This is a genomic window from Streptomyces sp. NPDC051051, assembly GCF_040682975.1.
Classification (GTDB): Bacteria; Actinomycetota; Actinomycetes; order Streptomycetales; family Streptomycetaceae; genus Streptomyces.
In genome coordinates, this window is record NZ_JBFBCB010000024.1 from 1 (window position 1) to 110,217 (window position 110,217).

Annotated in this window: 116 protein-coding genes, 4 tRNA genes, 1 pseudogene and 1 riboswitch (1 of these 122 only partly in view); of the genes and pseudogenes, 41 read left to right on the plus strand and 80 right to left on the minus strand. The window is 69.8% G+C overall.

Annotated features, from left to right (window positions below):
• Window positions 1–218: 218 nt before the first annotated feature.
• From rpsK to rpsJ, 28 genes are all read right to left on the minus strand, one after another.
• Window positions 219–623, minus strand: coding sequence for a 30S ribosomal protein S11 (gene rpsK, locus AB0N31_RS19255; protein ID WP_010354218.1), 405 nt, complete (start codon window positions 621–623; stop codon window positions 219–221).
• Between the two features lie 64 nt (window positions 624–687).
• Complete coding sequence (gene rpsM / locus AB0N31_RS19260) at window positions 688–1,068, minus strand: 30S ribosomal protein S13 (RefSeq protein ID WP_366059588.1); 381 nt, start codon at window positions 1,066–1,068, stop codon at window positions 688–690.
• Window positions 1,069–1,282: 214 nt separating this feature from the next.
• Window positions 1,283–1,396, minus strand: a complete 114-nt coding sequence (rpmJ, locus tag AB0N31_RS19265; protein WP_003998809.1) for a 50S ribosomal protein L36 — start codon at window positions 1,394–1,396, stop codon at window positions 1,283–1,285.
• Between the two features lie 68 nt (window positions 1,397–1,464).
• Window positions 1,465–1,686, minus strand: a complete 222-nt coding sequence (gene infA, locus AB0N31_RS19270) for a translation initiation factor IF-1 (protein ID WP_004927214.1) — start codon at window positions 1,684–1,686, stop codon at window positions 1,465–1,467.
• A gap of 246 nt (window positions 1,687–1,932) precedes the next feature.
• Window positions 1,933–2,769: a type I methionyl aminopeptidase gene (gene map, locus AB0N31_RS19275; RefSeq protein WP_366059589.1), complete on the minus strand. Its 837-nt coding sequence runs from the start codon at window positions 2,767–2,769 to the stop codon at window positions 1,933–1,935.
• Between the two features lie 103 nt (window positions 2,770–2,872).
• Window positions 2,873–3,535 carry an adenylate kinase gene (locus tag AB0N31_RS19280; RefSeq protein ID WP_366059590.1) on the minus strand — a complete coding sequence of 221 codons (663 nt, stop codon included), beginning with the start codon at window positions 3,533–3,535 and terminating at the stop codon, window positions 2,873–2,875.
• Window positions 3,535–4,848, minus strand: coding sequence for a preprotein translocase subunit SecY (secY, locus tag AB0N31_RS19285; RefSeq protein ID WP_366059591.1), 1,314 nt, complete (start codon window positions 4,846–4,848; stop codon window positions 3,535–3,537). The genes AB0N31_RS19280 and secY overlap by 1 nt, the downstream gene beginning before the upstream one ends.
• A 245-nt stretch (window positions 4,849–5,093) precedes the next feature.
• Window positions 5,094–5,549: a 50S ribosomal protein L15 gene (gene rplO, locus AB0N31_RS19290; protein WP_003974249.1), complete on the minus strand. Its 456-nt coding sequence runs from the start codon at window positions 5,547–5,549 to the stop codon at window positions 5,094–5,096.
• A gap of 2 nt (window positions 5,550–5,551) precedes the next feature.
• The gene (gene rpmD, locus AB0N31_RS19295) at window positions 5,552–5,734 is read right to left on the minus strand and encodes a 50S ribosomal protein L30 (protein WP_030788246.1); all 183 of its coding nucleotides are present in this window, start codon (window positions 5,732–5,734) and stop codon (window positions 5,552–5,554) included.
• Window positions 5,734–6,342 carry a 30S ribosomal protein S5 gene (gene rpsE / locus AB0N31_RS19300; protein WP_013001409.1) on the minus strand — a complete coding sequence of 203 codons (609 nt, stop codon included), beginning with the start codon at window positions 6,340–6,342 and terminating at the stop codon, window positions 5,734–5,736. The genes rpmD and rpsE overlap by 1 nt, the downstream gene beginning before the upstream one ends.
• A 43-nt stretch (window positions 6,343–6,385) precedes the next feature.
• A complete protein-coding gene (gene rplR / locus AB0N31_RS19305; RefSeq protein WP_073491925.1) occupies window positions 6,386–6,769 on the minus strand; it encodes a 50S ribosomal protein L18 in 384 nt (127 codons plus the stop codon).
• A gap of 3 nt (window positions 6,770–6,772) precedes the next feature.
• On the minus strand, window positions 6,773–7,312 hold the full coding sequence (gene rplF, locus AB0N31_RS19310) for a 50S ribosomal protein L6 (RefSeq protein ID WP_099969705.1): 540 nt from the start codon (window positions 7,310–7,312) through the stop codon (window positions 6,773–6,775).
• A 24-nt stretch (window positions 7,313–7,336) separates the two neighbouring features.
• Window positions 7,337–7,735 (minus strand): 30S ribosomal protein S8, encoded by a 399-nt coding sequence (gene rpsH / locus AB0N31_RS19315; RefSeq protein WP_073491923.1) that lies wholly within the window; start codon window positions 7,733–7,735, stop codon window positions 7,337–7,339.
• 210 nt (window positions 7,736–7,945) lie between these two features.
• Window positions 7,946–8,131 (minus strand): type Z 30S ribosomal protein S14, encoded by a 186-nt coding sequence (locus tag AB0N31_RS19320; RefSeq protein ID WP_003948630.1) that lies wholly within the window; start codon window positions 8,129–8,131, stop codon window positions 7,946–7,948.
• Window positions 8,132–8,136: 5 nt separating this feature from the next.
• The gene (gene rplE, locus AB0N31_RS19325; protein WP_030788262.1) at window positions 8,137–8,694 is read right to left on the minus strand and encodes a 50S ribosomal protein L5; all 558 of its coding nucleotides are present in this window, start codon (window positions 8,692–8,694) and stop codon (window positions 8,137–8,139) included.
• On the minus strand, window positions 8,694–9,017 hold the full coding sequence (rplX, locus tag AB0N31_RS19330) for a 50S ribosomal protein L24 (RefSeq protein WP_033272457.1): 324 nt from the start codon (window positions 9,015–9,017) through the stop codon (window positions 8,694–8,696). The genes rplE and rplX overlap by 1 nt, the downstream gene beginning before the upstream one ends.
• A gap of 2 nt (window positions 9,018–9,019) precedes the next feature.
• Complete coding sequence (gene rplN, locus AB0N31_RS19335; protein WP_003998823.1) at window positions 9,020–9,388, minus strand: 50S ribosomal protein L14; 369 nt, start codon at window positions 9,386–9,388, stop codon at window positions 9,020–9,022.
• Between the two features lie 135 nt (window positions 9,389–9,523).
• Window positions 9,524–9,811 carry a 30S ribosomal protein S17 gene (rpsQ, locus tag AB0N31_RS19340; protein WP_009327090.1) on the minus strand — a complete coding sequence of 96 codons (288 nt, stop codon included), beginning with the start codon at window positions 9,809–9,811 and terminating at the stop codon, window positions 9,524–9,526.
• Entirely contained in the window at window positions 9,811–10,035 is a 225-nt protein-coding gene (gene rpmC, locus AB0N31_RS19345; RefSeq protein ID WP_003998824.1) for a 50S ribosomal protein L29, read from the minus strand. The genes rpsQ and rpmC overlap by 1 nt, the downstream gene beginning before the upstream one ends.
• Window positions 10,035–10,454: a 50S ribosomal protein L16 gene (gene rplP / locus AB0N31_RS19350; protein ID WP_004927269.1), complete on the minus strand. Its 420-nt coding sequence runs from the start codon at window positions 10,452–10,454 to the stop codon at window positions 10,035–10,037. Before rplP ends, rpmC begins: the two co-directional genes overlap by 1 nt.
• Before the next feature lie 5 nt (window positions 10,455–10,459).
• Window positions 10,460–11,293 carry a 30S ribosomal protein S3 gene (gene rpsC / locus AB0N31_RS19355; protein ID WP_366059592.1) on the minus strand — a complete coding sequence of 278 codons (834 nt, stop codon included), beginning with the start codon at window positions 11,291–11,293 and terminating at the stop codon, window positions 10,460–10,462.
• Window positions 11,293–11,640 (minus strand): 50S ribosomal protein L22, encoded by a 348-nt coding sequence (gene rplV, locus AB0N31_RS19360; protein WP_006130776.1) that lies wholly within the window; start codon window positions 11,638–11,640, stop codon window positions 11,293–11,295. The genes rpsC and rplV overlap by 1 nt, the downstream gene beginning before the upstream one ends.
• Before the next feature lie 41 nt (window positions 11,641–11,681).
• The gene (gene rpsS, locus AB0N31_RS19365; protein ID WP_356560316.1) at window positions 11,682–11,963 is read right to left on the minus strand and encodes a 30S ribosomal protein S19; all 282 of its coding nucleotides are present in this window, start codon (window positions 11,961–11,963) and stop codon (window positions 11,682–11,684) included.
• Between the two features lie 12 nt (window positions 11,964–11,975).
• Window positions 11,976–12,812 (minus strand): 50S ribosomal protein L2, encoded by an 837-nt coding sequence (rplB, locus tag AB0N31_RS19370; RefSeq protein WP_366059593.1) that lies wholly within the window; start codon window positions 12,810–12,812, stop codon window positions 11,976–11,978.
• Window positions 12,813–12,850: 38 nt separating this feature from the next.
• Window positions 12,851–13,270, minus strand: coding sequence for a 50S ribosomal protein L23 (rplW, locus tag AB0N31_RS19375; RefSeq protein WP_363172337.1), 420 nt, complete (start codon window positions 13,268–13,270; stop codon window positions 12,851–12,853).
• Window positions 13,270–13,929 (minus strand): 50S ribosomal protein L4, encoded by a 660-nt coding sequence (gene rplD, locus AB0N31_RS19380; RefSeq protein ID WP_366059594.1) that lies wholly within the window; start codon window positions 13,927–13,929, stop codon window positions 13,270–13,272. Before rplD ends, rplW begins: the two co-directional genes overlap by 1 nt.
• Before the next feature lie 8 nt (window positions 13,930–13,937).
• Window positions 13,938–14,582: a 50S ribosomal protein L3 gene (gene rplC, locus AB0N31_RS19385; protein ID WP_366059595.1), complete on the minus strand. Its 645-nt coding sequence runs from the start codon at window positions 14,580–14,582 to the stop codon at window positions 13,938–13,940.
• A gap of 16 nt (window positions 14,583–14,598) precedes the next feature.
• Window positions 14,599–14,907: a 30S ribosomal protein S10 gene (rpsJ, locus tag AB0N31_RS19390; protein WP_003948644.1), complete on the minus strand. Its 309-nt coding sequence runs from the start codon at window positions 14,905–14,907 to the stop codon at window positions 14,599–14,601.
• Between the two features lie 672 nt (window positions 14,908–15,579).
• Here rpsJ and AB0N31_RS19395 point away from each other — a divergent pair.
• Window positions 15,580–16,136, plus strand: a pseudogene (locus tag AB0N31_RS19395) (hypothetical protein); the annotation flags it as partial.
• Window positions 16,137–16,217: 81 nt separating this feature from the next.
• Here the strand turns inward: AB0N31_RS19395 and AB0N31_RS19400 are convergent.
• The 3 genes from AB0N31_RS19400 to AB0N31_RS19410 form a co-directional block, all read right to left on the minus strand.
• Window positions 16,218–16,751, minus strand: a complete 534-nt coding sequence (locus tag AB0N31_RS19400) for a hypothetical protein (protein WP_366059596.1) — start codon at window positions 16,749–16,751, stop codon at window positions 16,218–16,220.
• A gap of 65 nt (window positions 16,752–16,816) precedes the next feature.
• Window positions 16,817–18,613, minus strand: coding sequence for an alpha/beta hydrolase (locus AB0N31_RS19405; RefSeq protein WP_366059597.1), 1,797 nt, complete (start codon window positions 18,611–18,613; stop codon window positions 16,817–16,819).
• 18 nt (window positions 18,614–18,631) lie between these two features.
• Window positions 18,632–19,069, minus strand: a complete 438-nt coding sequence (locus tag AB0N31_RS19410; protein ID WP_366059598.1) for a hypothetical protein — start codon at window positions 19,067–19,069, stop codon at window positions 18,632–18,634.
• A gap of 490 nt (window positions 19,070–19,559) precedes the next feature.
• On the opposite strand from AB0N31_RS19410, the gene AB0N31_RS19415 reads away from it, so the two are divergent.
• From AB0N31_RS19415 to AB0N31_RS19425, 3 genes are all read left to right on the plus strand, one after another.
• Window positions 19,560–20,063, plus strand: coding sequence for a hypothetical protein (locus AB0N31_RS19415; protein WP_366059599.1), 504 nt, complete (start codon window positions 19,560–19,562; stop codon window positions 20,061–20,063).
• 290 nt (window positions 20,064–20,353) lie between these two features.
• Window positions 20,354–21,154 (plus strand): DUF5819 family protein, encoded by an 801-nt coding sequence (locus tag AB0N31_RS19420; RefSeq protein WP_366059600.1) that lies wholly within the window; start codon window positions 20,354–20,356, stop codon window positions 21,152–21,154.
• A gap of 97 nt (window positions 21,155–21,251) precedes the next feature.
• Window positions 21,252–22,343, plus strand: a complete 1,092-nt coding sequence (locus AB0N31_RS19425) for an HTTM domain-containing protein (protein ID WP_366059601.1) — start codon at window positions 21,252–21,254, stop codon at window positions 22,341–22,343.
• A 167-nt stretch (window positions 22,344–22,510) separates the two neighbouring features.
• Here the strand turns inward: AB0N31_RS19425 and AB0N31_RS19430 are convergent, their stop codons facing one another.
• From AB0N31_RS19430 to AB0N31_RS19455, 6 genes are all read right to left on the minus strand, one after another.
• Window positions 22,511–23,656, minus strand: coding sequence for an acyltransferase (locus AB0N31_RS19430; protein WP_366059602.1), 1,146 nt, complete (start codon window positions 23,654–23,656; stop codon window positions 22,511–22,513).
• 200 nt (window positions 23,657–23,856) lie between these two features.
• A complete protein-coding gene (gene tuf / locus AB0N31_RS19435; protein ID WP_363089027.1) occupies window positions 23,857–25,050 on the minus strand; it encodes an elongation factor Tu in 1,194 nt (397 codons plus the stop codon).
• Between the two features lie 155 nt (window positions 25,051–25,205).
• Window positions 25,206–27,332, minus strand: coding sequence for an elongation factor G (fusA, locus tag AB0N31_RS19440; RefSeq protein ID WP_366059603.1), 2,127 nt, complete (start codon window positions 27,330–27,332; stop codon window positions 25,206–25,208).
• Between the two features lie 39 nt (window positions 27,333–27,371).
• Window positions 27,372–27,842, minus strand: coding sequence for a 30S ribosomal protein S7 (rpsG, locus tag AB0N31_RS19445; RefSeq protein WP_030788318.1), 471 nt, complete (start codon window positions 27,840–27,842; stop codon window positions 27,372–27,374).
• Window positions 27,843–27,845: 3 nt separating this feature from the next.
• Entirely contained in the window at window positions 27,846–28,217 is a 372-nt protein-coding gene (gene rpsL, locus AB0N31_RS19450; protein ID WP_003948652.1) for a 30S ribosomal protein S12, read from the minus strand.
• Between the two features lie 254 nt (window positions 28,218–28,471).
• Window positions 28,472–29,569 (minus strand): glycosyltransferase family 2 protein, encoded by a 1,098-nt coding sequence (locus tag AB0N31_RS19455; protein ID WP_366059605.1) that lies wholly within the window; start codon window positions 29,567–29,569, stop codon window positions 28,472–28,474.
• A 126-nt stretch (window positions 29,570–29,695) separates the two neighbouring features.
• Between AB0N31_RS19455 and AB0N31_RS19460 the strand changes: the two genes are divergently transcribed.
• Window positions 29,696–30,991: a hypothetical protein gene (locus AB0N31_RS19460; RefSeq protein WP_366059606.1), complete on the plus strand. Its 1,296-nt coding sequence runs from the start codon at window positions 29,696–29,698 to the stop codon at window positions 30,989–30,991.
• Between the two features lie 39 nt (window positions 30,992–31,030).
• Here the strand turns inward: AB0N31_RS19460 and AB0N31_RS19465 are convergent, their stop codons facing one another.
• From AB0N31_RS19465 to AB0N31_RS19520, 12 genes are all read right to left on the minus strand, one after another.
• The gene (locus tag AB0N31_RS19465; RefSeq protein ID WP_366059677.1) at window positions 31,031–31,513 is read right to left on the minus strand and encodes a DUF1707 and DUF4190 domain-containing protein; all 483 of its coding nucleotides are present in this window, start codon (window positions 31,511–31,513) and stop codon (window positions 31,031–31,033) included.
• 326 nt (window positions 31,514–31,839) lie between these two features.
• The gene (locus AB0N31_RS19470) at window positions 31,840–35,739 is read right to left on the minus strand and encodes a DNA-directed RNA polymerase subunit beta' (RefSeq protein WP_366059607.1); all 3,900 of its coding nucleotides are present in this window, start codon (window positions 35,737–35,739) and stop codon (window positions 31,840–31,842) included.
• A 97-nt stretch (window positions 35,740–35,836) separates the two neighbouring features.
• Window positions 35,837–39,322: a DNA-directed RNA polymerase subunit beta gene (gene rpoB, locus AB0N31_RS19475; protein ID WP_366059608.1), complete on the minus strand. Its 3,486-nt coding sequence runs from the start codon at window positions 39,320–39,322 to the stop codon at window positions 35,837–35,839.
• Between the two features lie 577 nt (window positions 39,323–39,899).
• Window positions 39,900–40,283, minus strand: coding sequence for a 50S ribosomal protein L7/L12 (gene rplL, locus AB0N31_RS19480; protein ID WP_355140812.1), 384 nt, complete (start codon window positions 40,281–40,283; stop codon window positions 39,900–39,902).
• Between the two features lie 111 nt (window positions 40,284–40,394).
• Window positions 40,395–40,925 (minus strand): 50S ribosomal protein L10, encoded by a 531-nt coding sequence (rplJ, locus tag AB0N31_RS19485; protein ID WP_363089021.1) that lies wholly within the window; start codon window positions 40,923–40,925, stop codon window positions 40,395–40,397.
• A gap of 308 nt (window positions 40,926–41,233) precedes the next feature.
• On the minus strand, window positions 41,234–42,061 hold the full coding sequence (locus AB0N31_RS19490; protein ID WP_366059609.1) for a hypothetical protein: 828 nt from the start codon (window positions 42,059–42,061) through the stop codon (window positions 41,234–41,236).
• 109 nt (window positions 42,062–42,170) lie between these two features.
• Window positions 42,171–43,082, minus strand: coding sequence for a hypothetical protein (locus AB0N31_RS19495; protein ID WP_366059610.1), 912 nt, complete (start codon window positions 43,080–43,082; stop codon window positions 42,171–42,173).
• A gap of 130 nt (window positions 43,083–43,212) precedes the next feature.
• On the minus strand, window positions 43,213–43,938 hold the full coding sequence (gene rplA / locus AB0N31_RS19500) for a 50S ribosomal protein L1 (RefSeq protein WP_319673713.1): 726 nt from the start codon (window positions 43,936–43,938) through the stop codon (window positions 43,213–43,215).
• A 103-nt stretch (window positions 43,939–44,041) separates the two neighbouring features.
• Window positions 44,042–44,476 (minus strand): 50S ribosomal protein L11, encoded by a 435-nt coding sequence (gene rplK / locus AB0N31_RS19505; RefSeq protein ID WP_020132675.1) that lies wholly within the window; start codon window positions 44,474–44,476, stop codon window positions 44,042–44,044.
• Between the two features lie 169 nt (window positions 44,477–44,645).
• The gene (gene nusG, locus AB0N31_RS19510) at window positions 44,646–45,545 is read right to left on the minus strand and encodes a transcription termination/antitermination protein NusG (RefSeq protein ID WP_366059611.1); all 900 of its coding nucleotides are present in this window, start codon (window positions 45,543–45,545) and stop codon (window positions 44,646–44,648) included.
• 79 nt (window positions 45,546–45,624) lie between these two features.
• Window positions 45,625–45,912, minus strand: a complete 288-nt coding sequence (secE, locus tag AB0N31_RS19515) for a preprotein translocase subunit SecE (RefSeq protein ID WP_366059612.1) — start codon at window positions 45,910–45,912, stop codon at window positions 45,625–45,627.
• A gap of 108 nt (window positions 45,913–46,020) precedes the next feature.
• Window positions 46,021–46,093 (minus strand) — tRNA-Trp (locus tag AB0N31_RS19520).
• A 281-nt stretch (window positions 46,094–46,374) separates the two neighbouring features.
• Here AB0N31_RS19520 and AB0N31_RS19525 point away from each other — a divergent pair.
• Both AB0N31_RS19525 and AB0N31_RS19530 read left to right on the plus strand, forming a co-directional pair.
• The gene (locus AB0N31_RS19525; RefSeq protein ID WP_366059613.1) at window positions 46,375–47,601 is read left to right on the plus strand and encodes a pyridoxal phosphate-dependent aminotransferase; all 1,227 of its coding nucleotides are present in this window, start codon (window positions 46,375–46,377) and stop codon (window positions 47,599–47,601) included.
• Window positions 47,602–47,724: 123 nt separating this feature from the next.
• Complete coding sequence (locus AB0N31_RS19530) at window positions 47,725–48,756, plus strand: adenosine deaminase (protein WP_366059614.1); 1,032 nt, start codon at window positions 47,725–47,727, stop codon at window positions 48,754–48,756.
• A 22-nt stretch (window positions 48,757–48,778) separates the two neighbouring features.
• Here the strand turns inward: AB0N31_RS19530 and AB0N31_RS19535 are convergent, their stop codons facing one another.
• From AB0N31_RS19535 to AB0N31_RS19565, 7 genes are all read right to left on the minus strand, one after another.
• Window positions 48,779–50,002, minus strand: coding sequence for a hypothetical protein (locus AB0N31_RS19535; RefSeq protein WP_366059615.1), 1,224 nt, complete (start codon window positions 50,000–50,002; stop codon window positions 48,779–48,781).
• Between the two features lie 267 nt (window positions 50,003–50,269).
• Entirely contained in the window at window positions 50,270–51,325 is a 1,056-nt protein-coding gene (locus AB0N31_RS19540; RefSeq protein ID WP_366059616.1) for a UDP-N-acetylmuramate dehydrogenase, read from the minus strand.
• Window positions 51,326–51,503: 178 nt separating this feature from the next.
• On the minus strand, window positions 51,504–51,932 hold the full coding sequence (locus tag AB0N31_RS19545) for a MaoC family dehydratase (protein WP_366059617.1): 429 nt from the start codon (window positions 51,930–51,932) through the stop codon (window positions 51,504–51,506).
• A 1-nt stretch (window position 51,933) separates the two neighbouring features.
• The gene (locus AB0N31_RS19550; protein WP_366059618.1) at window positions 51,934–52,386 is read right to left on the minus strand and encodes a MaoC family dehydratase N-terminal domain-containing protein; all 453 of its coding nucleotides are present in this window, start codon (window positions 52,384–52,386) and stop codon (window positions 51,934–51,936) included.
• A 111-nt stretch (window positions 52,387–52,497) separates the two neighbouring features.
• On the minus strand, window positions 52,498–52,662 hold the full coding sequence (rpmG, locus tag AB0N31_RS19555; RefSeq protein ID WP_003948671.1) for a 50S ribosomal protein L33: 165 nt from the start codon (window positions 52,660–52,662) through the stop codon (window positions 52,498–52,500).
• A gap of 87 nt (window positions 52,663–52,749) precedes the next feature.
• Window positions 52,750–52,822 (minus strand) — tRNA-Met (locus tag AB0N31_RS19560).
• A gap of 46 nt (window positions 52,823–52,868) precedes the next feature.
• Window positions 52,869–52,941, minus strand: a tRNA-Thr gene (locus tag AB0N31_RS19565).
• A 248-nt stretch (window positions 52,942–53,189) separates the two neighbouring features.
• Here AB0N31_RS19565 and AB0N31_RS19570 point away from each other — a divergent pair.
• Window positions 53,190–54,455: an amidohydrolase family protein gene (locus AB0N31_RS19570; RefSeq protein WP_366059619.1), complete on the plus strand. Its 1,266-nt coding sequence runs from the start codon at window positions 53,190–53,192 to the stop codon at window positions 54,453–54,455.
• Between the two features lie 130 nt (window positions 54,456–54,585).
• Window positions 54,586–55,242, plus strand: coding sequence for an SDR family oxidoreductase (locus AB0N31_RS19575; protein ID WP_366059620.1), 657 nt, complete (start codon window positions 54,586–54,588; stop codon window positions 55,240–55,242).
• A gap of 18 nt (window positions 55,243–55,260) precedes the next feature.
• Here AB0N31_RS19575 and AB0N31_RS19580 read toward each other — a convergent pair whose 3' ends face one another.
• Window positions 55,261–55,473, minus strand: a complete 213-nt coding sequence (locus tag AB0N31_RS19580) for a hypothetical protein (protein ID WP_366059622.1) — start codon at window positions 55,471–55,473, stop codon at window positions 55,261–55,263.
• Window positions 55,474–55,571: 98 nt separating this feature from the next.
• On the opposite strand from AB0N31_RS19580, the gene AB0N31_RS19585 reads away from it, so the two are divergent.
• The 5 genes from AB0N31_RS19585 to AB0N31_RS19605 all read left to right on the plus strand — a co-directional run bounded on the left by AB0N31_RS19585 (window position 55,572) and on the right by AB0N31_RS19605 (window position 59,996).
• Window positions 55,572–55,895 (plus strand): hypothetical protein, encoded by a 324-nt coding sequence (locus AB0N31_RS19585; RefSeq protein WP_366059623.1) that lies wholly within the window; start codon window positions 55,572–55,574, stop codon window positions 55,893–55,895.
• A gap of 399 nt (window positions 55,896–56,294) precedes the next feature.
• Window positions 56,295–57,032 (plus strand): TIGR02391 family protein, encoded by a 738-nt coding sequence (locus AB0N31_RS19590; RefSeq protein ID WP_366059624.1) that lies wholly within the window; start codon window positions 56,295–56,297, stop codon window positions 57,030–57,032.
• 308 nt (window positions 57,033–57,340) lie between these two features.
• Window positions 57,341–58,798 (plus strand): PIN domain-containing protein, encoded by a 1,458-nt coding sequence (locus AB0N31_RS19595; RefSeq protein ID WP_366059625.1) that lies wholly within the window; start codon window positions 57,341–57,343, stop codon window positions 58,796–58,798.
• 168 nt (window positions 58,799–58,966) lie between these two features.
• A complete protein-coding gene (locus AB0N31_RS19600; protein ID WP_366059626.1) occupies window positions 58,967–59,428 on the plus strand; it encodes a GntR family transcriptional regulator in 462 nt (153 codons plus the stop codon).
• Between the two features lies 1 nt (window position 59,429).
• Window positions 59,430–59,996: an HD domain-containing protein gene (locus AB0N31_RS19605; RefSeq protein WP_366059627.1), complete on the plus strand. Its 567-nt coding sequence runs from the start codon at window positions 59,430–59,432 to the stop codon at window positions 59,994–59,996.
• On the opposite strand, the gene AB0N31_RS19610 is transcribed toward AB0N31_RS19605, so the two are convergent.
• Complete coding sequence (locus tag AB0N31_RS19610) at window positions 59,984–60,457, minus strand: NUDIX domain-containing protein (RefSeq protein WP_366059628.1); 474 nt, start codon at window positions 60,455–60,457, stop codon at window positions 59,984–59,986. The two genes, AB0N31_RS19605 and AB0N31_RS19610, sit on opposite strands and share 13 nt — an antisense overlap.
• A 1-nt stretch (window position 60,458) precedes the next feature.
• Window positions 60,459–61,226 (minus strand): helix-turn-helix transcriptional regulator, encoded by a 768-nt coding sequence (locus AB0N31_RS19615; protein ID WP_366059629.1) that lies wholly within the window; start codon window positions 61,224–61,226, stop codon window positions 60,459–60,461.
• 822 nt (window positions 61,227–62,048) lie between these two features.
• Between AB0N31_RS19615 and AB0N31_RS19620 the strand changes: the two genes are divergently transcribed.
• From AB0N31_RS19620 to AB0N31_RS19675, 12 genes are all read left to right on the plus strand, one after another.
• Entirely contained in the window at window positions 62,049–62,312 is a 264-nt protein-coding gene (locus AB0N31_RS19620; RefSeq protein WP_366059630.1) for a DUF6284 family protein, read from the plus strand.
• Window positions 62,312–62,602 carry a DUF6303 family protein gene (locus AB0N31_RS19625; RefSeq protein WP_366059631.1) on the plus strand — a complete coding sequence of 97 codons (291 nt, stop codon included), beginning with the start codon at window positions 62,312–62,314 and terminating at the stop codon, window positions 62,600–62,602. Before AB0N31_RS19620 ends, AB0N31_RS19625 begins: the two co-directional genes overlap by 1 nt.
• The gene (locus tag AB0N31_RS19630; protein WP_366059678.1) at window positions 62,599–63,606 is read left to right on the plus strand and encodes a DUF2637 domain-containing protein; all 1,008 of its coding nucleotides are present in this window, start codon (window positions 62,599–62,601) and stop codon (window positions 63,604–63,606) included. Before AB0N31_RS19625 ends, AB0N31_RS19630 begins: the two co-directional genes overlap by 4 nt.
• Entirely contained in the window at window positions 63,606–63,947 is a 342-nt protein-coding gene (locus AB0N31_RS19635) for an RRQRL motif-containing zinc-binding protein (protein ID WP_366059632.1), read from the plus strand. The genes AB0N31_RS19630 and AB0N31_RS19635 overlap by 1 nt, the downstream gene beginning before the upstream one ends.
• Window positions 63,948–64,026: 79 nt before the next feature.
• On the plus strand, window positions 64,027–65,613 hold the full coding sequence (locus tag AB0N31_RS19640) for a hypothetical protein (RefSeq protein ID WP_366059633.1): 1,587 nt from the start codon (window positions 64,027–64,029) through the stop codon (window positions 65,611–65,613).
• 2 nt (window positions 65,614–65,615) lie between these two features.
• Window positions 65,616–67,724 carry a hypothetical protein gene (locus AB0N31_RS19645; RefSeq protein WP_366059634.1) on the plus strand — a complete coding sequence of 703 codons (2,109 nt, stop codon included), beginning with the start codon at window positions 65,616–65,618 and terminating at the stop codon, window positions 67,722–67,724.
• Between the two features lie 223 nt (window positions 67,725–67,947).
• A complete protein-coding gene (locus tag AB0N31_RS19650) occupies window positions 67,948–68,259 on the plus strand; it encodes a hypothetical protein (RefSeq protein ID WP_366059636.1) in 312 nt (103 codons plus the stop codon).
• Between the two features lie 90 nt (window positions 68,260–68,349).
• Entirely contained in the window at window positions 68,350–69,255 is a 906-nt protein-coding gene (locus tag AB0N31_RS19655) for a bifunctional DNA primase/polymerase (RefSeq protein WP_366059637.1), read from the plus strand.
• Window positions 69,252–69,686 carry a hypothetical protein gene (locus AB0N31_RS19660; protein WP_366059638.1) on the plus strand — a complete coding sequence of 145 codons (435 nt, stop codon included), beginning with the start codon at window positions 69,252–69,254 and terminating at the stop codon, window positions 69,684–69,686. Before AB0N31_RS19655 ends, AB0N31_RS19660 begins: the two co-directional genes overlap by 4 nt.
• The gene (locus AB0N31_RS19665; RefSeq protein ID WP_366059639.1) at window positions 69,683–70,936 is read left to right on the plus strand and encodes a DUF3631 domain-containing protein; all 1,254 of its coding nucleotides are present in this window, start codon (window positions 69,683–69,685) and stop codon (window positions 70,934–70,936) included. Before AB0N31_RS19660 ends, AB0N31_RS19665 begins: the two co-directional genes overlap by 4 nt.
• Before the next feature lie 157 nt (window positions 70,937–71,093).
• Window positions 71,094–71,282, plus strand: a complete 189-nt coding sequence (locus AB0N31_RS19670) for a helix-turn-helix domain-containing protein (protein WP_366059640.1) — start codon at window positions 71,094–71,096, stop codon at window positions 71,280–71,282.
• A 59-nt stretch (window positions 71,283–71,341) separates the two neighbouring features.
• Window positions 71,342–72,721 carry a site-specific integrase gene (locus AB0N31_RS19675; RefSeq protein ID WP_366059641.1) on the plus strand — a complete coding sequence of 460 codons (1,380 nt, stop codon included), beginning with the start codon at window positions 71,342–71,344 and terminating at the stop codon, window positions 72,719–72,721.
• Between the two features lie 174 nt (window positions 72,722–72,895).
• Here AB0N31_RS19675 and AB0N31_RS19680 read toward each other — a convergent pair.
• Window positions 72,896–72,977 (minus strand) — tRNA-Tyr (locus AB0N31_RS19680).
• Window positions 72,978–73,203: 226 nt separating this feature from the next.
• Here AB0N31_RS19680 and AB0N31_RS19685 point away from each other — a divergent pair.
• Window positions 73,204–73,692: a YajQ family cyclic di-GMP-binding protein gene (locus AB0N31_RS19685; RefSeq protein WP_363089005.1), complete on the plus strand. Its 489-nt coding sequence runs from the start codon at window positions 73,204–73,206 to the stop codon at window positions 73,690–73,692.
• A 147-nt stretch (window positions 73,693–73,839) separates the two neighbouring features.
• Here the strand turns inward: AB0N31_RS19685 and AB0N31_RS19690 are convergent, their stop codons facing one another.
• Window positions 73,840–74,106 carry a GlsB/YeaQ/YmgE family stress response membrane protein gene (locus tag AB0N31_RS19690; protein WP_363089004.1) on the minus strand — a complete coding sequence of 89 codons (267 nt, stop codon included), beginning with the start codon at window positions 74,104–74,106 and terminating at the stop codon, window positions 73,840–73,842.
• Window positions 74,107–74,272: 166 nt separating this feature from the next.
• Here AB0N31_RS19690 and AB0N31_RS19695 point away from each other — a divergent pair, with 166 nt between their 5' ends.
• Complete coding sequence (locus tag AB0N31_RS19695; RefSeq protein ID WP_366059642.1) at window positions 74,273–75,535, plus strand: APC family permease; 1,263 nt, start codon at window positions 74,273–74,275, stop codon at window positions 75,533–75,535.
• 324 nt (window positions 75,536–75,859) lie between these two features.
• Here AB0N31_RS19695 and AB0N31_RS19700 read toward each other — a convergent pair whose 3' ends face one another.
• From AB0N31_RS19700 to AB0N31_RS19755, 12 genes are all read right to left on the minus strand, one after another.
• Entirely contained in the window at window positions 75,860–76,252 is a 393-nt protein-coding gene (locus AB0N31_RS19700; protein ID WP_366059643.1) for a YccF domain-containing protein, read from the minus strand.
• Window positions 76,249–77,109 (minus strand): zinc metalloprotease HtpX, encoded by an 861-nt coding sequence (htpX, locus tag AB0N31_RS19705; protein ID WP_366059644.1) that lies wholly within the window; start codon window positions 77,107–77,109, stop codon window positions 76,249–76,251. The genes AB0N31_RS19700 and htpX overlap by 4 nt, the downstream gene beginning before the upstream one ends.
• A 183-nt stretch (window positions 77,110–77,292) precedes the next feature.
• A complete protein-coding gene (locus AB0N31_RS19710) occupies window positions 77,293–78,810 on the minus strand; it encodes an NADH-quinone oxidoreductase subunit N (RefSeq protein ID WP_366059645.1) in 1,518 nt (505 codons plus the stop codon).
• The gene (locus AB0N31_RS19715; RefSeq protein ID WP_366059646.1) at window positions 78,807–80,381 is read right to left on the minus strand and encodes an NADH-quinone oxidoreductase subunit M; all 1,575 of its coding nucleotides are present in this window, start codon (window positions 80,379–80,381) and stop codon (window positions 78,807–78,809) included. The genes AB0N31_RS19710 and AB0N31_RS19715 overlap by 4 nt, the downstream gene beginning before the upstream one ends.
• A gap of 6 nt (window positions 80,382–80,387) precedes the next feature.
• Window positions 80,388–82,382 carry an NADH-quinone oxidoreductase subunit L gene (locus AB0N31_RS19720; RefSeq protein ID WP_366059647.1) on the minus strand — a complete coding sequence of 665 codons (1,995 nt, stop codon included), beginning with the start codon at window positions 82,380–82,382 and terminating at the stop codon, window positions 80,388–80,390.
• Window positions 82,379–82,777, minus strand: coding sequence for an NADH-quinone oxidoreductase subunit NuoK (nuoK, locus tag AB0N31_RS19725; RefSeq protein WP_366059648.1), 399 nt, complete (start codon window positions 82,775–82,777; stop codon window positions 82,379–82,381). Before nuoK ends, AB0N31_RS19720 begins: the two co-directional genes overlap by 4 nt.
• Complete coding sequence (locus AB0N31_RS19730) at window positions 82,777–83,415, minus strand: NADH-quinone oxidoreductase subunit J (RefSeq protein ID WP_366059650.1); 639 nt, start codon at window positions 83,413–83,415, stop codon at window positions 82,777–82,779. Before AB0N31_RS19730 ends, nuoK begins: the two co-directional genes overlap by 1 nt.
• Window positions 83,412–83,978: a 4Fe-4S binding protein gene (locus tag AB0N31_RS19735; protein ID WP_366059679.1), complete on the minus strand. Its 567-nt coding sequence runs from the start codon at window positions 83,976–83,978 to the stop codon at window positions 83,412–83,414. The genes AB0N31_RS19730 and AB0N31_RS19735 overlap by 4 nt, the downstream gene beginning before the upstream one ends.
• A gap of 110 nt (window positions 83,979–84,088) precedes the next feature.
• A complete protein-coding gene (locus AB0N31_RS19740) occupies window positions 84,089–85,057 on the minus strand; it encodes a complex I subunit 1 family protein (RefSeq protein ID WP_366059652.1) in 969 nt (322 codons plus the stop codon).
• On the minus strand, window positions 85,054–86,616 hold the full coding sequence (locus AB0N31_RS19745) for an NADH-quinone oxidoreductase subunit C (RefSeq protein WP_366059653.1): 1,563 nt from the start codon (window positions 86,614–86,616) through the stop codon (window positions 85,054–85,056). The genes AB0N31_RS19740 and AB0N31_RS19745 overlap by 4 nt, the downstream gene beginning before the upstream one ends.
• Window positions 86,613–87,284, minus strand: a complete 672-nt coding sequence (locus tag AB0N31_RS19750; protein ID WP_366059654.1) for an NADH-quinone oxidoreductase subunit B family protein — start codon at window positions 87,282–87,284, stop codon at window positions 86,613–86,615. The genes AB0N31_RS19745 and AB0N31_RS19750 overlap by 4 nt, the downstream gene beginning before the upstream one ends.
• The gene (locus AB0N31_RS19755) at window positions 87,275–87,694 is read right to left on the minus strand and encodes an NADH-quinone oxidoreductase subunit A (RefSeq protein WP_252545547.1); all 420 of its coding nucleotides are present in this window, start codon (window positions 87,692–87,694) and stop codon (window positions 87,275–87,277) included. Before AB0N31_RS19755 ends, AB0N31_RS19750 begins: the two co-directional genes overlap by 10 nt.
• A gap of 188 nt (window positions 87,695–87,882) precedes the next feature.
• Between AB0N31_RS19755 and AB0N31_RS19760 the strand changes: the two genes are divergently transcribed.
• From AB0N31_RS19760 to rarD, 7 genes are all read left to right on the plus strand, one after another.
• Window positions 87,883–89,130 (plus strand): sensor domain-containing protein, encoded by a 1,248-nt coding sequence (locus AB0N31_RS19760; protein ID WP_366059655.1) that lies wholly within the window; start codon window positions 87,883–87,885, stop codon window positions 89,128–89,130.
• A gap of 177 nt (window positions 89,131–89,307) precedes the next feature.
• Window positions 89,308–90,744 carry a sensor domain-containing protein gene (locus AB0N31_RS19765; RefSeq protein ID WP_366059656.1) on the plus strand — a complete coding sequence of 479 codons (1,437 nt, stop codon included), beginning with the start codon at window positions 89,308–89,310 and terminating at the stop codon, window positions 90,742–90,744.
• Between the two features lie 368 nt (window positions 90,745–91,112).
• Entirely contained in the window at window positions 91,113–91,784 is a 672-nt protein-coding gene (locus AB0N31_RS19770; protein ID WP_366059680.1) for a response regulator transcription factor, read from the plus strand.
• Between the two features lie 213 nt (window positions 91,785–91,997).
• On the plus strand, window positions 91,998–93,944 hold the full coding sequence (locus AB0N31_RS19775; RefSeq protein ID WP_366059657.1) for a 2-oxoacid:acceptor oxidoreductase subunit alpha: 1,947 nt from the start codon (window positions 91,998–92,000) through the stop codon (window positions 93,942–93,944).
• Entirely contained in the window at window positions 93,937–95,016 is a 1,080-nt protein-coding gene (locus AB0N31_RS19780) for a 2-oxoacid:ferredoxin oxidoreductase subunit beta (RefSeq protein WP_366059658.1), read from the plus strand. Before AB0N31_RS19775 ends, AB0N31_RS19780 begins: the two co-directional genes overlap by 8 nt.
• Window positions 95,017–95,264: 248 nt before the next feature.
• A complete protein-coding gene (locus tag AB0N31_RS19785; RefSeq protein WP_366059659.1) occupies window positions 95,265–96,119 on the plus strand; it encodes an NAD(P)H-binding protein in 855 nt (284 codons plus the stop codon).
• Between the two features lie 131 nt (window positions 96,120–96,250).
• Window positions 96,251–97,303 carry an EamA family transporter RarD gene (gene rarD / locus AB0N31_RS19790; RefSeq protein WP_366059660.1) on the plus strand — a complete coding sequence of 351 codons (1,053 nt, stop codon included), beginning with the start codon at window positions 96,251–96,253 and terminating at the stop codon, window positions 97,301–97,303.
• A 126-nt stretch (window positions 97,304–97,429) separates the two neighbouring features.
• Here rarD and AB0N31_RS19795 read toward each other — a convergent pair whose 3' ends face one another.
• Complete coding sequence (locus AB0N31_RS19795) at window positions 97,430–98,086, minus strand: CGNR zinc finger domain-containing protein (protein WP_366059661.1); 657 nt, start codon at window positions 98,084–98,086, stop codon at window positions 97,430–97,432.
• 21 nt (window positions 98,087–98,107) lie between these two features.
• Between AB0N31_RS19795 and AB0N31_RS19800 the strand changes: the two genes are divergently transcribed.
• Together AB0N31_RS19800 and AB0N31_RS19805 are read left to right on the plus strand one after the other, a co-directional pair.
• On the plus strand, window positions 98,108–98,584 hold the full coding sequence (locus AB0N31_RS19800) for a VOC family protein (RefSeq protein ID WP_366059662.1): 477 nt from the start codon (window positions 98,108–98,110) through the stop codon (window positions 98,582–98,584).
• Between the two features lie 160 nt (window positions 98,585–98,744).
• Window positions 98,745–99,698, plus strand: a complete 954-nt coding sequence (locus tag AB0N31_RS19805) for a M28 family metallopeptidase (RefSeq protein WP_366059663.1) — start codon at window positions 98,745–98,747, stop codon at window positions 99,696–99,698.
• Between the two features lie 61 nt (window positions 99,699–99,759).
• On the opposite strand, the gene AB0N31_RS19810 is transcribed toward AB0N31_RS19805, so the two are convergent.
• On the minus strand, window positions 99,760–101,016 hold the full coding sequence (locus tag AB0N31_RS19810) for a tetratricopeptide repeat protein (protein ID WP_366059664.1): 1,257 nt from the start codon (window positions 101,014–101,016) through the stop codon (window positions 99,760–99,762).
• Window positions 101,017–101,223: 207 nt separating this feature from the next.
• Between AB0N31_RS19810 and AB0N31_RS19815 the strand changes: the two genes are divergently transcribed.
• From AB0N31_RS19815 to AB0N31_RS19825, 3 genes are all read left to right on the plus strand, one after another.
• Window positions 101,224–101,745: a DUF6668 family protein gene (locus AB0N31_RS19815; protein WP_366059665.1), complete on the plus strand. Its 522-nt coding sequence runs from the start codon at window positions 101,224–101,226 to the stop codon at window positions 101,743–101,745.
• Between the two features lie 92 nt (window positions 101,746–101,837).
• The gene (locus AB0N31_RS19820) at window positions 101,838–102,950 is read left to right on the plus strand and encodes an amidase (RefSeq protein ID WP_366059666.1); all 1,113 of its coding nucleotides are present in this window, start codon (window positions 101,838–101,840) and stop codon (window positions 102,948–102,950) included.
• A gap of 44 nt (window positions 102,951–102,994) precedes the next feature.
• A complete protein-coding gene (locus AB0N31_RS19825) occupies window positions 102,995–103,582 on the plus strand; it encodes an NAD(P)H-dependent oxidoreductase (RefSeq protein WP_366059667.1) in 588 nt (195 codons plus the stop codon).
• Between the two features lie 45 nt (window positions 103,583–103,627).
• On the opposite strand, the gene AB0N31_RS19830 is transcribed toward AB0N31_RS19825, so the two are convergent.
• From AB0N31_RS19830 to AB0N31_RS19845, 4 genes are all read right to left on the minus strand, one after another.
• On the minus strand, window positions 103,628–104,578 hold the full coding sequence (locus AB0N31_RS19830) for an ABC transporter permease (RefSeq protein ID WP_366059668.1): 951 nt from the start codon (window positions 104,576–104,578) through the stop codon (window positions 103,628–103,630).
• Window positions 104,565–105,644 carry an ABC transporter ATP-binding protein gene (locus AB0N31_RS19835; RefSeq protein ID WP_366059669.1) on the minus strand — a complete coding sequence of 360 codons (1,080 nt, stop codon included), beginning with the start codon at window positions 105,642–105,644 and terminating at the stop codon, window positions 104,565–104,567. The genes AB0N31_RS19830 and AB0N31_RS19835 overlap by 14 nt, the downstream gene beginning before the upstream one ends.
• A 10-nt stretch (window positions 105,645–105,654) precedes the next feature.
• A complete protein-coding gene (locus AB0N31_RS19840) occupies window positions 105,655–106,863 on the minus strand; it encodes a DUF2092 domain-containing protein (RefSeq protein ID WP_366059670.1) in 1,209 nt (402 codons plus the stop codon).
• Window positions 106,864–107,207: 344 nt separating this feature from the next.
• Window positions 107,208–108,218, minus strand: a complete 1,011-nt coding sequence (locus AB0N31_RS19845; RefSeq protein WP_366059671.1) for a polyprenyl synthetase family protein — start codon at window positions 108,216–108,218, stop codon at window positions 107,208–107,210.
• Between the two features lie 891 nt (window positions 108,219–109,109).
• Window positions 109,110–109,293: riboswitch (cyclic di-AMP (ydaO/yuaA leader) on the plus strand.
• Between the two features lie 5 nt (window positions 109,294–109,298).
• Between AB0N31_RS19845 and AB0N31_RS19850 the strand changes: the two genes are divergently transcribed.
• Window positions 109,299–109,781 (plus strand): transglycosylase SLT domain-containing protein, encoded by a 483-nt coding sequence (locus AB0N31_RS19850; protein ID WP_366059672.1) that lies wholly within the window; start codon window positions 109,299–109,301, stop codon window positions 109,779–109,781.
• 57 nt (window positions 109,782–109,838) lie between these two features.
• Here the strand turns inward: AB0N31_RS19850 and AB0N31_RS19855 are convergent, their stop codons facing one another.
• A protein-coding gene (locus AB0N31_RS19855; RefSeq protein WP_366059673.1) for an HAD family hydrolase crosses the window boundary here: on the minus strand, window positions 109,839–110,217 show its 3' end. It continues 446 nt past the right edge of the window; the window shows 379 of its 825 coding nt (coding positions 447–825); its start codon lies off the right edge, out of view; the stop codon is at window positions 109,839–109,841.

The following is a 110,217-nucleotide window of genomic DNA, read 5'->3' on the forward strand; positions in this document are numbered from 1 at the left end:
GTAGCCGAAGCCCGGCTCCAGCGGCTCGATCACGAACCGGGAGCGGAACTCGTCGACGACCTCTTCGGTCAACGAGGGACGCTGAGCAATCAGCATGTTGCGTTCCTTCTGTCAGGGGCGCCCGCTATTTGACGCCCTGATATGAGACAAGGGTACGGGCGACACGACTCCGAGGAGCCGTACCGCCCGAGAACCTCAGTCCGGCAAACGACCGTGCGTCAGACGCGGCGGCGCTTCGGCGGACGGCAACCGTTGTGCGGGGTCGGGGTGACGTCCTGGATGGAGCCGACCTCGAGGCCCGTGGCCTGCAGGGAACGGATGGCGGTCTCACGACCGGCGCCCGGGCCCTTGACGAAGACGTCGACCTTGCGCATGCCGTGCTCCTGCGCGCGACGGGCGGCCGACTCGGCGGCCATCTGCGCGGCGAACGGCGTGGACTTGCGCGAGCCCTTGAAACCGACGTGGCCGGCGGAGGCCCACGAGATCACGTTTCCGGCCGGGTCCGTGATGGACACGATCGTGTTGTTGAACGTGCTCTTGATGTGCGCCTGGCCGTGCGCGACGTTCTTCTTTTCCTTGCGGCGCACCTTCTTGGCAGCGCCCTGACGACCCTTGGGGGGCATCTATTACTCCTACGGGAGGTGGTCGGTCCTACAGCGAAGACCGCTGATGAGCGTCCGCTGAGGACTACTTCTTGCCCGGCTTCTTCTTGCCGGCAATGGCGCGACGCGGGCCCTTGCGGGTACGGGCGTTCGTGCTGGTGCGCTGACCGCGGACGGGCAGACCACGACGGTGACGGAGACCCTGGTAGCTGCCGATCTCGACCTTGCGGCGGATGTCGGCCTGGATCTCGCGACGGAGGTCACCCTCGGTCTTGATGTTGGCGTCCACGTACTCGCGGATCGCGACGAGCTGCTCCTCGGAGAGGTCGCGAACGCGGGTGTCGGGGTCGACGCCGGTCGCAGCCAGCGTCTCCTGGGACAGGGTCCGGCCGATGCCGAACACGTAGGTGAGGGCGACCTCCACGCGCTTTTCGCGCGGGATGTCAACACCGGAAACGCGTGCCATTCAATGGCTCCTGGTGATCTTCGGAGGTCTTCCGCAGAACCGCCTCCCAGCCGCCGTCCTCTTCCCCGGGATCCCTGGGAAGATTTGGTACGGACTGGGTCCCCGGCCTCCGAACCGGGGGTGTCAGACCACAGGTCTGGGTTCTGCGTATGAACAATTCAGCTCGCGTCGCGCGAAGATTCTGCGTGATGCAGAGGGTGCGATCTGTGTGCGATCAGCCCTGGCGCTGCTTGTGGCGCGGGTTCTCGCAGATGACCATGACCCGACCGTGACGGCGGATCACCCTGCACTTGTCGCAGATCTTCTTGACGCTCGGCTTGACCTTCATGGGATGTGAGGTTCTCCGGGTCAGTTGCCGGCCACCCCGGGCGGGAACGCACGGGGCCTGGGCAAGATCTACTTGTACCGGTAGACGATCCGGCCGCGCGTCAGGTCGTACGGAGACAACTCCACCACGACCCGGTCGTCAGGGAGGATGCGGATGTAGTGCATGCGCATCTTGCCGCTGATGTGCGCCAGGACCTGGTGGCCGTTCTGGAGCTCGACCCTGAACATGGCGTTCGGAAGAGACTCGACGACAGTGCCCTCGATCTCGATGGCACCTTGCTTCTTGGCCACGCTTCGCCCTTCGAATCGACTACCTTGATCGACTCCTGGGCTTTCCCTTACGGGCGCATACAGACATGCGGGTGCACAAGAGCCGACGAGTCAGTCTACGTCAGCGCACCCGGAAACACGAATCGAGGAAGTGTGCCCATCCCGGGAGATCCTTAAGCGGTCCCCGGGCCGAGACGGGCCGGGAAGAAGGGCCGGGAAGGGAAGGGGCGGCGGGGGCGAGACACCTCGAGCCCCCGCCCGGCACCCTCAGGCCAGCGGGTCGGGCGCGGCCACGACCCCGTGCTCGGCGAGCTTCGCCTTCCCGCCGTCCACCGCGGTCAGCACCAGCGGCCCCTGCTCGGTCAACGCCACCGAGTGCTCCCAGTGCGACGACCAGGTCCCGTCCGTGGTGATGACGGTCCAGTCGTCCGCGAGGACCTCCGTCCGCGGCGTACCCAGCGACACCATCGGCTCGATGGCCAGGCAGAAGCCGGGGACCAGCTTGGGCCCCTTGCCCCGCTTGCGGTCGACGTAGTTCAGCAGGTGCGGGTCCATGTGCATCTCGGTGCCGATGCCGTGGCCGCCGTAGTCCTCGATGATCCCGTAGCGTCCGCCGCCCGGCTTCGGCTGACGACGGATGTACGTCTCGATGGCCCGCGACACGTCCACCAGCCGGTTGCCCTGCTTCATCGCCGCGATGCCGGCCCACATCGACTCCTCGGTCACCCGGGACAGCTCGATCAGCTCCGGGGCGTGGCCGGAGCCGACGAAGGCCGTGTAGGCGGCGTCGCCGTGCCAGCCGTCGACGATCGCGCCGCAGTCGATCGAGATGACGTCCCCGTCCTTGAGGACGACCTCGTCGGAGGGGATGCCGTGGACGACGACGTCGTTCACCGAGGTGCAGATGGTCGCGGGGAAACCGCCGTAGCCGAGGAAGTTCGACTTCGCGCCGTGCTCGGCGAGGACCTTGCGGGCGACCTCGTCGAGGTCCTTCGTGGTCGCCCCCGGCACCGCCGCTTCCCGCGTCGCCGCGTGGACGGCGGCGACGACCAGGCCCGCCGCGCGCATCTTGGCGATCTGCTCGGGGCTCTTGATCTGCACCATGGGGGGCCTGCGCTCTCCGTCACTCAGGTCGGTCGATGACATACGTACACAACAGTACGGCCGTGGCGTCCCGGAGGACTCCACGGCCGTACCGGGACGGAACCTACTGGCCGTCGTCCTCGCGCTTCAGCGCCGCCAGCGCACGGCCGGTGACCTCGTCGACCGGGCCCATGGCCTCGATCGTCACGACCAGGCCCTGCGCCTTGTAGTAGTCGATGATCGGCTCGGTCTGCGTGTGGTAGACCTCGAGCCGCGTGCGGACGGTCTCCTCGGAGTCGTCGTCGCGCTGGTACAGCTCCCCGCCGCAGACGTCGCAGACTCCGTCCTTCGACGGCTTCTTGTACGTCACGTGGAAGACGTGCGAGGAGTCGTTGCGGCAGATGCGCCGGCCGGCGATCCGCTTGACGACCTCCTCCTCGGGGGCCTCCAGGTCCAGTACCGCGTCCAGCTTGATGCCCTCGGTGGTGAGCAGCTCGTCCAGCGCCTCGGCCTGCGAGACGTTGCGCGGGAAACCGTCGAGCAGGAAGCCGCGCTCGGCGTCCGGCTGCTCCATGCGGTCCTTCGCCATGGCGATGGTGACCTCGTCGGGGACGAGGTTGCCGGCGTCCATGTAGGACTTCGCGAGTTTCCCGAGCTCCGTCTGCTGGCTGATGTTGGCGCGGAACAGGTCGCCCGTGGAGATGTGAGGTACGCGCAGCTTCTCGGCTAGGCGAGTGGCCTGCGTTCCCTTACCGGCGCCCGGCGGCCCGACGAGGACGATACGCATCAGCGGAGGAACCCTTCGTAATTGCGCTGCTGAAGCTGGCTCTCGATCTGCTTCACCGTCTCGAGACCCACACCCACGATGATCAGGATGCTGGTACCACCGAACGGGAAGTTCTGGTTTGCCCCGAAACCAGCCAACGCCATCGTCGGCACGAGAGCGATCAGCCCCAGATACAGCGAACCCGGCCAGGTGATCCGGTTGAGTACGTAGCTCAGGTACTCAGCGGTCGGTCGGCCAGCCCGGATGCCCGGGATGAAGCCACCATACTTCTTCATGTTGTCGGCGACTTCCTCGGGGTTGAAGGAAATGGCCACGTAGAAGAAGGCGAAGAAGACGATCAGGAAGAAGTAGAGAGTGATGTGCGCGGGCGCCGCCGTGTCCGCCAGGTTCTGCGTGATCCAGGTTGCCCAGCCCGCCTGCGAGTTGGAGAACTGCACGATCAGAGCCGGGATGTAGAGCAGCGACGAGGCGAAGATGACCGGGATCACACCGGCCTGGTTCACCTTCAGCGGGATGTACGTCGACGTACCGCCGTAGGAGCGGCGGCCGATCATGCGCTTGGCGTACTGCACGGGGATGCGGCGCTGGGCCTGCTCGACGAAGACCACCAGGCCGACCATGACCAGGCCGACGAGGATGACCGTGCCGAACTCGATCCAGCCGTCGGCCAGCGTGCCCTGCTTCTTGATGGCCCACAGCGCGGAGGGGAAGGTGGCGGCGATCGAGATGAACATCAGGATCGACATGCCGTTGCCGATGCCGCGGTCGGTGATCAGCTCGCCGAGCCACATGACCATCGCCGTACCGGCGGTCATGCAGATGACCATCGTGATGGTGGTGAAGATCGCGCGGTCCGGGACGATCTGGCCGGCCACCGAGCAGCCTGAGAAGAGCGCGCCGCTCCGGGCGGTGGCCACCAGGCCGGTGCCCTGGAGGATGGCGAGTGCCACGGTGAGGTACCGGGTGTACTGCGTGATCTTCGCCGTACCGGCCTGGCCCTCCTTCTTGAGCGCTTCCAGACGCGGGATCACCACGGTCAGCAGCTGAAGGATGATGCTCGCCGTGATGTACGGCATGATGCCCAGGGCGAAGATCGTGATCTGCAGCAGCGCGCCGCCGCTGAACATGTTGACCAGACCGAAGAGGCCCTGGTTGCCGGACGCCTCGTCCACGCAGGTCTGGACGCTCTTGTAGTCGACACCCGGGATCGGGATGTGGGTGCCGACCCGGTAGACCACGATGATGCCGAGCGTGAAGAGCAGCTTCTTGCGCAGGTCGGGCGTCTTGAACGCCCGGGCGAACGCGGTGAGCACGGTGCCTCCTGCGACCCCCGCGCGTCTGCGTCAAGGGTGACGGTGTTGAGGTTCCAATAAGAACGACGACATGTGTAACGGTCGACTGCCGCCCAAGGTGCCCCATCGGAAGCACCTTGTGAAAGAGGGCAGTGCAAGCCACCTTACCGGCGACACTGCCACCCTAGGAACGACCAACCGGGGATACCCCATTTGTGGGGTATCCCCGGTCGGGATCGCTCAAGTCATCGAGACGCCTGATGGAATCAGACGAGCTCGGTGACGGTACCGCCGGCGGCGGTGATCTTCTCCTTGGCAGAGCCGGAGACGGCGTCGACCGTCACCTGCAGCGCCACGGAGATCTCGCCCTGGCCGAGCACCTTGACGAGGCTGTTCTTGCGAACGGCACCCTTGGCGACGAGCCCCTCGACGGTGACCTCGCCACCCTCCGGGTACAGCGCCGCCAGCTTGTCGAGGTTCACGACCTGGAACTCGGTCTTGAACGGGTTCTTGAAGCCCTTGAGCTTCGGAAGACGCATGTGGAGGGGCATCTGCCCACCCTCGAAGCGCTCCGGAACCTGGTAACGGGCCTTCGTGCCCTTGGTACCACGACCGGCCGTCTTACCCTTCGACGCCTCACCACGACCCACACGGGTCTTGGCGGTCTTGGCGCCCGGGGCGGGACGGAGGTTGTGGATCTTGAGCGGGTTGTTCTCCGCCATGATCAGTCGACCTCCTCGACCGTCACGAGGTGGCGGACGGTGTGCACCATTCCGCGGAACTCGGGGCGGTCCTCCTTGACGACCACGTCGTTCAGGCGCTTGAGCCCGAGCGAACGCAGGGTGTCACGGTGGTTCTGCTTGCTGCCGATGTACGACTTCGTCTGCGTGATCTTGAGCTGAGCCATTACGCAGCACCAGCCCCGGCACGCGCACGAAGCAGAGCCGCGGGAGCGACGTCCTCGAGGGGCAGACCGCGGCGGGCCGCGATCTCCTCGGGACGCTGCAGGCCCTTCAGGGCCTCCACGGTCGCGTGCACGATGTTGATCGCGTTCGACGAACCGAGCGACTTCGACAGGATGTCGTGAACGCCGGCGCACTCGAGCACGGCACGCACCGGGCCACCGGCGATAACGCCGGTACCGGGGGACGCCGGCTTGAGCAGGACGACACCCGCCGCCTTCTCACCCGTGATCGGGTGCGGGATGGTGCCCTGGATACGGGGGACCTTGAAGAAGTGCTTCTTGGCCTCCTCCACACCCTTGGCGATGGCGGCCGGCACCTCCTTGGCCTTGCCGTAACCGACACCGACGGTGCCGTCACCATCGCCCACCACGACCAGCGCGGTGAAGCTGAAGCGACGACCACCCTTCACTACCTTGGCGACGCGGTTGATCGCGACGACGCGCTCAACGTACGCGGTCTTCTCGGCGGCAGCTGCGCCGCCGTCACGGCCCTTCCGGTCCCGCCGCTCGCCGCCACCGGCACCGCCACCGCGGCGCTGGGGTCCAGCCATTGGAATTACCTCTCTCTGTCTCCGCTAGCTACGGAACCAGGACTCAGAACTTGAGTCCGGCCTCGCGGGCTGCGTCCGCCAGAGCGGCAATGCGCCCGGCGTACTGGTTACCACCACGGTCGAAAACGACGGCCTCGACACCGGCGGCCTTGGCACGCTCGGCGACCAGGGCGCCGACCTGCTTGGCCTGCGCCGACTTGTCGCCCTCGGCACCGCGGATCGAGGTGTCCAGCGTGGACGCCGACGCAAGGGTGTGACCCTTGAGGTCGTCGATCACCTGGGCCACGATGTGGCGGTTCGAGCGGGTTACGACCAGACGGGGGCGCTCCGACGTACCGGCGATCCGCTTGCGGATCCGGATGTGACGGCGCTTGATCGCGGCGCGCTTGTAGGCGTCGCCCTTCAGGATCTTCTGCCCGTATGCCATGGCTTACTTACCCGCCTTTCCGACCTTGCGGCGGATGACTTCGCCCTCGTACTTGACACCCTTGGCCTTGTACGGGTCGGGCTTGCGCAGCTTGCGGATGTTGGCCGCAACCTCGCCGACCTTCTGCTTGTCGATGCCCTCGACCTGGAAGCGGGTCGGGGTCTCCACCTTGAAGGTGATTCCCTCGGGCGCCTCGACGGTGATCGGGTGGCTGTAACCGAGCGCGAACTCGAGGTTCGAGCCCTTCGCGGTCACGCGGTAACCGACACCACTGATCTCGAGCTTCTTCACGTAACCCTGGGTCACGCCGGTGATCATGTTCGCCACCAGCGTGCGGGACAGGCCGTGCAGGGCCTTGCTCTGACGCTCGTCGTTGGGGCGGGTGACGTTCAGAACGCCGTCCTCACCCTTGGCGATCTCGATCGGCGCGACGACGGTGTGGGTCAGCGAGCCCTTGGGGCCCTTGACCGAGACCGTCTGGCCGTCGATGGTGACGTCCACGCCGGCGGGAACCGTGATAGGGAGCTTGCCAATGCGCGACATAGCTGTTTCCTCCGTTCCCTTCCGCTACCAGACGTAGGCGAGAACTTCTCCGCCTACGCCCTTCTTGCCGGCCTGCTTGTCGGTGAGGAGACCGTGCGACGTGGAGATGATCGCCACGCCGAGGCCGCCCAGCACCTTGGGCAGGGAGGTGGACTTCGCGTAAACCCGGAGACCGGGCTTGGAGATCCGCTTGATGCCCGCGATGGAGCGCTCACGGTTCGGACCGAACTTCAGCTCGAGGGTGAGGTTCTTGCCCACCTCGGCGTCCTCGATCTTCCAGCCCGTGATGAAGCCCTCCTGCTGGAGGATCTCCGCGATGTGAGACTTGATCTTCGATGCCGGCATCGTCACGGAGTCGTGGTACGCCGAGTTCGCGTTCCGCAGACGCGTCAGCATGTCTGCGATCGGATCAGTCATGGTCATGAGTTGGCCTGTGGCCTCTCTCGCCGGGGTTTCCTGGTGCGCCATCCCTCTCCCCGATCCGAGACGGGACGGGTGCGGCGCGGTGGACCTACGGCGTAGTAAGTCGTACGGGCGTCAGGCGCCCAACCCTCCCAGCCTACGGCATGAAGGGGTGGGCACCTGACACTGCCCTTTACTTACCGAGAGCTCAGGAATCCCGAAGTACGGGGATTACCAGGAGCTCTTGGTCACGCCCGGCAGCTCGCCACGGTGAGCCATCTCACGAAGGCACACGCGGCAGAGGCCGAACTTGCGGTACACGGAGTGCGGACGGCCGCAGCGCTGGCAGCGCGTGTAGCCGCGTACTCCGAACTTGGGCTTACGAGCAGCCTTGGCAATCAGAGCCTTCTTCGCCATCTCGCTCACGCCTCCTTGAAGGGGAAGCCGAGGTGACGAAGGAGCGCACGGCCCTCAGCGTCGTTGGTCGCCGTGGTGACCACGGTGATGTCCATACCCCGGACGCGGTCGATCTTGTCCTGGTCGATCTCGTGGAACATGACCTGCTCCGTGAGACCGAAGGTGTAGTTGCCACGGCCGTCGAACTGCTTGGGGGACAGGCCGCGGAAGTCGCGGATGCGCGGAAGCGCCAGCGACAGGGTGCGGTCCAGGAACTCCCACATGCGGTCGCCACGGAGCGTGACGTGAGCACCGATCGGCTGACCCTCGCGCAGCTTGAACTGCGCGATGGACTTGCGGGCCTTGGTGACGGCCGGCTTCTGACCGGTGATCGTGGTGAGGTCGCGGATCGCGCCCTCGATCAGCTTGGAGTCGCGGGCGGCGTCGCCCACACCCATGTTGACCACAATCTTGACGAGGCCGGGGATCTGCATGACGTTCTCGTAGGAGAACTCTTCACGCAGCTTGCCCGCGATCTCCTCGCGGTACTTCGTCTTCAGACGCGGAGTGGTGGTGGTAGCCATCAGATGTCCTCACCCGTCCGCTTGGCAACGCGGATCTTGTTGCCCTCGTCGTCGAAGCGGTAACCGACACGCGTGACGACCTTGTTGCCGTCCTTCTCCACGACCAGCTGAACGTTGGACACGTGGATCGGGGCCTCGGTGGTCACGATGCCGCCGGCCTGGGAACCGCTGGCGGTCGGGCCGGCCTTGGTGTGCTTCTTGACCCGGTTGACACCCTCGACCAGGACGCGGTCCTCGCGGGGGAAGGCCGCGATGACCTTGCCCTGCTTGCCCTTGTCCTTACCGGTGATGACCTGGACCAGGTCGCCCTTCTTGATCTTCATGCTTACAGCACCTCCGGCGCGAGCGAGATGATCTTCATGAACTTCTTCTCGCGCAGCTCACGGCCGACCGGGCCGAAGATACGGGTGCCGCGAGGGTCGCCGTCGTTCTTCAGAATGACGGCGGCGTTCTCGTCGAAGCGGATGTACGAGCCGTCCGGACGGCGGCGCTCCTTGACGGTGCGAACGATGACCGCCTTGACGACGTCACCCTTCTTCACGTTGCCACCGGGGATCGCGTCCTTGACGGTGGCGACGATGACGTCACCGATGCCCGCGTAGCGGCGACCGGAGCCACCGAGCACACGGATGCAAAGGATCTCCTTCGCACCAGTGTTGTCGGCGACACGCAGTCGCGACTCCTGCTGGATCACGTCTATCTCCTGTTTGTCTGCCGGTTCCCGGCAGGGGCCGCCTCTTCACGAGGTGGGGCCCCTGCCGAGCCTGGCGGAACCGTCCTGCGGGGTTGCCCGCAGGCGTACTGGTGGGAGTTCCCTTGCGGGAACTACCTACTTGGCCTTCTCGAGGATCTCGACGACGCGCCAGCGCTTCGTCGCGGACAGCGGACGCGTCTCCATGAGGAGGACGCGGTCGCCGACGCCCGCGGCGTTCTGCTCGTCGTGGGCCTTGAGCTTGTTGGTACGGCGGATGACCTTGCCGTACAGCGCGTGCTTGACGCGGTCCTCGACGGCGACGACGACGGTCTTGTCCATCTTGTCGCTGACGACGAGACCCTCACGGGTCTTGCGGAAGCCGCGGGCCTCTGCAGTCTGCTCAGTCACGTTGTTCTCACTCATCAGGCGCTCTCCACCGTCTCGATGCCCAGCTCGCGCTCACGCATCAGGGTGTAGATCCGCGCGATGTCCTTGCGGACGGCCTTCAGCCGACCGTGGTTCTCGAGCTGACCGGTCGCCGCCTGGAAGCGGAGGTTGAACAGCTCTTCCTTGGCTTCGCGGAGCTTCGCGAGAAGCTCCTCGTCACCCAGTTCGCGCAGCTCGGACGCCTTGGTACCGGCCGACATCACGCTTCACCTGCCTCGCGCTTGACGATCCGGCACTTCATCGGCAGCTTGTGGGCTGCGCGAGTGAGGGCCTCACGGGCGATCTTCTCGTTGGGGTAGGACAGCTCGAACATGACCCGACCCGGGTGCACGTTCGCGATCCACCACTCGGGCGAACCCTTACCGGAACCCATGCGGGTCTCGGCGGGCTTCTTCGTGAGCGGGCGGTCCGGGTAGATGTTGATCCAGACCTTGCCGCCACGCTTGATGTGGCGGGTCATCGCGATACGAGCCGCCTCGATCTGGCGGTTGGTCACGTACGCCGGCGTGAGGGCCTGGATGCCGTACTCGCCGAACGCGACCGTCGTACCACCCTTGGCCTGACCACGGCGCTTCGGGTGGTGCTGCTTGCGGTGCTTGACCCTACGGGGGATCAGCATGTCGGTCAGGCCTCCGTTCCGGTGCTCTCAGCCGGAGCGGCGGCGGGGGCCTCGGCCTTGGGGGCCTCGGCACCGGCAGCCTGCTGCGGCTTGCGACCGCGCCGCTCGCCACCGCCACCACGGCCACCACGGGCCGGGCGGTCGGCGCCGCCGCCGCCACGGGCCGGGCGGTTGCCGGCGCGGGCAGCGGCGTTCTCGGCACGGACCTCGGCGATGTTCTTGACGTCGCCCTTGTAGATCCAGACCTTCACACCGATGCGGCCGAAGGTCGTCTTGGCCTCGAAGAAGCCGTAGTCCACGTTCGCGCGGAGCGTGTGCAGGGGCACACGGCCCTCGCGGTAGAACTCCGAGCGGGACATCTCGGCGCCACCGAGGCGGCCACCGCACTGGATCTTGATGCCCTTGGCGCCGGCCTTCATCGCCGACTGCATGCTCTTACGCATGGCGCGGCGGAAGGAGACGCGGGAGGAGAGCTGCTCGGCGACGGCCTGAGCGACCAGCTGGGCATCCGTCTCGGGGTTCTTGACCTCGAGGATGTTCAGCTGGACCTGCTTGCCCGTGAGCTTCTCGAGGTCGCCGCGGATGCGGTCGGCCTCGGCGCCACGGCGGCCGATGACGATGCCCGGACGAGCGGTGTGGATGTCCACACGCACGCGGTCACGGGTGCGCTCGATCTCCACCTTCGAGATGCCGGCGCGCTCCATGCCGGACGTCATCATCCGACGGATGGCGACGTCTTCCTTGACGTAGTCCTTGTACAGCTTGTCGGCGTACCAGCGGGACTTGAAGTCCGTGGTGATGCCGAGCCGGAACCCATGCGGGTTAACCTTCTGGCCCATTACCGGGTTCCTTCCTTGCTGCTGACGACCACGGTGATGTGGCTGGTCCGCTTGCGGATCCGGTAGGCGCGGCCCTGGGCACGCGGACGGAACCGCTTCAGGGTCGGGCCCTCATCGACGTAGGCCTCGGAGATGAAGAGGCTGTCGACATCGGTGTGGTCGTAGTTGTGCGCGGCGTTGGCGATGGCGCTGTCCAGCACCTTGCCGACCGGCACGCTCGCGGCCTGCGGGGCGAAACGCAGGACCGCCTGAGCCTCCGTGGCGTCCATGCCACGGATGAGGTCCACCACGCGGCGGGCCTTCATGGGCGTGACGCGGATGTACCGCGCCTGGGCCCTGGCTTCCATGGTTGTCCTTCCAGTGTCTGTCATGGTCATTCCACCCCGCCTTAGCGGCGCTTCGACTTCCGGTCGTCCTTGACGTGACCCCGGAAGGTGCGCGTCGGCGAGAACTCGCCGAGCTTGTGGCCGACCATCGACTCGGTGACGAACACCGGAATGTGGGTCTTGCCGTTGTGCACCGCGATCGTGTGACCCAGCATGCTGGGGGTGATCATCGAGCGACGGGACCAGGTCTTGATGACGTTCTTGGTGCCTGCCTCGTTCTGTACGTCCACCTTCTTGATCAGGTGGTCGTCGACGAAGGGCCCCTTCTTGAGACTACGCGGCATCTAAACCCGCTCCTAGCGCTTCTTGTTCGTCTTGCGGCGGCGGACGATGTACTTGTTCGAAGCCTTCTTCGGCGAACGAGTACGACCCTCCTTCTGACCCCAGGGGCTGACCGGGTGGCGACCACCGGAGGTCTTGCCCTCACCACCACCGTGGGGGTGGTCGACCGGGTTCATCGCCACACCGCGAACGGTCGGGCGGACGCCCAGCCAGCGCTTGCGACCGGCCTTGCCCCAGTTGATGTTGCTCTGCTCGGCGTTGCCGACCTCGCCGACCGTGGCGCGGCAGCGCTGGTCGACCAGGCGGATCTCACCGGAGGGCATGCGGAGGTGGGCCATGGTGCCCTCCTTCGCGAGCAGCTGCACGGAGGCACCGGCGGAGCGGGCGAACTTGGCGCCGCCACCGGGACGGATCTCGATCGCGTGGATCGTGGTACCGACCGGGATGTTGCGGAGCGCCAGGTTGTTGCCCGGCTTGATGTCGGCCCCGGCACCGTTCTCGACGCGGTCACCCTGCTGCAGGTTGCGCGGGGCGAGGATGTAGCGCTTCTCGCCGTCCGCGTAGTGCAGCAGCGCGATGCGCGCGGTGCGGTTGGGGTCGTACTCGATGTGCGCGACCTTCGCCGGCACGCCGTCCTTGTCGTGACGACGGAAGTCGATCACTCGGTAGGCGCGCTTGTGTCCGCCACCCTGGTGGCGAACGGTCACACGACCGGCGTTGTTACGGCCGCCCTTGCTGTGCAGCGGGCGGACCAGCGACTTCTCCGGCGTGGACCGCGTGACCTCGACGAAGTCGGCGACGCTGGAGCCACGACGGCCCGGCGTAGTCGGCTTGTACTTGCGGATTCCCATTTCTCAGTCCTCGTCCGATATCGGACGATCCGACCCGCTTACGCGGTCGGACCGCCGAAGATGTCGATACGGTCGCCCTCAGCGAGGGTCACGATCGCGCGCTTGGTGGAAGCGCGCTGACCGAAACCGGTCTTGGTGCGCTTGCGCTTGCCCTGGCGGTTGATCGTGTTGACCCCGGTGACCTTGACCGAGAAGACCGCCTGGACGGCCTGCTTGATCTGGGTCTTGTTGGCGTTCGGGTCGACGATGAACGTGTACTTGTTCTCGTCGAGGAGCGCGTAGCTCTTCTCCGACACGACCGGCTTCAGCAGCACGTCACGGGGGTCCGTGTACGCCTTGCTGGGCGCGGTGACGACGGTGTTCTTGCCCTCGGCCTCGTGGCGCTTCGCCTTGGCGACGCGCGCGGCCTTGGCGGCCTTGGCCGCCTTGGGGGCGATGCTCGGGTGACGCGTAGCCATCAGGCGTCACTCCCTTCGGTGTCGTTGGCCTTGTTCGGGCCGGACACGAAGGACTCAAGAGCGGCCTGGGTGAAGACCACGTCGTCCGAGACGATCACGTCGTACGTGTTCAGCTGGCCCGGCTCCAGGATGTGCACCTGGGGCAGGTTGCGGGCGGACAGCCACGCGGCCTCGTCGGCGCGGTCGACGACCAGGAGCAGGTTCTTGCGCTCCGAGATCTTGCCGAACAGCGTCCGGGCGGACTTCGTGGACGGGGCGTCGCCCTCGATCACGCCGGTGACGACGTGGATGCGGTTGTGGCGGGCCCGGTCGGTGAGGGCGTGGCGCAGGGCCGCGGCCTTCATCTTCTTCGGGGTCCGCTGCGAGTAGTCACGCGGCACGGGACCGTGCACGACGCCACCACCGGCGAACTGCGGCGCGCGGGTCGAACCCTGACGGGCGCGGCCGGTGCCCTTCTGGCGGTACGGCTTCTTGCCGCCACCGCGGACTTCGCCGCGGCGCTTGGTCTTGTGCGTGCCCTGACGGGCAGCGGCGTTCTGCGCGACGACGACCTGGTGGATCAGCGGGATGCTGACCTTCTCCACGCCGAAGATCTCCGCGGGGAGCTCGACGCTACCGGTCTTCTCGCCGGCAGGCGAAAGGATGTCAACAGTGCTCATCGGTTACCTCAGGCCCCCTTGGCCGCGGTGCGGACCAGGACGAGGCCGCCGTTCGGACCGGGAACCGCGCCCTTGATGAGCAGCAGACCCTTCTCCGCGTCAACGGCGTGGACGGTCAGGTTCTGGGTGGTGACCCGCTCGTTGCCCATGCGACCCGCCATGCGGAGGCCCTTGAACACGCGGCCCGGGGTGGCACAGCCACCGATGGAACCGGGGGAGCGGTGCTTGCGCTGGGTGCCGTGTCCGGCGCCGAGGCCCTTGAAGTTGTGACGCTTCATGACACCGGCGAAGCCCTTGCCCTTGCTCTTGCCGGTCACGTCGACCTTGATGCCGGCCTCGAACACCTCGGCGGTGATCTCCTGGCCGAGGGTGTACTCGCCGGCGTCGGCGGTACGGATCTCGACGAGGTGGCGGCGGGGAGTGACGTCGGCCTTGGCGAAGTGGCCCTTGAGGGGCTTGTTCACCTTGCGCGGGTCGATCTCGCCGAAGGCGATCTGCACCGACTCGTAGCCGTCGGCGTCGTTCGTACGCACCTGGGTGACGACGTTGGGGCCGGCCTTGACGACGGTGACCGGAACAACACGGTTGTTCTCGTCCCACACCTGCGTCATGCCGAGCTTCTCGCCCAGGATGCCCTTGATCTGCTTGGTCATCTTCAGATCACCGGCCTCAGAGCTTGATCTCGATGTCGACACCGGCCGGGAGGTCGAGTCGCATCAGAGAGTCAACGGTCTTGGGGGTCGGGTCGAGGATGTCGATCAGGCGCTTGTGCGTGCGCATCTCGAAGTGCTCGCGCGAGTCCTTGTACTTGTGCGGCGACTTGATGACGCAGTACACGTTCTTCTCAGTGGGCAGCGGCACCGGGCCCGCGACCGACGCACCAGTACGCGTCACCGTCTCGACGATCTTCTTCGCCGAGCTGTCGATGACCTCGTGGTCGTAGGCCTTGAGCCGGATGCGGATCTTCTGTCCCGCCATGGCTACTCAGTAGTCCTGTCTCTTCTAACGCTCTGGACCTGGTCGGCCCCTTACCGTTTCCTCCGACCCACGCGGTCGGGCGTGTCGCGCTCCCGCTGACACGGATGTCCTCACGTTCGAACATCCCTGCGGGGAATGCACACGGCCCTACCGGAACCGCAGACCGAGGGCGGAAGGCCCACCGGGTGCCTGGTCGGTGTCGCGCCCACGCTTCCCGGAAGATTCCCGTACGTCCGCCCCAGCGCTGCCGTGAGGCAGTTGGGGCGACGAGTACTGTGGGACTCGCTTCCGGTCCTCCCGGCGGGAGGCGCGCAGCATCAACACTCGGCCGAGCAACTCGGTCAGTCTGCCATATGGGGCAGGGGCCTGGCCAATCGAGCCGGAGAGAATACCCCGGACGTGACGCAGGTCAAACAAGGACCGCCACCTGGGCGCGGGAGCCGTCCGGGGAGGGGCACCTCGGCCGGGCCGGGCGGTCGGGTCTGGTGACACCACTCGGGTCCCATCCGAACGCGACGGTCGCCGGGGCCGACCCGAACCTGGCGGCACTGCACCGGGCGGGGCTGCGCACGAAAGCCGGAGTGGCACGGTACGTGTTCGGCACCGTCCACCCGTTCACGCCGAGAGAGGTGTCCGCCACCGTGCGGAGCCTCGCCGTTCCATGGCGGGAGCCGACTGCCCACGGCTCTCCTGGTCGTCTGCCAGGACCACGCCACCGCCAAGTGGGCCGGGCGGGCTGTGCACAGCGGACCGCCTCAACTGCCCACCCTCACCCTGCGGCCGTCGGCCCGCAACATGTCGGTGATCACCGATCCGGAGGAAGCCCGCGCCGACCTGGTCCTGGCCCGGCGGCCATCACACACGCCACCGACCCGGTCGTGGATGTGATAGTGAAGGCACTGTCCACAGCATTGCGGGACGCATTCGAAGACATCGCGGACCCCATCGTCGAACTCACTGCACAGGGCCTGGGAAACCGCCCGTCCAAGCCTCTCTGGAGAAACCCGGTGGCCGTGGACCTTTCCTTCTACACGTCGTACATTTTCGAGGAAATCCGGGCTCAGAGTGGCGCTGAGGGCATCCTCGTCATCCTGGAACAACGGGGCCTCGACGTCTCCGAGGACGTCCGAGGACGCGTCATGGACTGCACCGACTCCGAGCTCCTCCGCCACCGGGTGACCCGCGCCGTCACCGCCCCGGTAGTCGAGGAGATCTTCGAGGAGGAGTGACGGGCCGGCCCCCGGCTCTGGCTCTGGCGCGACGACGCCTGCCGGGGGCGGGGACGGTCTCGCCGCGCTGAGTGGCTCCTCTCAGAACTGCTCGATCTCCTGGCCGTCCGGAACCTGGTAACAACCGGACACGACGAAGAAGTTGAGGTTCGGCGGATTGTCTTTGGCTCGGTGGCTGATGTCGACGCTGAACTTCTTGGTGTCGTTGTCGGCCGTGAGACCGAGGTTCTTGTTCCGGCTGTTGTCCGGTCCGTAGTTGACGATCTCCCAGCCGTTCTTGGCCAGATCGCCCTTCAGTCGCTCCATGGATCCCTCGAGATCCTCGGAGGAAGCCGGGGTGAAGGACCAGGAGTGGAAAATCTGGAAGTACTTGTCCGGATCCTTCTTTCCGCACTCCTTGACTCCTGGTCCTGTGTCGGAAGCCTTTCCTTTGATTCCGATCAGGTTGTACAGCTCGCTGGACACATCCTGAGCATCCTTGGCGGCGTCCCTCGAAGTGCTGATGCCGGAGGACGGAATGTCGTCGGAACTCTTGCTGTCGGTCATGCTGCATCCGGTGAGGGTCGCAAGGGCAATGGGCAGGGTGAGCGCGATCGCGCCCAGTTTGGTCTTCACGTCGAGGGCCTCGCTTGATCGATCCGGGCCACGGGCCGGTCTTCTGGTCGGGCGAACCGTGCTTCCTACTTCACGTGCGCCCAGGGGTCCGGGGGCGGCTTCAGCTGGACGTCGTCCCCCTTCCCGACCATGACGAGCGCTTGGTTGCGCAGGCTGTCCGAGCCCGTGTCCCAGTACCCGCTGTGCCCTTCGGTGTCCGTGGTCATCTGGTTGGCGCCGAACTCCGGATCGCTGGGGATGATGAAGCCGTCACCACCATGGCCCCAGCGGCCGAGGTCGGGAACCACGTCGCCGTCGGCCTCCTCGTTCCACACATGTCCCTTGGGGACGTCCAGCTCGTCGGCGCCTGACACCTTGACACCAGGGCTGCCTGCGAAGACAAGATCGTCGGCGTTGAGATGTCCGGTCTCGGCCGCGGCACCGACGAGGGTCGTTCCATACGAGTGGGCGATCACGGTGGTGTGCCCCGCGGAGTCGCCGGAATGCGACGCGTCCAACCCGTCCATGAAAGAGCGGAACGCGGGAGCCCCGTCGTATGCGTAGTGCTCGAACGGCGCGTCCTTGACGACGTCGTCGGGTGCGTCGTAACCGAGCCAGGTGATCGTGGAGACCGACTGACCATGCGCCTCGGTGTTGGCCACGCGCCACAGGTCCGTCATCCGGTTGATGTCGCCGCTGACCTTTCCCAGTTCCGCCGTCGTTCCCGGAACGTAGACCGCCCGGTGATCCGCGGTGTCCGGGTTTCCGTTGGCGACGATCGCACGGCCGTCCTTGTCGGCGCTGAACCCCAGCAGGTACGCCTCCGGCAGCCCACCGGTTCCTGTCGCGTCGAATCGGTTCTGAATGGCCTGCATGCCCTTGAGGGACTTCGTCAGGTGCTCGTACCGGTCCCCGTACTGCCGGTGCCAGTCCATCCACTCGTCGGTGTGGACCTTGGACGGGTAGCCCCCCGCGGTGATCCAGGTCCACTCGTTGAGGGGTGGTTTGGGGATCGAGTTCAGCTCGGTCTGCATCTTGCCGCGCGTCTCGTCGAACACGATGCGGTTCGCTTCGTCCCGAACCGTGGCCGGCAGGCCGTCCAGGGCTCCCACGGCGTCGGGGCGCATGGAGATCCATGCCGCCTGCTGCTCCGCGTCGAGGCCCTTCCACCATGCCGCGTTGCTCGCCGGGAGGCCGTCCTTGGGCGGCTGGGGCAGGGAGTCGAGGTACTTCTTGCCCGCGTCCTTGACGCCGCTCGTGTCCGAGGCCGCGTCGGACCAGTCGCCGTCGGAGACGGTCAGGTCGTCGTCCGCCTTGAGCGCGCGCAGCTTCGGCGCCCACTTCTCGTCGGCCTCCGTCGCCTCCTTGAGCGCCGCGGCGATCTGGTCGGCGTAGTCCTGGGCGAGGCGGTGGTTGGGGTTGGGGTCGAGGTTGGCCGACTGGCGGCCGATCGCCGCGGCGGTGCCGTCCGTCAGACCGCTCACCGTGCCGCCGTCGGGAATCTTGCCGTCGGCGTCCTTCTCTCCACCGGCCGGATAGGTGATGGACCCGTCGGCGTTCACCGTGAGCTTCGCGGCCCGCGCGCCTTCGAGGGCCGCGTCGAGCTTGGACTTGGCGGCCGCCATCTCCCAGGAGAACGCCTCCAGCGCGGCGCTCACCAGACCGCACTCGACCTGGATGTAGTGGAAGTTCTTGCCGAGCTCCCCCAGTTGCCCGATCGCCGCCGTCGCCGCCTCGCCCTTCAGGGAGTTCCTCATGGCCACGGCGATCTGGTTCTCGACGCGGTCCTTGGCCGCGCTCGCCATGTCCGAGGTGTTGCGGTATCCGTCGGCCGCCTCCGAGTACTCGGTGGGCTTGAGGGCTTTCAGCGTCGCAAGGTCCATGACGTCTCGTTACCTCCCTCAGCCCTTGCCGCCGACAGTCGGGGTGTCCCCGTACTCCACCTTCAGATTGCCGATCTCGGCCTCGATCGCCTCATCGGTCTTCAGCTGGTCGTTGCCCGCCTTCTCCAACAGACCGGAGAGCTTCCCGCAGCGCCCGCTCACCTTCTTGACGTACGTCTCCCAGGACGTGTGGACGTCCTTCTGCGCCGCCGCCGTCAGGCAGCCGGCGTCCTCACCCAGACCCTGCTGACCATCCGTCAGTTTCGTCATGGCCTTGCCGATGTCGTCACGGAGCGAACCGACGTCCCGACCCGCCTTGGACCAGGCGGGCTTGTTCGACACCAGCGTGCCGCCACTGCTCCCACCCGGATCCAGCGGCACGTGGTTCAGCTGCATCTGCGTCCCGTGCCGCTCGGCCGCCGCGCTCTTCAGCTGCTCCCACTCTTCCCACGCCATGCACGTCTCCCCGTTGTCCCCGTTGTCCCCACACACGCACCACGCGGTTGCACGCGTCCGCGTGCGTGGTCCCGATCGACATGTACCGTAGCGCCCGCCGCCGCCCGACCCACCGCCACCTATGGCGATCTCGTGCCACCACCCCGCCCCCGCGCAGTGGCACCCCACATGATCGGCGGCCCACCGCCGGCGCCCCTGCCGCGGCGTCCGTACGGACGAGGCTCCGGGATCGACGACCTCGATCGACACCGCCACCTGTTCGATCTCCTGTTTGACGAACAGTGAGTCAATGGGATTCATCATTTGGCGCAACCGACGAGAAAAACGGTCGGCAAATGCGACGAGAAGCCGCCTCTTGGATGCATTTGAATCCGATTATGGACGCACCACGGCCACATCGATTGATTTCCCTGGTCCAACATTGCTCTACTTTCCGCTTGAACACGCGGGGTCCCATAATCCCCGCACGGAGAAGATGGAGAGGAACGTCATGCGGGCCATTCGAGCCTTCATGGTGGGGACTTCGGTCCTCGCCGTCTCACTGGGCACGGTCACCGCGTCCCAGGCACTCGGCTGGGAGCGCCCCTGGGCGTCGCACGCCCAGAAGAGCACCGTGTCCCCGACGCACGACCACGGGGACGAGAAGAGGCGTTACGACGACAAGGACGAGGCGAGCAAGTACGACCTCGTCTACGGCTGCAAGGGCGGCACGTTCGGCTACTGCACGCAGAACGTGGCGCTCAACCAGGCCCTCATCGGTCCCATCGGCCTCACGACCGGGCTCATCGGACTGACGGGCGGGACTGACGGCAACAACGGCAACAACGGGAACAACGGGAACAACGGGAACAACGGCAACAACGGCAACAACGGCAACAACGGCAACAACGGCAACGCCAACGGCAACGCCAACGGCAACGCCAACGGCAACGCCAACGGGAACGCCAACGGGAACGGGAACTGGAACTGGAACGGCAACGGCAACGGCCGCTGAGACAGCCGCTTCCTGACGGGCCCACCGGCTACAGCCCGGCTTTCGCCGCACGCCAAGGCCCCGCTCACTCTGCGACCTGAGGGCGGGGCTCCGCCGCGAAGCACATCGAGAACGGTGACTTCGACGTCGACGAGTGAGCGAAAGAGCGGTCGCTGAAACGGCCGGTGCCCGTCGTCGAGATCGCCCGTTGCCACCTGACGTCTCCCTCGGATTCACGAGTGAGGCGTCAGGCGTGCGGCTCGTGTGGTGAGCCATCCTCACCACACGAGCCGCAGACCAGAAGGAACATGATGAAACCCCCCAGTGAATCCACCGCCGGACGTTCGACGAGCGCGGCTCCCACGGCTCAGTGCCTGCCTCCCCCGCGACCGGATCTGGGCGGTGTCGTCCCGGCGCCGGAGCCGGAGACCATCGGGGCGCACCCCTCCGACGGCGGCGGACCGGCGCCTGCGACGGGCGACGGGATCCACCGCGGATGGTCACGTGTATCGGTCGGCGCCCTGGCCACGACCGCGCTCCTGCTGGCCGGAGCCCTGCTGGCCCACGTGGTCCTGATCTTTCTGATCCTGGCCCCGACCAATGCCCTCACGGCCCACCACCAGAAGACGATCGACTCCTTCGTCCGCCCCCAGTTCGGACAGGACTGGAAGCTCTTCGCCCCCAATCCGAAGCAGCGCAACGACTCCGTCGGCGTACGCCTGCGGACCATCGACGCCGGCGGAACCGGCCACGTCTCGGGATGGATCAACCTCACCGCGCAGGACGTGGCAGCGATCAAGGGCGATCCGGCGCCCAGCCATGTGACGCAGAACATGCTCCGCACCGCCTGGGACGGCGCCGAATCCTGGCACGACCGGGACAACCGGCCCAAGGGCGCCCGTGGAGTCCTGGCGGACGAGTACCTCAAACGCATCGCGCTCCAGCGGCTCGGCCGCCGGTGGCAGGGCGAGCGGATCACGGGTGTGCAGTTCGCGGGCCGGTACATGATGGTGCCGCCCCCGTCGTGGAGTTCGGAAAAGGCGTCCGACACCACCGCCTACCGGGTCTTTCCGTGGTGGCCGGTGACCGACCAGGACTACAGGGGACTGTGAGTTGACCACCGCAACACCTTCGCCGCCCCGTTCCGAGGCGATTCGCCGGCCGCTCACGGAGCGCGTCCGTGAGGCCTCCGCCCGGTTCGGACACTACGTGTGCGGCACTCGCGCGCCCTACCAGGCCGCCGTCTTCCGCATCGGCCTGGCCGTGGCCATCGCCGCCTTCCTGCTCCGCGAGTGGCCCAACCGACGGGTGCTGTACGGCGACCGCAGCCCCCTGTCGCACGACATGGCGCTCGAACTGGGGCGCCTGGACGGCTCTTTCAGCGTCCTGTACTGGACCGACGGGCGCGCCTGGTTCGAGATCGTCTACACCCTGACCATCGCCTCGGCGCTCGCGGTCCTGGTGGGCTGGCGCACCAGGACCACGTCCGTGCTGCTCATGGTGGGGATGGTGTCGTTGGAGAGCCGCAACTCGCTGGTGGGTGACGGCGGCGACAACGTCCTGCGCATCATGGTGATCTACCTGGTCTTCACCCGTTGCGCGCAGGTCTGGTCCCTGGACGCGCGCCGACGGAACCGCAGGGGCTCCTCCCCCACCGACCGCACCGGAGTCGTCCTCTGGTCGGCCACCGGGCTGTTCCTGCTGGTGGCGTTCGGAATGGAGACGGGCTGGCCGCTGGTCCTGTGGACCCTCTGGGGTGCTCAGGGACTGTGGTACGCCGTCGGGCGCCGGTTCCCCGGGTCCGAGGGCCGCGCGGTGCTGGACGCGGCCGCGGCCATGCTGCACAACGCCGCGATGCTGACGATCGCCGTCCAGGTCTGCCTGATCTACGCCACATCCGGCTGGTACAAGGTCCAGGGCACACGGTGGCAGGACGGCAGCGCCCTGTACTACGCGCTGAACCTGGAGTACTTCGCGCCCTGGCCCACGCTCTCCGCGCTCCTCGCGTCCCACACACTGGCGGTCCTGCTGTTGAGCTACGGAACGGTCATGGTGCAGGTGACCTTCCCCGTCACCCTCGCCAACCGCAGGATCAAGAACGTGCTGCTGGTCGTCATGATCCTCGAGCACGCGGGTATCGCGGTGCTCCTCGGTATCCCGTTCTTCTCGCTGGCCATGATCGCGTGCGACGCGGTCTTCCTGCCCACCGCGTTCCTGACGGCCTTCGGCGCCCGCTGCGCGCGCCTGCCGCGGCCCGTTCTGCCGGGAGGCGCGACGACGGTCCGGGCCGTACGCGCATGAGGGTCGTCGGGCGGGAGTCGCCCGACCTCGACCGTGCACCGTGAGGAGCCGACGACGGCGCCGCACGGCTCCCGACGGCGTGGGCCGTGCGGCGCCGCCACGACGCGTGAACTTCCCGTGCGGCCTCCGCGCCCGGACCGCCGCTCCCGGCCCGCCGCCCCGCCCGGTCAGCTTCGCATCCGGGCGAACGCCGTCTCCAGCCCCCGCTTCACCGCCCCCGCCAGCGGCCGCTCCACCCACCGGTGCACCGCCCAGCTCAGCACCAGGAAACCGGCGGTCACCGCCGCCACCAGGAGCCGGGCGTCCAGCTCGTCGTGCAGGCGGCTGATGACCGCCGTACCGGCCGCGTAGTGCATGAGGTAGAGGGGGTACGTCAGGCTTCCCGCCGTCACCAGCCAGCGCCACCGGACGCGGTCGGTGCGGCCCAGGGCCACCGCCACCATCAGCAGCAGGAACAGGGTGAAGATCAGCACCGCCCCCCGCCAGCTCGACACGTGTTCGACCTCGTCGACGCGCATTCCCAGCTCCCGCTGGCCCATCAGCCAGGCCATGCCGAGGATGCCCCACAGGAGCAGGTCCTGGCCGAAGCGGTGCATGAGGTAGAGGGCGAGGCCGGCGATGAAGTACCAGGCGCCCTCGGGGTTGGCCAGCAGGTCCAGCAGGGGCAGGCCGGACACCGGGGCGAGCATGGCCGCCGCGCCCCACACGCAGCAGAACAGGACGACCTTGCGGTAGGTCAGGCCGGTCGCGACGACCAGCAGGAACAGCAGGTAGAAGCGCAGCTCCGACCAGAGCGTCCAGTACACGCCGTCCACGTTCCGGACCCCGGAGCCGGACTGGAGCATCGTCAGGTTCAGGAGGACGTCCCGGGCGCGCAACCGCTCCCAGACGCCCGGTACCGCCGCCAGCACGCCCGTCGTGAACAGCACCGCGAACCAGTACGCCGGGTACAGCCGGATCACCCGGGAGACGAAGAACTGACGGGGCGTCCGGCCCCAGCAGGACATGCAGATCACGAAGCCGCTGATGACGAAGAAGATCTCCACGCCGATCCAGCCGTAGGCCGCCACGTGGAACACCGTCGGCATGATCTCGGAGACCGGGCGGTCCCAGATCGGGTTGCCGGGCCGGTCCACCCGGCGGGTGCCCGCGTAGTGGTGGAGCGCCACCATCAGGGCGGCCAGCAGCCGGATGCCGTCCACGGCGTAGAGGCGGGGGCGTCGTTCGCGGCCGCGCGGGGCGTCGGCGAGCGGCGGCAGCGCGGCGAGCGGGGGGAGCGGCTGCGCGCCGCGGGTGAGAGCCAAGCCAGTCATCCTCGTCGGGGGGGGTCCGACGAGTCAGGCTACGGCCGGGACAGCCGCCTCACAGGGCCCACAGCGGAACGTTTGTCCATGGTTCACCTGTCGCACATCCACCGTCTCGCGGGCACGCGAAAGGGCCCGTACGACCGGAGTCGTACGGGCCCTCTCAGGTGCTCAGCTCACGCTGGAACCACCAGGTCGAGCAACAAGACTTACTTGTTGATCTTGGTGACCTGGCCGGCGCCCACGGTCCGGCCACCCTCACGGATGGCGAACTTCAGGCCCTCCTCCATGGCGATGGGCTGGATCAGCTCCACCTTCATTTCGGTGTTGTCGCCCGGCATGACCATCTCGGTGCCCTCGGGGAGGGTCACGACGCCGGTCACGTCCGTGGTACGGAAGTAGAACTGCGGGCGGTAGTTGTTGAAGAACGGCGTGTGACGGCCGCCCTCGTCCTTGGACAGGATGTACGCCTGCGCCTCGAACTCGGTGTGCGGGGTGACCGAACCCGGCTTGATGATGACCTGGCCGCGCTCGACGTCCTCGCGCTTGATGCCGCGGAGCAGCAGACCGACGTTCTCACCGGCCTGGCCCTCGTCGAGCAGCTTGCGGAACATCTCGATACCGGTGACCGTGGTGGTGGTCTTCTCGGTCTTGATGCCGATGATGTCGACGGTCTCGTTGACCTTCAGGACACCACGCTCGATACGGCCGGTGACGACCGTACCGCGACCGGTGATCGTGAAGACGTCCTCGATCGGCATGAGGAACGGCTTGTCGACGTCACGCTCGGGCTCCGGGATGGACTCGTCGACGGCCTGCATCAGGTCGAGGACGGTCTGGGCCCACTCCGGGTCGCCCTCGAGCGCCTTGAGAGCGGACACCTTGACGACCGGCAGGTCGTCGCCCGGGAACTCGTACTCGGAGAGGAGCTCACGGACCTCGAGCTCGACGAGCTCCAGGATCTCCTCGTCGTCCACCATGTCGGCCTTGTTCAGGGCGACGACGATGTACGGAACGCCGACCTGGCGGGCCAGGAGCACGTGCTCCTTGGTCTGCGGCATCGGGCCGTCGGTGGCGGCGACCACGAGGATGGCGCCGTCCATCTGGGCAGCACCGGTGATCATGTTCTTGATGTAGTCCGCGTGACCCGGGCAGTCGACGTGCGCGTAGTGACGCGTCTCCGTCTGGTACTCGACGTGCGCGATGGAGATGGTGATACCGCGCTGACGCTCCTCAGGAGCCTTGTCGATCTGGTCGAAGGCCGAGGCCTCGTTCAGGTCCGGGTACTTGTCGTGCAGCACCTTGGTAATGGCGGCCGTGAGGGTCGTCTTACCGTGGTCGATGTGACCGATGGTGCCGATGTTGACGTGCGGCTTAGTCCGCTCGAACTTCGCCTTCGCCACGGGGGTCCTCCTGGGAGTGGTTCTGGTACGCCTTACTTCATCGGCGCCAGGTGATCTTTGCTGGAATGCCCGGGCCCAGGGGCGAACGGCCGGGAATGCGGCCGTTCGCCCCAAGAGGCTCCGGAGTCAAGCCTACGGCGTGTGAACGGAGTGCGTTACTCGCCCTTGGCCTTCGCGATGATCTCCTCGGCGACGTTCCGCGGAACCTCGGCGTAGGAGTCGAACTGCATCGAGTAGCTTGCGCGACCCGAGGTCTTGCTGCGGAGGTCTCCGACGTAGCCGAACATCTCCGAGAGCGGCACGAGGCCCTTCACGACGCGGGCGCCGGCGCGCTCCTCCATGGCCTGGATCTGGCCACGGCGGGAGTTGATGTCGCCGATGACCTCACCCATGTAGTCCTCGGGCGTGGTGACCTCGACGGCCATCATCGGCTCGAGCAGCACGGGGCTGGCCTTGCGCGCGGCCTCCTTGAACGCCTGCGAACCGGCGATCTTGAAGGCGAGTTCGGAGGAGTCCACCTCGTGGTAGCCACCGTCGAGCAGGGTGACGCGCACGCCGGTCATCTCGTAACCCGCGAGGATGCCGAACTGCATGGCCTCCTGCGCACCGGCGTCCACCGAAGGGATGTACTCCTTCGGGATACGGCCACCGGTGACCTTGTTCACGAACTCGTACGAGGCGTCGCCGCCCTCGATCGGCTCGATCGCGATCTGCACCTTGGCGAACTGACCGGTACCACCGGTCTGCTTCTTGTGCGTGTAGTCGAGCCGGTCGACCGCCTTGCGGATGGTCTCGCGGTACGCGACCTGCGGCTTGCCGACGTTGGCCTCGACCTTGAACTCACGGCGCATACGGTCGACCAGCACCTCGAGGTGCAGCTCGCCCATACCACCGATGATGGTCTGGCCGGTCTCCTCGTCCGAGTGGACCTGGAAGGAGGGGTCCTCCTCCGCGAGACGCTGGATGGCGACACCCAGCTTCTCCTGGTCACCCTTGGACTTGGGCTCGATGGCGACCTGGATGACCGGGGCCGGGAAGTCCATGGACTCCAGGATGACCGGCGCCTTGTCGTCGCACAGCGTCTCACCGGTCGTGGTCTGCTTCAGACCCATGACGGCGACGATGTCGCCGGCGCCGACCGCCGCGATCTCCTCACGCTTGTTCGCGTGCATGCGGTAGATCTTGCCGATGCGCTCCTTCTTGCCCTTGACGGAGTTCAGCACGGCGGTGCCGGACTCCAGGCGGCCCGAGTAGACCCGGACGAAGGTGAGCTTGCCGAGGTGCGGGTCGCTCATGATCTTGAACGCGAGCGCCGACAGCGGCTCGTCCTCGGACGGCTTGCGCTTGACGACCTCCTCCGGGTCGTTCACGGCGTGGCCCTCGATGGCCTCGACGTCGAGCGGGGAGGGGAGGTAGCGCACGACCGCGTCGAGCAGGGGCTGAACGCCCTTGTTCTTGAACGCGGTACCGCAGAACACCGGGGTGACCGTGGTGTCCTTGGACTTGCCGGACGCGATGGTGATGCGACGGATCGCGGCGTACAGCTGCTCCTCGCTGGGCTCGTTGCCCTCGAGGTACAGCTCCATGATCTCTTCGTCGTTCTCGGCGACGGCCTCGATGAGCTTGCCGCGGTACTCCTCGGCAGCCTCGGTGTGCGTGGCCGGGATGTCGACGATGTCGTACATCTCGCCCTTGGTGGCCTCGGCGGACCACACGAACGCCTTCATCGTGACCAGGTCGACGACGCCCTTGAAGTCGGCCTCGGCACCGATCGGGAGCTGCATGACGATCGGCTGAGCGCCGAGGCGGTCAGAGATCATGTCGACGCAGCGGTGGAACTCGGCACCGGTCCGGTCGAGCTTGTTGACGAAGCAGATGCGGGGGACGCCGTAGCGGTCCGCCTGACGCCACACCGTCTCGGACTGGGGCTCGACGCCGGCGACGCCGTCGAACACCGTCACGGCACCGTCGAGCACGCGCAGGGAACGCTCCACCTCGACGGTGAAGTCGACGTGGCCCGGGGTGTCGATGATGTTGATGGTGTGGTCGACGTCGGCGAGCGGCCAGTGACAGGTGGTGGCAGCAGAGGTGATCGTGATGCCACGCTCCTGCTCCTGCTCCATCCAGTCCATGGTGGCAGCGCCGTCGTGGACCTCACCGATCTTGTAGGACACACCGGTGTAGAACAGGATCCGCTCGGTGGTGGTCGTCTTGCCCGCGTCGATGTGGGCCATGATCCCGATGTTGCGGACCTTGGCCAGGTCAAGTGAAGTGGTAGCCATAAGGCTTCAGTCTTCTCTCGGTCTCGATGTGGGTAGCGACTACCAGCGGTAGTGCGCGAAGGCCTTGTTGGACTCGGCCATCTTGTGGGTGTCCTCGCGCTTCTTCACAGCCGCACCGAGGCCGTTGGAGGCGTCGAGCAGCTCGTTGAGCAGACGCTCGGTCATGGTCTTCTCGCGACGGGCGCGGGAGTAGCCGACGAGCCAGCGGAGCGCCAGGGTGCTCGCGCGGCCGGGCTTGACCTCGACCGGGACCTGGTAGGTCGCGCCACCGACACGGCGGGACTTGACCTCGATGGTCGGCTTGATGTTCTCGAGAGCGCGCTTCAGCGTGATGACCGGGTCGTTGCCGGTCTTCTCGCGCAGGCCCTCCATGGCACCGTAGACGATGCGCTCGGCGGTGGAGCGCTTGCCGTTCAGCAGCACCTTGTTGATGAGCGACGTGACAAGAGGAGAACCGTAGACCGGGTCGATGATGACCGGGCGCTTCGGGGCAGGGCCCTTACGAGGCATGTCTTACTTCTCCTTCTTGGCGCCGTAGCGGCTGCGGGCCTGCTTGCGGTTCTTGACACCCTGGGTGTCGAGGGAACCGCGAATGATCTTGTAGCGAACACCCGGCAGGTCCTTCACACGGCCACCACGCACGAGCACGATGGAGTGCTCCTGCAGGTTGTGTCCCTCGCCCGGAATGTAAGCGGTGACCTCGATCCCGCTGGTCAGACGCACACGCGCGACCTTACGCAGGGCCGAGTTCGGCTTCTTCGGGGTGGTCGTGAACACGCGCGTGCAGACGCCGCGACGCTGAGGAGAACCCTCGAGTGCGGGCGTCTTGTTCTTCTCGACCTTGTCCTGCCGGCCCTTACGGACCAGCTGCTGGATCGTAGGCACTACTTCTCCGGTTTCTGTGTGCCGATTTGTACAGCTAACCTGGAACTTCGCCGACCCACGCGGTCGGGTGTGTCGAATCCGGCGGACTTCCGCCGCGAGGCAGGAAGAGGCGCGGATCGCGGTGGCCGCTCCTTAGGCCCCTGTGCGGTTGAAGGCACGCACGAAGGCCAGGGCACACCCCAGGCACAAGGTCTGAGCGTACCCAGCGCAATCACTCCGGTCAAAACAGAAGCCTCGCCGCCGACACACCGAGCTCACGTCCGCGCCCCCGACGGCCCCTGTGGTAGCGGACTTCCGGCCTCCGCGGCGGGCGGCGGGACCGCCGCCCCGCCCGGAGCCGCGCCCGGTCCGGCACCGGGCGCCGGCCCGGGCACCGGGACGCGGGGACCCGCCGCCCCGTGCGCCGTGTCGTGGCCGACGAAGTACGTCGGACGGTTCTGCACGGCCGTGTAGATGCGCCCCACGTACTCGCCGAGCAGGCCGACGCAGATCAGCTGGACCGCGCCGATGAACAGGACTCCGGTGAACAGGGAGGTCCAGCCGGGGACGGTGTGCTCCAGGGCGTGGGCGCTGAGCGTGTAGACCATCAGGGCCAGGCAGACCAGGAAGGCGAAACCGCCGAGCCAGGTGGCGATGCGCAGCGGGGCCGCCGAGAAGCCGGTGACGCTGTCGATGGCGAGGCGGATCATCCGACCCAGGGGGTACTTGCTGCGGCCCGCGGGCCGCGGCGCGCGCTCGTAGGCGACCTCACCGCTCGGGAAGCCGAGCCAGGGCACCAGGAGGCGGTAGACGCGCTGCTGGTCCGGCAGCGCCTTGAGGGCGTCGACGGCGGCCCGGCTGAGCAGCCGGAAGTCACCGGCCTGGGCGGGCACGGAGGGGCCGGCCAGGCGGCGGACGAGCCGGTAGTACAGGCCGGCGGTCCACCGTTTGAAGCCGGTGTCGCTGGCCCGGTCGGCCCGGATGCCGTAGACGATGTCGAGGCCCTCGGCGCGGGCCAGCGCCAGCATGTCGGGGATCTTCTCGGGCGGGTCCTGGAGGTCGGCGTCGATGCTCACCACGTACGCGCCGTGGGCCCGGTCCAGGCCCGCGGTGAGGGCCGCCTGATGGCCGGAGTTCCGGCGCAGACCGATCACGCGCAGCTCGGGCCAGCCGAGGCGGAACGCGGCGAGCAGCTCGGCGGTGCGGTCGGTGCTGCCGTCGTCGACGGCGACGACCTCGTAGCCGACGCCCATCCCGGCCAGGGCCGGGCGCAGTCTGCTGACCAGCGCGGGAAGGACCTCTTCCTCGTTGTACATGGGTATGACGACCGACAAGACGGTCACCGCCGCCGTGGTGTCCGGCGCTTCAGGCACCCGTCCTCCCCCAAGCTGTGACGCACATGTGCGACGCTGTTGCGATCTTATGACCACACTTCACGATCGTCCGGACAGCGGTCGCGCGGCCGGCCCCGGCCGGTCGTCCGAGGGGGGACCCCAGTCATGAGCACGGCCCGCAGCGACACGGCGGCGGACTCCGCGCCGCCCGAAGAGCCCGACGGGCCGGAGGGACGGCAGGAGCGGCCACGGGTGCCGCGCCGGCTCACGCTGCCGGATGGTCTACGACCGTACCGTGCTCCGCTGCTCCTGTACGGCGTCACGAAGCTGGTCGGGCTGACCGTCTTCGCGGTCCTGCTCGAGGCGGCCGGCGACTACCGGGAGAAGCAGCCCCGCTTCGGCGGCGGCGCCCACTGGTGGGACGTGCTCGCCACCTGGGACGGCTGGTGGTACCTCCAGGTCGCCGAAAAGGGGTACGACCCGCGGCCCCTGACACCCCTCGCGCCGGGCGGCCTGTTCACGGTCGAGCAGAACTCCGTCGCCTTCTTCCCGCTGTACCCGGGGCTGATCCGCGGGGTGTCCGAGATCACCGGGCTCGGCCTGTACGGGTCCGGGATGCTCGTCTCGGTGCTCGCGTCCTTCGTCGCCGCCGCCGGGATCTACGCCGTCGTCGCCACGCTCGCGGGGGTGCGGGCCGGCACCGTCGCCGCCGGGCTGTGGGCGGTCGTACCGGGCGCCGGCGTCGAGTGGGCGGTGTACTCGGAGTCCCTGTTCGTGGCCATCGCCGCCTGGTGCTGCTACGGCGTGATGAAGGGCCGGTGGCTCACGGCCGGGCTCCTCGCCTTCGTCGCCGGACTGAACCGGCCCACCTCCGCCGCGCTCATCGGCGCGGTCGGGCTCGCCGCGCTGGTCACCCTCGCCCGGCGCGACGGCAGACGCGCACACGGAGTGGCGGGGCCGGTGTACGCGATGGTCGCCGCGCCGCTCGGCCTGCTCACCTACGTCGCCTGGGTCGGGCTGAGCATGGGCGACCTGACGGCGTACTTCACACTCCAGCGCGAGGGCTGGGCCCACTACTTCGACTTCGGCGCCTACACCCTCGACGTGCTGGGCAACACGGCCGTCGGCCGGCACGACTACCTGTTCGCCTTCTCCGTCCCCGACCTGATAGCCGTCCAGGTGGTGCTGGCGCTGCCGTTCCTGATCGCGCTGATGCTGCGGAAGAAGCCGCCGCTGGTGCTCGTCGCCTACACCCTGGCCAGCGTGGTGACCGTGCTCGGCACCCAGCAGATGTTCGGCAACACACCGCGCTACCTGCTGCCCTGCTTCCCGCTGCTCCTGGCCCCCGCGGCGGCGCTGGGCCGTCTGAAGTGGCCGAGCCTGACGGTCTTCTTCACCACGGCCGCCGTCGCCTCGGGCTGGTACGCCCACTACGTCATGTTCGAGCTGGGCATCCCCTGACCGGCGCCACCGGACCGACGGACGCCCCGCGCCCCGGTCTCAGTGCGACGCGACCGCCGCCAGGAGCAGGACGGCGAGGAAGACCGCCCAGCCCGCCACCGACAGCCAGCCCAGGACGAGGCCGGCCATGGCGAAGCCGTCGCCGCCCTCGCCGGTGCGGCGGATCTCGGCTCTGGCCGAGTGCCCGAGGATCACCGCGGGGATGCCGGTGGCACCCATCGTCATCGTGGTGAGGATGCCGCAGACCATGGAGGCGACCGCCTTGCCGTTCGTCGGCGGCGGGGCGGCCAGGAAGGTCCGCGGAATCTGCGTCGGGTAGCCGTGCGACTGCGGGACGGACGGCTGCGCGGCGACGGGGCCCTGCGGCAGGTCGGCGACGATCAGGGACAGCTCACCGACCGTGCGGGCCTCGTACGCGCGCGCCACCCGGCGCTCGAACTCCACCTGCTGGAGACGGCCCTCGGCGAAACCCGCTCTGAGCACGTCGACGGTGCGCTCCCGGTCCGCGTGGGCGGCCAGCATCGGCGGACCGCTCTGGCCCTGCCACGGCTGCCATGGCGACGGATACGACACGGACACCTCCCCCGCTCGGCGTGAACTGCCTCCCATCATTCTCCTACGCTCGGCGGCCCGCGATGGTTCCCCCACTCATCCTGACGCCGCCCCCGTGGAAGGAGGAGGGGCCCTGGGAGACCGCGGGCGGGCCGGGGACGCGGGCGGGGACGAGCAGGGTGCCCGGCGGACACGGCACCGCACGGAGGCCGCCACACCGCCGCGTACGGCCGCGGACACGCCGAAGGGCGGCCACCCGCACGGGTGACCGCCCTTCAGTGCTTCAGACGTACGCCTTACTGGTTGTACGGACCGTAGTCGTAGTCCTCCAGCGGGACGGCCTGGCCGGAGCCGGTGCCGAACGGCGAGTAGTCGATGTCGTCGTAGCCGACGGCCGAGTACATCGCGGCCTTGGCCTCCTCGGTCGGCTCGACCCGGATGTTGCGGTAGCGGGACAGACCCGTACCGGCCGGGATGAGCTTACCGATGATGACGTTCTCCTTGAGGCCGATCAGGGAGTCGGACTTGGCGTTGATCGCCGCGTCCGTCAGCACCCTGGTCGTCTCCTGGAAGGACGCCGCCGACAGCCAGGACTCCGTGGCCAGCGAGGCCTTGGTGATACCCATGAGCTGCGGACGACCGGAGGCCGGGTGACCGCCCTCCTGCACCACACGACGGTTCTCGGTCTCGAACTTCGAGCGCTCGACCAGCTCGCCGGGCAGCAGCTCGGCGTCGCCGGACTCGATGATCGTCACGCGGCGGAGCATCTGCCGGATGATGATCTCGATGTGCTTGTCGTGGATCGACACACCCTGCGAGTTGTACACCCGCTGGACCTCGGCCACCAGGTGGACCTGGACGGCACGCTGGCCCAGGATGCGCAGCACGTCGTGCGGGTTCTGGGTACCCACGGTGAGCTGCTGGCCCACCTCGACGTGCTCGCCCTCCTCGACCTTCAGACGGGCACGCTTCGAGATCGGGAACGCCGTCTCGTCGCTGCCGTCGTCCGGCGTGATGACGATCTTCTTGGTCTTCTCGGTCTCCTCGATCCGCACGCGGCCGGCGGCCTCGGAGATCGGGGCGACACCCTTCGGGGTACGGGCCTCGAAGAGCTCGACGACACGCGGCAGACCCTGGGTGATGTCGTCACCGGCCACACCACCGGTGTGGAAGGTACGCATCGTCAGCTGGGTACCGGGCTCACCGATGGACTGGGCGGCGATGATGCCGACCGCCTCACCGATGTCGACCAGCTTGCCGGTGGCCAGCGAACGGCCGTAGCACATGGCGCAGGTGCCGACGGCGGACTCGCAGGTCAGGACCGAGCGGGTCTTGACCTCCTCGACGCCGGCCTTGACCAGCTGGTCGATGAGGACGTCACCGAGGTCGACGCCCGCCGGGGCGAGCACCTTGCCGTCGACGACGATGTCCTCGGCGAGGCAGCGCGCGTACACGCTGGTCTCTGCGTTGTCCGCCTTGCGCAGCACGCCGTCCTCGCCGCGCTCGGCGATGGCCAGCTTGAGGCCGCGCTCGGTGCCGCAGTCCTCCTCGCGGATGATGACGTCCTGCGAGACGTCCACCAGACGACGGGTGAGGTAACCCGAGTCGGCGGTACGCAGGGCGGTGTCCGCCAGACCCTTACGGGCACCGTGGGTGGAGATGAAGTACTCCAGCACGGACAGGCCCTCACGGAACGAGGCCTTGATCGGACGCGGGATGGTCTCGTTCTTCGCGTTCGACACCAGACCACGCATACCGGCGATCTGACGCATCTGCATCATGTTTCCGCGAGCACCCGAGTTGACCATCATCGAGACCGGGTTGGTCTTCGGGAAGTTCGCGTTCATCGCCTCGGCGACCTCGTTGGTCGCCTTGGTCCAGATCGCGATGAGCTCCTGCGTGCGCTCTTCCTTGGTGATCAGACCGCGCTCGTACTGCTTCTGGACCTTCTCGTCCTGCGCCTCGTAGCCCTGGACGATCGCCCGCTTCGCGTCGGGAACGACGATGTCGGAGATGGCCACGGTGACGCCGGAACGGGTCGCCCAGTAGAAACCGGCCGCCTTCAGGTTGTCGAGCGTCGCCGCCACGATGACCTTGGGGTAGCGCTCGGCGAGGTCGTTGACGATCTCCGAGAGCTGCTTCTTGCCGACCTCGTAGTCGACGAACGGGTAGTCCTCGGGCAGCAGCTCGTTGAAGAGCGCACGGCCCAGGGTCGTCCGCAGCCGGAACGAGTCACCCTGCTGCCACTCGGGCTCGTCCTCCTCCCGCACCGGCGGGGTCCAGCCGCGCGGCGGGATGGTGCCCACCGGGAAGCGGACGTCGACGCGCGACTGCAGCGACAGCTCGCCGGCGTCGAAGGCCATGATCGCCTCGGCCACGGACGAGAAGGAACGCTCCTCGCCCTTGACGTCGCGCAGCTCGCCGTCGGTGGTGAGGAAGAACAGACCGAGGACCATGTCCTGGGTCGGCATCGTCACCGGACGGCCGTCGGCGGGCTTGAGGATGTTGTTCGAGGACAGCATCAGGATGCGGGCCTCGGCCTGCGCCTCCGCGGACAGCGGCAGGTGCACGGCCATCTGGTCACCGTCGAAGTCCGCGTTGAACGCGGTGCAGACGAGCGGGTGGATCTGGATGGCCTTGCCCTCGACCAGCTGCGGCTCGAAGGCCTGGATGCCGAGGCGGTGCAGAGTGGGCGCACGGTTCAGCAGCACCGGGTGCTCGGCGATGACCTCTTCGAGGACGTCGTACACCACGGTGCGGCCGCGCTCGACCATGCGCTTGGCCGACTTGATGTTCTGCGCGTGGTTCAGGTCGACCAGGCGCTTCATCACGAACGGCTTGAACAGCTCGAGCGCCATCGCCTTCGGCAGACCGCACTGGTGCAGCTTCAGCTGCGGACCGACGACGATCACGGAACGCGCGGAGTAGTCCACGCGCTTGCCGAGCAGGTTCTGACGGAATCGACCCTGCTTGCCCTTCAGCATGTCGCTGAGGGACTTCAGCGGGCGGTTGCCGGGACCGGTGACCGGACGGCCACGACGGCCGTTGTCGAACAGCGCGTCCACGGCCTCCTGGAGCATGCGCTTCTCGTTGTTCACGATGATCTCGGGCGCACCGAGGTCGAGAAGGCGCTTCAGGCGGTTGTTGCGGTTGATGACACGGCGGTACAGGTCGTTCAGGTCGGAGGTCGCGAAGCGGCCACCGTCCAGCTGCACCATCGGACGCAGGTCCGGCGGGATGACCGGCACGCAGTCCAGCACCATGCCCTTGGGGCTGTTGCTGGTCTGCAGGAACGCGGAGACGACCTTGAGGCGCTTGAGCGCACGGGTCTTCTTCTGGCCCTTGCCGGTACGGATGATCTCGCGGAGCTTCTCGGCCTCCTCGTCGAGGTCGAAGGACTCCAGGCGCTTCTGCAGCGCCGCGGCACCCATCGAACCGTCGAAGTACGTGCCGAAGCGGTCGCGCAGCTCGCGGTAGAGCAGCTCGTCGCCCTCGAGGTCCTGGACCTTGAGGTTCTTGAAGCGGGTCCACACCTCGTCGAGACGGTCGATCTCGCGCTGGGCGCGGTCGCGCAGCTGCTTCATCTCCCGCTCGGCGCCTTCGCGCACCTTGCGACGCACGTCGGCCTTGGCGCCCTCGGCCTCGAGCTCGGCCAGGTCGGTCTCGAGCTTCTTGGCGCGGGCCTCCAGGTCGGCGTCCCGGCGGTTCTCGATCTGCTGCCGCTCGACGGAGACGTGCGCCTCCAGCGAGGGCAGGTCACGCGTGCGGCGCTCCTCGTCGACGTACGTGATCATGTACGCCGCGAAGTAGATGACCTTCTCGAGGTCCTTCGGAGCCAGGTCGAGCAGGTAGCCCAGCCGGCTCGGGACACCCTTGAAGTACCAGATGTGCGTGACGGGGGCGGCCAGCTCGATGTGGCCCATCCGCTCGCGACGCACCTTGGCGCGGGTCACCTCGACGCCGCAGCGCTCACAGATGATGCCCTTGAAGCGGACACGCTTGTACTTGCCGCAGTAGCACTCCCAGTCCCGGGTCGGACCGAAGATCTTCTCGCAGAAGAGTCCGTCCTTTTCGGGCTTGAGGGTGCGGTAGTTGATGGTCTCGGGCTTCTTGACCTCGCCGTGGCTCCACTGACGGATGTCGTCAGCGGTGGCCAGACCGATCCGGAGCTCATCGAAGAAGTTGACGTCGAGCACTATGCGTCAATCCCTCTCAGGGTTGTAAGTCTGTGGTCTGAAACGGGGGTCGCGGGATCGGCGGGGCCTCTGCTGGAGAGGCCCCGCCGGACTCCCGTCAGACCTCTTCGACGCTGCTCGGCTCGCGCCGGGACAGGTCGATGCCGAGCTCTTCCGCCGCGCGGAAGACGTCCTCGTCGGTGTCGCGCATCTCGATGGACATGCCGTCCGAGGACAGCACCTCCACGTTGAGGCACAGGGACTGCATCTCCTTGATGAGCACCTTGAAGGACTCGGGGATGCCGGGCTCGGGAATGTTCTCGCCCTTGACGATGGCCTCGTAGACCTTCACGCGGCCGGTGACGTCGTCGGACTTGATGGTCAGCAGCTCCTGGAGGGCGTACGCGGCGCCGTACGCCTCCAGCGCCCACACCTCCATCTCACCGAAGCGCTGGCCACCGAACTGGGCCTTACCACCCAGCGGCTGCTGGGTGATCATCGAGTACGGACCGGTCGAGCGGGCGTGCAGCTTGTCGTCGACCAGGTGGTGGAGCTTGAGGATGTACATGTAGCCGACCGAGATCGGCTCCGGGAACGGTTCACCCGAACGGCCGTCGAACAGCGGGGCCTTGCCGGACGGGAGCACCATGCGCTCGCCGTCGCGGTTCGGGATGGTGTGCTGCAGCAGACCGGTCAGCTCGTCCTCACGGGCACCGTCGAACACCGGGGTGGCGACGTTGGTGCCGGGGGCGACGCTGTCGGCGCCGATCGCCTGGAGGCGCTGCGCCCAGTCGTCCGCGAGGCCGGAGACGTCCCAGCCGCGGCTGGCGAGCCAGCCGAGGTGGATCTCCAGAACCTGTCCCGGGTTCATTCGGGACGGCACACCGAGCGGGTTGAGGATGATGTCGACCGGGGTGCCGTCCTCCAGGAACGGCATGTCCTCGATCGGCAGGATCTTCGAGATGACACCCTTGTTGCCGTGGCGGCCGGCGAGCTTGTCACCGTCCGTGATCTTGCGCTTCTGCGCCACGTAGACACGAACCAGCTGGTTCACGCCCGGCGGCAGCTCGTCGCCCTCCTCACGGTCGAAGACGCGGACGCCGATGACCTTGCCGATCTCGCCGTGCGGCACCTTCAGCGAGGTGTCACGGACCTCACGGGCCTTCTCGCCGAAGATGGCGCGCAGCAGGCGCTCCTCCGGGGTCAGCTCGGTCTCGCCCTTGGGCGTGACCTTGCCGACCAGGATGTCGCCGGCGACGACCTCGGCACCGATGCGGATGATGCCGCGCTCGTCGAGGTCGGCGAGGACCTCCTCGGAGACGTTCGGGATGTCCCGGGTGATCTCCTCGGGGCCGAGCTTGGTGTCACGGGCGTCGACCTCGTGCTCCTCGATGTGGATCGAGGAGAGGACGTCGTCCTGTACGAGGCGCTGCGACAGGATGATCGCGTCCTCGTAGTTGTGACCCTCCCACGGCATGAACGCCACGAGCAGGTTCTTGCCCAGCGCCATCTCGCCGTTCTCGGTGGCCGGACCGTCGGCCAGGACCTGGCCCTCGATGATCCGGTCGCCCTCGTTGACGATGACCTTCTGGTTGACCGAGGTGCCCTGGTTGGAGCGGGCGAACTTGGCCAGGCGGTACGTGATGTACGTGCCGTCGTCGTTGGTGGTGGTGATGTAGTCCGCGGAGACCTCCTGGACCACACCAGCCTTCTCGGCCTTGACCACGTCGCCGGCGTCGACCGCGGAGCGGTACTCCATGCCGGTGCCGACGAGCGGCGACTCGCTCTTGATGAGCGGGACGGCCTGACGCATCATGTTCGCGCCCATGAGCGCGCGGTTGGCGTCGTCGTGCTCGAGGAACGGGATCATGGCGGTCGCGACCGACACCATCTGGCGCGGGGAGACGTCCATGTAGTCGACGTCGTCACCGGGGACGTAGTCGACCTCACCGCCGCGACGGCGGACCAGGACGCGGGCTTCCTCGAACTGGAACTCGTCGTTGAGCGGCGCGTTGGCCTGCGCGATGACGAACCGGTCCTCTTCGTCGGCCGTGAGGTAGTCGACCTCGTCGGTGACGACACCGCCGGTGACCTTGCGGTACGGCGTCTCGATGAAACCGAACGGGTTGATCCGGCCGTACGAGGCGAGCGAGCCGATCAGACCGATGTTCGGTCCTTCCGGCGTCTCGATCGGGCACATGCGGCCGTAGTGCGAGGGGTGGACGTCACGGACCTCGAAGCCGGCCCGCTCACGGGACAGACCACCCGGGCCGAGCGCGTTGAGACGACGCTTGTGCGTCAGACCCGACAGCGGGTTGTTCTGGTCCATGAACTGGGACAGCTGGCTGGTGCCGAAGAACTCCTTGATGGAGGCGACGACCGGCCGGATGTTGATCAGGGTCTGCGGCGTGATCGCCTCGACGTCCTGGGTGGTCATGCGCTCGCGCACGACGCGCTCCATACGGGCGAGACCCGTACGGACCTGGTTCTGGATCAGCTCGCCGACGCTGCGGATGCGGCGGTTGCCGAAGTGGTCGATGTCGTCGGTCTCGACCATGATCGAGCGGCCCGACTCGCCGAGCGTCTCGGTCTCACCGGCGTGCAGCTTCACCAGGTACTTGATCGTGGCGATGATGTCGTCGGTGGTGAGCACGCCGGCGTCCAGCGGCTCGTCGGCGCCGAGCTTCTTGTTCACCTTGTAGCGGCCGACCTTGGCGAGGTCGTAGCGCTTGGGGTTGAAGTAGAGGTTCTCGAGCAGCGTCTGAGCGGCCTCGCGGGTCGGCGGCTCGCCCGGACGCAGCTTGCGGTAGATGTCCAGGAGCGCGTCGTCCTGGCCCTGGGTGTGATCCTTCTCCAGGGTGGCGCGCATCGACTCGTACTCGCCGAACTCCTCGAGGATCTGCTCGGTGGTCCAGCCGAGAGCCTTCAGGAGGACGGTGACGGACTGCTTGCGCTTGCGGTCGATGCGGACGCCGACCATGTCGCGCTTGTCGATCTCCATCTCCAGCCAGGCACCCCGGGACGGGATGATCTTGGCGGAGAAGATGTCCTTGTCGGACGTCTTGTCGATGGAGGAGTCGAAGTAGACGCCGGGCGAGCGGACCAGCTGCGACACGACGACACGCTCGGTGCCGTTGATGACGAAGGTGCCCTTGTTGGTCATGAGCGGGAAGTCGCCCATGAAGACCGTCTGGGACTTGATCTCGCCGGTCTCGTTGTTCGTGAACTCGGCCGTCACGAAGAGCGGGGCCGCGTACGTGAAGTCGCGGTCCTTGCACTCGTCGATGCTGTTCTTCGGCGGCTCGAAACGGTGGTCGCGGAAAGTCAGCGACATCGACCCGGAGAAGTCCTCGATCGGGGAGATCTCCTCGAAGATCTCCTCGAGGCCGGACTTGGTGGGGACGTCCTGACCGTTCTCGAGAGCCTCCTCGACGCGAGCCTTCCACGCTTCGTTGCCGAGCAGCCAGTCGAAGCTCTCGGTCTGCAGTGCGAGAAGGTTCGGAACCTCGAGGGGCTCCTTGATCTTTGCAAAGGAGATGCGCAGCGGGGCGGTGCTGGCAGCGTTGTTCGTATTCGCGGTCGAGGCGTTGCGCGAGGCGGCCAAGAGGGGGTCCTTCCGAGGGCTCGGACTCACTACGCGCGTACCGGCCCCTCCCCCACACAACGAGACAGACTCTCCGGAATCGGCCGAAAGGCCAGGTCAGAGAGGGTCTGATCATCGATGCTCGGGCGAGGGCATGCCCCTGGTGACGGGCAGGGGACAGCTAACAGGCAGCGCAAAGGGTCAGTGTAGCCAGTTGGCACACTGATGTCCAGTGCGGGTTTTTCGAGACCCTCGTAGTTCTCAACGCCCTCGGTCCGGTAGCCCTCAACGCACGGTGATACTGCCCTCTTCGCCGTCGATCCATGCCTCGGATACGGATCCTTGTGACGACGCGTCCTGAGAATTGCGCGCTGCGTGCGGTTCGTCAAGGCCCCCATGCCCGGACGCGGGGCGTCCGGGGACAAGACGAAGATCACCATACCCCTCGCGAACTCAGGTGCAAGGTAACCGTGGCCGGGCCCTCGGGAACGCCGAAGAGCGACCACCCGGATGGATGATCGCTCCTCGGTGCGTCGGCGTTACAGCCCCGAGGGGATCTGTTTCGGCCTTCGCTGCGGTCGTCGCCGACCGCGGGGTGTTACTTGACCTCGACCGAGGCGCCGGCGCCCTTGAGGGACTCGGCGGCCTTCTCGGCGGCGTCCTTGGCGACCTTCTCGAGGACGGGCTTCGGGGCGCCGTCCACGAGGTCCTTGGCCTCCTTCAGACCCAGGGAGGTCAGCTCACGCACGACCTTGATGACCTGGATCTTCTTGTCGCCCGCACCGGTGAGGATGACGTCGAACTCGTCCTTCTCCTCCTCGGCCTCGACCGGGGCACCCGGGGCGCCCGGAGCGGCGACGGCGACCGCGGCGGCGGCGGTGACGTCGAACTTCTCCTCGAAGGCCTTCACGAACTCGGAGAGCTCGATGAGGGTCATCTCCTCGAACTGCGCGAGCAGGTCTTCCTGGCTGAGCTTCGCCATGGTGGGCGATCCTTCCACTAATTCGGCAGGTGCCGGATGTACTTGTTCGGCGGGCGTACGTTCGGCCCGCTAAGACCGCTGCCTCAGGCGGCGGTCAATGCGCGAGCCGAATTACTCGGCACCGCCCTGCTCTTCCTGCTTGGCGCGAAGGGCGTCCACGGTGCGGACGAGCTTCGAGGGAAGCGCCTGGAAGAGCTGTGCAGCCTGGGACTGCTTGCCCTTGAAGGCACCCGCCAGCTTGGAGAGCAGAACCTCGCGGGACTCGAGGTCCGCAAGCTTCTTGATCTCGTCGGCGGACAGCGCCTTGCCGTCAAGGACACCGCCCTTGATGACGAGGTTGGGGTTGTCCTTGGCGAAGTCACGAAGACCCTTCGCCGACTCCACCGGGTCACCGGTGACGAAGGCAACTGCCGTCGGACCGTTGAACAGGTCGTCGAGCGTCGAGATCCCGGCCTCGTTGGCCGCAATCTTGGTCAGCGTGTTCTTCACCACGGCGTACTGGGCGTTCTCACCGAGCGAACGACGCAGCGACTTGAGCTGCGCCACGGTGAGACCCCGGTACTCGGTCAGCACGGCGGCGTTCGAGCTGCGGAACTGCTCCGCGAGCTCGGCTACCGCGGCAGCCTTGTCGGGCCTTGCCATGAGCGTCGGCCTCCTTCCGGGTGTTGACGACCGCTCGGAAGGGGCTGGGACAAACGAAACGCCCCGGCGCAGGCGCACGGGGCGAGAGCTCGACCGAACGAGATCCGCGTACGGATCGCGGTCCGGGAGCACTTCCACAGTCACCTGCGCGGGTCGTCCGCATATCAGCGGATCCTTCGGCCACCGCACCCTCTTGCGAGCGCACGGCAACGACCAGCGGTCTTTGGCTTCTGTAGGAGCGTACGGGAACGGGTCGCCGTCAAGCAAATCCGCCCGTGAGAGGGATCAGCGCTCCGCCCGCGAGGGGCTCAGCGGCCGGCCTTCCTCGTCTCCTCGGCCAGGTCGAAGGTGTCCGAGGCGGGCGGGGCCTGCACGGTGACGGGCTTGCCGAAGTCGAGGAAGGTGACGGTGAGGTCGAGCTGGCCGTGCCGGCCGAAGCCCTGGAGCCGCAGCTGCTTGATGCGGCCGTCCTCGTCGATCCAGACGTCCATGTCCAGTTCGTCGACGCCGAGCTTCTCGTACTGCGCGAGGGACTGCTCGCGCCGCCGGCGGACGCTCCCGGCCTCGTCGCGGTAGGAGGCCCGGATCTCGTCGACGCCGGCCGTGCCCTCGTAGTGGGTGGTGGTCACGCCGTCGACGGTCTCCGGGCCGGTCGTCCTCAGGTCATCGGCCGCGGTGAGGAAGGTGCTCTCGTGGGCCGGGTTGCGGCGGACCTTGTCGGCCATCGACGTGGTGTCGGCCTTGACGCCGCTCGGGGTGCCGGAGCTTCCGGGCGCCCCGAACCGCATCCAGTGCCTGCCGTCCTCGGTTGCCTCGTCGCTGCCGACGTACAGCACTCCGCCGACGAGGCGGACCTCGCCGACGCCCTTGTCCGGACCGCCGAGAACGGTCGTCCGCAGGCTCATGGCCGGCGGCTCGACGGCCATCGCGGCCTCGGCCCTGATCCGGCCCTCCTCCGGCGTCCGGCCGGTCATCCGGTAGCGCAGGGAGCCGATCCGCTCCGTCTTCTCCGCGGCCCGCGCGACGGCCGTGGCCGCGGTCTTCGGGTCGCCCCCGTCCGCCGCCCCCTCCGACGCCGCCGCACAGCCCGTGACGAGCAGGGCGGACAGCCCGAGGACACCCACGGAAGATCTCATGCACGTTCCCCCACGCAGCACACGGTGAACACCTGGTCGGTCCACAGCGAGGGGGTGAAGGTATCCCAGGGGTGCGGGCGGGGTCCTGTGAATTCCCGGCGGTCCGCTCTCAGGGTGTGGAGCCGGCCCCCTGCTGCCGGAGCAGCTCGGAGAAGTCTGCGGTGTCGGCCGCCGGGGGCGCCTCGGTGTCGACCGGGGTGCCGTAGTCGCTGTAGTAGGCGGTCTGGCTGTACGTGCCGTTCGCCGACCGGCCCTTCTCGACCTTCTTGACCAGCAGGTCGTCCTCGTCGACCCAGATGTCGACGGTCTCGGTGGTGACGCCGGCCTGCTCCAGCTGTTCCTTCAGGTCGGCGAGCTGGCTCTCGCTGAGGCTGGAGTTGCGGCCCGCGAGATCGGCGACCTCGACGGTGCCCGAGTAGTGCGTGGTCCGCTCGCCGCGGACCGTCTCCTCGCCGACCCTGCGCACGTCCCCGGAGGCCAGCAGGAGCTTCACCGACTGGTTCGGGGTGGAGTTCTCCATCTGGTCCTTGAGATAGGCCCCCGAGCCGCCGCCGAGGGTCTCCAGCGCGTCGTACGGGTACTTGATCCAGTGCTTGCCGCCGGCCTGCTCGGCGAAGGCGTCGCCCATGCGCGCGTAGTACGCGTCGGGCAGATAGCGGGCCTGCATCGAGGTGGTGCCCAGCTGCCGCATGGTGTCGGCCATGGTGCCGCCGGTGTAGGTGATGGTGAGGGTGCCGGTGAGACCGTCGCCCCAGCCGAGGGAGCCGTCGGCCGTCATCGCCATCACCGAGCCCATGGTGGTCGTCGACTCGACCTTGGCGGAGTCGGCGTCACCGGTGGACTTCTCGGCGGTGCGCAGCGCGGCTATCGGACTGACGCGGCTGCCGCCGTCCCCACCGGAGGAGGCGGAGCCCTCGTCCCCGTCGGATCCCCCGGAGCCCGAGCTGCAGGCGGTCGCCCCGGTCAGCAGGGCCGCCGCGACGATCGAGAGGCCCGCCCGGCGTGCGCTGGTGCCCTTCATACCCTCACCCCCATCTTGTCCCCGTGTCCGCACGGTAACGCACGGCACCGACAGCCGTACGGGAAAAGGGACGAGCCCCGCACCTCGGAAGGTTGCGGGGCTCGTCGCCGACCGATGCGAACCGTCAGGTTCAGACCGCGGCCGGGTCCTCCTCGACGAGGAGGTTCCGGGTGCGGTTGGGGTCGACCTGGATGCCGGGGCCGATCGTGGTGCTGATCGCGGCCTTCTTGATGTAGCGACCCTTGGCGGCGGACGGCTTCAGACGGAGGATCTCCTCCAGCGCCGCGCCGTAGTTCTCCACCAGCTGGGTGTCGTCGAACGACGACTTGCCGATGATGAAGTGCAGGTTCGAGTGCTTGTCGACGCGGAACTCGATCTTGCCGCCCTTGATCTCCGTGACGGCCTTGGCCACGTCGGGGGTGACGGTGCCGGTCTTCGGGTTCGGCATCAGACCACGCGGACCGAGCACGCGGCCGAGGCGGCCGACCTTGCCCATGAGGTCCGGGGTGGCGACGACGGCGTCGAAGTCCAGACGGCCCTTCGCGACCTCGTCGATCAGTTCGTCGGAGCCGACGATGTCGGCGCCGGCGGCCTCCGCGGCCGCAGCACGGTCACCGGTCGCGAAGACCAGGACCCGGGCGGTCTTGCCGGTGCCGTGCGGCAGGTTCACGGTGCCACGGACCATCTGGTCGGCCTTGCGCGGGTCGACACCCAGGCGGAAGGCGACCTCGACGGTGCCGTCGAACTTGGACGTGGAGGTCTCCTTGGCGAGACGGACGGCCTCGAGCGGGGCGTACAGCTTCTCCCGGTCGATCTTGGCGTCCGCAGCGCGGAGAGACTTGCTGCGCTTGCTCACTACTGCTCCTGGGGGTTCTGAGGAGTCGTGGTACGGGCCGAGCAGGCCCTGCCACGTGCGGCCGGAGCCGCAACTGCTACGAAGGTGCTACGGGGCTGGGAACTCAGCCCTCGACCGTGATGCCCATGGAACGGGCGGTGCCGGCGATGATCTTCGACGCGGCGTCCAGGTCGTTGGCGTTGAGGTCGGGGAGCTTGGTCGTGGCGATCTCGCGGACCTGCGCCTCGGTGATCTTGGCGACCTTGGTCTTGTGCGGCTCGCCCGAGCCCTTCTCGACACCCGCGGCCTTGAGGATCATCTTCGCGGCCGGCGGCGTCTTGGTGATGAAGGTGAAGGAACGGTCCTCGTAGACCGTGATCTCCACCGGGATCACCCAGCCACGCTGCGACTCGGTCGCGGCGTTGTAGGCCTTGCAGAACTCCATGATGTTGACGCCGTGCTGGCCGAGCGCGGGGCCGACCGGCGGGGCGGGGTTCGCCGCACCGGCGTTGATCTGGAGCTTGATAAGCCCCGTGACCTTCTTCTTCTTGGGAGGCATTGCTCTCTCCGGGTCCTAGTGAGAGTTTTCAGCCGTCCGGTCCGGATGATCCGGATGGAGGCATACCGCACAACGATAACGGGTATCCCTGCGCGGCCAAAAACCGAGCAGGTCAGGCGCCGCGCGAGCGGCCACCTGACCTGGTCGGAGGCTTGTGTTCCAGAAGGGGCTAGTTCTTCTGGATCTGGTCGAAGCTCAGCTCGACCGGGGTCTCGCGGCCGAAGATCTCGACGAGGCCCTTGACCTTCTTCGAGTCGGCGTTGATCTCGTTGATCGTGGCCTGGAGCGTGGCGAACGGGCCGTCCGTGACGGTGACCGAGTCGCCGACCTCGAAGTCCAGGACCTGGACCTCGACCTTGCGCTGCGGAGCCGGCTTGCCCTCGGCCTCGGCGGCCTCGCGGGCGGCCTTCTCCTCGGCCTCCGGGGCGAGCATCTTGACGATCTCGTCCAGGGTCAGCGGGTACGGGTCGTAGGCGTTGCCCACGAAGCCGGTGACGCCGGGGGTGTTGCGGACGACGCCCCAGGACTCGTTCGTCAGGTCCATGCGCACCAGCACGTAGCCGGGGAGCTTGTTCTGACGGATCGTCTTGCGCTCGCCGTTCTTGATCTGCGCGACCTCTTCCTGCGGCACCTCGGCCTGGAAGATGAAGTCCTCGACGTTCAGCGAGACGGCGCGCTGCTCGAGGTTGGTCTTCACGCGGTTCTCGTAACCGGCGTACGTGTGGATGACGTACCACTCGCCGGGCAGGGTGCGGAGTTCCTCGCGCAGGGCGGCGACGGGGTCGACGGGCTCGGCCGGCTCGGCTTCCTCGGCCTCTTCCGCGACGGCCTCGCCGTCCTCGGAGTCCTCCTCGTCGGAGCCCTCTTCCTCGGAGTCCTCTTCCTCGGAGTCCTCTTCGCCCTCGACGTGCAGCGCGGCTTCCTCCGCGGGCTCGCCCGCCTCGGCATCGGCAGCCTCGAACTCGTCCAGGTCCTCGTCAGCGCCCTCGACGATGTCGAGCTCGTCGTCAACCGACTCGGCATCCGCCCCGCGAGGCTCCATGGCGTCGTTCAGGTTCTGGTCAGACACGGTGGCTGCTTCTTCCTGGATACATAGGGGTGGAACACGCGAAAGGGGCGCCGATCACCCGGCGCCCTTCGCTCTCGGCTCAGCCGAATACGTACTTCGCGGCGTGGTCGAGTCCATAGTCAATCACGGTCACCAGACCAATCATGATGACCACGAACACGATCACGACCATGGTGTACGTCGTCAGCTGGCCCCGCGTCGGCCAGACGACCTTGCGAAGCTCCGCGACGATCTGGCGGTAGAAGAGCGCGAGCCGCTTCAGCGGGCCCTTCTTGGCGCGCTTGCCGCCCTTGCGGGACTTCTTCTGCGTCTCAGGCACCTCGTCCTGGGCATCAGGCGTGTCGATGGAGCCCACGGCGTCCGCCATTCGTCCTCACCTGTTCCCGGGTCGTGGCCGTGCCGCGCCCGGTCTGAGCCGCACGGCGGTGCATTTCTGTACGTACATGCGCACACTGCCTGGCGAAGGAGTGTGTAGCAGGGCCGGAGGGACTTGAACCCCCAACCGCTGGTTTTGGAGACCAGTGCTCTACCAATTGAGCTACGACCCTTTGTGTGTTCCCCAACGTACCGCATCCGTCCGGGTGCTTGGTGTGCACCGGTTGTGGCACGGTTGTTGAAGGCCAACGACGTAGGAGTGTACGTGCTCCGGGGCGCCTCGTCGAACGTGAAGCGCCCGTGAGGCCCCCGGCGGCGGAAGATCGTCGGGAAACGGCCGGAAGATCACCAGGCCACCGCCGGGATCAGCACGGACGTTCGCAAGGGGGCCCGTCCTTGTTCAGTCCGTGAAACCCGTGTGCCGGGCGCGTTTCCTGTCTGAAAACATGGGGCCATGAGCCCTGCAACCCCTCCCACCGAGCGCCGGGTCTCCGCCCGGGTCGGTGCGATCTCCGAGTCCGCCACCCTCGCCGTGGATGCCAAGGCCAAGGCCCTGAAGGCCGCCGGGCGGCCGGTGATCGGCTTCGGCGCCGGTGAGCCCGACTTCCCGACCCCGGACTACATCGTCGAAGCCGCCGTCGAGGCCTGCAAGAACCCGAAGTACCACCGCTACACGCCGGCCGGCGGCCTGCCCGAGCTGAAGGCCGCGATCGCCGCGAAGACGCTGCGCGACTCCGGCTACGAGGTCGAGGCGTCGCAGATCCTCGTCACCAACGGCGGCAAGCAGGCCATCTACGAGGCCTTCGCCGCGATCCTCGACCCGGGCGACGAGGTCATCGTCCCGGCGCCGTACTGGACGACGTACCCCGAGTCGATCCGGCTGGCGGGCGGTGTCCCGGTGGAGGTCGTCGCGGACGAGACGACCGGTTACCGGGTCAGCGTCGAGCAGCTGGAGGCGGCGCGCACGGAGCGGACGAAGGTCGTCCTCTTCGTCTCCCCCTCCAACCCGACCGGCGCCGTCTACAGCGCGGCCGAGGCGGAGGCGATCGGCCGCTGGGCCGTGGAGCACGGTCTGTGGGTGATGACCGACGAGATCTACGAGCACCTCGTCTACGGCGACGCGAAGTTCGTCTCGCTGCCGGCGGTCCTTCCCGAGCTGCGCGACAAGTGCATCGTGGTCAACGGCGTCGCCAAGACGTACGCGATGACGGGTTGGCGGGTGGGCTGGATCATCGGCCCGAAGGACGTGGTGAAGGCGGCGACGAACCTCCAGTCGCACGCCACCTCGAACGTCTCGAACGTGGCCCAGGTGGCCGCGCTGGCCGCCGTCTCCGGTGATCTGGACGCGGTCGCGAAGATGCGGGAGGCGTTCGACCGCCGCCGCCGGACGATCGTGCGCATGCTCAACGAGATCGACGGCGTGCTCTGCCCCGAGCCCGAGGGCGCCTTCTACGCCTACCCGTCGGTGAAGGGGCTGCTCGGCAAGGAGATCCGCGGGAAGCGCCCGCAGGACTCCGTCGAGCTGGCGGCGCTCATCCTGGAGGAGGCCGAGGTCGCGGTCGTCCCGGGCGAGGCTTTCGGCACGCCGGGCTACCTGCGGCTGTCGTACGCGCTGGGCGACGAGGACCTCGTCGAGGGCGTGAGCCGGATCCAGAAGCTGCTGGCGGAGGCCAGGGACTGACCCGCCCCGTGCGCGGGTCCGCGGGCCGTCTCCTCCGGGAGGCGGCCCGTTGCCGTGTGCGAGCAAGACCACGTTCGGGGAAACGGCTACCCGGACGACCTCGGCGTACGGCAGGATTCCGGAATGGAGCGTGTACGTGATGTCTCTGAGCTGCCGAAAGCCCATCTGCACCTGCACTTCACCGGGTCGATGCGGCCCGGCACCGTGCTGGAACTCGCCGACAAGTACGGCGTGCGTCTGCCGGAGACGCTGAGCGAGGCCCTGACCAGCGGGGAGCCGCCCCGGTTGCGGGCGACCGACGAGCGGGGCTGGTTCCGCTTCCAGCGGCTGTACGACGCGGCCCGCTCCTGCATCAGAGAGCCCGAGGACATCCGGCGGCTGGTGCGCGAGGCCGCCGAGGAGGACGTGAAGGACGGCTCGGGCTGGCTGGAGATCCAGGTGGACCCGACGTCGTACGCGCCGCGGCTGGGCGGGCTGATCCCGACGCTGGAGGTCATCCTGGACGCCGTGGAGTCGGCGTCGAAGGAGACCGGGCTCGGGATGCGGGTGCTGGTGGCGGCGAACCGGATGAAGCATCCGCTGGACGCCCGCACGCTGGCCCGGCTGGCCGTGCGGTACGCCGACCGGGGCGTGGTGGGCTTCGGGCTGTCGAACGACGAACGCCGCGGCATGGCGCGGGACTTCGACCGTGCCTTCGCCATCGCCCGGGAGGGCGGGCTGCTGTCGGCCCCGCACGGCGGCGAGCTGGCCGGGCCCTCCTCGGTGCGGGACTGCCTCGACGACCTGCACGCCACGCGGATCGGTCACGGCGTCCGGGCGGCGGACGACCCGCGGCTGATGAAGCGGCTCGCCGAGCGCGGTGTCACCTGCGAGGTCTGCCCCGCCTCGAACGTGGCCCTGGGCGTCTACGACAAGCCGGAGGACGTGCCGCTGCGCACCCTGTACGAGGCCGGGGTGCCGCTGGCCCTGGGGGCCGACGACCCCCTGCTGTTCGGCTCCCGGCTGGCCGACCAGTACGAGCTGGCCCGCCGCCACCACGCCTTCACGGACGAGGAGCTGGCCGAACTGGCCCGCCACTCGATCCAGGGTTCGGCGGCCCCGGAGGGCGTGCAGCAGAAGCTGCTGTCGGGGGTGGACGACTGGCTGGCTTCCTGACCGGCGGCCGTCGCGCCGCGGTTCACCGGCCGGGTCGGCGTGGCGCGCTCCGCGCCGGTCCGGGCGGACGGTGCCGCATGGTGCGGCGCGGTGCGACGGGGCGTGGGCGTGGGCGTGGCCCCCTGTTCTCGGTGAGCAGGCGCTGCGCGGTCCTGGCGTCCTCGATGTTGCCGCCGTTGAGGGCGGCACCGGACAGCAGCGCCGCCTGGAGGACGGCCGCCACGCCGGCGGGGACGTCCTCGTCCTGTCCGGCCCGCAGCAGCGGCTCGGCCGCCTCCACCAGGTCCTCCGGGTCGCCCGAGCGCATCGCCATGCCGAAGCGGGCCAGGCCGGCGGTGACCTGTTCCTGCCAGGAACCGCGCGGCAGGCCGTCGACCGCCTGCTCCAGTTCCTCCGGGCGAAGGGTGCCGGGCGCGAACAGCTCCAGCAGCGGCAGCATGTCGTCCGCCGCGAGTTCGACCTGCTCGCGGATCTCCTCCCGCGGGCCGCCCAGGGGCTCGGGCGAGGCGTCGGGCAGGCTCTTGAGCATCTCCATCGCGGCGCCCATGAACATCCGGAGCTGCGGCGGCATCGCGCCGGTCGCGGTGGCGTAATCGCCCAGTTCCAGCAGCGAGTCCCGGTCCCGGGCGGACTGCAGCAGCCGCAGCAGCGTCGTCCGGTGTTCGAGGTCGGGGTGGTCGGCCGGGTCGGCGGTCTCCGCGAGTTCCGCCAGCAGGGCGCCGACCTCGGCGAGGTCCTCGCGCAGCACGCCCCCGTCGGGTGCCATGAAGGTGGCGCCGACCGTGAGGACGTCGATCATGTCCTGCCGGCCCTGGAAGGCGAGGTCCGGCAGTTGCGGCACCAGCAGCCTGATCAGGAGTTTGGTGACGGCCGTCCGGGACTGCGTCTCCCGCTCGGTGACGGGTTCCGGCTCGCGGGCCTCTCGCAGCAGGACCAGGGCCTCGGCCCGGTGACCCGCCGGGTCGGCGGCCCCGCCGTGCGTGGCGTCGGCCAGGTGGCGGACGGCGAGCAGTGTGCCGCGCGCCATCCGTAACGCCCGCCGCGCGGCCCCGTCCCTCTCCTGCTCGGCGTCCGCGAGTTCGCGCAGGATCCGTTCGGTCGCGGGACCGTCCGGCAGTCCGCCGCCCTCTCCGGCGCGGGCCCACTCCTGACTGACCGCGGTCGCCCGCCGGAACAGCTCCCGCGTCCGGGCTTTCTGTTCCGCCCCGGCCCGTTCCTCCCCGGCCGTCCCCTGCGTCCCGCTCACCGTCACGCGCGCCTCCCCGGATCCCTTTCGCCCACATAGTGGCGGCGCCGCAGGGCCCGCGCGGGGGTTTCGGCCGCATTTCAGCCGCACCGACCGGGAAACAACCGTGCTGCGGGGGAGTCGGGAGAGGTCCGGAGGGCCACCATCGAGGCAGGGGGCGTCCGCGGCCGCCGGGGCCACGGATCGGGGGAGGCCCTTGGCCCGCGGCCGCCCCCTGCCCACCGTCACCGCACCCACGGCGGGCTCCAGGGCACCGCCGGACAGGCCCTACAGCCCGACCCCGACCATCACCGGCTCGTTGACCAGGGTGACGCCGAACGCCTCCCGCACCCCGGCCACGACCTCCCGGGCCAGCGCCAGCAGGTCCTCCGTGGTGGCCTCGCCGCGGTTGGTGAGGGCGAGGGTGTGCTTGGTGGAGATGCGGGCGGGCCCGCTGCCGTAGCCCTTGGTGAAGCCGGCCTTGTCGATCAGCCAGGCCGCGGAGGTCTTGGTGCGCCCCTCCCCCGCCGGGTAGGCGGGCGGTACGGCGTCCTCGCCGAGCCGTTCCCTCACGCGCGCGTGGAACACCGCGAAGTCGGCGTCGGCGAGGATGGGGTTGGTGAAGAAGGACCCGGCGGACCAGGTGTCGTGGTCCTCGGCGTCCAGGACCATCCCCTTGCCCGCGCGCAGCTTCAGCACGGTCTCGCGGGCCTGCTCCAGCGGCACCCGGTCGCCGGGCGCCACGCCCAGGGCGCGTGCCGTCTCGGCGTACCTGAGCGGCGCGGACAGCCCGCCGGCGTCCTCCAGGGCGAAGCGGACGCGCAGGACGACGTAGCGCTCGGGGTCGGCCTTGAAGCGGCTGTGCCGGTAGGAGAAGGCGCACTCCCCGTTGCCGAGGGTGACCGTCTCGCCGGTGCGGCGGTCGTAGGCGATCACCTCGGAGATCGTGGCGGACACCTCCTGGCCGTACGCCCCCACGTTCTGGATCGGGGTCGCGCCGGCCGAGCCGGGGATGCCGGCCAGGCATTCGACGCCGGCCAGTCCGGCCTCGACGGTGCGGGCGACGGCGTCGGTCCACACCTCACCGGCGGCCAGCTCCAGCGTCGTACCGGCGAGGTCGAAGCCGCTGGTGGCGATGCGCAGGGCGGTGCCCGCGAATCCCTTGTCGCCGATGACGAGGTTGGAGCCGCCGCCGATGACGAGCAGCGGCGTGCCGTCGGCGTCGGCCTCGCGCACGGCGGCGACCACCTCGGCGTCGGTCGTCGCGGTCACCAGCCGGGTGGCGGGGCCGCCCAGCCGGAAGGTGGTCAGCGGGGCGAGCGGGGCGTCGTGGAGTTCCAGCACGCGCCCAAGCCTACGAGACGGCACCGACAGCCCCGGCCGCGCACTCACCACGGGTAAGGGGCGCCCCACAAGGGAAGACGCCCCTTACCCCCACCGGTGTCGGTGCGGACGTCTCCGGCCCCGGGCGGACCTCACCGGGACCGGTCACGCTCGTACCGGTCGTACGACCGGGTCGGGCTCAGGCCAGTCGTACGACCGCCCGGGACATCCCCAGCACCTTCTGTCCGCCGCTGGTCGCAGTCAGGTCCACGCGGACCGTGCGGTCGTCGAGCTTGGCGCCGATCTTGCCGCTGACCTCGATGGTCGCGCCCTCGTCGTCGTTCGGGACGACGACGGGCCGGGTGAAGCGGACGCCGTACTCGACGACGGCGCCCGGGTCGCCGGTCCAGTCGGTGACGACCCGGACCGCCTCGGCCATGGTGAACATGCCGTGCGCGATGACGTCCGGCAGGCCCACCTCCTTGGCGAACTTCTCGTTCCAGTGGATCGGGTTGAAGTCCCCGGAGGCACCCGCGTACTGGACGAGGGTGGCCCGGGTCACGCCGAACGACTGCGCCGGCAGCTCGGTGCCGACCTCGACGTCGTCGTAGGAGATCTTCGCGGTCATGTCAGCCCTCCTCCGCCGCGCGGGCGACGAGCTTGGTCCAGGCGGTCACGACGTGCTCGCCGGCCTCGTCGTGGACCTCGCCCCGGACGTCCACGATGTCGTTGCCCGCCATGGACTTGATCGCCTCGATGGTGGAGGTCACGGTCAGCCGGTCACCGGCCCGCACCGGGCGCCGGTAGGCGAACTTCTGGTCGCCGTGCACCACCCGGCTGTAGTCGAGACCGAGCTGCGGGTCCCGGACGACCTGGCCCGCGGCCTTGAACGTGATGGAGAACACGAAGGTCGGCGGGGCGATCACGTCGGGATACCCGAGCGCCTTGGCGGCCTCCGGGTCGGTGTAGGCCGGGTTGGTGTCCCCCACGGCCTCCGCGAACTCGCGGATCTTCTCCCGGCCGACCTCATAGGGATCGGTGGGCGGGTAGGTCCGTCCCACGAAGGACTGGTCGAGCGCCATCGGCTCGGCACCTCCTGCTTGCTCTGCGTCGCTCTACTGACCGGTACTGGTCGCTCAACGACGCGAGGCCGCCCCCGATCACTCGGGGACGGCCTCGCGTACGAGCCTGAATTATCGCGTTTCGCGGTGCGCGGTGTGCGCATTGCAACGCGGGCAGTGCTTCTTCATCTCCAGTCGATCCGGGTTGTTACGCCGGTTCTTCTTGGTGATGTAGTTCCGCTCCTTGCACTCCACGCAGGCCAGCGTGATCTTCGGGCGGACGTCGGTGGCAGCCACGTGAGTGCTCCTTGACGAACGGATGGGACATATACGCAAGAAAGAGTAGCCGATCGAAGGACCGACCCCACAATCGGCTACTGTCAGTAGCGGTGACCGGACTTGAACCGGTGACACAGCGATTATGAGCCGCTTGCTCTACCGACTGAGCTACACCGCTTTGATGGGATCAGGTCCCGCCTCACGACGGGAACCTCACCCACCAGAGCCCCAATACGGAATCGAACCGTAGACCTTCTCCTTACCATGGAGACGCTCTACCGACTGAGCTATTGGGGCGAGCGATGAAGACATTACACGGTCCGCAGCCGTTCACCCAAATCCGTTTGCCCGACCCCGCCGGCCCCCGTTCCGCCCAGGCGGCACACGGCTCCCGAGCCCCTCCGGCCCACCGGACCGCACCGGTACGACTATTGCGCTCCTCCCCGACAGCGCCGGACGGCCGCCCTAGGCTCGACTCACTCTGCGTGATCTTGCCCGAGCCCCGGGCAGCGAGCCCCCACTCCCTGCCGAGCCCCTGGAGCGCGATGCCCGACAGCCAGCCGCAGCCGCCCCCGCCGTCCGGGACGCCGGCGTCCACGGACGGGCAGCAGGACCCCGGCGTCCTCCTGCTGTGCGGCGCCCGCCTCACGGACGGCCGGACCGTGGACGTACGGCTGGGCCGCGGGCGCATCGAGGCGGTCGGCACCGCCGGCAGCCTGACGGCCGGCACCGCTCCCGCCCCCGGCACCCGCGTGGACCTCGGCGGGTACCTCCTGCTGCCCGCCCCCGCCGAACCCCACGCCCACGCCGACACCGCGCTCTCCGCGGACACCGAAGGACCCGTCTCGTACGCCCCCGAGGACGTCCAGCGCAGGGCCACCGAGGCCGCCCTGCTGCAACTCGGGCACGGGGCGACGGCGTCCCGCGCGCACGTGCGCGTCGGCGACGTCCAGGGGCTCGGCTCGCTGGCGGCCGTCCTCCAGGCCCGGCGCTCGCTGCGCGGGCTGGCCGAGGTGACGACGGTGGCCATGCCCCGGCTGCTGACCGGGGCGGCGGGCGCGGACGGGCTCGCGATGCTGCGGGACGCCCTGAAGATGGGCGCCTCGGTGGTGGGCGGCTGCCCGGACCTCGACCCCGACCCGACCGGCTACGTGGAGGCCGTCCTGGAGGTCGCCTCCGAACACGGCTGCCCCGTCGACCTGCACACCGACGCCGCCGACCCGGCCCGCCTGGCCCGCCTGGCCGCGATGGCGGGCGGACTGCGCCCCGGCGTCACCCTCGGCCCGTGCGCCGCCCTCGCCCGCCTTCCCGCCGAGTCCGCGGCCCGCACCGCCGACCGACTCGCCGCGGCGGGCGTGACGGTGGTGTGCCTCCCCCAGGGCGGCTGCGGCGCCACCGACCGCCGCGACACGCCTCCGGTACGGCTGCTGCGCGCGGCCGGCGTCCGGATCGCGGCCGGCAGCGGCACCCTCCGGGACGTCTCCAACCCGGTCGGCCGGGGCGACCCGCTGGAGGCGGCGTACCTCCTGGCCTCCCGCCACGGCCTGCACCCCGAGGAGGCGTACGACGCCGTCAGCACGTCCGCGCGGGCGGCCCTGGGGCTGCCCGAGGTGCGGGTGGAGGCGGGCTTCCCCGCCGACCTGCTGGCCGTCCGCGGCGACCGCCTGGCGGGCGCGCTGTCGCTGGCGTACAGCCGGATCGTGATCCACCGGGGGCGGGTGGTGGCCCGCACCAGCGCGGTGCGCGAGTACTGCGACTCGGCGGCGGAGGAATGGGGACTGCCACGGCAGGGGCGGAGCACGTTGCCGTAGGCCGGGATCCGGTGTCCACGGGGATGCGGTGTCCACGGGACACGACGGCCGCGGGATCCGGCGGCCGCCGTGTCCGGTGTCCGGCACCGGTGACGCGCCGTACGGCCCGGCCGGGCGTACGGTCGAAGGCATGCGCATTGTCATCGCCGGAGGTCATGGTCAGATCGCGCTGCGGCTGGAGCGTCTGCTCGCCGCACGCGGAGTCGAGGTCGCGGGCATCGTCCGCAAGGCCGAGCAGAGCGACGACCTGCGGGCCGTCGGCGCCGAACCGGCCGTGCTGGACCTGGAGTCGGCGTCGGAGCCGGAGGTCGCGGACGTCCTGCGGGGCGCGGACGCGGCGGTGTTCGCCGCGGGCGCCGGCCCGGGCAGCGGAACGTCCCGCAAGGAGAGCGTCGACAAGGGCGCGGCGGTCCTGTTCGCGGACGCGGCGGTCCGAGCGGGCGTACGCCGCTTCCTCGTCGTGTCCTCCTACGGTGCCGACCCCGACCGCCGGGGCGACGAGGTCTTCGACGTCTACCTGCGCGCCAAGGGCGAGGCCGACGCGCACGTCCAGGGGCTGAACGGTCTCGACTGGACGATTCTGCGCCCCGGTTCCCTCACGGACGACCCGGGCGAGGGCCGCGTCCGGCTGGAGGCGCATACCGGCCGCGGGTCGATCCCGCGCGACGACGTGGCCGCCGTCCTCGCGGAACTGCTGGACACCCCGGCGACGGCCGGCCTGACCCTGGAGCTGGTCTCCGGATCGACGCCGGTACCGGTGGCGGTGAAGTCGGTCGCGGGCAACTGAGCGCGCCGCCGGGCGCGTTCAGAACAAGGGCAGCTGGCCGGGGATGCCGGACACCACGTACCCGTCCAACGAGGGCTGGACCGCACCCAGTTGTGCCGCGCTGCGCGAGCCGGGACAGGACGTCAGCCGGCCGTTCTCGCGCGCGCCGGGCGGGTCGTGCCGGGCGAACCGTCCGGCGACGACGGCGATCTCCCGACGACACTCGGGGCAGGTTCTGCGGCGGCTGGACATGCGCTCAGTCTGCCCCACTGCGCCACACGGGTCCCGCGCGGCAACGCACGCCCCGTTCGCCGCGCGCGACCGGCGTCCTCTCCCTAGCATCGCTACATATGGCACATATCTTCGAGGAACTCGTCGCGAAACAGCGTGCGGCCGACGAGGCGCACGCGAGGGTCCTGCACCTGCGGGACACCTACGGCGCACCCACGGCGGCCCCTTGGTCCCAGGCCCAGACCGACACCTACGAGACCGCCTGGCGCGCCTGGCGCGACCTCGCCCGCGACGCCCAGGCCGCGCTCACGGAGTACGCCAAGGACGAGAACAGACCCCGTAACGACGTCGAAGCGGACGTGCGGAAAGCCGCGAAGACATGGGAACGGGAGGAAGCGTCGGGACCGGCAGCGGGGCCGCCCCCCGGGCCGGCAGCGGGGTAGGCGCCGGGGCCGCCGTCCAGGCCCGCAGCGGGGTCGGCGCCGGGGCCCTCGTCCGTGCTCGGCTCATCGATGGAGCCGCCGTCCGGCAGCCGATGAGCCGAGCGCCGTCTCCCACCGCCCGTCCGGACCAGAGAAAACAGCCGGAAACGAAGCAGACCCCCTCCGCCCTGCGTTTCCGCAGTTCGGAGGGGGTCTCACTCAGCGTGGCGGCGCCAGGATTCGAACCTGGGAAGGCTGAGCCGGCAGATTTACAGCGGGCCGGGTCCGGGCGCCTTGACCTGCGATTTCCGCATCTCGGGCCACCCTTGGGGGACACGTGGGGGAGCAAGGGTGTCTCCCGGCGACTCTAACTAGCGGAAACCGCTGCCCGCTCTGGGCTACTCAACCTATGGTCCGGGTATGGATCACGCCTACGCTGTCGAGACGCTGAGCAACTTCCTTGAAGACGTAAACGTCCACCTCTCGAAGCTAGAAGCGGCCAACGAGGACAAAACCGGCAATCGGTACTGGCCGGACTGGCCTCAGGACCTCGCGATCGATCTGGTGCGCGCCCGCGCAATCGTTGACGCCTACGTTCCACAAGCTCTTACCGAACTGGGCCAGTACGTCCCGGAGGGTCTTGGGTATTGGCAACTCGTACGCTTTGCGACAGCCGAGGCCCTTGGGCACGCAAAGCACGCAGACGAGATCGCAGCGTTTCTACGGCCCGCTTCACCTGTCATCCAGGCGGACGCGCTTCACCCTTGGGTCTGGGACTCTGCCGCGCCGCTCTGGGCCGCCGAAGCCCATCAAGATGCCGTCCTCGCCGCCGCTCGCACTGTCAACCGACGCCTCCAGCAGAAGCTTGGACGCCACGACATCGGCGAGAAGGACCTCTGCATGCAGAGTTTCGACATGAAGGCGCCCGAGGAGGGCAAACCGCGCCTTCGTTTCAACGGAGACCGAAGCACCCCGTCCTGGAGGGCCCGCCAAGACGGCGCGAAGTACACCTCCGCCGGCGTCTTCTTAGCGCTCCGGAACCTCGCGGCTCACGAGGACGAGGTGAACTGGGCCCAGCAGGAAGCCTTGGAGTACCTAGCGACGTTCTCGGTCGTAGCCCGTTGGATCGAGGAGTGCACAGTCGAGACGGCTTCATGAGCGCTTGCAGAATCCTGCTCGATCCACAGGGCTCCGCGCTCGTCCGTCACCATTCATCGGAGTTGTCACGCAGCGGATTGCACGCCCTCGACCCCTTCCGACCACGGTGGCTTCCGAGTGAGGTCATGGCATTCTCGCTACATAACCAATCGTCAGTGTTATGAAGCGCCGGGCGCCACAGGGAGTCACTCGCTAAAATCGACAGGCCGGTCGTGACAGATAGGAGCAATATGTCGACATTTCTGAGTGGGTTTGAAGGCCGCTGGCGCCGCCCTGCGGGCGACTACAAAGCTGCCGTCAGGTCGCACATGATCACCTTGGATACAAATGTCCTCCTAGCACTCTATCGCTTCACGCCAGAGTCACGGAATGAGCTTATAAATGTGATCGAACAACTGCGCGACCGCGTATGGATTCCGCATCATGTCGCATCAGAATATTACGCCCGGCGAATAGATGCAGTAAAGGGGAGACTGAAACTTCACGAAACAGTCCCTAAGGGCTTGGATGAGGCAAAGAGGAAGGCCATACAGGAGCTGCAAGCGTTCTCAAAAAACTGTTCACTTTCTGACGAAGACAAGAGGAAGCTAATTGCACCAATCGAAGAAGCCTTCGGGCGTGCGGCAGATGAAGTCCGACGCCATTCGAAGTCATTCGATCTCACGTTAGAGAATGTGGTTTCAGACGATCCAGTACTCTCCAACCTGGCGCGCATTCTCGACGAGAGAGTAGGTCAGCCTTTCAGTGGAGATGAAGAAGAGGCGCAGAGAAAAGAAGCCGAACGCAGATACGCGGAAAAAATTCCACCGGGATACAAAGATGCCAGCAAAGAGGAGAATCCTCATGGAGACTTCTTCATCTGGGAGCAGATGCTCCGTGAAGCATCTAGCCGCGAGGCATCACTACTATTCGTAACAAACGACATCAAGGAGGATTGGATTGCAAGGGAAAGCGGCCTATTCATCGGAGCCCGGTCGGAGCTAATTCAGGAATTCAAAAAGCGCTGCCAGGGCGGCGATTTCCTTATCGTGCAGTTGGGCACCTTCTTGAAATACGCTAAAGAAGAGCTAGGCGCGTCGGTTAGCCCATCGACCCTGGAGCAGGCGAAGAACCTTCAGGAGGACGCGGGGTCAAGCGACGCGGTGGAGGTGACCCTGGACGCCGATCAAGTCCGCACGCTTCCCCATGTGCTAGCAAGAGAAGCGGAGCGGTGGGATGTGAAAGCCGGGAACCCGAAGAACAGCGTCCGCTATCGCCAGGAGGCCATGAATGAAGGGCTGCGCACACTGGAAGTAATTGAACGCCTAGGAACAGCCCCGCAAGAGCAACTGCCCAACGGCTTCGTACGAATGAGGTTCCGAAGTGAAGATTGGAAACGCATAAGCAGGGCAGTTCGACTTCAGAGGGCCCTCAACCACACTGCCACCCTTAACGACTCAGCTATAGAGCCATATACCGAATTCACTGAAAGAATTAGCCAATTGGAACAGGAGCGCGAGCACCTGGCAGCAGCGTACGAGGAAGGAAAACGAGAGGTGCAAATGGCTCGACTAGAGGCCGATTCAGCGAAAATGACCGGAGAGGGCGGGAGGGACTTTCTTGAAGCTGAACGCGCCGCAGAGAAGGGAGAGAATCACCTATTGACAATTCGACACAGAATTGCCCAGATTAACGAGCAGATAAAACATGCAAGAATTGGAATCGCCGATCTCGTAAACGACCATGCAGAGATGATTCAAAGGAGACTCCCCGATGTCGAAGTATAAATAACAGCAGCGATATTAGGAATCTTCCGGATGGAGTCGTTTTCGTTGCTGTATTTCGCTGATTGAAACCAACCTGGGGTCTGTACCTTGACGTCTGGGCCGCCTCTGCGACGGTGGCGAGTCGTGGGAGGATTGGGGTGACGCCGGGCAAACAGAGAGGGAGAGCGAATGTCGCAGCAGGCCAACCCTCGGGGGACTTTCCTGAAAATTGCCGACTCAGTGAAGAGGCGGATCGAGGACGACCCGACCATGACGGAGCTTCCATCTCTGGCTGAGGTGATGAGCGACCACAAGGTCTCGCGCGGGGTCGCCCTCCGTGCGTTCGGCGTGCTGCGTCAGGAAGGCATGGCCGAACCGGTGCCGGGCGAGCGGTGGCGTGTCGTGCGCGCCGGCGCACTGATCGACCGACGCCCGCTCGATCAGCGGATCGCGGACGTCATCACGACTGAGGGACTCCAAGTGGGGGAAGCGTTCCCGAGCGCTTCCGCGCTGGCCGAACGGTTCGGGGTGTCACGTCCCACGGTGGCCAAGGCGCTGGAGAAGTTGGAAGCCGCCGGCGTGCTGGCGGGGGGAGGACAGGGCAGAGTGCGGACGGTCCGCGCCCTGCCGGCGCGAGAGGAGCGTTTGTAGCTTGCCGACGTTGACGGAGTGGGCATATCCCCTGGCTGAGTCACTGCTTTCCGAGCCGCTGCCGCGGCGCTGGAAGCACTGCCTTGGGGTCGCCGAGAGGGCCCGTACGATCGCGCTCGTTCTCGACCAGGACGCGGACCTGTTGGAGGCCGCGGCGGTGCTGCACGACATCGGCTATGCGCCGGACCTGGCCAAGACAGGCTTTCACCCGCTGGACGGTGCGCGTTACCTCAGGGACGTAGCCGGCGCCGATGAACGGGTGACCAACCTGGTCGCTCACCACTCCTGCTCGTGGCTTGAGGCAGAAGCGCGCGGGCTGCACGCAGAACTGACGGGTGAGTTCCCCCGTGAGAGCGAGCATCTGAATGACGCGCTCTGCTACTGCGACATGAACACGACCCCGGACGGCACGCCGACCAATCCCGTCGACCGAATCAACGAGATCACCGGCCGCTACGGACCGGACAGCCTGATCGGCAAGTTCATCCGCCGGGCCGAGCCGGAGATCCTCGCCTGCACATGCCGTGTTCTCGAACGGGTCGCCGTTGCGAAGCGTCAGCCGATGTAGGGCGCCGTCCGCGTGCGGTCCATGGCGTGCTCGATCCGTAGCCGCATCGTGGGATGCACGTCCAACGCCTTCAGGTCCGCCGGGTCGACCCAGCGGACCTGAGTCGTCTCGTCGCTCGTGCGCAGCTCGCCACCGACCGGCCGCGCCCGGAAACAGATACTGAACTGCTGCCGGACCTCACCGTCGTCGTACTGCATGACGTGCCCAGGGTCGGTGTAGAGCCCTGACACGTCGACCACTTCCGCCCGGATGCCGGTCTCTTCCCAGACTTCCCGCACGACGGTGTCACTGATGGATTCGCCCACATCGTGACCGCCACCGGGAAGTGCCCAGCGCCCGTTGTCGGATCGCTGAATCATCAGCACTTGCCCAACCTCGTTCTGCACGAACGCAACGACTGACGGCACGACGGAGTTGGCCGGCGGCGCGTCGGGGTCGTGCAGGTAGTCGGTACGGCCCATGTCAGGCTCCCGTGATGCTCGCTACGTCCTGGTCAGTGATTGGTCTGGCGCGCTCCCAAGTGTGGTCGATGCTCTTCGCGTACGTGTCGAAGAGACTCCCACCCGGGAGTCGTCGCAGGTGCAGGACGGGAGCCATGTACGCGCCGATCCCGTAGACGTGCGGGTTGACGAGCATCTCGTCGTCGGCCCGATAGATGGAGTTGTAGAGCGTCGATTCGTGCAGCCGGAAGCCGATGTCGGGGTGACTCCGCATGAGGGGCCGGTACAGGACGAGAGCGTTGCGGATCTTGCCGTCCATGATCTGATGCCCCTCGTCGATGCCGCGCTGTCGAACGGCCGCGCACCCGGGGTCACCGAGCAGAATCCGCACCTGCGCCCCCGCTTCCGCTTTCGCCCTCAACAGGTCGTGGAAAAGGGGATCTTCGGAGAGGAACAGCCCGGAGTAGACAAGCACGTCCAGGTTCCGATCAGCGCGCTTGTACAGCTCTCGCCACAGTCCGGTCGGCACCGTGTGACGGTGCGGGTAGACGGTCGCGATCTCGGCCTTTGTCAGGTCCGCCGCGCCGTCAACGGTTCGGCCGTCTTCCCACAGCGAGGTCACGTCAACCTTGAGCGCTGCCGCCGTCGCGTACTGGTGGCGCCGGTACGGCACCTTGCCCTGAGTGATCCAACGTTCCACCGTCTTGGGGTTCACCTCAATCGCTTCAGCCAGGCTCTGCACGGTCATGCCGCGGGCCAGGAGAGCGGAACGTAAACGCTCGTTCGACATCTGCACCCCCTGAGGGACTTCTAGGGACTTCTCGACCGTAGCCAGAAGTCCCGTAGCTGTCCATGGAGGGGGTGACCAACTCCCCTGAGCTGGGGGAATTCTGAGACTACGTCAAGACGTCCCGGCGAAGAACCAAGTGATTCCGACGGCATGCTTGACAGCCCACCATGCAGTACCTGTAAAACAGGTACTGCATAGAGCGTCCAGAGGAAAACCCCCTGCGGGTGAGTACGAAGCGAGCGCGCGCTGGTTGAGAACTCAACAGAGTGATGAGTTGGCGGGGCTAAAGCTCCGCCCCCGCAACGGCCCGGGTGACGGCCGTCGGCGGCCCCTTAGCGGTAGGAGAACCAGTCCTGCCCCGCGTGTCAGCACTGGAGAACAGCCCCAGGGATCTTCCTCCACCACTGGAGGTCAACCCCAAGGTTGCCACCTGGTACGCGCCGCCCTGCTGGCGTCAGAGCAGTGACGATGACGCGCCCGATTTCCCCGGCTCGGGACCGGTGCCCGTGGCAACGGAGCACCGGTGAAAGCCGTGTCCCTGCGATCGGTTGGTGGTCGGTGTGAGCCGACGACATACCGAGGCGCCGCCGCAATGGACCGGCCGGCGGCGCCCGTACAGCAAGCCAGGTCCTTCTTCGGTCTCGCAGCGCTGGCGCTGCGGCCGGCTGCCTCTCCCGCCCGTCCGTTCCGCGCGCTGCGTGAGGACGTACGGGCGGGAGCGCGGGGAGCCGGATCGTCCGACTTCAACGGCGAGCGGCTCCCGAGTGGCACCCCGGGAGCCGCATTTGGGCCGTTCACCCCTGTGAGAGGACACACGACCCAATGACTCACATCGTGACTGTTCAGGACGCTGTTACCGCGTTCGCTCCGTGGATGGAGCCGACGGCCGCGGAGCTGGACGCGATCGAGCTGGAGATGCCCGCGATCCTGGCGGACGTCGACCTGATCGACGCGCAGATCGCCACGCTGGACCGCACGCCGAGCGAGCTGGACGCCCGCCGCGTCCGGCGGGCCCGCCGCCGGGTGCTGGCCACCCGGCGGGACCTGGCCAACCAGGGCGGCGCCGACGCGCCGGTGGTGGCGTGATGGCGCGGGAGTTCACGGCGCAGATGTCCGTGTTCAAGGGACGCTGGCGCCTGTACATCGTGCTACTGGACGGCGTCACCTGCCCGTGGCCGGAGTACTCCTTCGACCGGGCCGCTCCGGTGCCGACGCTCTTGGAGCGCGTGGACGCGCTCAGCGTGCTCGGCTTCGAGCCGGTGCCGGGCGCTGAGTGGCGGTGGACCGAGGACTTCGAGGGCCCCGACGACCCGGCCTCTGCGGTGATGCTGATCGCCGCCGTTCAGGTGCGTTCATGGACGGGGGCGAGCGCGTGAACAGTGACCCGATCCGTTCGGCGGAACGCGCGCTGTCGGTCGGCACCTGGCTGATCGTGGCCGGCGCGATGCTGTACTCGATCCTGACCGTGACCCCGCTCGCCGCGGCCCACACCCCGCCCGAGTGGGACTGGACGGCCCCGATCCTGCCCCTGGTCGTGGACGCGGCCGTAGTCATCGTGGTCCGCCTCGATGCCGTCCTGGCCCGCCTCGGCGGGCACGGCGGACGCTGGCCGGTGGTCCTGCGGTGGATGACCGGCTGTATGACGCTGGCGTTGAACGTCGCCGATTCCGCGCTGGCCGGGGACCTGGTGGGCGTCGCCGTGCATGCGGTCGCGCCGCTGCTGCTGATCGTCACCGCGGAGACCGGCCTGGCCTACCGACGCGCCATCACCGCCGCCGTCACCGCGCGGGAAGCCCAGCAGCGGGCCGAGCGCGAGCAGGCTGAGCAGGCGGCGCGGGAGCGGGCCGAAGCCGCCCGCCAGCAGGCCCGCGAGGAGCGCGAGCACGCCGCCGCGCTGGCGCGTGAACAGCGTGAACACGAAGCCGCCCTAGCCCGCGAACAGGCCGAGCGGGAAGAGCGGGCCCGCCGCGAGGAGCGCGAACGTGAAGAGGCCCGGGAGCGGGCCGAGCGGGAGATGCGTGAACGCCGTGAACGCGAGCGTGAACAGCGCGAACGCGAGCGTGAACGGGCCGAGCAGGAAGCGGCCGAGCGGCGCGAGCACGAGCGCCGGGAGCGCGTGGAGCGGGAGCGCCGTGAACGGGCCGAGCGACAGGCGCGGGCCGAGCGTGAACGCGCCGCCCTGCTGGAGCGCGGTCCGGCCGAGGACAAGCTTCCCGAGCACGAGGCCCGCCCCATCGTCGCCGCCGCGTTCGGCGCCGGTCTGCCGGTTCGGGCCGCTGCGGAGTTGTGCGGCTGGTCGGTGGGGTGGGTGTCCGCCCGCTACGCCGAGCACCGCGGCGCGGACGCCAGCGGTGCGGAACTGGCGCTCGTGAGCCGCTGATGGCCACCCTCCCCACCTACCCCTGGCGGCTCGCACCGGAAGGGTTGGCAACTCGCCGTCAGCTGCGCGCGATGGGCCTGCGGCCGGGCGGGCAGGACGTGGCCGCACAGGTCGAACGGCCCCGCCGCCGCCGCGGCCCGCTGGTCGCCTACCTCTACCGCGTCGACGACGCGAAGCCCATCCGGCCGATGACCCCGGCCCGATGGGCGGCCCTGGCCAAGGCCAACGCCGCCCGCCGCGCCTGTCCGCAGTGCCGCCGGGATGCCGGCTACGTCATCCCCGCGGAGCTGGGCACGTGCGTGCCCTGCGCCTACCCCGACGACGAACAGTGCGCCGCTTGAAACCCCATGCCAACAGGGCCCGACCGCAACTTTCCACGGCTTCGGTCGGGCCCCACTCCAGCAAAGGAGTACCAGCAGCATGACGGAAGTCAGCATCGAACCGGAAGCCGTCGCCGCTCCCGCCCCCGCACCGCCCCCGAAGTCGCCCCCGGCTCCGGCCGTGGTGGAGGTCGACCACACGCCCGGTGGCTGGCCGGTCGTCCCGCTCGCCCTGTCGGGGACGAACACGACCGTGGGCATGGTCGCCGCCGCCTCCCTGGCCGGCGGCCCGATCGCCGCGGCCGTCGCCGCCACCGGGGCCGTCGTCCTCGGGGTGGCCGCCGCCTCCCGCAACCGCAACCCCAACCCGCGCCGGGAGGCGCGGCGGGCCGCCGCCCGCGCCGCCGGCCGAAGTGCAGCAACACGCACGGCGGGCCGCACCGGTGCAGGCAGCACAGGGGCAGGCCGGTCGTCCCGCTCCGGTGCGGGTGCCGGGCAGATGCCCGGCCAGTCCCGCCGCAGTACCTCGCCCACCCCCACCGGCCGCACTGCGGGTCCCACGACCGGCCGCAGCGCGGCAGGTGGCAGGGCCGGCAGGACCGGGTCCGGCTCGCCGAAGGACACGGCCGGCCGCCGCGGCGCCGGCTCCCGGTCCGGGGCCGGGTTGGGTGCCAGGGCCATAGGCCGGGCGGGGCAGGTGCGGGCGCTGCGGTCGGTCGGGCAGGGTGCGGGGGGTTCGCGGGCGGAGCGGCGGGCGCAGACGACGGCGGCGCGCCGCGCGGTCGCCGACGCCCGCCGCACCCCCACCCCTCGCCCCGGCCGGCACGGTTCCGGCGCGCACCGCGGCCCGGCCGGGCGTCTGGCGGGCGCCGCTGCGGGTAGGGCGCGTGCGGTGCAGCGGGCGGCGGTCGCTCAGCAGCGTGCCCGGCGGGATGCGAGGACCGCGGAGCGGGTGGCCGCGCAGCGCAGTGCGGTGCGTAAGGCGCCGGCGCGGCGGGCGGCCCGTAAGGCGCTGTACCGGTCGGCGGCCCGCTTCCACGGCCGTCGGCTGCTGGCCGCGCTGCTCGCCCTCCCCCTCGGTCTGCTGGGGCTGGTCACCAGCCCGATCGGGCGCAAGTTCAACCTTCCCTGGCTCATCCACCCCGGCCGCCGCCTGTACGCCCGCCTGGTCGCCGTGGCGGCCCAGGAGCGCGCCGAGCGGGACGCCGACATCCGCACGGAGCTGGCCGAGCAGGAAGCCGCGGCCGACGCCGACGGCGCGGACGAGGTCGCCGACCGGGTCGAACGGCCCGCCGGCCAGGTTCCCACCAGCACAAACACCGATGTGAGTGAAGGAGAGCACGTGTCCGGTTTCCGGTTCGAAGAGGTGGCCGCCGAGATGGAGCAGGCCGCCAACGCCTACGACCCCGACAACGCCATGGAGATCCTCGCCATGGTCGAAGGACTGCCCGCCGCCCTGACGTCGGTGGCGAACGTGATGAAGATCCTCGCCGAGCGCTCCGACTCGGAGTTCCCGCTGGAGAAGGAGGTGGCGGACGGCTTCAACGACATCTTCGGCGCCCTGATGAGCGCCGTCGCGGTCGCCGAGGACATGGGCCCGATCTTCCGCCAGACCCACGAGCAGGACATCGCCCGCCACGAGGACCCCCGCAACGGCAGCGAAGCCGAGAAGGGCTGGAACGTCTAACCATGAGCAGCACCGCCACCGCAAAGCAGCAGGCGAGCAGTGGTCCGGTGCTGGACTGGGCGGCCGGTCACGGACCCGTGACCGGCGCCCTGTCCGCCACCACCGGAGCCTTCGCCGTCGCCACCACCGGCGCCGCCACCGCCATGCCGCCCGGCTGGGCACTCGCCGTCGGCGCCGCCGGCGCCCTCGGCCACACCGTCGCCGGCCTGCGGGTGCGCAACGCCGGCCGCACCCTCGCCACCCGCGCCGCCTCCTGGCTCGTCGGCGCCGGCTGGACCACCTGGGCCATGACCCACGGCCCGCTCACCTGGGCCGCCCTCGGCTCCCTCGCCGCGGTCGGCGTCGGCATCGGCGCCGCCGCCCACTCGTCGGCCCTGTTCGAAGAGGCCCGCGAGGAAGAGGCCCTGACCGCCGCGGAGCGGCAGGTCAGCGCCGAGCTGTCCGCGGAGCGGCGGGCGCTCGCCACGGAATGGGTCGACCGCATCCAGCGCGTCTGCTCCATCACCGTTCGCGTCCTGGGCATCGAGATGTGGGAGACCGGCGCCGGGTTCTCCCTCGACGCCGAACTCCCGCCCGGCGGCGCTACCTACCAAAAGATCGCCGCCGAGTCGGGCCGCCTGTCCGCGGACGCCCGGCTGCCGCACGGCTGCACGGTCGCCGCCTCCCCCGGCATCGACCAGGGCCGGGTCATCATCGACGTGACCACGGTCAACGTCCTGGCAGAGGAGCGCACCTACCCCACCGACTACACGCCCCTGTCCCTGCTGACCGGCATCCCGTGGGGGTACCGGACGAACGCCGAAGACATCCTGGTCTATCTGCGTGAGCAGTGCGCGCTGGTGGTCGGGCCGACGGGGTCGGGCAAGACGAACATGGTCCACACGATCCTGGCCGGGTTCGCCCGCACCACCGACGTCCTCACCTGGGTGATCGACCTCAACGCCGGCTCCGCGGGTCTGCCGTGGGTACGGCCCGCCCTGACCGGACAGCTCACCGGGCCCGACGGCACGCCGGTACGACCCGGCGTGGACTGGCTCGCCGGCACCCACGACGAAGCCCTCACCATGCTCGACACGGCGGTGGCGATCGCCAAGCACCGCAAGACCGCCTACCAGGACCTCCTCGCCCAAGCCAACACCGACCTCTTGCCGGTGAGCGCGCAGATTCCCCAGATCATGCTGGTCATCGACGAGGGCGCGGAGATCCTGGTCTCCACCGACCGGACCATGCGCAAACTCGCGGAGAAGATCCTCGAAGTGATCCGGATCGCCCGCGCCATGGGCGTGCGCACCGTCCTCACCGCGCTCGGGGCGACCGGCAGCGTGCTGGGGAACCTGATGATCCGCCGGGAGGGGAAAGTGCGCGTCGCACTCACCGGGGGTGAGACCGAGGGCATGGACCTGTCGAAGATGTTCCCCGGCACCCGCGGCCTGCGCGTCGACCAGGCCCCCTACAAGGGTGCCGGGTTCCTGGGCACCCCCGAATCCCCGGCCGCCCTGTTCAAGGCATGGCGGATCCTGCCCAACCAGATCCGCGACATCACCACCGCCACCTCCCCACTCCACCCCACCCTCGACGCCATCTCCGCGAAAGCGGCCGGTCCCGCCTATGCCCGGCGCTGGGACGCGGCACGCACCGCATGGATGCGCGACCAACCCGACACCCCCACCGATGCGGACCGCGAGCCCGCCGCCGGGGGCGGGCTGAAGCTGTCCGCCCTGCGCGACGATTCGGCCCGGTCGGCGTCGGAGGAAGACGAACTCGCCCGCCGCTTCCGCGAACAGATCGACGCCGAATTCGACACCACCACCGACCCCCACACCCCGCCGCCCGCGGCCGCGGGCGGGTTGGACCTGTCCGCCCTGCGCGGCGAACAGGACAGCCCCGCCCAACGCGCCGCCCTCGCCGCCCTCCTCGCCGCCGGCCCCGAGGGCACCGGAGCCTCCGCGATCGCCCGTGCCCTCGCCGACGGACACGGCACCACCCGACAGACCGTCGTCGGATGGCTCAAGGAATGGGTCAAGAACGGCACCGCCGTGCGCGTCGGTGAAGGCACCAAAGCCCGCTACGTCCACCACACCCACGCCGGCGGACAACCCCCGCAGGACTGAGCCGCTTGTCGCCTGTCGTCCCCGTGTCGACGCATGCCCGTCCCTGGCCCTCCCAGGGCCCGGAAACGGCTTGTGACCTGGGAGGCGACAAGCGACAAGACAAGACAAGCGACAAGCCGCACGACAAGGAAGACGACAAGCAACGCGACAAGCCAACCCCCACCCGCACGGGCCCCCACCCTCTTCGGTGCGGGCCCGCGGCTCACCCCGAGGGAGCCCCGCCATGGACCACCACCGCACCCCGCCCGGCACCATCGCCCCGCACCTCCCCGCCGACACCTTCCAGCGCGCGCAGGCCACCGGACAGCCCGTCGTGATCGTCGTCCACGACACCCCGGCAGGTGTCCCGTGGCGGCGCCTGCTCATCCCGTTCGCCATCGCCGGCGCCACCGTCGCTGGCGGCTGGGGACTGGTCGCCGCCCTGTGCTTCCTGCTCGACACCGCCGCCCACACCGCCACCGTCATCGCCGGCGCCGCCGGACCCATCGGCATCGGCGGCATCACGTTGAAACTCGCCCGCAGCAAGGGCGCCTAGCTACGCCAAGGGCGGCCCCCTCGTCTCGCCAAAGTCGCGGGGCCGCTCTTGCCCAACCCGTCTTCATCAGACCTGTTGGAGGTATCCAGCATGACCCATGACGCCCGGTCCGCGCTGCTGCGCGCGGCGTTGGACGCCACCGCCCGCGGCTGGCACGTCTTCCCCTTACGGCCCGGCACCAAGCGACCCGCCCTGCACGGCGAATCCGCCTGCCCCCGTACCGACCCCTGCGCGAGCGGCCACGCGAAGTGGGAGGACCGCGCCACCACCGATCCGGACCGCATCCGCGCCACCTGGTCGCACGGCGCGTACAACGTCGGCATCGCCACCGGCCCCTCCCACCTGCTGGTCGTCGACCTCGACGTACCGAAGGACAAGGGCAGTTCGGACGCGCCTGACGGCACGGCAACCTTTCGAGCGCTCTGCGAGCGCGCCGGCCACGCCGTCCCCACCACCTACCGGACCCGGACCGCGAGCGGCGGCGAGCACCTGTACTTCACCGCCCCGCCCAGCATCCGGCTGGGCAACACCGCCGGGACCCTCGCGCCGCTGGTCGACACCCGCGCCTGGGGCGGCTACGTCGTCGCCGCCGGCAGCACCACCCCCACCGGCCCCTACACCGCCCCCGACAACGCTCCGGCGGCCCCCCTGCCGGGATGGCTGCTCGAATTACTCCAACCGGCCCCCACTGCCCGGCCGGTCGCTCCGTTGCGGCTGCCCGCGGTCGACGGCAACCGGGCGGCCCTGGCCGCGCTGGAGGCCGAGTGCGCGATGGTCGCCACGGCGCCGGAGCATCAGCGCAACATCACGCTGAACCGGTGCGCGTTCAAGGTGGGACGCTTCGTCGCATGGGGCGACCTCCCCCGGCACGTGGCCGAGGACGCCTTCCAAGGGGCGGGAGAGGCCGCGGGACTCACCGCTGCCGAGTGCCGCGCCACCATCCGCAGCGCCCTGGACAGCTCCCTGCGCAAAGCCCGACCCCGGGACGCGGCATGAGCACCCCACCCCGCTCCCCCTTGGAAGGCCAACCCCCCGCCGCCACCAGCCCGCACCCCGCCCAACCGGCCGCACGCCCGGCGGCCGTGGGCGAGCCGGAAGGCGCCGCCCGTCAGGGCGTCCTTTCAGTCCTTCCCCGTCCGAAGCGGTTCCCGGCCGGCGCCGCACGCCGCCGCAGCGAGGACCCCACGCCCGAGCGGCCCGGTATCCGCATCTACGCCCCGCCCCTCTACCGCGACCACGACGACGGCGCCCGCTGGTCCAAACGCCCCGGCGCCACCCCCACCGCCGCCTACGCCTGCCTCTGCGGGCTGACCGGCACCGCCACCGGCCTGCCCAAGGTGGCCGCGCTGGTCACCGCGTACGACGCCCACAAAGCCGCCTGCACCGGGGCACCTGCCCCGTTCACCGAAGGGAGGACCGCCGCATGAGCACCACCAACGCCATCGACGGCGCCGCGCTGCTCGACGAGGTCGAAGCCTTCCACCGCCGCTTCAACGTCTTCCCCACCGAGCACGCCTACACCGCCGTCGCCCTGTGGGACGCGCACGCCCACCTCATCGACGCACTCGACGGCACCGCCCGCATCGCCTTCCTGAGCCCCGAGCCGGGGTCGGGGAAGTCGCGTGCGCTGGAGATCATCGAGACGCTCACGCCGCGCGCGGCGACCACCGTCAACGCCTCCGCCAACGCCCTGTTCCGGCTGGTCGCGGCCGATGCGGGAACGCCGACGCTGCTGTTCGACGAGATCGACACCGTCTTCGGACCCAAGGCCGGCGGCAACGAGGAGGTCCGCGGCTTCCTGAACTCCGGCTACCGGCGCGGCGCGAAGTCCCTGCGCTGTGTCGGCGAGGGCTCCGACCAGAAGGCAGGCTGGTTCGACTCGTTCTGCGCGGTCGCCATGGCCGGACTCGGCTCGCTGCCGGACACGATCCTGACCCGCTCGGTCATCATCCGCATGCGCAAGAAGGCACCGAACGAGACGTGCGAGCCCTACCGGCGCCGTGTCCACGAGAAGCAGGGCCACGTCCTGCGGGACCGGCTCGCGGAGTGGACCGCCACCATTCACGACGAGATCGCCAACGCGTGGCCGGAGATGCCCGAGGGCGTCACCGACCGGCCGGCCGACGTGTGGGAGCCGCTGCTGGCGGTGGCGGACGCGGCCGGCGGGCACTGGCCCGAGCGGGCCCGCGCCGCCTGCGTCGCGCTCATCAAGGCCGCATCCCAAGGCGACGAGGCATCGCTGGGGGTGCGTCTGCTGACGGACCTGCGCGACAAGGTGTTCTGCGGCGCCGACCGCATGCCGACCGCCGCCATCCTCGAAGTCCTCCTGGCACTCGATGACGCCCCGTGGGCCGACATGAGCAACGACGGGCAGAGCATCAAGCCGCTCACCGCGCGCGGCCTGTCCAAGCTCCTGAGCCAGTACGTGCGCCCCGACAACACCCCCATCAAGCCCCGTGGTATCCGGGTCGGCAGCGGCACCCCGAAGGGCTACTACGCGGAAGACCTCAGCGACGCCTGGACCCGCTACTGCCCCCCGCACCCCGAGAAGTCCGCAACATCCGCCACATCCGCAACATCGCAGGTCAACGGGGGTGAATCTGTGGCGGATGCCCCTTCCGAGAGCCGCCACATGCTCGCGGAAACCGACACACGCCCACTCCGCATCGCCGGCTGACCGGCCCTGCCCCAAGGTCCCGCCGCGCGGCCCCGCGTGGCGGGACCTATCCGCAACAGAAACGGCATCCGCCACAGATTCAAGCCGCTGACCAGCAATGTTGCGGCGTGGCGGATGTTGCGGATTCCCCAAAAGGCCAAACCGAGGAGTCGCAACGATGGCTCGCCCCAAGATGCTCAAGCTCCCCGAAGTCCTCGAAGAGATCGACATGAGCCGCGCCGCCTTCTACCGGCTGCGCGCCCGGGGGAAGGCTCCGAAACTCATCAAGCTCCCCAACGGACAGCTCCGTTGCCGCCGCGCCGATCTCGACGCGTGGTGGTCCTCCATGGAAGACGCTGCCGCCTGACCACCTCCCACACGCGAGACACGAGGGGCCCGCTTTCGGTGGGCCCCTCTGGAGTTCATATGGCACTGACCTACGACGTTCGTCTCTACTCCATCGAGGTTCGCAAGGACCGCCCGAAGCCCTACCGCCTGCGTTGGCTGGTCGGGGAGCGCAAGCACTCCAAGAGCTACACGCTCAAAGTTCAGGCTGAGGGACGCCGATCGGAACTCATGTCGGCCGTGCGGCGTGGCGACCAGTTCGACGAGGAAACGGGCCTGCCCGTATCCGAGTTGCGCGCCAAACAGGGCTCCATCACGTGGTACGAGCACAGTCGTGCGTACGTCGACCGGAAGTGGGCGCTGGCCCCTGCGAAGTCGCGGAAGAACTACGCCGATGCGCTGGCAACCATCACCCCCGCGCTGGTGAAGACCAAGACTGGCATGCCCGACACCGCGCTCATGCGGCGCGCACTGTACGGGTGGGCGTACAACCGGAACCGCTGGAACGAGACCCCGCCGGACGATGTGGCCCACGCCCTTGCCTGGATCTCCAAGCACTCCATGCCGGTCTCCGCGCTGGAGGACCCGGCGACTGTACGTCTTGCCCTAGACGCGCTGTCCCTACGGCTGGACGGGAAGGAGGCGTCGCCGCGTACCGCGAAGCGCAAGAGGGCCTGCCTGAGTGACGTCCTCGGTCTCGCCGTGGAAGCGCAGTACTTCACCATGCCGGTCAACCCGATCACGGCCGTGAAGTGGACCGCCCCGAAGTCGGTGGAGGCAGTGGACCCCGAGAGCGTCGCCAACCCTCGCCAGGTCCGCGCGCTGCTGGCAGGGGTACGTGAGCAGGGCCTCCGTGGGCGGCACCTGGAAGCGTTCTTCGGGTGTCTGTACTACGCGGCCATGCGTCCGGCTGAGGCAGCCGGCTTGCGTGTGGGCCAGTGCCATCTACCGGAAACGGGGTGGGGGATGCTCACCCTGCGCCAAGGGATCGTCCGAGCCGGACGGAACTGGACCGACGACGGGACGGCACATGAGACACGCCACCTCAAGGCCCGTGCCAAGAAGGACTCTCGTCCTGTTCCGATCCCGCCGCACTTCGTCCGTCTGCTGCGGCAGCACATCGCCGCGCACGGCGTAGCACCCGACGGCCGACTCTTCCGGACGAACCGCGGCGGCCTGCTGCAAGAGACCGGTTATGGGGAGGTGTGGGCGAGGGCCCGGAAGGACGTGCTGAGCGAGCCGGAAACGGCGTCTCTCCTGGCCCGCCGCCCCTACGACCTGCGCCACGCTGGCGTCTCGTTCTGGCTCAGCTCGGGGGTGGATGCGATGGAGTGCGCCCGACGCGCCGGCCACAGCATCGCGGTACTGCACAAGGTGTACGCCAAGGTGCTCGATCAGACGCGGGAGCACGCGAACAGCCGAATCGACGCGGCGCTTCGGGAGTGGAACGAACCGGAGTGACCATGCTCACCCCCGGGGGACACCTGGGGGACACGCACTGATCAAAGGTGGGATACGGGCGGTACGAGGTGAGACACGTCCGCGACCCGGCCACGGCGAATCGAACGAGGAGAGACAACAAGAAACCCCCTCTGACCAGGTCATTGACCTGATCAGAGGGGGTTTCCCTCAGCGTGGCGGCGCCAGGATTCGAACCTGGGAAGGCTGAGCCGGCAGATTTACAGTCTGCTCCCTTTGGCCGCTCGGGCACACCGCCGGGTTTGCCGCCGTTCGAACCGCTTTTCGGCGGTGCTCTCCGGCAACGACGTAAACGATACCCGATGGGGAGGGGTGCTTCGCCACCCGGATTCCTCACCGCCACGGCCGGGCCGGGTGGCTAGGCTTGTCCGGATGCGGCCCGCGTCCCACGCCGGGCTCGACGGCAGCCCCACACACGCCGACACGCATCCGATACGCACCCCGATATCAAGGAGCCACAGGACATGGCCGACTCCAGTTTCGACATCGTCTCGAAGGTCGAGCGGCAGGAGGTCGACAACGCCCTCAACCAGGCCGCCAAGGAGATCTCCCAGCGCTACGACTTCAAGGGCGTCGGCGCCTCGATCTCGTGGTCCGGAGAAAAGATCCTCATGGAGGCGAACTCCGAGGACCGGGTGAACGCCGTCCTCGACGTCTTCCAGTCGAAGCTGATCAAGCGCGGGATCTCGCTGAAGGCGCTGGACGCGGGCGAGCCCCAGCTCTCCGGCAAGGAGTACAAGCTCTTCGCGGAGATCAAGGAGGGCATCTCCCAGGACAACGCGAAGAAGGTCGCCAAGCTCATCCGCGACGAGGGCCCCAAGGGCGTCAAGGCCCAGGTCCAGGGCGACGAACTGCGCGTCAGCTCCAAGAGCCGTGACGACCTCCAGGCCGTCATCTCCCTGTTGAAGGGTCAGGACTTCGACTTCGCGCTGCAGTTCGTGAACTACCGGTAGGTCCTGACTCCCCGGGACCTGGCAGCGGGACGGAAGGGCGGGCGCCGCGGCGGCAGTCGCCCTGCCCGTCCGTCCCGGCGGACGGGCAGCGGGTACGGCGGGCGGGCTGGAGGGCTCGAAGCCGATGCCGGGGCGACGGGTCCGCGGTCAGTCCCGGGAGTTGCCGAACAGGATGCGGTAGGCGATCAGGAGCACCAGCGACCCGCCGATCGCCGCCGCCCAGGTGGCGCCGTCGTAGAAGTCCTTGGTGATGGGGTGGTCCAGCCAGCGGGCCGATATCCAACCGCCGATGAACGCGCCCGCCACGCCGATGACGGTGGTGCCGATGAAGCCGCCCGGGTCCCGGCCCGGCAGCAGTACCTTGGCGATGACCCCGGCCAACAGCCCCAGAATGATCCAGCTGATGATGCTCATGTCCTGACCCTGCCCTTCCGCGCTGTGCCCGCACCGTCCCGGAGCTGTGATCTCGCTCCGGTCAGGCTGTGCGTCCGCGCGTCGTCCACGGCCCGTTCGTGCGGTGTCACCGGGGACGACGTCCTGGCGACACCCGGTGGTTCCCCGGCTCAGTAGGGTGCGACCCATGACACAGCCCGGATCGGCCGCCGAACTGCGGCGCACCCTGGGCGTCGGGGACGCCGTGGTCATCGGGCTCGGCTCGATGGTCGGCGCCGGCATCTTCGCCGCCCTCGCGCCCGCCGCCCGTGCCGCCGGCTCCGGGCTGCTGCTCGGACTCGCGCTCGCCGCCGTGATCGCCTACTGCAACGCCATGTCGTCGGCCCGCCTGGCCGCGCTGTACCCGGCCTCGGGCGGCACCTATGTGTACGGGCGTGAACGGCTAGGCCCGTTCTGGGGATATCTCGCGGGCTGGTCCTTCGTGGTCGGTAAGACGGCCTCCTGTGCGGCGATGGCGCTGACGGTCGGGGCGTACGTCTGGCCGGGGCAGGCGCACGCGGTGGCGGTCGCGGCCGTGGTGGTGCTGACCGCGGTGAACTACGGCGGCGTCCACAAGTCGGCCTGGCTGACGCGGCTGATCGTGGCGGTGGTCCTGGCGGTCCTCGCTTCCGTGGTCGTCGTGTGTCTGGGCTCCGGGGAGTTTGACGCCGGGCGGCTGGACATCGGGACGTCCGGAGGGCTCGGCGGGGTGCTGGAGGCCGCCGGGCTGCTGTTCTTCGCCTTCGCGGGGTACGCGCGCATCGCGACCCTCGGCGAGGAGGTGCGGGATCCGGCGCGGACCATTCCCCGCGCGATCCCGCTCGCGCTCGGCATCGCGCTGGCCGTGTACGTGTGTGTGGCGGTCGCGGTCCTTTCCGTGCTGGGGTCGGGGGATCTCGGGCGGGCTGCCGCGCCACTGGCGGACGCGGTGCGCGCCGCGGGCGTGCCGGGGCTGGTGCCGGTGGTGCGGGTGGGGGCCGCCGTGGCCGCGCTGGGTTCACTGCTGGCCCTGATCCTGGGTGTCTCACGGACCACGCTGGCCATGGCTCGGGACCGGCATCTGCCCGGCGTGCTGTCGGCCGTGCATCCGCGCTTCCAGGTGCCGCACCGGGCCGAACTGGCCGTGGGCGCGGTGGTCGCGGTCCTCGCCGCCACGGTGGACGTGCGCGGCGCGATCGGTTTCTCCTCCTTCGGTGTGCTGGCGTACTACGCGGTGGCCAACGCGTCGGCGTGGACGCTGGATTCGGCCCCGCTGAGGCGGGTCCTGCCGGCGGTGGGCCTCCTCGGCTGCCTGGTCCTGGCGTTCGCGCTGCCGGGAACCTCGGTGGTCGTGGGGGCGGGTGTGCTGGCGGTGGGCGTGGCCGCGTACGGGGTGCGGGCGCGGGTGGGTTCGGGGAGAGGGCGCGAGTAGGGCGGGTGGGGGCGCCGACGGGCGGGGCGCCGGCGCGGCAGAGGTGTGGCGTGGTCGGGGGCGGCGGCAACCCTGACGCCTGGGCATCCCCGGGCTCGGGCCCGTACGACTGGGCCCGTTACGCGGTCTGGACGCGCCGACCGGGTATTCGGGACGCCCGGTGGGGTCGGGCGTGGGCCCGGGCTCCTGCGGGCGGTTTCTTCGCCTGCTTGTTCTCCGTCATGTGTTCATGGTGCGGGCTGCCGCCGACATCGGGGGCGGCCTGTGGAAAAGCAGCGGGCTGTGGACAACTCCGCTCCGACCGCCGCGGTGGGCGTGCGGCGATCAGCGTGCGGCGAACGGCTGGTCCGTGGGCACGATTTCGCGGCCCAGCGGGAGCAGCGAGACCGGGATGAGCTTGAAGTTGGCGATGCCGAACGGGATGCCGATGATCGTGATGCACAGGGCGATGCCGGTGACGATGTGGGCGAGCGCCAGCCACCAGCCGGCGAGGACCAGCCAGAGGACGTTCCCGAGACAGGACGGGGCTCCCGCGTCACGGCGCTCGACCGTCGTGTACCCGAAGGGCCAGAGGGCGTAGACGCCGATGCGGAAAGCCGCGACGCCAAAGGGAATTCCGATGATGGTGATGCACAGCAGCAGGCCTGCGAACACGTATCCGAGGAACAGCCAGAAGCCGCTGAGGATGAGCCATATGACGTTCAGGATGGTTTTCACTGGTGTCCTGCCATCTTCTCGAGGCGGGCGATGCGCTCCGCCATCGGCGGGTGCGTCGAAAACATCTTGGAGAGGCCCTGGCCCGGGCGGAACGGGTTCGCGATCATCATGTGGCTCGCGGTCTCGATGCGGGGCTCGGGCGGCAGCGGGAGCTGCTTGGTGCCCAGTTCGAGCTTGCGCAGGGCACCGGCGAGGGCCAGGGGGTCGCCGGTGAGCTGGGCGCCGGAGGCGTCGGCCTCGTACTCGCGGGAGCGGCTGATGGCCAGTTGGATGAGGCTGGCGGCGAGCGGGCCGAGGATCATGATCAGCAGCATGCCGAGGATGCCGGGGCCGTCGTCGTCGTTGGACCGGCCCACGGGGATCAGCCAGGCGAAGTTGACCAGGAACATGATGACCGAGGCGAGGGCGCCGGCCACCGAGGAGATGAGGATGTCGCGGTTGTAGACGTGGCTCAGCTCGTGGCCGATGACGCCGCGCAGTTCGCGCTCGTCGAGGAGGCGCAGGATGCCCTCCGTGCAACACACGGCGGCGTTGCGGGGGTTGCGGCCGGTGGCGAAGGCGTTGGGGGCCTCGGTCGGGGAGATGTACAGGCGGGGCATGGGCTGGCGTGCCTGGGTGGAGAGCTCGCGGACCATGCGGTACAGGCCGGGGGCCTCGAACTCGCTCACGGGGCGGGCGCGCATGGCGCGCAGGGCCAGCTTGTCGCTGTTCCAGTACGCGTACGCGTTGGTGCCGAGCGCGATCAGGACCGCGACGACGAGCCCCGTGCGGCCGAAGAAGCTGCCGATGACGATGATGAGTGCGGACAGTCCCCCGAGGAGTACTGCGGTCCTGAGCCCGTTGTGCCGGCGGTGCACGGTACGCCCTCCAAGTCGTGCGGCAGGGGAACCCTTCGCTTGCGGATCTTGCCTTCTGATCTGCGGTTCCGCTGGTGTCGTGGTGCCACGTCCAGTGGAACCTCCCGTTTTGGACAACGCCAGACGAGGGCCCCGGGTTCCCTTGTGCTCCCGGCGGCGGGCGTGGGCCGTCCGGGTGACGGCTCAGAAGAGGGCGGTGTCGGCGAAGTGCAGGACCAGTTGCGGGGCGCCGGAGAGGGCGATGCCTAGGACCGCGGTGAGGATGATCGCGGCGGTGAGGGGCGCGGGCGCGGGGTGCTTGCCGGTTTCGTCCTCGGGGGCGCGGAAGAGGAGCGCCGTCCACCGGAGGTAGTAGTACAGGGCGATCACGACGTTGGCCGCCATGACGACGGCGAGCCAGCCGAGGCCGGCGTCGACGGCGGCCGAGAAGACGGTGACCTTGGCGAAGAGTCCGATGATGCCGGGCGGCAGTCCGGCGAGGCAGAGCAGGAAGAAGGCCAGCACGAGCGCGGAGAGCGGGTTCCTCACGTACAGGCCCTGGTAGTCCGTGACGCGGTTCGCGGCGTGCGTACGGCCGACCAGGGCCGCGACGGCGAAGGCGCCCAGGTTCACGGCCGCGTACATGAGGGCGTAGGCGACGGTGGAGCCGACGGCGTGCTCGGGGTCGTCGGAGTACGCGGCGGCGGCGATCGGGACGAGGAGGTAGCCGGCCTGGCCGACGGAGGACCAGGCGAGCAGACGTACGGCGCTGTACGCGCGTGTGGCCTGCTGGCGGAGGGCGCCGACGTTGCCGACGGTCATGGTGAGGGCGGCCAGTGCCGCCAGCGCGGGGCCCCAGACGTCGGCGTACGACGGGAAGGCGACGACCGTGACGAGGATGAGGCCGGAGAAGCCCACCGCCTTGCCGACGACCGACAGGTAGGCGGCGATGGGGAGGGGGGCGCCGACGTAGGTGTCGGGGACCCAGAAGTGGAAGGGGACGGCGGCCGTCTTGAAGGCGAAGCCGATCAGGGTGAGGACGACGCCGGTCTGGGCGAGGGTGTGCAGTTGCCCGTCGACGTCCTGGAGGCGGTCGGCCACCTGGGTGAGGTAGAGGGTGCCGGTCGTGGCGTAGACGAAGCTGATGCCCAGGAGGCTGACGGCGGTCGCGGTGACGGACGACAGGAAGAACTTCAGGGCCGCCTCGGAGGAGCGGCGGTCGCCGTGCCGGATGCCGACGAGGGCGAAGGCGGGCAGGGAGGCGACCTCGAGGGCGACGACGAGGGTGGCGAGGTCGCGGGAGGCGGGCAGGAGGGCCGCACCCGCGGCGGAGGACAGGAGCAGGAACCAGAACTCGCCCTCGGGGAGCCGTCCGCGCTCGTCCTTCAGGGCGGTGACCGACAGGAGGGCGGCCAGCAGCGCTCCGCCCAGCACCAGGAACTGGATGACGAGGGTGAAGTGGTCGGCCGTGTAGCTGCACACGCGTGTGTCGCCGGTCAGGCAGAACGTGGAGCGGTCGCCGTCCAGGAGTGGCAGCAGGAGGGCCGTGGCGGCGGCGAGGCCCGCGACGGAGAGCCAGCCCAGGAGCGGCTTGCGGCGGTCGGGCACGAACAGGTCGGCGACGAGGACGACGAGTCCGACGACTGCCGTGAGGGTGGGTGGGGCGATGGCGAGCCAGTCGACGGACTGGACGAGCGAGGGGGCGGCGGCGAGGTGGCTCATCGGTTGCCTCCTGCGAGGAGCTGCTGCACGGCCGGGTCGGTCAGGCCGAGGAGTGCCTTGGGCCAGAGGCCGGCGACGACGGTGAGGACGACGAGCGGTGTCCAGGCCGCGAACTCGTAGGTGCGGACGTCGGTGAGGCGCGGGGCGTCCTGCGGGACGGCGCCCATGCAGACGCGGCGGACCACGACGAGGAGGTAGGCCGCGGTCAGGAGCGTCCCGAAGGCGGCGATCGCGGTGAAGGTGAGGAAGGCGGGACGGCTGAGGTCGTCGGCGGGGTCGAAGGCGCCGAACAGGGCCAGCATCTCGCCCCAGAACCCGGCGAGGCCGGGCAGGCCGAGTGAGGCGACCGCGGCGAAGGCGAGGAGGCCGCCGAGGCGGGGGGCCTTGCCGTAGAGGGCGGCCCCGGTCTCCTGCGCGAGGGTGTCCAGGTCGGTGGTGCCGGTGCGGTCCTTCAGGGCGCCGACCAGGAAGAACAACAGGCCGGTGATGAGGCCGTGGGCGATGTTGGCGAAGAGGGCGCCGTTGACGCCGGTCGGGGTCGTGGAGGCGATGCCGAGCAGGACGAAGCCCATGTGGCCGACGGAGGAGTAGGCGATCAGGCGCTTGAGGTCTCCCTTGGCGCCCTCTTTGGCGAGGGCGAGGCAGGCCAGGGAGCCGTAGATGATGCCGACGACGGCGAGGGCGGCGAGGTAGGGCGCGAAGGTGTGGAAACCGTCGGGCGCGGCCGGGAGGACGATCCGGACGAACCCGTACGTGCCCATCTTCAGCAGGACGCCGGCGAGCAGGACCGAGCCGACGGTCGGGGCGGCGGTGTGGGCGTCCGGCAGCCAGCTGTGCAGGGGCCACATCGGGGTCTTCACCGCGAGCCCGACGCCGATCGCCAGAACGGCGGTGACCTGCACGGACGTGGTCAGGGACCGGCCGTTGTCAGTGGCGAGTGCCACCATGTCGAAAGTGCCCGCCTGAAGTCCGATCAGGAGCAGGCCGAGCAGCATGACCACGGATCCGAGCAGTGTGTACAGGATGAACTTCCATGCCGCCCGGGTCCGGCCCGCGCCGCCCCAGCGGGCGATGAGGAAGTACATCGGGATCAGGACCGTCTCGAAGGCGAGGAAGAACAGCAGGAGGTCGAGGGCGGCGAAGGTGGCGAGGGTGCCGGCCTCGAGGACGAGCAGGAGCGCGACGAAGGCCTTCGGGCTCGGGCCCGCGGGCAGGTTGAAGTACGAGTAGAGCGCGCACAGGAAGGTCAGCAGCGCGGTCAGGACCAGAAGGGGGAGGGAGATGCCGTCGATGCCGAGGTGGATGCGCACGTCGAGTGCGGGGATCCAGCTGATGTCGGTCGTGGCCTGCATCTTCGACGGCTGGTCGTGGTCGAAGCCGAGCGCGAGGACGATCGCGGCGACGAGGATCACGCCGGTCACGGTGACGCCGTGCCGCAGGACGGCCTGTTCGGGCGACTTCCCCTTCAGCCCGGGCGGGGCAGGCAGGAGAGCGCTGACCGCGCCGAGGAGCGGGCCGGCCACGATCAATGCCAGAAGGAACTGCATCAGGGACTCACTGATATCGATCACGCCTGCTCACGCTCCCGTGGCGACGAGGACGGCGGCGACCACCAGGACGACGGTGCCGGCGAGCAGCGCGCTCACATAGGTCTGGACGTTGCCGGTCTGGGCGCGCCGTACGGCGGCGCCGAGCCAGCGGGGCAGGGTGCCCGCGCCGCGTACGTAGGTGTCGACGACCTCGCGGTCGAGGAACCGGACGAGGCTCGCTGCGGCCTGCACCGGGCGGACGAACACGGTGGTGTAAACGGCGTCCAGGTGGAAGCCGGTGGCCGCGTGGCGGTGCAGGGGGCCGAGCAGGAGCCGTCCGGGGTCCGCCGGATCGGGTGCGGAGGCCACGTCTCCGTAGGCGGGGACGTGGGTCGCGATGGCCTCGGCCTCGACGAGTCCGGCGTCGCCCTCGGGGTGGGCGGCGACGGCGCCTAGCGGGAAGCGGGCCGCGAGCGCGGTGGTGTGCCGCCATGCGCTGTAGACGGCCAGGCCGCCGCCGAGGGCCAGGCCGGTGCCGAGGACGGAGGTGGTGAGGGTCGGGGCGAGGTCACGGCCGTCGAACCAGTCGGGCAGCGAGCGGTAGGCGAACCCGCCGAGGGCGAGGGACGGGACGGCGAGCACCCACAGCACCACGGTCGTCGTCAGTGGCTGGCGGCCGTGGTCGGGGACCTCGGCGCCGTGGCCGCGGAAGGCCAGCAGCCACAGCCGGGTCGCGTAGGCGGCGGTGAGGACGGCGGTGAGCAGGCCGGCGACGAGGACGATCCAGCCGGCCGCGGCGGGGGCGTGCTCGGTGTGGCCGGTGGAGACGTGCTCGGCGGCGCCGAGGACGGTCTCCTTGGAGAAGAAGCCGCTGAAGGGGGGGATCGCGGCGAGCGCGAGGAGGGCCACGGTCATCGTCCAGAAGGCGTCCGGGACGCGGTCGCGCAGTCCGGTCGTGCGGGACATGGCGGCCAGCGAGTTGGTGCCGGCGGCGTGGATGATCACGCCGGCCGCGAGGAACAGCAGGGCTTTGAAGGCGCCGTGGGAGAGGAGGTGGAAGACGGCGGCACCGCGGTCGCCGACGGCGAGGGCGCCGGTCATGTAGCCGAGTTGGCCGATCGTCGAGTAGGCGAGGACCCGCTTGATGTCGTCCTGGGCGAGCGCGGCGAGACCCGAGCCGGCCATGGTGACGGCGGCCATGACGGCGAGGACGACCATCGCGGCCCGGGAGGCCTCGAACACCGGGAGGAGACGGGCGACGAAGTAGACACCGGCGGCGACCATGGTCGCGGCGTGGATGAGCGCGGAGACGGGTGTCGGGCCGGCCATCGCGTCCGGGAGCCAGGTGTGCAGCGGGAACTGCGCCGACTTGCCGGCCACACCGGCCAGGAGCAGCAGGGCGATGAGCGTCGGGTGGTCGAGTCCGCCGTGGGCGACCGTGGCGAGGACCTCGGTGATCCGGAAGGAGCCGGCGTCGGTGGCGAGGGCGAGCAGACCGATGAGGAAGGGGACGTCGCCGAGCTTGGTGACGAGGAAGGCCTTGATGGAGGCGGCGCGGGCCTCCGGGGTCTCCCAGTAGTGGCCGACCAGGAAGTAGGAGCAGATGCCCATCACTTCCCAGCCGACCAGCAGCACGATCAGGTCGCCCGAGTAGACGACGAGGAACATCGCGGAGGTGAACAGGGAGACGAGGGCGGCGTACGAGGGGTAGCGCGGGTCGTCGCGCAGGTAGCCCGTCGAGTAGATCTGCACGCAGGTGGCGACGAGGCCGACCAGGGTGGCGACGAGGGCGGCGAAGCCGTCGATGTGCAGAGCGAGTTCGATCGGGACGGAGCCGGTGGGCGTCAGCTCGGTGGCGGCGTCGACGGCCGTGTCCCCGCCCTGGCGTACCGCGACGGTCGCGGCCAGTACGAGGGAGGCGAGGGGCGGCAGGACGGCGAGCGGGCGCACGAAGCCGGGGGCGGTGCGGCCGAGGAGCAGGCCGGCGACGGCACCGAGGAACGGCAGGAGGGGGACGAGGACGGCGAGGGTGGTCGTGGTCACGCGGTGGCCTCAGCCTTCTCGGCCGTGGGGCCGGTGCCGTCGGCGCCGGCGGGCTCGTCGCCCCCGGCGCTCTCGTGGCCCTCGGCGGTGTCGCGGAGCTTGTCGATGTCCGCGGTGCCGCGGTTGCGGTGGACGGCGAGGACGATCGCCAGGCCGATGCCGATCTCGGCGGCGGCGATGGCGATGGTGAACAGGGTCAGGGCCTGACCGGAGTGCAGGGTCTCCTCGGCGGTCCGGCTGAGCCAGACGTCGAAGGCGACGAGGTTCAGGTTGACGGCGTTGAGCATCAGCTCGACCGACATCAGGACCAGGATCGCGTTGCGGCGGGCGAGGACGCCGTACAGGCCGGTGCAGAAGAGGAGGGCGGAGAGGACGGCGGGATAGGCGAGGTGCATCAGCGGGCGCCTTCCTGCTCGGCCGGATTTTTCCGGGCATCCGGGACGGACGGGGAACTCTTGCCGGTGACTCGGGAGTTCAGAGGGGGAGAGCTCGACTCCGCCTTCGCCTTGCGGGACAGGACGATCGCGCCGACCAGGGCCGCGAGGAGCAGGACGGAGAGAGCCTCGAAGGGGAGGACCCAGTTCTGGAAGAGGCTCGCGCCGGTGGCCTCGGTGGAGCCGGCGGCCGGGCCGTCGAGGTCGATCCAGGTGGCGCGGAAGGCGTCGACGACGACCCAGACGAGGGCGGCCGCGGCGGCGGCGGCGACCGTGAGGGCGGCCCACCGGTTGCCGGAGTCCGCGTCCGGGGAGCGGCCGATGGGCGCTCTGGTGAGCATCAGACCGAAGAGGAGGAGCACGACGACGGAACCCACGTAGATCAGTACCTGCACCCAGGCGATGAACTCCGCGGTGAGCAGGAGGTACTCGACGGCGAGGCCGCCGAGGGTCACCACCAGCCAGAGGGCGGCGTGCACCAGCTGCTTGGTGGTGACGGTGACGAGGGCGGCGCCGAAGGTCACCAGGCCGACGAGGACGAAGGCGATCTCCACGCCGGTCGGGGAGAGGAAGCCGTGAGGTGCCTGAGCGAGGGTCACGCCCCGCCTCCCTGGGGGTTGTCCGGTCCGGGCGGAGTGGCCCGGCCTGCCTGGGTGTCCTGCGTCGCCGGTGCGGTCTCCGTCTCCGGGGTGGTCCGAGCGGCAGCCAGCTTCTCGGCCGTCTTGCGGGCGGCGGCGATCTCCTTCGGTTCCTCCGCGCCGGGGTCGAGGGCGGGCGGGGCCGGCACGGTCCACATCCACTCGCGGAGCTTGTCCCGTTCGTGGGTGAGTTCGCGGATGTCGGTCTCGGCGTACTCGAACTCCGGGGACCAGAACAGCGCGTCGAAGGGACAGACCTCGATGCAGATGCCGCAGTACATGCACAGGGCGAAGTCGATGGCGAAGCGGTCGAGGACGTTGCGGCTGCGTTCGCGGCCGCCGGGGGCCGCCGCCGGGACCGTCTCCTTGTGGGAGTCGATGTAGATGCACCAGTCCGGGCACTCGCGGGCGCACAGCATGCAGACCGTGCAGTTCTCCTCGAACAGACCGATCACACCGCGGGTGCGGGGCGGGAGGTCGGGCTGGGCGTCCGGGTACTGCTCGGTGACGGTCTTCCGCGTCATCGTGCGGAGGGTGACGGCCAGGCCCTTGGCGAGGCCGGAGCCGGGAATCGACAGGCGGGGGCGCACGGAGGGCGTCGTCGCGGGGCGGTGGTCGGGTGACGGGCGGGACATCAGGAGATCACCACCTTGACGACGCCGGTGAGGGCGATCTGGGCGAGGGAGAGGGGGACGAGGAGAGTCCAGGACAGTTTCTGGAGCTGGTCCTCGCGCAAGCGGGGATAGGTGACGCGCAGCCAGATCACGACGAAGGCGAGGACGGCGGACTTCAGCAGGGTCCAGACCCAGCCGAGGCCGTCGGCGCCCCAGGGGCCGTGCCAGCCGCCCAGGAAGAGGACGGTGGTCAGGCCGGACAGGACGACGATTCCGGCGTACTCGGCGAGGAGGAACAGGGCGAAGCGGAGGCCGGTGTACTCGGTGTAGGCGCCGAAGATGATCTCCGAGTCGGCGACGGGCATGTCGAACGGGGGGCGCTGGAGTTCGGCGAGGCCGGCGACGAAGAAGACGATCGCGCCGACGATCTGCCAGGGCAGCCACCACCACTCGAAGGCGTCGACGATACCGGGGAGGGAGACCGTGCCGGCCGCCATGGCGACGGAGGCTGCGGTGAGCAGCATCGGAAGTTCGTAGGCGAGGAGCTGTGCGGCGGTGCGCAGGCCGCCGAGGAGGGAGAACTTGTTGGCGCTGGCCCAGCCGGCCATGAGCGAGCCGAGGACGCCGACGCCCATGACGGCCAGGACGAAGAAGACGCCGGCGTCGACGACCTCGCCGACGGCGCCCTCGCCGGGGCCGATGGGGATGGCGAGGAGGACCAGGAGGTACGGCAGCAGGGCCACGGCGGGGGCCAGCTGGAAGATACGGCGGTCCGCGCCCGCGGGGACGATGTCCTCCTTCTGCGCGAACTTCACACCGTCCGCGATGAGCTGAGCCCAGCCGTGGAAGCCACCGGCGTACATCGGGCCGAGGCGGCCCTGCATGTGGGCCATCACCTTGTGCTCGGCCTGACCGACGATCAGGGGGAAGGTGAGGAAGACGACGAAGACGATCAGGAGTCGCAGGGCGACGTCGAGAGCGTCGTTCACTGCGGGCCTCCCTGGGGGTTCGCGGGGGTGTCGTTGTCGGGGTGATCGGTCTCGGGGCGGTCGTTCCCGGGGGCGGGTGCGACATCCGGGGCGTCCGGGGCGTCCGGGGCGTCCGGATGATCCGTGTCGGGCTCGGGGTGCCTCGGGTCCCGTTGCGGATCGTCGAACGCGGGGCGGGCGTGGTGCCAGGGGGCGTCGGCGCTGCGGGGGGCCTGCGCGCGGCGGGACGCCCCGCTGCCGGCGGCCGACCGACGGCCGGTGGAGTCCTCGGAGGCGGCCGACGGGGCGGACGACGCCGCGTCGTGCGGGACCGCCGGGGATTCGGGCGCCGAGGAGTCCGGAGCGGCAGGGTCGGGGCCGGTCCGGTCCGGAGGCGTCCCGCCCGGGGCCGGTGCCTGCGGGGCAGGGGACTCCGGGGCCGGTGCCTGCGGGGCAGGGGACTCCGGGGCCGGTGCCTGCGGGGCAGGGGACTCGTCACCCGGAGACGTCTCCCCTCGAGACACGTCCTCCGTCCGCTGGGAGGCCGACCCCTGGCTCGCGCTTCGGGAACGGCGGGGGCCGGCTCCGGAGGCGCTCCGGGGAGCGGTCGGGGCCGAGGCGCCCTCGGTTCCGGCCACCGACGGGGTTCGCGGTCGGTCGGTGGGCTGGGGCGGGGTCCGGTCGGACGACTGGCTCGCCGAGCCCTCGGCGGCCGTCCGCGCTCGTCGTGCGGGGCGTGCGGGCGCGGTGGCCTGGGTGGGCGGCGCCTCCGCGGCCGGCCGGCCTGCCGCTCGGCTCGCCGCTTCGCCCGCCACTCGGCCCGCTTCCCGGGTCACCTCCCGGCTCGCTTCCTGCCCCGCCGTCTGCCCCGCCGTCCGGCTGGGCGTCTGGCTGGCCGAGCCCTCGGACGCCGTTCGTGCGCGCCGGGCGGGGCGGTCGCCTGCCGGGCGGGCCGGGCGGTCGCCGGGGGCTGTGCGGGGTGCTCGGGCGGGACGGGTCGGGGCAGGGGGGAGCTGGCCCTTCAAGGGGCCCCATTCGTTGGGGTCGGGAACTCCCGGGGGGAGCATCTGGCGCCGCTTGGGGCCGCCGTGCTCGGACTCGCCGGGTTCCTTCGCGCCGGGCCAGGCCTTGGCGACGCGGGCGGCGAGGACGAAGTCCTTGCGGAGCGGGTGGCCCTCGAAGTTCTCGGGAAGGAGGAGGTGGTCCAGGGCGGGATGGTTGTCGAAGACGACGCCGAACATCTCGTGGGTCTCGCGCTCGTGCCAGGCCGCGCCCGCGTAGACGTCCACGGCGGAGGCGAGCGTCGGGGCCTCGTGCGGGACCGTCGTGCGCAGCAGCAGTCGGCGGACCGGCGCCAGGGCGACGACGTGGGCCGAGACGCGGAAGCCGGTGCCCGGTTCGTCGACCGCGCTGAGCCAGTCGAAGTAGGTGCAGGACAGCCGGTCGCGGGCCGCGAGCAGTGCCGCGGTCCAGGACCGCGGCGGTACGTCGACCGTCAGGACCTCGTACGACTCCTCGGCGGTGGCCTCCGGGCCGAAGAGGTCCTCGGCGGGGGCGGGGAGCCAGCCGACGGTGGTCATCGGGCGTCCCCCTCCACATCTGCGCCCGCGGCCGGCGGCCGGACGAGCCCGCTCTGGAGGGCCGCCGTCGAGGGGCGGTCGGCGCCGGTGGCGTAGCGCTCCCCCAGCGACTCGCGGGCGATCTTCTCCTGGAGCTTGAGGATTCCCTGGAGCAGCGCCTCGGGGCGCGGCGGGCAGCCGGGGACGTACACGTCGACGGGGATGATCTGGTCGACGCCCTTGGTGACGGAGTACGAGTCCCAGTACGGGCCGCCGCAGTTGCTGCACGCGCCGAAGGAGATGACGTACTTCGGCTCGGGCATCTGCTCGTAGAGGCGCTTGACGGCCGGGGCCATCTTGTCCGTGACCGTGCCGGAGACGACCATCAGGTCGGCCTGGCGCGGGCCCGGCGCGAAGGGGATGACGCCCAGGCGGATGAAGTCGTGGCGGGCCATGGAGGCGGCGATGAACTCGATCGCGCAGCAGGCGAGGCCGAAGTTGAAGACCCAGAGCGAGTAGCGGCGGCCCCAGTTCAGGACGACCTTCATCGGCTCCGGGGCGAGGCGGGCGAGGGCGCCGAGCTTCCCCCGCTCCCGGCTCTGCCCGGTCGGGGGGATCCTCACCGGCTCGGGGAGCAGTACCGGCTCGGGAGTCGCCACCGGCTCGGGGGTGGGCGGGTTCACGTCCATGTCAGGACGCCCTTCTTGTAGGCGTACAGCAGGCCCACGGCCAGGAAGCCGAGGAAGACGAACATCTCCACGAGCGTGGCCGCGCCGTAGCCGGGGGCGGCGAAGACCGTCGCCCAGGGGAACAGGAAGATCGAGTCGACGGCGAAGATGACGTAGAGGAAGGCGTAGACGTAGTAGCGGACCTGGGTGTGGGCCCAGCCCTCGCCGACGGGGTCGACGCCGCACTCGTACGTCAGGAGTTTCTCGGGGGTGGGGACCACGGGGCGCAGCAGGCGGCCCGCGCCGAACGCGACCGCGACGAAGAGCACGCCGATGACGGCGAGGAGCCCGACGACCGCGTAGGAGTCGAAGTAGTCCGACGCCACGACGACCGTCGGTTCCCTCAGCGCTGCTTGCGACGACTGCGGCACGGTCCGTCCCTCGCTCCCCGACCCGACCTCGGCCTGTTCGACGATCTGTACGCACGGGAGTCTAGGGCCTGATAAAGACACGGTAAGCAGGCAGTCACAGCCGGGGCGAGGGGGGTGGGGTTTTCCCCAGGGACTCCCGGCGGCGAACTCCATGGCGCGGAGGCGCGTCGCGCGGCACGCTGACGGACATGACCGTATCCAAAGCCGCTCCCACGGCCGCGCGTCCGCGCGCCGTGCCCGTCGTGCCCGCCGTCGGCCCGGGTGCGCCGGGGCGCGACGAGCCGTTGCCGCGCGTCCGGTTCGCCTACGACCCGCAGACGTGGAAGGAGATCGTCCACCTTCTGACGAACCTCCCCCTGTCGGTCGTCGGCTTCGTCTACGTCATGACGGTGCTGTTCACCGGCGCCACGCTGACGCTCACGGTGGTCGGGCTGCCGCTGCTCACGCTCGGTCTGCTGGGGGCGCGGCTGATGGGCCGGTTCGAGCGGGGCCGGGCGCGGATGCTGCTCGCGGTGCGGGTCGACGAGCCGAGCCCGCTGCCGCTGCGCCGGGCGGGCAACGTCTTCCAGGGCATGTGGCTGGTCCTGAAGGATCCGGTGGCCTGGCGGACGGTGCTGTACGACTTCATCCGGCTGCCCTGGGGGATCCTCACCTTCACGGTGACGCTGGTGTCGCTGTTCGTGCTGTGGCCGGTGCTGCCCTTCCTCGCACGGGGGCTGACCAACGCGGACCGGGCGATGGTGCGGGCCCTGCTGTGCCCCTCGGACGAGCTGGAGCGGCGGATCGCCGAACTGGAGTCCGACCGGGGGATCGTGGTGGACACCGCCGCGGCCGATCTGCGGCGGATCGAGCGGGATCTGCACGACGGCGCGCAGGCGCGGCTGGTCAATCTGGCGATGGGGCTCGGCCTGGCCAAGGAGAAGCTGCTGGAGGACCCGGACGCGGCGTCGGTGATGGTCGAGGAGGCGCACGGCGAGGTGAAGCTCGCCCTCCAGGAGCTGCGGGACCTGGCGCGGGGGATCCATCCGGCCGTGCTGACCGACCGGGGGCTGGACGCGGCGCTGTCGTCGGTGGCCTCGCGGTGCACGGTGCCGGTGCAGGTGACGGCCGAACTGCCGGCGCGACCGGCGCCGGCCATCGAGGGGATCGCCTACTTCACCGTCTCCGAGCTGCTCCAGAACGTCAGCAAGCACAGTGGGGCGAGGTCGGCGTCCGTGGACGTGTGGCGGGTGGAGAACCGGCTGCTCATCCAGGTGTCCGACGACGGCCGGGGCGGTGCGCGGCTCGACGGCGGGTCGGGGATGCGGGGGCTGGCGGACCGGCTGGGCGCCGTGGACGGGCTGTTCATCGTGGACTCCCCGGTCGGGGGGCCCACGACCGTGACGGCGGAGTTGCCCTGGCGGGACCGGGCGGAGCCGACGGGGCCCACGGAGTAGGTGACCTCGCCACGGGGCCGCGCGGGCTGCGCGACCCTGACGGTCCCTGAGGTCCGGGGTGGGGAAAACCCCCCTCCCAAGACGCCGATGGACTCCATGGTCCGCGGGGGCGCCGCCGAGGAGGGTGGAGGTAGGGGACGACACCTGCGGACAAGACGAGCAGAACGGACGACGCCGATGGCCACGCAGTACGGGCAGTACGGGGACTACCGGGACCACGGGGACCACCTGGACCACGGGGACCACCTGGACCACGGGGCCCCCGGGAGCCACGGGGACCGTTCGCGGCACGGAGGGACGCCCGGTGCCGGGGCCGGTGGGCGCCGGTGGCGCCGGCTGCCGGCCGCGCTGCGGGCACCGGTCGAGGCGCGTGCCTGGCGGGAGTTCGCCTACGTGCTGCTGAGCCTGCCGATCAGCATCGTGCTGTTCACCTTCGCGGTCACGATGCTGTCGGTGGGGGCGGGCCTGCTGGTGACGTTCCTCGGGGTTCCGGTACTGGCGGCGGGGCTGGCGGCGTGCCGTGGCCTCGGGGCGGTGGAGCGGGCGCGGGCGCGGGGGCTGCTCGGGCTGGACGTGGCCGCGCCGGAGCCGTTGCGGCCGCGGGGCCCGGGGGCGCTGGCCCGGATGGGCGCGGTGCTCAGGAGCGGCACGTCCTGGCGGCACGTCCTGTACGCGGTGCTGCACCTGCCGTGGGCGGTGTTCTCCTTCTGCGTCGCGGTCGTGTTCTGGGCGTACGGCTGGACGACGCTGACGTATCCGCTGTGGTTCTGGCTCTTCCCGCTGTACGGCGGGCAGGACGGCCTTCAGCTGTACGGCGACGAGGGGCACCGGGTGTACCTGGACAACCCGTTCGAGATCACCGTGACGGCGTTGGTGGGGCTGTTGTTCACGCTGGCCACGCCGTGGATCGTGCGGGCGCTGACAACGGTGGACCGGGTGATGGTGCACGGGCTGCTCGGGCCGTCGCGGCTGGCGTCGCGGGTGGTGGAGCTGGAGTCCGACCGGGGGGTCGTGGTCGACACGGCGGCCGCCGACCTGCGGCGGATCGAGCGGGATCTGCACGACGGCGCGCAGGCGCGGCTGGTGGCGTTGGCGATGGATCTGGGCCTCGCGAAGGAGAAGCTGCGGGAGGATCCGCGAGAGGCGGCGCGGATGGTGGACGAGGCGCACGGCGAGGTGAAGACGGCGTTGCAGGAGCTGCGGGACCTGGCGCGGGGGATCCATCCGGCCGTGCTGACCGACCGGGGGCTGGACGCGGCGCTGTCGTCGGTGGCCTCGCGGTGCACGGTGCCGGTGCAGGTGACGGCCGAACTGCCGGCGCGACCGGCGCCGGCCATCGAGGGGATCGCCTACTTCACCGTCTCCGAGCTGCTCCAGAACGTCAGCAAGCACAGTGGGGCGAGGTCGGCGTCCGTGGACGTGTGGCGGGCGGAGGACCGGCTGCTGGTGCAGGTGAGCGATGACGGCGTGGGCGGTGCGGATGCCTCCGGCGGGTCGGGGCTGGCCGGGCTGGCCGGGCGGCTCGACGCGGTGGACGGGATCCTGGTGGTGGACTCTCCGGTCGGCGGGCCCACGCGGGTGACGGCGGAGCTGCCCTGGCGGGGCGGGGAGTAGGGGTTTCCCCGTCCCCGCCGCCCCTGCCCTTCCCGTCCCCGGGGGCTCCACCCCTTCCCTCCCGCCATGGGCTCCGCCCTGAACCCCGGCGGGGCTCCCCCTGCACCCCGCGTCGGGTTCCGCCCCCGCATCCCGTACCGATCCCGCCCGAGCCCCGGCCGGGGCACCACCCCCGGTCCAGTCGGGCGCTGTGTCTCCACCAGCCGTTCGTGGTCGGCTTCGGACGTGGGCCGGGGGCGGCAGGCCCGAGGACGCCCCCTGTCGAAGATTTCCCGTCGTCGTCGCCGGACTCACCCGGCGCGGGGCGATTGCTGGGATGCTGGGGCTGTTCCGTGGACGGACGGGTTGTGGCTGGGGGGCCGAAGAGCGTGGAGGTCAGGGTGCGGGTGGTCATTGCCGAGGACTCGGTGCTGCTGCGGGAGGGGCTGACGCGGTTGCTGACGGACCGGGGGCATGACGTGGTCGCCGGGGTCGGGGATGCCGAGGCGCTGGTGAAGACGGTCACCGAGCTGGACGCGGAGGGGGCGTTGCCCGACGTGGTCGTGGCCGACGTGCGGATGCCGCCGACGCACACCGACGAGGGGGTGCGGGCCGCCGTACTGCTGCGCAGGTCGCATCCGGGGCTCGGGGTGCTGGTGCTGTCGCAGTACGTGGAGGAGAGGTACGCCACCGAACTGCTGGCCGGTTCCAGCCGCGGGGTGGGTTACCTGCTCAAGGACCGGGTGGCCGACGTGCGGGAGTTCGTGGACGCGGTGGTGCGGGTGGCCGAGGGGGGCACGGCCCTGGATCCCGAGGTGGTCGCGCAGCTGCTCGGGCGCAGCCGCAAGCAGGACGTGCTGGCCGGGCTGACCCCGCGGGAGCGGGAGGTGCTGGGGCTGATGGCCGAGGGGCGGACGAACTCGGCGATCGCCAGGCAGCTGGTGGTGAGCGACGGCGCGGTGGAGAAGCACGTCAGCAACATCTTCCTGAAGCTCGGGCTGTCCCCGAGCGACGGGGATCACCGGCGCGTTCTCGCGGTCCTCACCTATCTCAACTCCTGAGGACGGCGAAAGAGCGCTTTTTCTTCGTCGTGCCTTCTCGCACATCCCGGGCAGTCGGAAATCATGGCACGTCAGGGCGCCGGGCCGGCTCAGGGCAGTGACCGTGGTGCGAATGGCCGAGGAAGGCGACCCTTACAGACGTAGGGTTGATCCAGGGAGGGTCTGTGGGAAGGCCGCTCCTCCGGACAGCCGCCTCGAGGGAGGTCCAGTTCAGTGACCAGTCAGGTCAGCAGCCCAGCGGAACAGGCCGACGGCAGCGACGGAACGGACGCAGCCGTCGTGGGAGAGCAGCGCAAACCGGGCGGGACGAAGGACGTACGACGTCTCGACCGGGTGATCATCAGGTTCGCGGGGGACTCCGGTGACGGCATGCAGCTCACCGGTGACCGTTTCACCTCGGAGACGGCGTCGTTCGGCAACGACCTGTCGACGCTGCCGAACTTCCCCGCCGAGATCCGGGCTCCCGCCGGGACGCTGCCGGGGGTGTCCTCGTTCCAGCTGCACTTCGCCGACCACGACATCCTCACCCCCGGTGACGCGCCGAACGTGCTGGTCGCGATGAATCCGGCGGCCCTGAAGGCGAACATCGGCGATGTGCCGCGCGGTGCGGAGATCATCGTCAACACGGACGAGTTCAGCAAACGGGCGATGCAGAAGGTGGGGTACGCGGCCTCGCCGCTGGAGGACGGGTCCCTCGACGGTTACCAGATCCACCCGGTCCCGTTGACCACGCTGACCGTCGAGGCCCTCAAGGATTTCGACCTCACCCGCAAGGAGGCCGAGCGCAGCAAGAACATGTTCGCGCTCGGCCTCCTGTCGTGGATGTACCACCGGCCGACCGAGGGGACCGAGAAGTTCCTGAAGGCGAAGTTCGCGAAGAAGCCGGACATCGCGGCCGCCAACCTCGCGGCGTTCCGGGCGGGCTGGAACTTCGGCGAGACGACCGAGGACTTCGCGGTCAGCTACGAGGTGGCCCCGGCGGCGAAGGCGTTCCCCGTCGGCACCTACCGCAACATCTCCGGGAACCTGGCGCTGTCCTACGGGCTGATCGCGGCCTCGCGGCAGGCCGACCTCCCGCTGTTCCTGGGCTCGTACCCGATCACGCCGGCCTCGGACATCCTGCACGAGCTGAGCAGGCACAAGAACTTCGGCGTGCGCACCTTCCAGGCCGAGGACGAGATCGCCGGGATCGGCGCGGCGCTCGGGGCGGCCTTCGGCGGGTCGCTGGCGGTGACCACGACCTCCGGTCCCGGGGTGGCCCTGAAGTCGGAGACCATCGGTCTGGCCGTGTCGCTGGAGCTGCCGCTGCTGGTCGTCGACATCCAGCGGGGCGGCCCCTCGACCGGTCTGCCGACCAAGACCGAGCAGGCGGACCTGCTGCAGGCGATGTTCGGGCGCAACGGCGAGGCCCCGCTCCCGATCGTCGCGCCCCGCACGCCCGCCGACTGCTTCGACGCCGCCCTGGAGGCGGCCCGGATCGCGCTGACGTACCGCACGCCGGTGATGCTGCTGTCCGACGGCTACCTCGCCAACGGCTCCGAACCCTGGCGGATCCCCGAGCTGGACGAGCTGCCGGACCTGGCGGTGCAGTTCGCGCAGGGCCCCAACCACACCCTGGCCGACGGCTCCGAGGTGTTCTGGCCCTACCTGCGTGACCCGCAGACCCTGGCCCGGCCGTGGGCGGTGCCGGGCACGCCGGGGCTGGAGCACCGGATCGGCGGGATCGAGAAGCAGGACGGCACCGGCAACATCTCCTACGACCCGGCCAACCACGACTTCATGGTCCGCGTCCGGCAGGCCAAGATCGACGGCATCGACGTCCCCGACGTCGAGGTCGACGACCCGCACGGGGCGAGGACCCTGGTCCTGGGCTGGGGTTCCACCTACGGGCCCGTCACCGCGGCGGTACGGCGGCTGCGGGCGGCCGGGGAGGCGATCGCGCAGGCCCACCTGCGGCATCTGAACCCGTTCCCGAAGAACCTGGGCACGGTGCTGAAGGCGTACGACAAGGTCGTGATCCCGGAGATGAACCTGGGCCAGCTCGCCACCCTGATCCGGGCGAGATACCTGGTCGACGCGCACTCGTACAACCAGGTCAACGGCATGCCGTTCAAGGCGGAACAGCTCGCCTCGGCGCTCAAGGAGGCCATCGATGGCTGAGACGTCCACGGAAGGCACGGGCACGATCGAGGCGCTCTCGCTCGTCCCCAAGGCCGAGGGCCGCCAGTCCATGAAGGACTTCAAGTCCGACCAGGAGGTCCGCTGGTGCCCCGGCTGCGGCGACTATGCGATCCTGGCCGCCGTCCAGGGCTTCATGCCGGAGCTGGGGCTGGCCAGGGAGAACATCGTCTTCGTCTCGGGCATCGGCTGCTCCTCGCGCTTCCCGTACTACCTGAACACCTACGGGATGCACTCGATCCACGGGCGGGCCCCGGCGATCGCGACCGGGCTCGCCACCAGCCGGCGCGACCTGAGCGTGTGGGTGGTCACCGGGGACGGGGACGCCCTGTCCATCGGCGGCAACCACCTCATCCACGCCCTGCGCCGCAATGTGAACCTGAAGATCCTGCTGTTCAACAACCGGATCTACGGGCTGACCAAGGGGCAGTACTCGCCCACCTCCGAGGTCGGCAAGATCACCAAGTCGACGCCGATGGGCTCGCTGGACGCGCCGTTCAACCCGGTGTCGCTGGCGCTCGGCGCGGAGGCGTCGTTCGTGGCGCGCACGATCGACTCCGACCGCAAGCACCTGACGGAGGTGCTGCGGCAGGCCGCCGCCCATCCGGGCACGGCGCTGGTGGAGATCTACCAGAACTGCAACATCTTCAACGACGGCGCCTTCGACGCGCTGAAAGACCGGGAGACGGCCGAGGAGGCGGTGATCCGCCTCGAGCACGGGCAGCCGATCCGGTTCGGTGCCGACCGGTCCCGGGGGGTGGTGCGCGACCGTGCGACCGGCGACCTGAAGGTGGTGACGGTGACCGCGGAGAACGAGTCCGAGGTCCTGGTCCACGACGCGCACTCCGCGTCCCCGACCACCGCGTTCTCGCTGTCCCGGCTGGCCGACCCGGACACCCTGCACCACACGCCGATCGGCGTCCTGCGCTCCGTCGAGCGGCCGGTCTACGACACCCAGATGTCCGACCAGCTCGACGCGGCCATCGACCGCCACGGCAAGGGGGACCTGGCGGCGCTGCTGGCGGGCGGGGACACCTGGACGGTCGTCGGCTGAGCGACGGCGACGCACCGCACGCGACATACGCAGGCCCGGAACCGCGACGGTTCCGGGCCTGCGTGTTCACCCGTACGGACACCGACGGCGCTCACCCCGGCCGTGCGGCAGCACCGCTCGGCCCGGCACCCACCCGGAACCGGTACTTACCTGAACGCTAGTACCTTACTTCAAAGTGGGTACTTTCTCTTGGTTAGCGCACGCCTTAGGGTTAGTTACAGACCGCACCCCCCAAGGAGTTCTGCATCATGAGCATCGTCGTCACCGGAGCCACCGGACACCTCGGCCGCCACGTCGTGGAGCAGTTGCTGGAGAAGGTCCCCGCCGAGGGGATCACGGCCGTCGTGCGCGACAAGGCCAAGGCCGCCGACCTCGCCGGGCGCGGCGTGCGGCTCGCGGTCGCCGACTACAACGATCCCGGGACCTTCGACGGCCTGTTCGCCGCCGGCGACAAGGTCCTGCTGATCTCGGGCAACGAGTTCGACAAGGGCCGCCCGGCCCAGCACCAGGTCGTCATCGACGCCGCCGTGGCGGCGGGCGTCGCGCTGCTGGCGTACACGAGCGCGCCCGGCAGCCTGAGCGCCGGACTGGCCGACGACCACCGTGCCACCGAGAAGGCCCTGCTGGCCTCCGGTCTCCCCTACAGCCTGCTGCGCAACGGCTGGTACCACGAGAACTACACCGAGAACCTCGCCCCGGTGCTGGCGCACGACGCCGTCGTCGCCGCCGCCGGTGACGGCCGCGTCTCCTCCGCCTCCCGCGCCGACTACGCCGCCGCCGCGGTCGCCGTACTGACCGGCGAGGGGCACGAGAACACGACGTACGAGCTGGGCGGCGACGAGGCGTGGAGCTTCGCCGAGTACGCGGCCGAGCTGAGCCGGCAGACCGGCAGGGAGATCGCCTACAACGCCGTGTCCACCGAGGCCCTGACCGGCATCCTGACCGGCGCCGGGCTGCCCGGGCCGTTCGCCGCGATCCTGGCCGGCGTGGACGCGTCGATCGAGAAGGGCGAGCTGGTCGTCACCACCGGCGACCTGTCCCGGCTGGCCGGCCGCCCGACCACCCCGCTGTCCGAGGCGGTCGCCGCCGCGCTCAAGGGCTGACCCGCCACGCCGGACACCCTCGCCTGTCACGACCGTATGGCGATACGGGCATGACAGACGGGGGTGTCCGGCGTTACCTTCGACCACGCGCGCCTGTCACGAGGCGGTACGGTCGTCAGAAGGAGGGGCCCGTGGCCGGGAAGACCAAGGCCGGTGAGAGCCGGACAGGCCTGCTGAACGGTTTCGCCGCCTACGGGATGTGGGGGCTCGTCCCCCTCTTCTGGCCCCTGCTCAAGCCCGCCGGCGCGGGCGAGATCCTCGCCCACCGCATGGTGTGGTCCCTCGCCTTCGTCGCCGTCGCGCTGATCGTCGTACGGCGCTGGAAGTGGGCCGGTGAGCTGCTGCGACAGCCGCGCCGGCTCGCGCTCGTCACCGTGGCCGCCGCCGTCATCACCGTGAACTGGGGCGTCTACATCTGGGCCGTGAACAGCGGCCACGTCGTCGAGGCCTCCCTCGGCTACTTCATCAACCCGCTGGTCACCATCGCGATGGGCGTCCTGCTCCTGAAGGAGCGGCTGCGGCCCGTGCAGTGGGTGGCGGTCGGTGTCGGCCTGGCCGCCGTCCTCGTGCTGACCGTCGGGTACGGCCGTCCGCCGTGGATCTCGCTCTGCCTCGCCTTCTCCTTCGCCGTCTACGGGCTGGTGAAGAAGAAGGTCAACCTCGGCGGGGTCGAGTCGCTGGCCGCCGAGACCGCGATCCAGTTCCTGCCGGCGCTCGGCTACCTGCTGTGGCTGTCGGCGCACGGCGGCTCCACCTTCACCGGCGAGGGCGTCGGGCACTCCGCCCTCCTCGCCTCCACCGGCATCGTCACCGCGCTCCCGCTGGTCTGCTTCGGCGCGGCGGCGATCCGGGTGCCGCTGTCCACGCTGGGCCTGTTGCAGTACATGGCACCGGTCTTCCAGTTCCTGCTCGGCGTCCTGTACTTCGGTGAGGCCATGCCGCCCGAGCGCTGGGCCGGCTTCGCGCTGGTCTGGCTGGCGCTGGTGCTGCTCACCGGGGACGCGTGGCGCACCTCGCGCCGGACGGCTCAGGCGCTCCGGGCATCCCGGTTGCTCGCCGCCGAGGCCGGGGTGCCCGGCGTCGCCGTGACGGGCGGCATCGCCGGCGCCGTACGGGAGGACGACACCGCGCCGTCCGCGTCCGCGGTCGAAGCGCCGGAGGCCTCCCCCGTCGCCAAGCCGTAGCCGGCGGTCACCGCGGAGCGCCCGTCACCGCCGGGACCTCGTCACCGCCGGGACCCCGGTCACCGTGGAGACCCGGCGGCCGAACGCGCCCGGCGGGGGCACCGGCGGGATCCGGACGAAAGACCCTCAGTCGAGCCGTCCGCGGGCCCGGTGCGCCCGCACCTTCTCGCGGTTGCCGCAGTGTTCCATCGCGCACCAGCGGCGACGGCCGGGGCGGGAGGTGTCGACGAAGAGGAGTCGGCAGTCGTGCGCGCCGCACTCGCGGACGCGGTGCGCGTACGGGCCGCTGAAGAGGTCGATCGCGTCGCGGGCGACGGTCGAGAGCAGCTGGGTGCCGGTGGCGCCGGGGGCCCAGGCGCAGGTGCCGTCCGGGGTGAGGCGGGGGACGAGCGGGGCCTCGGCCGCGGCCGCGTTGAGGGCGTCCAGGTGCTCCGGCCGTTGCGGGCGGCCGTGGGCCCGGTCGGCCGCGAGGAGGAAGAGGGCGTCGCGCACGGCGCGCACCCGGCTCAGCTCCGCCTGCGAAACGGTGGGTTCCAGTCCTTCGGGCAGGCGGCTGCGGCCGGCCCAGGCGACGAGGTCGGCGGGTTCGTGCAGCACCTCGTAGCGGGCGAAGGCGCCGGGGCCGCCGGTGACCAGCAGCTCCAGGCAGAGGGCGCCCGGGTCGAAGCGGTAGGGCCGGCCGTCGTGCGAGACCAGGGTCAGGCCGGAGAGCCGACCGGTCGGTGATCCGGGACCACCTGGTGTTTCCGGATGCTCCGGCGTTTCCGTTGCCCGCGCGCTCATGTAACCAATATAACTGGTTACATGAGCGAGACACCCGCAGCGGAACCCACTCCCGTCCACTGGAAGCTCGTCGTCGACTCCCTCGACCCGCACGCCCAGGCGGACTTCTGGGCCGCCGCGCTGCACTACGCGGTCGAGGACAACAGTGCGCTCGTCGAGCGCCTGCTGGGACTCGGGGCGCTGCCCGGCGCGGCGACGGTGGAGCACCACGGCCGCCCGGCCTTCCGGGACCTGATCGCCGTACGGCATCCGGCGGACCCCTTCGACGCGGACACCGGCACCGGGCTGGGGCGGCGGCTGCTGTTCCAGAGGGTGCCGGAGGAGAAGACGGTCAAGAACCGGCTCCACCTCGACCTGCACCCCGGCGCGGGGCGGCGGGAGGCGGAGGTCGAGCGGCTGACCGCGCTCGGGGCGAGCGTGCTGCGGGAGGTGGAGGAACCGTCCGGGGCGTGGGCGGTGATGGCGGACCCGGAGGGGAACGAGTTCTGCGTGCACTGAGCCGGGGCGGCGGCGACGGGTTCCGGCAGGTGAACTCGCTGGCCTGATAGCACTCTTGACGGAGAGTTGGCCACAGCTTCACCATCCAGGCACCCCATTCACTGTGGGTTCCCTGTGGCCACCCCGCGGGGAACCCCTCTGGAACTCGGAGCCCCCCACCATGAAGCTCTCCGTTTCCGGGCGGGCGACGGCGACCGCCGTCGTCGCGGCCGCCTCGCTGCTCGCCACCGGGTCCATAGCCGGCGCGGCCCCCGCCCCCGAGCCCGTCGCGATCGCCGCCGCCCCCGACATCCCGGTGGCGAACGTCAAGGCGCACCTGACCCAGCTCCAGTCGATCGCCACCGCCAACGGCGGCAACCGCGCCCACGGCCGCACCGGCTACCGGGCCTCCCTCGACTACGTGAAGGCCAAGCTGGACGCCGCCGGATTCACCACCACGATCCAGCAGTTCACCGCGTCCAGCCGGGTCGGCTACAACCTGATCGCCGACTGGCCGGGCGGTGACACCAACCAGGTCGTCATGGCCGGCGCGCACCTCGACAGCGTCACCTCCGGCGCCGGCATCAACGACAACGGGACCGGCTCCTCGGCCGTCCTGGAGGCCGCCCTCACCGTCGCCCGCACCGGCTACCAGCCCACCAAGCACCTGAGATTCGCCTGGTGGGGCGCGGAGGAACTCGGCCTGGTCGGCTCCAAGTACTACGTCAACAGCCTGTCCTCCACGAACCGCGCCCGCATCGGCGGCTACCTCAACTTCGACATGATCGGCTCGCCGAACCCCGGCTACTTCGTCTACGACGACGACCCGGCCATCGAGAAGACCTTCAAGGACTACTTCGCGGGCATCGGCGTCGCCACGGAGATCGAGACCGAGGGCGACGGCCGCTCCGACCACGCGCCCTTCAAGAGCGCGGGCGTCCCGGTCGGCGGCCTGTTCACCGGGGCGAGCCGCACCAAGACGGCGGCGCAGGTGACCAAGTGGGGCGGTACGGCCGGACAGGCCTTCGACCGCTGCTACCACTCCTCCTGCGACACCACCGCCAACGTCGACGACACGGCGCTCAACCGCAACGCGGACGCCCTCGCGTACGCGGTGTGGACGCTGTCGCAGTAGGCGTGTGCCCCGCGGCTCCGGTGTCCCGGCCCCGCGGGTCCGGGCCCTGCCGGCTCGTCCCCTAACCCTGCGGGCCCGCGCCCGCGTCGTGGGCCCGTCGGGCCAGCCGGGTCATCCGGGACCGGGCCGACTCCAACTCCTCGGCGTCGTCGGCGGCCGGACCGTCCTCGGCGACCAACTCGGTCCACAGGCCCAGGAGTTCGGCGCCCAGGTTCAAGCCCTGGAAGGGGTCGCGCACGGCACGCCAGGCCGTCGCCGCGCTCTGCACGTTGCCGTACGCGGCCTCCGCGTCCCGGTGGCGGCGGTGGATGCCGGCCAGGTCGAGCGAGAGGTGGAAGGAGCGGACCGGGTCACCGGCCAGGTAGGCGATGTACGCGGCGAGTTCGCGCAGCCGGAGCACCTCGGGGTGCTCCGGTCCCAGCGTCGCCGAGGCCTCGGTCACGGTCCGCTCCGCGAGCGCCGCGGCCGTGTCCGTGCGCCCCGCCCGCACGGCCTCGTTGATCCGCGCCATCGGTTCGCCGAGCAGGGCGGGCGCCCCGTCGGCGCCGGGGAGCGAGCGCGGGTCGTCCCCTAGCACGGCCTCCGCCACGGCGTCGAAGCCGCGGGCGGGGGTCGGCCTGGGCTCGGGATCGGGCTCGAACCCCCGGGCCGCTTCGGGGTCGAGGAGCGGCACGGCGTCGGAGACCGGGCGCGGCACGGCGTCGGAGACCGGATCCGGGACCGGGTCGGAGGCCGGGGACGGCTGGGAGGCCTGGACCGGCTCCGGCACGGGGCCGGGGCGGGCGTCCTGCGGGGTACGGTCCATCACCGGCGGTGGGCCGAAGACGCCCGTCGGGGCGGCTGCCGCGCCCGGAACCTCGTCCAACGGCTTCGCCGGCTCGCGGCGCAGGAAGTGCGTGGGCCGGTCCGGTCCGGTGGGTGTCCGCCCCTCGGCGGGCGGCGCGGGCGGGGTGAGCGGGGTGAGCACCTCGGTGGGCCGGGCCGACGGCCGGTCGTCCGGCTCCCTCGGCGGGGGCACGCGCAGGGGTTCGCCCGCGAAATGGCTGGAACCGTCCGGCTCGACGCGCAGCGGGACGACGTAGCCGATGCGCTCGTCGTGGACCGTGGCGAGCATCGGGTGCCCGGTGGCGAGGGCGATGCGGTGGAGGTGGCCGAGAACGGCCTGCTGGAGTTCCTGCCCGTCGGCGGCGACGACGGGAACACCGCCGATGTGCGCCGGCCCGCCCCCCGGGACGCGCACGTCGAGCGGCGCCACCGCGACGGCCGGCCCCCCGTCGTACTGCTGTGCCCGCTTCTTCTCGCGGCTGAGTCGAGACATCGGTTCCTCACCCTGACACGTCGCCGTACACGTACGTTGCGCTCATCACCCGTGCACTCGGACGTACACGTACTGTTGAGTCTCTCCGGCCGCACCCGTCCGCACGTCACCGCGGCGTCACAGCCTCGTTCCAAGGACCCGCGGCCACGGGGATCCGGCGGTGGTCCGGCCGCGCGGCGGGCGGTGGCGACGACGAGGGGTGCGGGCATGCGGACGACGGACGGGCGGCGGCCGGGACCGGAGATCTGGATCCGCGGTCCGGTGCCCGCGCCGGAGCCGCCGCCGTGGCCGTACGGCGCGGCGGCCGGACCCCGTCGCTTCTCCTGGCTCGGCACGCACGGCGGGGCGGGTGCCTCGACGCTCGCCGCGGTCTACGGCGGCCACGACTGCGGACGTGACTGGCCCGGTCCGCACGATCCGCCGTCCGTGCTGCTCGTGGCCCGGACCCACGCGGCCGGACTGGAGTCGGTGCTGCGGGCCCTGGAGGTCTTCCGGCGCGGGCAGGCGCCGGCGGGCCTCGATCTGGACGCGGTCGTGCTGGTCGCGGACGCGCCCGGCCGGCTGCCGCGCCCGCTGGCGCAGCGGGTACGGCTGATCGAGTCGGTCGTCGACGTGTACCGGGTGCCGTGGGTCCAGGACTGGCGCCTGGGTGACCTGTCGGGCCCCCCGCCCCGCGAGACGGAACCCCTGATCCGCCTCACGGACACGGCCGCCCGGCGGACGCGCTGAGCGCGGATCCGTCCGGGTCGCGGGAACCTCCGCCCGCGGCACCGCCCGCCTCCTCGGCCGTCGGGCTCGCGGCCGCCGTACGGGAGGGGCGGTTGCGGGCCGTCGACGTGGTGCGCGGGGCTCTGGAGCGGATCGAGCGGGCGGACCGTGCGCTGGGGGCGTTCGCCGAGGTGTGGGAGGACGCGGCGGCGGAGCGGGCGGCCGAGGTGGACGCGCGGGTCGCCGCCGGTGAGCGGCTGCCGCTCGCGGGGGTGCCGATCGGCGTCAAGGGGCGGCACGGGCTGCGGACGGCGGGACCGCTGGTGGCCGCCGGCTGCGTACCGGTGGGCGCGACGGCCGTGCCCGGGCCCGGAACCCCCTGGCAGACCTGGGGTCTCGGCGCCCACGGCCGCACCGTCAACCCCTGGCGGGCCGACCGCACGCCGGGCGGCTCCTCCGCCGGTTCGGCGGCGGCGGTCGCGGCCGGCCTGGTGCCGCTGGCGACCGGCAGCGACGGCGCGGGCTCGGTGCGCATCCCGGCCGCCTGGTGCGGCGTCATCGGCCTGAAGGTCACGAACGGCCGCTTCCCGTCCCCCGACCGTACGGGGCTGGCGGCACCGGGCGTCCTGGCACGGTACGCGGCGGACGCGGCGGCGTACTGGGCGGTGCTGTCCGGAGCGGGGCCGGGACGGCGGCCCGGGTCGCCCACCGCCGTCTTCTCCCCCGGTCTCGGGTTCGCCGACCCCCGCCCGGAACCCCTGGCCCTCGCCCGGGCCGCCGTGGACCGCCTCGCCGAGGCCGGCGTCGTACGGCTGCCTCGGTCCGGGGCGCCGGTGCGGCTGGAAAATCCCGCACCGGCCTGGTTCGCGTTGCGCGGGTCGGGTGCCACCTCGGCGGTCCGGGGACGGCGGGACGTCAACGACCGCCGGCTGGCCGCCCTCTTCGACCGGACGGACCTGTTGCTGACCCCTGCGACCCCTGATCCGGCGCACGGCCACGACGGCCCCGGCGACCGTTTCTCGACGGCGCTGACGTGGGCGTTCAACCTGAGCGGGCATCCGGCGATCAGCATTCCGGCGGGGGTCGGCGCGGACGGCTGCCCGGTGGGGCTCCAGGCGGTGGCGGCACACGGGCGGGAGAGCGTGCTGCTGGCTCTGGCGGCGGACGCGGAGGCGCTCACGGGTTTCCGGGCGCCCCCTGGCACCGATGTTTGCACATACATATAATGCAGATGCGCTTATTAACCGCACGCTGATCGTTTGGGGGATCCATGAGCACCCGCCGTTTCCTGTTCGTGCTGGGCAGCAGCCGTCCCGACGGCAACACGGAGCGGCTGGCCCGCGCGGCCGCCGAACAGCTGCCCGCCGACGTGGAGCAGGAGTGGATCAGCCTCGTCGAGCATCCGCTGCCCGACTTCGAGGACCAGCGCCACGACACCGACCGCGTCCGTCCCACCGAGGGCAACGCGGCCCTGCTGCTCGACGCCACGCTCGCGGCGACGGACATCGTGATCGCGTCGCCGCTGTACTGGTACACGCTGTCCGGCCAGGCCAAGCGCTACCTGGACCACTGGTCCGGCTGGCTGCGCGTCCCCGGCGTCGACTTCGGGGCGACCCTTGCCGGGCGCACCCTGTGGGGCGTCACGGTGCTCGCCGAGGAGGAGCAGGCGGTGGCGGATCCGCTGGTCGGCGCGCTGACGAACTCGGCCGCGTACCTGCGGATGCGGTTCGGCGGGGTGCTGCTGGGGAACGGCAGCAAGCCGGGCGACGTGCTGACCGACACGCAGGCGCTGACCCGCGCGAAGACCTTCTTCGAGCGGCCCGCGCCGCTCGCCCGCTACACGTTCGAGACCGACTGACGGCCCGTGCCCGCCTGCCGAGGGGGTGCCCGGCGGACACGGCCGTCACGCCGTCACGTCCTTCGCCGTGAACCGCGCCCAGGCCGCCGACCCGAACACGGCGACGTACACCGCCTGGAGACCGAGGTTCCTGCGGAGTTCCTCCCAGTAGACCGGGTCGCGCATGAGGTCGGCGAAGGACAGCCAGTAGTGGGGGAAGAGGTACGGCTGGATCGCGTGCAGCTGCGGGATCTGGTCGAGGATCTGCACGGTGGTGAGCAGGCCCACGGTCGTTGCCATGGCCGCGATGCCGCTGTCGGTGAGCGTGGAGACGAACACTCCGAGCGCGGCCACGCCGAGCAGCGAGGCGGTGACGGCCAGGGAGATCAGCAGGGCCCGCCCCAGGCCGTCGGCGAAGGAGATGCGGGTGCCGGAGATGGTCGTGAGGTCGCCGAGCGGGAACAGCAGCGCGCCGACCGCCAGCGCCGACACCGCGACGACCAGGGTGGCCAGCAGGCAGAAGGTCACCGTGGCCGCGTACTTGGCGAGCAGTAGGCGGGTGCGGCCGGCGGGGGCGACGAGGAGGTAGCGCAGGGTGCCGGAGTTCGCCTCGCCGGCGACCGCGTCCCCCGCGACGACACCGACGGCCATCGGCAGGAAGAACGGGAGCGTCGCGGCCAGCGCCGTGAACACCAGGAACAGGCCGTTGTTGGTGATCTGCGCCATGAAGGCCGGCCCCTCACCGCCGCCGCCCCGCTGACCGCCGGTCGATCCGTCACCGGTCTCGATCTTCACGGCGATCCCGACGAGCACCGGTACGGCGGCCAGCACGCCGAGCAGGGCGAGGGTGCGCCAGCGGCGCAGGGTGACGGCCAGTTCGCTGCGGAAGAGTCCGAGGCTCCACAACGGGCTCACCCGCCGGAGGCCGCCCCCGTCCTGCGGTGCGGCTTGCGGTGCGGCCTCCGCTTCGGCCCGCTCAGCCCGCTCAGCCCGCTCAGCCCGCTCAGCCCGCGACATCGAAACCCTCCCCCGTGAGTGCGACGAACGCGTCCTCCAGAGAGGCCCGTTCCACGCCGAAGCCGCGCACCCGGACGCCTGCCGTCACCAACGCCGCGTTCAGATCGGCGAGTTCGCGGTCGGCGGGCTCGCCCGTCACCCGGTCCTCGGTGACGACGACGTCCGTCACGCCCTGTTCCTTCAGCACCCGGGCCGCGTCCGCCGGGTCCGGGGTGGTCACGGCGAGCCGGCCGCGCGCCCGGGCCGCCAGGTCCGACACCGGCCCCTGGGTGAGGAGCCGCCCACGTGCCATGACGGCCGCGTGCGTGCAGACCTGCTCGATCTCGTCGAGGAGGTGGGAGGAGAGGAAGACGGTGGCGCCGTCCGCCGCCAGCTCCCGCACGAGGACGCGGATCTCGCGCATGCCCTGCGGGTCGAGACCGTTGGTGGGCTCGTCCAGGACCAGCAGCCGGCGGGGCTGGAGGAGGGCGGCGGCCAGGCCCAGCCGCTGCTTCATGCCGAGCGAGTACGCCTTCGCCTTCTTGCCGGCGGCGGTCGTCAGGCCCACCCGGTCCAGCGCCTCGGCCACGCGGACGCGCCGGGTGCGGGGGTCGGCGGTCGGATCGGCGGCGTCGTAGCGCAGGAGGTTGTCGCGGCCGGAGAGGAAGCCGTAGAGGGCGGGGCCCTCGATGAGGGCGCCGACGTGCGGCAGCACGGCGCGGGACGCGCGGGGCATGGGGTGCCCCAGCACCCGCGCCGTGCCGGAGGTGGGCGCGATCAGGCCCATCAGCATGCGGATGGTGGTGGTCTTGCCGGAGCCGTTCGGACCGAGGAAGCCGAAGACGCTGCCCGCCGGGACGACCAGGTCGAGGCCGTCGACGGCGAGCTGTCCGCCGCGGTAGCGCTTGGTGAGGGCGCGTGTGCGGACGACGGTGTCACTGCCGGTGATGCCGCCGCCGTCGTTCTCGGCGATGCCGTACGCGTCGGCGGCACCGACGCGGCCCGGAACACCGCCCGGAGCGGGCGTGCGGGGCAGCGCCCGCTCCGCCGACCCGTCGTCCATCGGCTCCCCCGATCGTCGGTTCACGTCAGGGTACTTACTGCCCCGCGTTCGCCGCCTTCACGAGGGTGTCCTTGGTGACGGCGCCGACGTAGAGCTTGCCGTCGTCCGTGACCAGGGCGTTGACCAGACGGGTGGAGAAGACGGTGCCCGAGCCGAACTTGCCGTCGACCTTGTCGCCGAAGGAGTCGAGGAACCCGCCGAGACCGCCCGCGTCGGAAAGGTCACCGGCGGAGGGGACGCCCTCGCCGCCGGTGTCGAAGGTGGCGACGGAGGTCCAGCCCTCGCCGAGGACGTCGAGCCCGGCCAGGTCCTCGGCGAAGCCCTCCTCCGCGCCCTTGGGCGGCGCGGGTACCCCGCTCGCGGCGTCCGCGCCGTCCCCCTCGGTCACCTTGGCCCCCTTGGGCGGGGTGAAGTCGAAGGTGGCGGCACCGGGCCTGGCGAAGCTGACCTGGGTGAAGCCCGCGTCGACGACGGCGGCGCCACCGCCCGCCGGGGTCAGCGTGAACTTGAGCGGCAGTCCCGTCCTCGCGTCCACGGCCACGCTGATCGCGCCGACGGTCGAACCGGACTGCTTCGGCTCGACCAGCAGCTTGTAGGCGTCGCGGCCGGCCACCTGGACGGTGCCGTCCACGGTCACGGACGTGGTGTCGTCCACGGCCTTCAGGGCCTCGTCGGTGAGGTCCTTGGGCGTGGCCGGGACGGGCTCGGCCGCCTCTCCCCGCTCGGCGGTGGAGTGGTGGACCTCGTTGGAGGCGCTGTCGTACCCCCACACGTCCTTGCCGTTGTGGATGAGGCTGTACTCGGCGGCGCTCTCCAGGAGCGACAGCTTCTGCCGGTCCGGGCCGTCGGCGGCGACGCGCAGGGTGTGCGTGCCGGAGGCGAGTTCGGTGAGCTTGGTGGAGGGGTCGGCGGAGGACCCGCCGTCGTCGCCCCCGGTGGCCCCGGAGAGCAGCCCGCTCTCCAGGCCGCCCAGGTCGGGCAGGCCGAGGTCTGTGGTGATCTTCACCGTGCCGGACAGCTGCTGTACGTCCGACGCGGCGATCTTCTCGACGAGCTGCTGTGCGGTGATCTTCGGCAGGTCGGGGTCCCCCGAGTCGGCGAGCGCCGGGACCAGCCCGATCGTCGCCGCCGCGACACCCACCACGGTGACCGGAACGATGTACCGCACCGCCCTGCGCCGCCCGACCCGCAGATCGTCGGCCTCCCCGGCGTGCGTGCTGTCGTCGGATGCATACGGTGCCATGTGTGCCTTACCTCCGTCGTCGGCGGCGGCCGGTCGTCGCGCGGGTCAGCGTCCCCCACCCGAGCCGCCATTCTCACCCGAATCGGTGAGGAGTGGTGATTTCCGTAGCTCCCATCTGACCAAATCGGCCGGCCGCTTACGTCAACCCGAGGACCCAAGTCGACGTACGCCTGGGGTATGACGCGACGGCGGGGGTGTCAGGGTGGCGTGGGGGACGGAGACCGGGCGAGGTGGGGCGAGGGGCGGGGACCGGGGTGGGGCGAGACGGGGTGGGAGACGGAGACCGGGACGGGACGGGCGGGGCCTGCCCCGTACGCGTCACCCGCCCGGTGGACCACCGCGGCTCATCCCGCCCGGTGGACCACCGCGTCGCACAGCTCCATCAGTGCCACCTTCGCGTCGCACTCCCGCAACGGCACCAGCGCCGCCCGGGCCTCCTCGGCGTACCGCACGGTGTCCCGTCGGGCCTGCTCCAGCGCGGGGTGGCCGCGCAGCGCGGTGAGCGCCTCGGCGAGCCGGGCGTCGTCGCTCAGGTCGGAGTCGAGCAGCTCGCACAGCGCGATGTCCTCGGGCAGGGCCAGCCGGGCGGCCCGCTCGCGCAGCCGCAGCACCGGCAGCGTGGGGATGCCCTCCCGCAGGTCCGTCCCCGGCGTCTTGCCCGACTCGTGCGAGTCCGACGCGATGTCGAGCACGTCGTCGGCGAGCTGGAAGGCGACGCCCAGCCGCTCGCCGTACTGGGTGAGCACGTGCACGACCGTCTCGTCGGCGCCGGCCATCATCGCGCCGAACCGGCACGACACCGCGACCAGCGACCCGGTCTTGCCGCCGAGCACGTCGAGGTAGTGGTCGACGGGGTCCCGTCCGTCGGTCGGCCCGGCCGTCTCCAGGATCTGTCCGGTGACGAGCCGCTCGAACGCCTCCGCCTGCACCCGCACCGCCTCGGGCCCGAGGTCGGCGAGGATGTGCGAGGCACGGGCGAACAGGAAGTCGCCGGTGAGGACGGCGACCGAGTTCCCCCAGCGGGTGTTCGCGCTGGGGACTCCGCGCCGCACCTCGGCCTCGTCCATCACGTCGTCGTGGTACAGGGTGGCCAGGTGGGTCAGCTCCACCACCACGGCGGAGGGCACGATGCCGGGCGCGTACGGGTCGCCGAACTGCGCGGCGAGCATCACGAGCAGCGGCCTGAACCGCTTCCCGCCCGCCCGGACGAGGTGCTGCGCGGCTTCCGTGATGAACGGGACCTCGCTCTTGGTGGCCTCGAGCAAGCCTTCCTCGACAGCCGTCAATCCGGCCTGGACATCGGCTTCCAGAGCCTGGTCCCGCACGCTCAGCCCGAACGGCCCGACGACGGTCACGAGGGGTCTCCTGTCTGCTGGTGTCTTCTGGCGATTACGCGGTTTGTCGATAGGTCGCTGCCCTCACTCAAGTCAGCGTATCCGGTCACGTTTCGATCACCGACAGGCCCCACGTCCCCCCGTCTCGAACTTCGCTCGACCGGGAGGCGTCCCCCGAGCGGCCGGACGGCGCCGGATCGCGCCCGTCATGTCGCCGATCGATCGGTACGAGCGGTCGGCGCGAGCGGCCGGAACGGACCGGCGAACCCGCCCGGCCGCCCTCGCCCCCACCCGGCCGCAGCCGTCGGACCCACCCTCCCCGCCGACCCCACGGGAGGGGACCACGCGCCTGCGCATCCGTTCGCCCTCCCCCACGAGACGGCCCACTAGCACCTCCGCATCGTGTGCCCGACGGAACCCTCCGGTACGCCCGCGCGCAGCACCCGCCGACGGGCGAGCCCTTACCGGCGCTCCCGGGAGCACACCCCGGTCCGGCTCCGCGACCGCGCCGCGGCACGCGCCCGCCCACGGCGACAGCGGCGAGGTCCCGGCGGGCGACGGCACGCGCACGGAGGAGGACGACGAGACGGTTGCTCCACCGGACCCGGCGAAGACACACCCCACGCACGCCCCTTTAAAAGGGACTTGACGCCCAATGCCCGTTTTACCCGTCTTGTGGACGCTGGTGAGTTGGCTCACTGCACGCACACGCGGCCGACCTGGCGCGGAAGTTGTGATTCCGCTTTGCTCGTCGACGAGTTGACGATCGGCGAACGCAAAGGATCAAGCGGGCATACACCTCCGATCAAGGTCAATAGGTGCCATCTGTGAATCCGGCACTTGTTCCGGACATGCGCTCTCGCATACGTTCCCGGCCTGTCGGGCAGACGCCTAATCCTGCCGCCGCCCGTCATCCATCGACCGACACTCACGCACGGCAGGAGCGGGGGACCCAGGTAAGTCGCCGGACCGCACGTCACGCACGTACCGGACCGGCTCGGGGTGAAGTCGCGTCGCCGCACTCCCGCGGCGGCCGGCCGGGCACTTTCCAGCCCGAACCCGACAGCTCACCTCGTAGGCGCCGGAGAGGAACCTTTCGCCATGCCTGCCGCCGTTCAGCACCGCCGCACCCGCCTCGCCCGCACCCTCGCCGTCGCCGCCACCGGCGCCGCCGTGCTGGCCCTCCCGCTCATCGGCTCGACCAGCGCCTCCGCGGCCACCACGGCGTCGGTCACCACGGCCGCCACCACCACGGCCGGGTACCCCGACAACCTCGACGGCTGGATCCGCGAGTCCCTCGCGATCATGGCCGAAAAGGGCATTCCGGGCACCTACGACGGCATCTACCGCAACGTCATGCGGGAGTCCTCCGGCAACCCGAACGCCATCAACCTGTGGGACTCCAACGCGGCCGCGGGCATCCCGTCCAAGGGCCTGCTCCAGGTCATCGACCCGACCTTCGCCGCCTACCACGTGGCCGGCACCGCCTTCGACCCGTACGACCCGGTCGCCAACATCACCGCCGCCTGCAACTACGCGGCCCAGCGGTACGGCTCGATCGACAACGTCTTCGGCGCCTACTGACGGCTGCCCCCACCGGTCCACCGGGGGCGAGGGCCCCGGTGACGGGGCTCCGCCGAACTAGGGAAACAGTCTTTCGAGGACGACGGCCACGCCGTCGTCCTCGTTCGACGTCGTCACCTCGTCGGCCACCGCCTTGAGTTCCGGATGGGCGTTGGCCATCGCCACGCCGTGCGCCGCCCAGTCGAACATCGGGAGGTCGTTGGGCATGTCGCCGAAGGCGATCGTGTCTTCCGGCCGCAGTCCGAGGTGCTCGGCCGCCAGGGCCAGTCCGGTCGCCTTGGTGACGCCGCACGGCTGGAGCTCCACCGTGCCCGGCCCGGACATCGTGACGGTGGCCAGCGAGCCGACCACCGAACGGGCCGTCGCCGCCAACTCGTCGTCGGACAGGGTGGGATGGCGCAGCAGGACCTTGCTGATCGGCTCGCACCACAGGTCG

Coding starts and splice junctions, on each gene's coding strand:
- rpsS (WP_356560316.1), bottom strand. CDS start 11,963: ATGCCGCGTAGTCTCAAGAAGGGGCCCTTCGTCGACGACCACCTGATC.
- AB0N31_RS19495 (WP_366059610.1), bottom strand. CDS start 43,082: ATGAAGGGCACCAGCGCACGCCGGGCGGGCCTCTCGATCGTCGCGGCG.
- rplW (WP_363172337.1), bottom strand. CDS start 13,270: ATGGCTACGCGTCACCCGAGCATCGCCCCCAAGGCGGCCAAGGCCGCC.
- AB0N31_RS19610 (WP_366059628.1), bottom strand. CDS start 60,457: ATGGGCCGTACCGACTACCTGCACGACCCCGACGCGCCGCCGGCCAAC.
- AB0N31_RS19815 (WP_366059665.1), top strand. CDS start 101,224: ATGCGGACGACGGACGGGCGGCGGCCGGGACCGGAGATCTGGATCCGC.
- rpsE (WP_013001409.1), bottom strand. CDS start 6,342: ATGGCTGGACCCCAGCGCCGCGGTGGCGGTGCCGGTGGCGGCGAGCGG.
- rplX (WP_033272457.1), bottom strand. CDS start 9,017: ATGAAGATCAAGAAGGGCGACCTGGTCCAGGTCATCACCGGTAAGGAC.
- AB0N31_RS19575 (WP_366059620.1), top strand. CDS start 54,586: ATGCGCATTGTCATCGCCGGAGGTCATGGTCAGATCGCGCTGCGGCTG.
- AB0N31_RS19585 (WP_366059623.1), top strand. CDS start 55,572: ATGGCACATATCTTCGAGGAACTCGTCGCGAAACAGCGTGCGGCCGAC.
- rplE (WP_030788262.1), bottom strand. CDS start 8,694: ATGGCTACCACCACCACTCCGCGTCTGAAGACGAAGTACCGCGAGGAG.
- rpsH (WP_073491923.1), bottom strand. CDS start 7,735: ATGACCATGACTGATCCGATCGCAGACATGCTGACGCGTCTGCGGAAC.
- rplR (WP_073491925.1), bottom strand. CDS start 6,769: ATGGCATACGGGCAGAAGATCCTGAAGGGCGACGCCTACAAGCGCGCC.
- map (WP_366059589.1), bottom strand. CDS start 2,769: ATGGTGCAGATCAAGAGCCCCGAGCAGATCGCCAAGATGCGCGCGGCG.
- AB0N31_RS19525 (WP_366059613.1), top strand. CDS start 46,375: ATGAGCCCTGCAACCCCTCCCACCGAGCGCCGGGTCTCCGCCCGGGTC.
- rpsM (WP_366059588.1), bottom strand. CDS start 1,068: ATGGCACGCGTTTCCGGTGTTGACATCCCGCGCGAAAAGCGCGTGGAG.
- AB0N31_RS19670 (WP_366059640.1), top strand. CDS start 71,094: ATGGCTCGCCCCAAGATGCTCAAGCTCCCCGAAGTCCTCGAAGAGATC.
- AB0N31_RS19745 (WP_366059653.1), bottom strand. CDS start 86,616: ATGACCACCGTCGGCTGGCTCCCCGCCCCCGCCGAGGACCTCTTCGGC.
- AB0N31_RS19530 (WP_366059614.1), top strand. CDS start 47,725: ATGGAGCGTGTACGTGATGTCTCTGAGCTGCCGAAAGCCCATCTGCAC.
- rplL (WP_355140812.1), bottom strand. CDS start 40,283: ATGGCGAAGCTCAGCCAGGAAGACCTGCTCGCGCAGTTCGAGGAGATG.
- AB0N31_RS19695 (WP_366059642.1), top strand. CDS start 74,273: ATGACACAGCCCGGATCGGCCGCCGAACTGCGGCGCACCCTGGGCGTC.
- AB0N31_RS19840 (WP_366059670.1), bottom strand. CDS start 106,863: ATGGCACCGTATGCATCCGACGACAGCACGCACGCCGGGGAGGCCGAC.
- AB0N31_RS19650 (WP_366059636.1), top strand. CDS start 67,948: ATGGACCACCACCGCACCCCGCCCGGCACCATCGCCCCGCACCTCCCC.
- AB0N31_RS19810 (WP_366059664.1), bottom strand. CDS start 101,016: ATGTCTCGACTCAGCCGCGAGAAGAAGCGGGCACAGCAGTACGACGGG.
- AB0N31_RS19780 (WP_366059658.1), top strand. CDS start 93,937: ATGGCTGAGACGTCCACGGAAGGCACGGGCACGATCGAGGCGCTCTCG.
- nuoK (WP_366059648.1), bottom strand. CDS start 82,777: ATGCACCTCGCCTATCCCGCCGTCCTCTCCGCCCTCCTCTTCTGCACC.
- AB0N31_RS19785 (WP_366059659.1), top strand. CDS start 95,265: ATGAGCATCGTCGTCACCGGAGCCACCGGACACCTCGGCCGCCACGTC.
- rpsQ (WP_009327090.1), bottom strand. CDS start 9,811: ATGAGTGAGAACAACGTGACTGAGCAGACTGCAGAGGCCCGCGGCTTC.
- AB0N31_RS19685 (WP_363089005.1), top strand. CDS start 73,204: ATGGCCGACTCCAGTTTCGACATCGTCTCGAAGGTCGAGCGGCAGGAG.
- AB0N31_RS19600 (WP_366059626.1), top strand. CDS start 58,967: ATGTCGCAGCAGGCCAACCCTCGGGGGACTTTCCTGAAAATTGCCGAC.
- AB0N31_RS19765 (WP_366059656.1), top strand. CDS start 89,308: ATGGCCACGCAGTACGGGCAGTACGGGGACTACCGGGACCACGGGGAC.
- AB0N31_RS19750 (WP_366059654.1), bottom strand. CDS start 87,284: ATGGACGTGAACCCGCCCACCCCCGAGCCGGTGGCGACTCCCGAGCCG.
- rpsK (WP_010354218.1), bottom strand. CDS start 623: ATGCCCCCCAAGGGTCGTCAGGGCGCTGCCAAGAAGGTGCGCCGCAAG.
- AB0N31_RS19625 (WP_366059631.1), top strand. CDS start 62,312: ATGGCGCGGGAGTTCACGGCGCAGATGTCCGTGTTCAAGGGACGCTGG.
- rplF (WP_099969705.1), bottom strand. CDS start 7,312: ATGTCGCGCATTGGCAAGCTCCCTATCACGGTTCCCGCCGGCGTGGAC.
- rpsJ (WP_003948644.1), bottom strand. CDS start 14,907: ATGGCGGGACAGAAGATCCGCATCCGGCTCAAGGCCTACGACCACGAG.
- AB0N31_RS19690 (WP_363089004.1), bottom strand. CDS start 74,106: ATGAGCATCATCAGCTGGATCATTCTGGGGCTGTTGGCCGGGGTCATC.
- rpsC (WP_366059592.1), bottom strand. CDS start 11,293: ATGGGCCAGAAGGTTAACCCGCATGGGTTCCGGCTCGGCATCACCACG.
- AB0N31_RS19795 (WP_366059661.1), bottom strand. CDS start 98,086: ATGAGCGCGCGGGCAACGGAAACGCCGGAGCATCCGGAAACACCAGGT.
- AB0N31_RS19710 (WP_366059645.1), bottom strand. CDS start 78,810: ATGAGCCACCTCGCCGCCGCCCCCTCGCTCGTCCAGTCCGTCGACTGG.
- AB0N31_RS19850 (WP_366059672.1), top strand. CDS start 109,299: ATGCCTGCCGCCGTTCAGCACCGCCGCACCCGCCTCGCCCGCACCCTC.
- rplV (WP_006130776.1), bottom strand. CDS start 11,640: ATGGAAGCCAGGGCCCAGGCGCGGTACATCCGCGTCACGCCCATGAAG.
- rpmJ (WP_003998809.1), bottom strand. CDS start 1,396: ATGAAGGTCAAGCCGAGCGTCAAGAAGATCTGCGACAAGTGCAGGGTG.
- rplJ (WP_363089021.1), bottom strand. CDS start 40,925: ATGGCAAGGCCCGACAAGGCTGCCGCGGTAGCCGAGCTCGCGGAGCAG.
- AB0N31_RS19800 (WP_366059662.1), top strand. CDS start 98,108: ATGAGCGAGACACCCGCAGCGGAACCCACTCCCGTCCACTGGAAGCTC.
- AB0N31_RS19635 (WP_366059632.1), top strand. CDS start 63,606: ATGGCCACCCTCCCCACCTACCCCTGGCGGCTCGCACCGGAAGGGTTG.
- AB0N31_RS19545 (WP_366059617.1), bottom strand. CDS start 51,932: ATGACCGCGAAGATCTCCTACGACGACGTCGAGGTCGGCACCGAGCTG.
- rpsG (WP_030788318.1), bottom strand. CDS start 27,842: ATGCCTCGTAAGGGCCCTGCCCCGAAGCGCCCGGTCATCATCGACCCG.
- AB0N31_RS19595 (WP_366059625.1), top strand. CDS start 57,341: ATGATCACCTTGGATACAAATGTCCTCCTAGCACTCTATCGCTTCACG.
- AB0N31_RS19415 (WP_366059599.1), top strand. CDS start 19,560: ATGCGGGCCATTCGAGCCTTCATGGTGGGGACTTCGGTCCTCGCCGTC.
- AB0N31_RS19620 (WP_366059630.1), top strand. CDS start 62,049: ATGACTCACATCGTGACTGTTCAGGACGCTGTTACCGCGTTCGCTCCG.
- AB0N31_RS19410 (WP_366059598.1), bottom strand. CDS start 19,069: ATGGCGTGGGAAGAGTGGGAGCAGCTGAAGAGCGCGGCGGCCGAGCGG.
- AB0N31_RS19665 (WP_366059639.1), top strand. CDS start 69,683: ATGAGCACCACCAACGCCATCGACGGCGCCGCGCTGCTCGACGAGGTC.
- rplK (WP_020132675.1), bottom strand. CDS start 44,476: ATGCCTCCCAAGAAGAAGAAGGTCACGGGGCTTATCAAGCTCCAGATC.
- rplC (WP_366059595.1), bottom strand. CDS start 14,582: ATGACCAAGCAGATCAAGGGCATCCTGGGCGAGAAGCTCGGCATGACG.
- AB0N31_RS19655 (WP_366059637.1), top strand. CDS start 68,350: ATGACCCATGACGCCCGGTCCGCGCTGCTGCGCGCGGCGTTGGACGCC.
- AB0N31_RS19830 (WP_366059668.1), bottom strand. CDS start 104,578: ATGTCGCGGGCTGAGCGGGCTGAGCGGGCTGAGCGGGCTGAGCGGGCC.
- AB0N31_RS19590 (WP_366059624.1), top strand. CDS start 56,295: ATGGATCACGCCTACGCTGTCGAGACGCTGAGCAACTTCCTTGAAGAC.
- AB0N31_RS19615 (WP_366059629.1), bottom strand. CDS start 61,226: ATGTCGAACGAGCGTTTACGTTCCGCTCTCCTGGCCCGCGGCATGACC.
- AB0N31_RS19675 (WP_366059641.1), top strand. CDS start 71,342: ATGGCACTGACCTACGACGTTCGTCTCTACTCCATCGAGGTTCGCAAG.
- AB0N31_RS19580 (WP_366059622.1), bottom strand. CDS start 55,473: ATGTCCAGCCGCCGCAGAACCTGCCCCGAGTGTCGTCGGGAGATCGCC.
- secE (WP_366059612.1), bottom strand. CDS start 45,912: ATGGCGGACGCCGTGGGCTCCATCGACACGCCTGATGCCCAGGACGAG.
- AB0N31_RS19645 (WP_366059634.1), top strand. CDS start 65,616: ATGAGCAGCACCGCCACCGCAAAGCAGCAGGCGAGCAGTGGTCCGGTG.
- AB0N31_RS19640 (WP_366059633.1), top strand. CDS start 64,027: ATGACGGAAGTCAGCATCGAACCGGAAGCCGTCGCCGCTCCCGCCCCC.
- AB0N31_RS19280 (WP_366059590.1), bottom strand. CDS start 3,535: ATGCGTATCGTCCTCGTCGGGCCGCCGGGCGCCGGTAAGGGAACGCAG.
- rpmC (WP_003998824.1), bottom strand. CDS start 10,035: ATGTCGGCCGGTACCAAGGCGTCCGAGCTGCGCGAACTGGGTGACGAG.
- AB0N31_RS19660 (WP_366059638.1), top strand. CDS start 69,252: ATGAGCACCCCACCCCGCTCCCCCTTGGAAGGCCAACCCCCCGCCGCC.
- AB0N31_RS19320 (WP_003948630.1), bottom strand. CDS start 8,131: ATGGCGAAGAAGGCTCTGATTGCCAAGGCTGCTCGTAAGCCCAAGTTC.
- rplD (WP_366059594.1), bottom strand. CDS start 13,929: ATGAGCACTGTTGACATCCTTTCGCCTGCCGGCGAGAAGACCGGTAGC.
- AB0N31_RS19405 (WP_366059597.1), bottom strand. CDS start 18,613: ATGGACCTTGCGACGCTGAAAGCCCTCAAGCCCACCGAGTACTCGGAG.
- AB0N31_RS19825 (WP_366059667.1), top strand. CDS start 102,995: ATGAGCACCCGCCGTTTCCTGTTCGTGCTGGGCAGCAGCCGTCCCGAC.
- AB0N31_RS19460 (WP_366059606.1), top strand. CDS start 29,696: ATGAGCACGGCCCGCAGCGACACGGCGGCGGACTCCGCGCCGCCCGAA.
- rpmD (WP_030788246.1), bottom strand. CDS start 5,734: ATGGCTCAGCTCAAGATCACGCAGACGAAGTCGTACATCGGCAGCAAG.
- rplB (WP_366059593.1), bottom strand. CDS start 12,812: ATGGGAATCCGCAAGTACAAGCCGACTACGCCGGGCCGTCGTGGCTCC.
- AB0N31_RS19465 (WP_366059677.1), bottom strand. CDS start 31,513: ATGCTGGCCGCCCACGCGGACCGGGAGCGCACCGTCGACGTGCTCAGA.
- rplP (WP_004927269.1), bottom strand. CDS start 10,454: ATGCTGATCCCCCGTAGGGTCAAGCACCGCAAGCAGCACCACCCGAAG.
- AB0N31_RS19550 (WP_366059618.1), bottom strand. CDS start 52,386: ATGGCGCTCGACCAGTCCTTCGTGGGACGGACCTACCCGCCCACCGAT.
- rplO (WP_003974249.1), bottom strand. CDS start 5,549: ATGGCGGAGAACAACCCGCTCAAGATCCACAACCTCCGTCCCGCCCCG.
- AB0N31_RS19735 (WP_366059679.1), bottom strand. CDS start 83,978: ATGACGCGGAAGACCGTCACCGAGCAGTACCCGGACGCCCAGCCCGAC.
- AB0N31_RS19430 (WP_366059602.1), bottom strand. CDS start 23,656: ATGACTGGCTTGGCTCTCACCCGCGGCGCGCAGCCGCTCCCCCCGCTC.
- AB0N31_RS19490 (WP_366059609.1), bottom strand. CDS start 42,061: ATGAGATCTTCCGTGGGTGTCCTCGGGCTGTCCGCCCTGCTCGTCACG.
- AB0N31_RS19760 (WP_366059655.1), top strand. CDS start 87,883: ATGACCGTATCCAAAGCCGCTCCCACGGCCGCGCGTCCGCGCGCCGTG.
- fusA (WP_366059603.1), bottom strand. CDS start 27,332: ATGGCTACCACTTCACTTGACCTGGCCAAGGTCCGCAACATCGGGATC.
- AB0N31_RS19805 (WP_366059663.1), top strand. CDS start 98,745: ATGAAGCTCTCCGTTTCCGGGCGGGCGACGGCGACCGCCGTCGTCGCG.
- AB0N31_RS19420 (WP_366059600.1), top strand. CDS start 20,354: ATGAAACCCCCCAGTGAATCCACCGCCGGACGTTCGACGAGCGCGGCT.
- AB0N31_RS19570 (WP_366059619.1), top strand. CDS start 53,190: ATGCCCGACAGCCAGCCGCAGCCGCCCCCGCCGTCCGGGACGCCGGCG.